The organism is Streptomyces sp. NPDC043870 (assembly GCF_056435785.1).
In genome coordinates, this window is record NZ_JBWKDT010000005.1 from 1 (window position 1) to 113,501 (window position 113,501).

101 protein-coding genes, 3 tRNA genes and 2 pseudogenes (1 of these 106 running past the window's edge) are annotated in these 113,501 nt (G+C 70.2%); 43 read left to right on the forward strand and 63 right to left on the reverse strand.

What is annotated here, in order from left to right; all coding sequences use genetic code 11:
- The first annotated feature begins 649 nt into the window (after positions 1-649).
- The 3 genes and pseudogenes from AC0699_RS08290 to AC0699_RS08300 all read left to right on the forward strand — a co-directional run bounded on the left by AC0699_RS08290 (position 650) and on the right by AC0699_RS08300 (position 2,412).
- Positions 650-808 (forward strand): hypothetical protein, encoded by a 159-nt coding sequence (locus AC0699_RS08290; protein ID WP_478657234.1) that lies wholly within the window; start codon positions 650-652, stop codon positions 806-808.
- Positions 805-1,602 (forward strand): annotated as a pseudogene (locus tag AC0699_RS08295) (tyrosine-type recombinase/integrase); the annotation flags it as partial. The gene AC0699_RS08290 and the pseudogene AC0699_RS08295, both read left to right, overlap by 4 nt.
- Positions 1,603-1,725: 123 nt before the next feature.
- Entirely contained in the window at positions 1,726-2,412 is a 687-nt protein-coding gene (locus AC0699_RS08300; RefSeq protein WP_478657236.1) for a hypothetical protein, read from the forward strand.
- Between the two features lie 61 nt (positions 2,413-2,473).
- Here the strand turns inward: AC0699_RS08300 and AC0699_RS08305 are convergent, their stop codons facing one another.
- Positions 2,474-9,280: a polymorphic toxin-type HINT domain-containing protein gene (locus AC0699_RS08305; protein WP_478657238.1), complete on the reverse strand. Its 6,807-nt coding sequence runs from the start codon at positions 9,278-9,280 to the stop codon at positions 2,474-2,476.
- Between the two features lie 408 nt (positions 9,281-9,688).
- Here AC0699_RS08305 and AC0699_RS08310 point away from each other — a divergent pair, with 408 nt between their 5' ends.
- Positions 9,689-14,101 (forward strand): FG-GAP-like repeat-containing protein, encoded by a 4,413-nt coding sequence (locus AC0699_RS08310; RefSeq protein ID WP_478657240.1) that lies wholly within the window; start codon positions 9,689-9,691, stop codon positions 14,099-14,101.
- A gap of 248 nt (positions 14,102-14,349) precedes the next feature.
- On the opposite strand, the gene AC0699_RS08315 is transcribed toward AC0699_RS08310, so the two are convergent.
- The 5 genes from AC0699_RS08315 to AC0699_RS08335 form a co-directional block, all read right to left on the reverse strand.
- Positions 14,350-14,709, reverse strand: a complete 360-nt coding sequence (locus AC0699_RS08315; protein WP_478657242.1) for a hypothetical protein — start codon at positions 14,707-14,709, stop codon at positions 14,350-14,352.
- Positions 14,710-14,861: 152 nt separating this feature from the next.
- Positions 14,862-15,158 carry a hypothetical protein gene (locus AC0699_RS08320; RefSeq protein ID WP_478657244.1) on the reverse strand — a complete coding sequence of 99 codons (297 nt, stop codon included), beginning with the start codon at positions 15,156-15,158 and terminating at the stop codon, positions 14,862-14,864.
- A 126-nt stretch (positions 15,159-15,284) separates the two neighbouring features.
- A tRNA-Ile gene (locus AC0699_RS08325) sits at positions 15,285-15,358 on the reverse strand.
- 177 nt (positions 15,359-15,535) lie between these two features.
- A tRNA-Asn gene (locus AC0699_RS08330) sits at positions 15,536-15,608 on the reverse strand.
- 5 nt (positions 15,609-15,613) lie between these two features.
- Positions 15,614-15,686, reverse strand: a tRNA-Asn gene (locus AC0699_RS08335).
- Between the two features lie 240 nt (positions 15,687-15,926).
- Between AC0699_RS08335 and AC0699_RS08340 the strand changes: the two genes are divergently transcribed.
- The 5 genes from AC0699_RS08340 to AC0699_RS08360 all read left to right on the forward strand — a co-directional run bounded on the left by AC0699_RS08340 (position 15,927) and on the right by AC0699_RS08360 (position 21,939).
- Entirely contained in the window at positions 15,927-16,226 is a 300-nt protein-coding gene (locus AC0699_RS08340; RefSeq protein WP_478657247.1) for a YtxH domain-containing protein, read from the forward strand.
- Between the two features lie 212 nt (positions 16,227-16,438).
- Positions 16,439-17,878 (forward strand): FGGY family carbohydrate kinase, encoded by a 1,440-nt coding sequence (locus tag AC0699_RS08345; protein WP_478657249.1) that lies wholly within the window; start codon positions 16,439-16,441, stop codon positions 17,876-17,878.
- 120 nt (positions 17,879-17,998) lie between these two features.
- Positions 17,999-19,732, forward strand: a complete 1,734-nt coding sequence (locus tag AC0699_RS08350) for an ABC transporter ATP-binding protein (protein ID WP_478657251.1) — start codon at positions 17,999-18,001, stop codon at positions 19,730-19,732.
- Positions 19,732-21,657 (forward strand): ABC transporter ATP-binding protein, encoded by a 1,926-nt coding sequence (locus AC0699_RS08355; RefSeq protein WP_478657253.1) that lies wholly within the window; start codon positions 19,732-19,734, stop codon positions 21,655-21,657. Before AC0699_RS08350 ends, AC0699_RS08355 begins: the two co-directional genes overlap by 1 nt.
- Positions 21,658-21,726: 69 nt before the next feature.
- Positions 21,727-21,939: a glycine zipper domain-containing protein gene (locus tag AC0699_RS08360; RefSeq protein WP_478657254.1), complete on the forward strand. Its 213-nt coding sequence runs from the start codon at positions 21,727-21,729 to the stop codon at positions 21,937-21,939.
- Here AC0699_RS08360 and AC0699_RS08365 read toward each other — a convergent pair.
- The 6 genes from AC0699_RS08365 to AC0699_RS08390 all read right to left on the reverse strand — a co-directional run bounded on the left by AC0699_RS08365 (position 21,927) and on the right by AC0699_RS08390 (position 30,292).
- On the reverse strand, positions 21,927-23,159 hold the full coding sequence (locus AC0699_RS08365) for an RNA polymerase sigma factor (RefSeq protein WP_478657256.1): 1,233 nt from the start codon (positions 23,157-23,159) through the stop codon (positions 21,927-21,929). The two genes, AC0699_RS08360 and AC0699_RS08365, sit on opposite strands and share 13 nt — an antisense overlap.
- Before the next feature lie 459 nt (positions 23,160-23,618).
- On the reverse strand, positions 23,619-25,517 hold the full coding sequence (dnaG, locus tag AC0699_RS08370; RefSeq protein ID WP_478657258.1) for a DNA primase: 1,899 nt from the start codon (positions 25,515-25,517) through the stop codon (positions 23,619-23,621).
- 9 nt (positions 25,518-25,526) lie between these two features.
- Complete coding sequence (locus AC0699_RS08375; RefSeq protein WP_478657260.1) at positions 25,527-26,795, reverse strand: NAD(P)/FAD-dependent oxidoreductase; 1,269 nt, start codon at positions 26,793-26,795, stop codon at positions 25,527-25,529.
- A gap of 206 nt (positions 26,796-27,001) precedes the next feature.
- Complete coding sequence (locus tag AC0699_RS08380; protein ID WP_478657263.1) at positions 27,002-28,309, reverse strand: deoxyguanosinetriphosphate triphosphohydrolase; 1,308 nt, start codon at positions 28,307-28,309, stop codon at positions 27,002-27,004.
- 36 nt (positions 28,310-28,345) lie between these two features.
- The gene (locus AC0699_RS08385; protein WP_478657265.1) at positions 28,346-29,332 is read right to left on the reverse strand and encodes a sirohydrochlorin chelatase; all 987 of its coding nucleotides are present in this window, start codon (positions 29,330-29,332) and stop codon (positions 28,346-28,348) included.
- Between the two features lie 243 nt (positions 29,333-29,575).
- Complete coding sequence (locus tag AC0699_RS08390; RefSeq protein ID WP_478657268.1) at positions 29,576-30,292, reverse strand: hypothetical protein; 717 nt, start codon at positions 30,290-30,292, stop codon at positions 29,576-29,578.
- Between the two features lie 271 nt (positions 30,293-30,563).
- On the opposite strand from AC0699_RS08390, the gene AC0699_RS08395 reads away from it, so the two are divergent.
- Positions 30,564-31,322, forward strand: a complete 759-nt coding sequence (locus tag AC0699_RS08395) for a SanA/YdcF family protein (RefSeq protein WP_478657270.1) — start codon at positions 30,564-30,566, stop codon at positions 31,320-31,322.
- 99 nt (positions 31,323-31,421) lie between these two features.
- Positions 31,422-33,536, forward strand: a complete 2,115-nt coding sequence (locus AC0699_RS08400) for a molybdopterin oxidoreductase family protein (protein WP_478657272.1) — start codon at positions 31,422-31,424, stop codon at positions 33,534-33,536.
- 49 nt (positions 33,537-33,585) lie between these two features.
- On the opposite strand, the gene AC0699_RS08405 is transcribed toward AC0699_RS08400, so the two are convergent.
- From AC0699_RS08405 to AC0699_RS08415, 3 genes are all read right to left on the reverse strand, one after another.
- On the reverse strand, positions 33,586-34,002 hold the full coding sequence (locus AC0699_RS08405; protein ID WP_478657274.1) for a gamma-glutamylcyclotransferase family protein: 417 nt from the start codon (positions 34,000-34,002) through the stop codon (positions 33,586-33,588).
- A complete protein-coding gene (gene cutA, locus AC0699_RS08410) occupies positions 33,999-34,316 on the reverse strand; it encodes a divalent-cation tolerance protein CutA (protein ID WP_478657930.1) in 318 nt (105 codons plus the stop codon). Before cutA ends, AC0699_RS08405 begins: the two co-directional genes overlap by 4 nt.
- Before the next feature lie 134 nt (positions 34,317-34,450).
- A complete protein-coding gene (locus AC0699_RS08415; RefSeq protein WP_478657932.1) occupies positions 34,451-34,987 on the reverse strand; it encodes an NADPH-dependent FMN reductase in 537 nt (178 codons plus the stop codon).
- On the opposite strand from AC0699_RS08415, the gene soxR reads away from it, so the two are divergent.
- The 4 genes from soxR (at position 34,929) to AC0699_RS08435 (ending at position 37,821) form a co-directional block, all read left to right on the forward strand.
- A complete protein-coding gene (soxR, locus tag AC0699_RS08420; protein ID WP_478657276.1) occupies positions 34,929-35,384 on the forward strand; it encodes a redox-sensitive transcriptional activator SoxR in 456 nt (151 codons plus the stop codon). The two genes, AC0699_RS08415 and soxR, sit on opposite strands and share 59 nt — an antisense overlap.
- Positions 35,385-35,404: 20 nt before the next feature.
- A complete protein-coding gene (locus AC0699_RS08425; protein WP_478657278.1) occupies positions 35,405-36,208 on the forward strand; it encodes an aminotransferase class IV in 804 nt (267 codons plus the stop codon).
- A gap of 250 nt (positions 36,209-36,458) precedes the next feature.
- Entirely contained in the window at positions 36,459-36,971 is a 513-nt protein-coding gene (locus AC0699_RS08430; protein WP_478657280.1) for a hypothetical protein, read from the forward strand.
- Between the two features lie 196 nt (positions 36,972-37,167).
- Positions 37,168-37,821, forward strand: coding sequence for a class F sortase (locus AC0699_RS08435; RefSeq protein WP_478657283.1), 654 nt, complete (start codon positions 37,168-37,170; stop codon positions 37,819-37,821).
- Here the strand turns inward: AC0699_RS08435 and AC0699_RS08440 are convergent.
- The gene (locus AC0699_RS08440; RefSeq protein ID WP_478657285.1) at positions 37,818-38,597 is read right to left on the reverse strand and encodes a sulfite exporter TauE/SafE family protein; all 780 of its coding nucleotides are present in this window, start codon (positions 38,595-38,597) and stop codon (positions 37,818-37,820) included. The genes AC0699_RS08435 and AC0699_RS08440 overlap by 4 nt on opposite strands.
- Before the next feature lie 438 nt (positions 38,598-39,035).
- On the opposite strand from AC0699_RS08440, the gene AC0699_RS08445 reads away from it, so the two are divergent.
- From AC0699_RS08445 to AC0699_RS08460, 4 genes are read left to right on the forward strand one after another with little or no spacing between them, the layout of a single operon-like run.
- Complete coding sequence (locus AC0699_RS08445; protein ID WP_478657287.1) at positions 39,036-40,490, forward strand: NAD(P)/FAD-dependent oxidoreductase; 1,455 nt, start codon at positions 39,036-39,038, stop codon at positions 40,488-40,490.
- A gap of 1 nt (position 40,491) precedes the next feature.
- On the forward strand, positions 40,492-43,020 hold the full coding sequence (gene nirB, locus AC0699_RS08450) for a nitrite reductase large subunit NirB (RefSeq protein WP_478657290.1): 2,529 nt from the start codon (positions 40,492-40,494) through the stop codon (positions 43,018-43,020).
- On the forward strand, positions 43,017-43,397 hold the full coding sequence (gene nirD, locus AC0699_RS08455; protein WP_478657292.1) for a nitrite reductase small subunit NirD: 381 nt from the start codon (positions 43,017-43,019) through the stop codon (positions 43,395-43,397). The genes nirB and nirD overlap by 4 nt, the downstream gene beginning before the upstream one ends.
- A gap of 43 nt (positions 43,398-43,440) precedes the next feature.
- Entirely contained in the window at positions 43,441-43,953 is a 513-nt protein-coding gene (locus AC0699_RS08460; RefSeq protein WP_478657295.1) for a DinB family protein, read from the forward strand.
- Here AC0699_RS08460 and AC0699_RS08465 read toward each other — a convergent pair.
- Both AC0699_RS08465 and AC0699_RS08470 read right to left on the reverse strand, forming a co-directional pair.
- Positions 43,947-44,681, reverse strand: a complete 735-nt coding sequence (locus AC0699_RS08465; protein ID WP_478657297.1) for an alpha/beta fold hydrolase — start codon at positions 44,679-44,681, stop codon at positions 43,947-43,949. The genes AC0699_RS08460 and AC0699_RS08465 overlap by 7 nt on opposite strands.
- A 2-nt stretch (positions 44,682-44,683) precedes the next feature.
- Positions 44,684-45,172, reverse strand: a complete 489-nt coding sequence (locus tag AC0699_RS08470; RefSeq protein WP_478657300.1) for a pyridoxamine 5'-phosphate oxidase family protein — start codon at positions 45,170-45,172, stop codon at positions 44,684-44,686.
- 155 nt (positions 45,173-45,327) lie between these two features.
- Between AC0699_RS08470 and AC0699_RS08475 the strand changes: the two genes are divergently transcribed.
- Complete coding sequence (locus tag AC0699_RS08475) at positions 45,328-46,104, forward strand: AraC family transcriptional regulator (protein WP_478657934.1); 777 nt, start codon at positions 45,328-45,330, stop codon at positions 46,102-46,104.
- Between the two features lie 187 nt (positions 46,105-46,291).
- Positions 46,292-47,227, forward strand: a complete 936-nt coding sequence (locus AC0699_RS08480) for an oxidoreductase (RefSeq protein WP_478657302.1) — start codon at positions 46,292-46,294, stop codon at positions 47,225-47,227.
- A 79-nt stretch (positions 47,228-47,306) separates the two neighbouring features.
- Here the strand turns inward: AC0699_RS08480 and AC0699_RS08485 are convergent, their stop codons facing one another.
- The gene (locus tag AC0699_RS08485) at positions 47,307-47,717 is read right to left on the reverse strand and encodes a VOC family protein (protein ID WP_478657304.1); all 411 of its coding nucleotides are present in this window, start codon (positions 47,715-47,717) and stop codon (positions 47,307-47,309) included.
- Positions 47,718-47,963: 246 nt separating this feature from the next.
- Positions 47,964-48,482 (reverse strand): hypothetical protein, encoded by a 519-nt coding sequence (locus AC0699_RS08490; protein WP_478657307.1) that lies wholly within the window; start codon positions 48,480-48,482, stop codon positions 47,964-47,966.
- 90 nt (positions 48,483-48,572) lie between these two features.
- On the opposite strand from AC0699_RS08490, the gene AC0699_RS08495 reads away from it, so the two are divergent.
- Entirely contained in the window at positions 48,573-49,136 is a 564-nt protein-coding gene (locus AC0699_RS08495) for a hypothetical protein (protein WP_478657309.1), read from the forward strand.
- Here AC0699_RS08495 and AC0699_RS08500 read toward each other — a convergent pair.
- Complete coding sequence (locus tag AC0699_RS08500; RefSeq protein ID WP_478657311.1) at positions 49,114-49,698, reverse strand: hypothetical protein; 585 nt, start codon at positions 49,696-49,698, stop codon at positions 49,114-49,116. The genes AC0699_RS08495 and AC0699_RS08500 overlap by 23 nt on opposite strands.
- Positions 49,626-50,282, reverse strand: a complete 657-nt coding sequence (locus AC0699_RS08505; protein ID WP_478657313.1) for a hypothetical protein — start codon at positions 50,280-50,282, stop codon at positions 49,626-49,628. Before AC0699_RS08505 ends, AC0699_RS08500 begins: the two co-directional genes overlap by 73 nt.
- Before the next feature lie 186 nt (positions 50,283-50,468).
- On the opposite strand from AC0699_RS08505, the gene AC0699_RS08510 reads away from it, so the two are divergent.
- Complete coding sequence (locus tag AC0699_RS08510; protein ID WP_478657315.1) at positions 50,469-51,626, forward strand: alkaline phosphatase PhoX; 1,158 nt, start codon at positions 50,469-50,471, stop codon at positions 51,624-51,626.
- Here AC0699_RS08510 and AC0699_RS08515 read toward each other — a convergent pair.
- The 3 genes from AC0699_RS08515 to dusB form a co-directional block, all read right to left on the reverse strand.
- Positions 51,592-52,641, reverse strand: a complete 1,050-nt coding sequence (locus AC0699_RS08515) for an ArsR/SmtB family transcription factor (RefSeq protein WP_478657318.1) — start codon at positions 52,639-52,641, stop codon at positions 51,592-51,594. The genes AC0699_RS08510 and AC0699_RS08515 overlap by 35 nt on opposite strands.
- 540 nt (positions 52,642-53,181) lie before the next feature.
- A complete protein-coding gene (ppdK, locus tag AC0699_RS08520) occupies positions 53,182-55,890 on the reverse strand; it encodes a pyruvate, phosphate dikinase (protein WP_478657320.1) in 2,709 nt (902 codons plus the stop codon).
- Positions 55,891-56,315: 425 nt separating this feature from the next.
- Positions 56,316-57,545, reverse strand: a complete 1,230-nt coding sequence (dusB, locus tag AC0699_RS08525; RefSeq protein ID WP_478657322.1) for a tRNA dihydrouridine synthase DusB — start codon at positions 57,543-57,545, stop codon at positions 56,316-56,318.
- A gap of 52 nt (positions 57,546-57,597) precedes the next feature.
- Here dusB and AC0699_RS08530 point away from each other — a divergent pair, with 52 nt between their 5' ends.
- Both AC0699_RS08530 and AC0699_RS08535 read left to right on the forward strand, forming a co-directional pair.
- A complete protein-coding gene (locus AC0699_RS08530) occupies positions 57,598-59,064 on the forward strand; it encodes an MFS transporter (RefSeq protein WP_478657324.1) in 1,467 nt (488 codons plus the stop codon).
- Positions 59,065-59,163: 99 nt separating this feature from the next.
- Entirely contained in the window at positions 59,164-59,778 is a 615-nt protein-coding gene (locus AC0699_RS08535) for a Uma2 family endonuclease (protein WP_478657326.1), read from the forward strand.
- An 8-nt stretch (positions 59,779-59,786) separates the two neighbouring features.
- Here AC0699_RS08535 and AC0699_RS08540 read toward each other — a convergent pair whose 3' ends face one another.
- The 7 genes and pseudogenes from AC0699_RS08540 to AC0699_RS08570 all read right to left on the reverse strand — a co-directional run bounded on the left by AC0699_RS08540 (position 59,787) and on the right by AC0699_RS08570 (position 66,089).
- Complete coding sequence (locus AC0699_RS08540; RefSeq protein WP_478657328.1) at positions 59,787-60,950, reverse strand: FAD-dependent oxidoreductase; 1,164 nt, start codon at positions 60,948-60,950, stop codon at positions 59,787-59,789.
- Between the two features lie 26 nt (positions 60,951-60,976).
- Positions 60,977-61,687, reverse strand: a complete 711-nt coding sequence (locus AC0699_RS08545; RefSeq protein WP_478657330.1) for a TetR/AcrR family transcriptional regulator — start codon at positions 61,685-61,687, stop codon at positions 60,977-60,979.
- Positions 61,688-61,860: 173 nt separating this feature from the next.
- A complete protein-coding gene (locus tag AC0699_RS08550; RefSeq protein ID WP_478657332.1) occupies positions 61,861-62,097 on the reverse strand; it encodes a DUF6243 family protein in 237 nt (78 codons plus the stop codon).
- Between the two features lie 212 nt (positions 62,098-62,309).
- Positions 62,310-62,525, reverse strand: coding sequence for a hypothetical protein (locus AC0699_RS08555; protein WP_478657334.1), 216 nt, complete (start codon positions 62,523-62,525; stop codon positions 62,310-62,312).
- Positions 62,526-62,623: 98 nt separating this feature from the next.
- A pseudogene (locus tag AC0699_RS08560) lies at positions 62,624-62,978 on the reverse strand (DNA-binding response regulator); the annotation flags it as partial.
- 207 nt (positions 62,979-63,185) lie between these two features.
- Positions 63,186-64,568, reverse strand: a complete 1,383-nt coding sequence (locus AC0699_RS08565) for a glycine--tRNA ligase (protein ID WP_469768724.1) — start codon at positions 64,566-64,568, stop codon at positions 63,186-63,188.
- A 66-nt stretch (positions 64,569-64,634) separates the two neighbouring features.
- Positions 64,635-66,089 (reverse strand): peptidase M16 family protein, encoded by a 1,455-nt coding sequence (locus tag AC0699_RS08570; RefSeq protein ID WP_478657336.1) that lies wholly within the window; start codon positions 66,087-66,089, stop codon positions 64,635-64,637.
- 130 nt (positions 66,090-66,219) lie between these two features.
- Here AC0699_RS08570 and AC0699_RS08575 point away from each other — a divergent pair, with 130 nt between their 5' ends.
- The 4 genes from AC0699_RS08575 to AC0699_RS08590 all read left to right on the forward strand — a co-directional run bounded on the left by AC0699_RS08575 (position 66,220) and on the right by AC0699_RS08590 (position 69,400).
- The gene (locus AC0699_RS08575) at positions 66,220-67,245 is read left to right on the forward strand and encodes a metal ABC transporter substrate-binding protein (RefSeq protein WP_478657337.1); all 1,026 of its coding nucleotides are present in this window, start codon (positions 66,220-66,222) and stop codon (positions 67,243-67,245) included.
- A 23-nt stretch (positions 67,246-67,268) separates the two neighbouring features.
- A complete protein-coding gene (locus tag AC0699_RS08580) occupies positions 67,269-68,027 on the forward strand; it encodes a metal ABC transporter ATP-binding protein (protein WP_478657339.1) in 759 nt (252 codons plus the stop codon).
- A gap of 2 nt (positions 68,028-68,029) precedes the next feature.
- Complete coding sequence (locus AC0699_RS08585) at positions 68,030-68,923, forward strand: metal ABC transporter permease (RefSeq protein ID WP_478657341.1); 894 nt, start codon at positions 68,030-68,032, stop codon at positions 68,921-68,923.
- A gap of 66 nt (positions 68,924-68,989) precedes the next feature.
- Positions 68,990-69,400, forward strand: coding sequence for a Fur family transcriptional regulator (locus tag AC0699_RS08590; protein WP_453668320.1), 411 nt, complete (start codon positions 68,990-68,992; stop codon positions 69,398-69,400).
- Between the two features lie 73 nt (positions 69,401-69,473).
- Here AC0699_RS08590 and AC0699_RS08595 read toward each other — a convergent pair whose 3' ends face one another.
- Genes AC0699_RS08595 through recO form a run of 3 tightly spaced genes read right to left on the reverse strand, consistent with a single transcriptional unit; the run spans position 69,474 to position 71,694 of the window.
- Positions 69,474-70,031 (reverse strand): YcxB family protein, encoded by a 558-nt coding sequence (locus tag AC0699_RS08595; protein WP_478657345.1) that lies wholly within the window; start codon positions 70,029-70,031, stop codon positions 69,474-69,476.
- Positions 70,032-70,074: 43 nt separating this feature from the next.
- Positions 70,075-70,914 (reverse strand): isoprenyl transferase, encoded by an 840-nt coding sequence (locus AC0699_RS08600; protein WP_478657348.1) that lies wholly within the window; start codon positions 70,912-70,914, stop codon positions 70,075-70,077.
- 30 nt (positions 70,915-70,944) lie between these two features.
- On the reverse strand, positions 70,945-71,694 hold the full coding sequence (recO, locus tag AC0699_RS08605; protein WP_478657350.1) for a DNA repair protein RecO: 750 nt from the start codon (positions 71,692-71,694) through the stop codon (positions 70,945-70,947).
- 413 nt (positions 71,695-72,107) lie between these two features.
- On the opposite strand from recO, the gene AC0699_RS08610 reads away from it, so the two are divergent.
- The 4 genes from AC0699_RS08610 to AC0699_RS08625 all read left to right on the forward strand — a co-directional run bounded on the left by AC0699_RS08610 (position 72,108) and on the right by AC0699_RS08625 (position 75,901).
- On the forward strand, positions 72,108-73,262 hold the full coding sequence (locus tag AC0699_RS08610) for an RCC1 domain-containing protein (RefSeq protein ID WP_478657353.1): 1,155 nt from the start codon (positions 72,108-72,110) through the stop codon (positions 73,260-73,262).
- A gap of 111 nt (positions 73,263-73,373) precedes the next feature.
- Positions 73,374-74,567: an RCC1 domain-containing protein gene (locus tag AC0699_RS08615; protein ID WP_478657356.1), complete on the forward strand. Its 1,194-nt coding sequence runs from the start codon at positions 73,374-73,376 to the stop codon at positions 74,565-74,567.
- A gap of 199 nt (positions 74,568-74,766) precedes the next feature.
- Positions 74,767-75,351: a hypothetical protein gene (locus AC0699_RS08620; protein ID WP_478657358.1), complete on the forward strand. Its 585-nt coding sequence runs from the start codon at positions 74,767-74,769 to the stop codon at positions 75,349-75,351.
- 7 nt (positions 75,352-75,358) lie between these two features.
- On the forward strand, positions 75,359-75,901 hold the full coding sequence (locus AC0699_RS08625; protein ID WP_478657359.1) for a signal peptidase I: 543 nt from the start codon (positions 75,359-75,361) through the stop codon (positions 75,899-75,901).
- 28 nt (positions 75,902-75,929) lie between these two features.
- On the opposite strand, the gene AC0699_RS08630 is transcribed toward AC0699_RS08625, so the two are convergent.
- Entirely contained in the window at positions 75,930-76,148 is a 219-nt protein-coding gene (locus AC0699_RS08630; protein WP_478657362.1) for a hypothetical protein, read from the reverse strand.
- A complete protein-coding gene (locus tag AC0699_RS08635; protein WP_478657365.1) occupies positions 76,145-76,402 on the reverse strand; it encodes a hypothetical protein in 258 nt (85 codons plus the stop codon). Before AC0699_RS08635 ends, AC0699_RS08630 begins: the two co-directional genes overlap by 4 nt.
- Positions 76,403-76,481: 79 nt before the next feature.
- Between AC0699_RS08635 and AC0699_RS08640 the strand changes: the two genes are divergently transcribed.
- Together AC0699_RS08640 and AC0699_RS08645 are read left to right on the forward strand one after the other, a co-directional pair.
- Positions 76,482-77,336: a helix-turn-helix domain-containing protein gene (locus AC0699_RS08640; protein ID WP_478657367.1), complete on the forward strand. Its 855-nt coding sequence runs from the start codon at positions 76,482-76,484 to the stop codon at positions 77,334-77,336.
- Entirely contained in the window at positions 77,318-77,596 is a 279-nt protein-coding gene (locus AC0699_RS08645; protein ID WP_478657370.1) for a DUF397 domain-containing protein, read from the forward strand. The genes AC0699_RS08640 and AC0699_RS08645 overlap by 19 nt, the downstream gene beginning before the upstream one ends.
- 42 nt (positions 77,597-77,638) lie before the next feature.
- Here AC0699_RS08645 and AC0699_RS08650 read toward each other — a convergent pair whose 3' ends face one another.
- Entirely contained in the window at positions 77,639-79,075 is a 1,437-nt protein-coding gene (locus AC0699_RS08650) for a hypothetical protein (RefSeq protein WP_478657373.1), read from the reverse strand.
- 157 nt (positions 79,076-79,232) lie between these two features.
- Positions 79,233-81,482, reverse strand: a complete 2,250-nt coding sequence (locus AC0699_RS08655; protein ID WP_478657376.1) for an ATP-binding protein — start codon at positions 81,480-81,482, stop codon at positions 79,233-79,235.
- Between the two features lie 188 nt (positions 81,483-81,670).
- Between AC0699_RS08655 and AC0699_RS08660 the strand changes: the two genes are divergently transcribed.
- Positions 81,671-82,177: a DinB family protein gene (locus AC0699_RS08660; RefSeq protein ID WP_478657378.1), complete on the forward strand. Its 507-nt coding sequence runs from the start codon at positions 81,671-81,673 to the stop codon at positions 82,175-82,177.
- A 43-nt stretch (positions 82,178-82,220) separates the two neighbouring features.
- On the opposite strand, the gene AC0699_RS08665 is transcribed toward AC0699_RS08660, so the two are convergent.
- Both AC0699_RS08665 and leuA read right to left on the reverse strand, forming a co-directional pair.
- Positions 82,221-82,940: a TerB family tellurite resistance protein gene (locus AC0699_RS08665; protein ID WP_478657380.1), complete on the reverse strand. Its 720-nt coding sequence runs from the start codon at positions 82,938-82,940 to the stop codon at positions 82,221-82,223.
- Positions 82,941-83,130: 190 nt separating this feature from the next.
- The gene (leuA, locus tag AC0699_RS08670) at positions 83,131-84,909 is read right to left on the reverse strand and encodes a 2-isopropylmalate synthase (protein WP_478657383.1); all 1,779 of its coding nucleotides are present in this window, start codon (positions 84,907-84,909) and stop codon (positions 83,131-83,133) included.
- 308 nt (positions 84,910-85,217) lie between these two features.
- On the opposite strand from leuA, the gene AC0699_RS08675 reads away from it, so the two are divergent.
- Both AC0699_RS08675 and AC0699_RS08680 read left to right on the forward strand, forming a co-directional pair.
- Entirely contained in the window at positions 85,218-86,273 is a 1,056-nt protein-coding gene (locus AC0699_RS08675) for a M4 family metallopeptidase (RefSeq protein WP_478657386.1), read from the forward strand.
- A gap of 146 nt (positions 86,274-86,419) precedes the next feature.
- Positions 86,420-86,686, forward strand: coding sequence for a protealysin inhibitor emfourin (locus AC0699_RS08680; protein ID WP_478657388.1), 267 nt, complete (start codon positions 86,420-86,422; stop codon positions 86,684-86,686).
- On the opposite strand, the gene AC0699_RS08685 is transcribed toward AC0699_RS08680, so the two are convergent.
- From AC0699_RS08685 to AC0699_RS08715, 7 genes are all read right to left on the reverse strand, one after another.
- A complete protein-coding gene (locus AC0699_RS08685) occupies positions 86,683-87,405 on the reverse strand; it encodes a TetR/AcrR family transcriptional regulator (protein ID WP_478657390.1) in 723 nt (240 codons plus the stop codon). The genes AC0699_RS08680 and AC0699_RS08685 overlap by 4 nt on opposite strands.
- A 97-nt stretch (positions 87,406-87,502) precedes the next feature.
- On the reverse strand, positions 87,503-88,450 hold the full coding sequence (gene era / locus AC0699_RS08690) for a GTPase Era (protein WP_385416260.1): 948 nt from the start codon (positions 88,448-88,450) through the stop codon (positions 87,503-87,505).
- A gap of 127 nt (positions 88,451-88,577) precedes the next feature.
- Complete coding sequence (locus tag AC0699_RS08695) at positions 88,578-89,522, reverse strand: DUF916 domain-containing protein (protein WP_478657393.1); 945 nt, start codon at positions 89,520-89,522, stop codon at positions 88,578-88,580.
- A gap of 62 nt (positions 89,523-89,584) precedes the next feature.
- Positions 89,585-90,922: a WxL domain-containing protein gene (locus AC0699_RS08700; protein WP_478657395.1), complete on the reverse strand. Its 1,338-nt coding sequence runs from the start codon at positions 90,920-90,922 to the stop codon at positions 89,585-89,587.
- A gap of 434 nt (positions 90,923-91,356) precedes the next feature.
- Entirely contained in the window at positions 91,357-91,728 is a 372-nt protein-coding gene (locus tag AC0699_RS08705; protein WP_478657397.1) for a hypothetical protein, read from the reverse strand.
- A gap of 2 nt (positions 91,729-91,730) precedes the next feature.
- Positions 91,731-92,084 (reverse strand): cytidine deaminase, encoded by a 354-nt coding sequence (locus tag AC0699_RS08710; protein ID WP_478657399.1) that lies wholly within the window; start codon positions 92,082-92,084, stop codon positions 91,731-91,733.
- A gap of 74 nt (positions 92,085-92,158) precedes the next feature.
- On the reverse strand, positions 92,159-92,983 hold the full coding sequence (locus AC0699_RS08715; RefSeq protein WP_478657936.1) for a helix-turn-helix transcriptional regulator: 825 nt from the start codon (positions 92,981-92,983) through the stop codon (positions 92,159-92,161).
- A 138-nt stretch (positions 92,984-93,121) separates the two neighbouring features.
- Here AC0699_RS08715 and AC0699_RS08720 point away from each other — a divergent pair, with 138 nt between their 5' ends.
- Complete coding sequence (locus AC0699_RS08720) at positions 93,122-94,660, forward strand: MFS transporter (RefSeq protein WP_478657401.1); 1,539 nt, start codon at positions 93,122-93,124, stop codon at positions 94,658-94,660.
- On the opposite strand, the gene AC0699_RS08725 is transcribed toward AC0699_RS08720, so the two are convergent.
- The 5 genes from AC0699_RS08725 to AC0699_RS08745 form a co-directional block, all read right to left on the reverse strand.
- A complete protein-coding gene (locus AC0699_RS08725; protein ID WP_478657403.1) occupies positions 94,587-94,952 on the reverse strand; it encodes an MmcQ/YjbR family DNA-binding protein in 366 nt (121 codons plus the stop codon). The two genes, AC0699_RS08720 and AC0699_RS08725, sit on opposite strands and share 74 nt — an antisense overlap.
- Complete coding sequence (locus AC0699_RS08730) at positions 94,949-96,217, reverse strand: hemolysin family protein (RefSeq protein WP_478657406.1); 1,269 nt, start codon at positions 96,215-96,217, stop codon at positions 94,949-94,951. Before AC0699_RS08730 ends, AC0699_RS08725 begins: the two co-directional genes overlap by 4 nt.
- A 67-nt stretch (positions 96,218-96,284) precedes the next feature.
- Positions 96,285-96,782: an rRNA maturation RNase YbeY gene (ybeY, locus tag AC0699_RS08735; RefSeq protein WP_478657408.1), complete on the reverse strand. Its 498-nt coding sequence runs from the start codon at positions 96,780-96,782 to the stop codon at positions 96,285-96,287.
- Positions 96,783-96,795: 13 nt separating this feature from the next.
- Complete coding sequence (locus AC0699_RS08740; protein ID WP_453659271.1) at positions 96,796-97,821, reverse strand: PhoH family protein; 1,026 nt, start codon at positions 97,819-97,821, stop codon at positions 96,796-96,798.
- A gap of 142 nt (positions 97,822-97,963) precedes the next feature.
- Positions 97,964-99,085, reverse strand: a complete 1,122-nt coding sequence (locus AC0699_RS08745) for a PfkB family carbohydrate kinase (RefSeq protein WP_478657410.1) — start codon at positions 99,083-99,085, stop codon at positions 97,964-97,966.
- Positions 99,086-99,352: 267 nt separating this feature from the next.
- Between AC0699_RS08745 and AC0699_RS08750 the strand changes: the two genes are divergently transcribed.
- On the forward strand, positions 99,353-100,693 hold the full coding sequence (locus tag AC0699_RS08750) for an MFS transporter (RefSeq protein WP_478657412.1): 1,341 nt from the start codon (positions 99,353-99,355) through the stop codon (positions 100,691-100,693).
- 10 nt (positions 100,694-100,703) lie between these two features.
- Here AC0699_RS08750 and AC0699_RS08755 read toward each other — a convergent pair whose 3' ends face one another.
- The 4 genes from AC0699_RS08755 to AC0699_RS08770 form a co-directional block, all read right to left on the reverse strand.
- Entirely contained in the window at positions 100,704-101,702 is a 999-nt protein-coding gene (locus tag AC0699_RS08755; protein ID WP_478657415.1) for an adenosine deaminase, read from the reverse strand.
- Positions 101,703-101,712: 10 nt separating this feature from the next.
- Positions 101,713-102,621, reverse strand: coding sequence for a ribonuclease Z (locus tag AC0699_RS08760; RefSeq protein ID WP_478657417.1), 909 nt, complete (start codon positions 102,619-102,621; stop codon positions 101,713-101,715).
- 7 nt (positions 102,622-102,628) lie between these two features.
- Positions 102,629-102,988, reverse strand: coding sequence for a histidine triad nucleotide-binding protein (locus tag AC0699_RS08765; protein WP_453659266.1), 360 nt, complete (start codon positions 102,986-102,988; stop codon positions 102,629-102,631).
- A gap of 65 nt (positions 102,989-103,053) precedes the next feature.
- A complete protein-coding gene (locus AC0699_RS08770) occupies positions 103,054-103,554 on the reverse strand; it encodes a hypothetical protein (protein WP_478657419.1) in 501 nt (166 codons plus the stop codon).
- A gap of 75 nt (positions 103,555-103,629) precedes the next feature.
- On the opposite strand from AC0699_RS08770, the gene AC0699_RS08775 reads away from it, so the two are divergent.
- Positions 103,630-104,019: a hypothetical protein gene (locus AC0699_RS08775; RefSeq protein ID WP_478657421.1), complete on the forward strand. Its 390-nt coding sequence runs from the start codon at positions 103,630-103,632 to the stop codon at positions 104,017-104,019.
- On the opposite strand, the gene AC0699_RS08780 is transcribed toward AC0699_RS08775, so the two are convergent.
- The 4 genes from AC0699_RS08780 to hrcA form a co-directional block, all read right to left on the reverse strand.
- A complete protein-coding gene (locus tag AC0699_RS08780; protein ID WP_478657423.1) occupies positions 103,990-104,721 on the reverse strand; it encodes a 16S rRNA (uracil(1498)-N(3))-methyltransferase in 732 nt (243 codons plus the stop codon). The genes AC0699_RS08775 and AC0699_RS08780 overlap by 30 nt on opposite strands.
- Positions 104,718-105,791: a nitronate monooxygenase gene (locus AC0699_RS08785; protein ID WP_478657426.1), complete on the reverse strand. Its 1,074-nt coding sequence runs from the start codon at positions 105,789-105,791 to the stop codon at positions 104,718-104,720. Before AC0699_RS08785 ends, AC0699_RS08780 begins: the two co-directional genes overlap by 4 nt.
- Positions 105,792-106,264: 473 nt before the next feature.
- Complete coding sequence (gene dnaJ, locus AC0699_RS08790) at positions 106,265-107,404, reverse strand: molecular chaperone DnaJ (RefSeq protein ID WP_478657430.1); 1,140 nt, start codon at positions 107,402-107,404, stop codon at positions 106,265-106,267.
- Positions 107,405-108,421, reverse strand: coding sequence for a heat-inducible transcriptional repressor HrcA (gene hrcA, locus AC0699_RS08795; RefSeq protein ID WP_453659260.1), 1,017 nt, complete (start codon positions 108,419-108,421; stop codon positions 107,405-107,407).
- 176 nt (positions 108,422-108,597) lie between these two features.
- Here hrcA and AC0699_RS08800 point away from each other — a divergent pair, with 176 nt between their 5' ends.
- Positions 108,598-109,329 carry an MBL fold metallo-hydrolase gene (locus AC0699_RS08800; protein ID WP_478657433.1) on the forward strand — a complete coding sequence of 244 codons (732 nt, stop codon included), beginning with the start codon at positions 108,598-108,600 and terminating at the stop codon, positions 109,327-109,329.
- A gap of 10 nt (positions 109,330-109,339) precedes the next feature.
- Complete coding sequence (locus tag AC0699_RS08805) at positions 109,340-110,149, forward strand: DUF3097 domain-containing protein (RefSeq protein ID WP_478657435.1); 810 nt, start codon at positions 109,340-109,342, stop codon at positions 110,147-110,149.
- Positions 110,150-110,444: 295 nt separating this feature from the next.
- Here AC0699_RS08805 and hemW read toward each other — a convergent pair whose 3' ends face one another.
- Together hemW and AC0699_RS08815 are read right to left on the reverse strand one after the other, a co-directional pair.
- On the reverse strand, positions 110,445-111,677 hold the full coding sequence (hemW, locus tag AC0699_RS08810) for a radical SAM family heme chaperone HemW (RefSeq protein WP_478657437.1): 1,233 nt from the start codon (positions 111,675-111,677) through the stop codon (positions 110,445-110,447).
- A 149-nt stretch (positions 111,678-111,826) separates the two neighbouring features.
- A protein-coding gene (locus AC0699_RS08815; RefSeq protein ID WP_478657938.1) for a SpoIIE family protein phosphatase crosses the window boundary here: on the reverse strand, positions 111,827-113,501 show its 3' portion. Its footprint extends 254 nt past the window's final position; 1,675 of the gene's 1,929 nt are visible here — the last part of the coding sequence; the start codon falls outside the window, past its right edge; its stop codon occupies positions 111,827-111,829.

Genomic DNA, 113,501 nt, shown 5'->3' on the forward strand with positions numbered 1-113,501 from the left:
TGACCGGCCCGGACCCGGACAACCGACGGCTCAACGACCGCCGGGCACTCAATCCTGCCCACACCCAGCCTGACCTGCTGCTATTTACGCGTCAGAAGCCTGGCAGGGGTGTCCGCACCTGTCGCGACACCTCGACCAGTACTCGTGAGCAGCGGATTCTCCCCTGTTGGACCCGAGGCGTTACTCAGAGGCACCGAAGAGACGTTTCCGCAGGTCAGGGCAGGTTACTGGTGGGGCGGGTGGGACTCGAACCCACGGCCGACGGATTATGAGTCCTTTTCTGATCTTCCGATCCGTCCCCGCTCTTGCCTCGATCTTCCTATAACCGCAGGTCAGAGGCACTTCGCCGTTCTGGCTCTGCGCCAGCCTTCCTGATCCTTCCGGGTCCTTCCGTCCACCGCGTGTCCACTGGCGGTCTCCCGAGGGCCTTCCCGAAGGAGGCGCTCGGGGATGTCTGCTGGACCGATGCAGGTTAAGCGTGGGGAAAGTCGACGTCTCGAACTCTCACGCAGCGGAGTCCCTTACAGACGGAAAGGGCCCCGCACCCTTCGCCCGAGGGTGGAGCCATACGGCGTTTCTACTGGTCAGCCCTCTGCGGGCAAGGTATCGAAGTCGACCCCGAGCGGGGCGAGCTTGTTCGCCCGGCTGCGTGCTGACAACCCTGGTCGAGGGCATCACGACGGCCGATCTGCGCGAACTAAAGTCCAAGGAGCTGCCCGCCGGGCATCCGCTGGTCCGCTACGGCAACCGCCGCACCAGCCGCTGCCCTTCGCGAAGCCGGTGGACGGCGACGCTGCCGAGCCAATGACGTACGTGCACTCAGTGCTCAAGTCGGCGTTGGAACACGCGGTCCGCGTGGACGAGCTGCCCCGCAACGTCGCCCGGAACGTCAAGACCACCGCACCCCGGCCCAGGCACTTCTGGCCCCTCACCGCGACAGAAGCCCGCCAGTTCCTCGACGCAGCCGGCGCCGACCGCCTCCACGCGCTGTACGAACTCGCACTACGTACTGGACTCCGGAAAGGTGAACTCTTCGGCCTCCGGTGGGAGGACCTCGGCCTCAACGCCGGAGCGGCCAGCATCCGCCGCTCCCTCCAGCGCACCCGCACCGGCGGCCTCACCCACCTGCCCACCAAGTCCCGGGCGTCTGAACGCCGCATCGCCCTCCCCACTGAGTGCCTTCACTCCCTCAAGGCGCACAGGGAGCGGCAGGACACCGAGCGCGAGACCGCAGGGTCAGCCTGGCAGGACAGCGGCCTCGTCTTCACCACGCCGACCGGCAGGCCTCTCGACCGGGCCAACCTCACCCGCCGCTTCCGCACCTTCCTCGACCTGGCCGGACTCCGACGCATCCGCTTCCACGACCTCCGACACTCGACGGCGACGCAACTCCTGGAACAGGGAGTCGACCTCGTCGCGATCAAGGAACTCCTCGGCCACGCCCACATCGGCGTCACCGCCACCGTCTACGCCCACGTAAGGCTCCGCCTCCAGCGAGACGCCATCGACACCCTCAGCACGGCACTCAACGGCCCGGCGATCACCGAGGCGGCCGAGGACCCCGGAGACGAACCGCCGCCCTGCGCCGCCTACGTCCGCTGACGTTGCCGTCAACTACTGCCGTCATGGCCCACGGGAGCCCCACCTACAGGGCTCCCGTTTTGCTTTAGCGATTTACAGATCAACCCACGTCGGCGCCCGGGCATGTAGCGCATAATGTCTCACATGAACTCTCTCGCCCCCACGGACTACCCGGGCCTGCTGCGATTTCTGCGGAGGTGGTACGGCGCCCCGAAATCACCCAATGTGAGACTGGGAGAATCGCTTGAAGCGCCCAGGGAGCTTGTCGAGTGGCATGAAATCTCTGCCCAGTGGGGCGGGGAGATCGCCTCGCACAACTACGCCATCCGCCTCTCGGAACTCACAATGGAGGACGGAAAGATTCCGTTCTGGGTTGAGAACCAAGGAAATTGGGTCTGGGCATTCGACCCGACTAGTGAAGATTTCTCTGTGTACGAGCGAGAACCGTCCGACGAACCGACCCCATGGCGACGGACTGGCGAGCGGCTCTCAGACTTCTTGATTCATGCCACGATCCTGGAGGCAATCCTGGGGGCCCCTGCGACGAAAGTCGCGCAAGGAGTATCGGCAGATTGGCTCTGGTCTCAGGAAGGAAGCCGTGAACTCCCCTTCCCTGCATGGAACTGGCCGGCCCGCGATTCGCGCATCCTCTTCTGTGAGAGCTGGCTGGCTCTCGTCCACCCGAGCGACGATCCCGACGCAGGTCATGACATCACCCTCGCAGCGAGAGCGCCAGGGGATCTCTCCTGGGCGGAGAACATGCCAGGAATCAAGTGGCGCTCATACTCTGGCGTTCAGGACTACACAACCGATGAGCCGCTGCCCTGGTAGATAGCGAAAACACGAATCGACGGCCGATCCATCTGGATCGGCCGTCGATTACTTTCCTGGCTCAGTCAGGAAGTCCCGTGAATTTTTCAGTCCTTCGTGGCGAGATCACCCACAGCTGAACCCCCTCGGGCAGCATGTCAGGCAAGGTACTTCTACATGTTCCGCACGTCCCCGTGGGGTAGTCGATGTAGAGCACGGCCTTTCTGATACCTGGATTCATGCGCAAGAACGCTGCCGCGTGAGTCTCCACGTGCTCCCCATTGGCCTTCGTCCGGCCCGGAAGGTTCTTGAGAAGTCCCGACTGACCACCTGGGCCGCTAATCATCGGAAGCTGATCGGTTCCGACATCAAGGATTCCCACGGTGCGCCGGTCGTAGTCCTTCGGCAGGCCCTTCAGATTAGGGCCACAATTTGCATTGTGAACCAGGACCGGAGTCTTGCCCGCCAGCACATAGTACGTGTGGAGGCCGTCCACAGTCAGGTTGTACGTGCGGGCGTGCTTCGTGTAAGGGCGGTTGCCTTCGATGGTGACGGTAGCACCGCGGTCGGTGCGCAGTGTCATGCCGGGCTGGAGCTTGCTGGCTTCTATCCACTGCTTCTGGGATGGCGACCAGAAGGGGTGTTCGTGTGTTGCGGTGAGCTTCTTCGGGCCGTGTGCGGTCTCGATGGTCAGCTCGTTGAAGTGCTTGTCGTCCTCGGTAATGATGAGCCGGGTGACCTTGTGTTTGCCGGTCTCACCTGTCAGGGGGTTGGTGGCGAGGACTTCGTTGCCGACCTCAATCTTTTCGATGTCCTTTGTGGTGCCGTTGGCCATGAGGACGTCGGTGCCGGCGACAAAGCACTTGGTGCAGTTGCCCTGTTTGCCCCAGCGCCAGCCGACAGGGCCTCCTGCGGGTCCTTCACTCGCCACCGTACCGGCCATAAATGCGCCGGACGCCTGGACCATCGCTGACCAACCCAGATTAGCGAGGTCGCCGCCGCAATCCTTTCCGACTGCTGCTAGACAGCCGGCCCCCTTTGCGCTGTTGGTGACGTGGGAGAAGAGCGGGTATTCAGGATCGCCGCACACTTCAGGCCCGTAGTGGCACAGCAGGTCGATCTTGTCGTAGAAGGCTTGGATGTAGACGTGAGCCTTATCCCAGTTCGCGGGGACATCGACGCCGGGCCAGAAGGAGATGTATCCGTCCTCGTTGAAGTCGTAGCCGATCTCCTCCCCGAGGCCGCCGGAGCCATTCGAACCGGGTGCTGGTCCGTCGCTGCCCGGCGTGTCGCCGTGGTTGAGGCCGTTGCCGTCGTCATTCGGTCCCTCGGGCATCGGGTCGCCGTCGTCGGGGCATTCGTCTCCGCCTCGTCCGCAGGCAAGTGCGAGGCCGCTGGGGTCGGAGAAGATGACGGGGTTGTTGGCTGAGTAGGTGTAGGGGTGGATCTGCTGCGATTCGGTGAGGACCATGATCGGGTCGACGCTGATGAAGCGGCCGATCATTGGGTCGTATTCGCGGGCGCCGAGGTGCGTGAGGCCGGTGTCTTTGTCCTTGGTGCCGCCGACGAAGGTCTTGTCGCCGGTCCATGCGGTGGGCTGAGTGCCGCGAGGGGCGCCGAAGATGGTGGTCTTGCGGCGGGTGACGGCCTGGGTGGCGTCTGCTGTGATCTGGGTGGTTGTGGTGTTGTGGTGGTCGGTGAGGGTGAAGGTGAGCTTGCCGCCGGTGCGCATGGCGATGGAGCCGTAGTAGCGCGTTCCGGTGACCAGACCGACCTTGTCCATGTGGAGTTCGTTGCCACCCGGCAGATACAGGGTTGTGCCCGTGGAATCCTTACGGATTAGCCGCTGGCCTTCGACGTCGTACATGTAGCTGGAGACATTGGTGCCCTGTGCTACGGACTTGAGGTGTCCCTCGTCGTCCCAGTCCAGGCTCTGTACGGCTTCGGTGCCGATCTTGCGCGTGAGGGTGTTGCCAGCGCCGTCGTAGGTGAATATCTCGTCGTGGGGGTTGGTGCCGGTGTGGGTGACCTTGGGCAGGTTGTGCTTGCCCGCCTCGGGATCCGCGTACGTGCGGGTGGTGTCGGCGGTGGGCCCGGATGCGGTCTTGTGTTGTGTTTCTGTCTTGCGGTTGCCGACGGCGTCGTAGGCGTAGGTGGTCCAGTAGGCATCCTGACCACCCACTACCGCGGCAGAGGGAGTTTCAGCGCACTCTTCGCCGGTGTTCGTCCAGGCTTCGGTGATGCGGCGGAGAGCGTCGAGGGTGAAGCACTGGGTGTCGGTGGTGCGGGTGGCGTCCTGACCGTAGGCGGTAGCGATCTGGGTGATGTTGCCTGCCGGGTCGTAGGTGTAGCGGGTGTCCTCGACGCGCTGCGGGGCGACCTCGCGGTCCGTATAGGTGCGGGTCAGGTTGCTGGTGTGGTCGTCGAATTCATTCGTGACGAACAGGTGCCGGGCGAACTCACCGTACTCCTCACGGATGTTGCGACCGTAGTGGTCATAGGTGCTGGCGGAGATGATGGGGTCGCTGCCGGCGTAGACCGAATCGAGTAGTCCTGCTGTGTTGTATGCGCTGGTGACCGATTCGGCGGGAAGGCCGCCCATTTCGGGGTGCTCGGTCTCCATCAGCTGACCGGTGTTGTCGGTGTAGAAGTTGAACCACTCGTACGTGCCTGCCAGTGTGCCCTCACTGGCCGGGACGATGAACTTGCTGGCAGCGGGTTGGTAGAGGTCGCCGTATTCGGTTACCTCATTGACGTATGCGTTGCCGTCGATGTAGCGCGTGGCTGCGGTCAACTGCCCCTTGGCGACGGTGTCATAGGTCCAGGCCGAAAGCGTGGTCGTGCCCTTCTTCAGGGCGGTAGGGCGGCCGAGGGTGTCGTAGTCGGTGTGCAGAGTGATGCCACGGGCAACGCTCTCCGCGTCCGTGACTCTGTCGCCGTGGTCGTACGTCGTGACCGTGGTGCCCTTGTCAGGGTCATCCGTTCGGGTCTGGCGGCCACGGACATCGTACGTGTAGGTCCACTTCGCGCCCGATGCGTCCGTGACGGTTTCCAGGCGGCCGTGCTTGTTGTAGGTGTAGCTGATGGATTGCGTGGGTGGTTCGGAGCCCGTGGGCTGCTGGACCTGTGTAGTACGGCCCAGCGCATCCACGACGGTGGTCGTCGTGGTCCCACCCTTGGGCGGTGTGACGGTGGTGACGTCACCTGCGTAGCTGGAGGTGGTGCGCTTGGTCTCGTCGCCGAACCGCTTGGCGATCACGGCTGTGGGCCGCCCGACGCCGTCGAAGATCGCCTCGGTCGAGGCCGGGTACTGAGTCTCCTGACCCGTGACGAGCACTGCTTCCGGAGCGCCGGTGGCAAAGTACGTCCCAGAGTCGAGCCATGCCTCGCCACGGGTGTTGTAGAAGACCTCCGTCAGCAGCCGGCCAGCGTTGTCCGGGGCTTTCGCCTGGGTCTGGCGGGGACGTAGGAGTCCGTCGTAGAAGGCATAGCTGGTCTGGTACTCGGAGTTGTGATCGAGCACCTTGGTGGTGACGACGACCGGGCCGTCTTTACGTACCAAGTAGTCGAAGCTGTAGTTCGGTGCGCTGGGGTAAGTGACGGCCGAGCGGGTCGGGGTCCAGACCTTGGTGACACGGCCCAGTGCATCGTAGGCGGTCGAGGTGACCTTGCTGTTGGCGTCGGTGACCTTGACCGGCTGTCCTCGCAAGGGGTCCACGACTGTCGTGGTTTTGTGGCCCAGTGGGTTGATCACGACTGCCGTGGTGGCTACCTCGCCCGAGGCGGGGGTGAAGACGGTCGAGGTGACCTTGCCGTATGCGTCAGCCGTGGCCAGGGAGCGGCCGTACTGGTCAAAGCAGTACTGGTCCTGGGTCAGACCACACGTGCGGGGGATGGAAGTGGTGACGTCATAGCCGTTGCCACTGCCGTTGATGCGGTCGGTCTTGGTGACGAGGGCCTTGGTCGGCGCTGCCCCGAGTGCTCCGCCGTCGTAGTAGGCGCGGATGTCATCGATGATGTCGCCCGGACGACTGACCGTGGCACCACATGCGGCCGCAACTGTCTCGGTGCGAGAAACAGTATTGAGGATCCAGACGGCAGCATTCGTGTTGCGGGCGTACTGAGTGGTGGTGCACTTCTCGTCGCCGGACTTGGTGATGTCGCCATGCTCGGAGACCTCGCTGACCATGCCGTAGCTGTCGAAGCCACGGGTGACTTTAGTCGTGCGGGTGCCGCCGCCGGTGACGGTGGTACGGGTCTCCTCCGCCGCGGTACCGGTGTAGTAGGCCTCCAGGTCCGGCAGCTCGGCGGCGGTGCGGCTGCGGGCTGCGGTGTTGGCCGAACGCCATGGGGTGTATGAGGTGGCGCTGACGAGTGCGCCGCCGTTCCCGTTGTAGGTGGCGCTCTCGCGGAGCCAGCCGGCGAACTGCTCCCGGTCGGTGACCGCGACGTTGGCGGAGTTCTCCACAGCCGCGCCGTCGATGCCGCGGAAGTAGCGAGCTTCGGAGAACGTCTTGGGTTCTGTGCCGGCTCCCTTGCGGGTCTGGACCTGGTAGTAGCCGCGGGCGACGGAGTAGGTGCGGTCTTCGGGCTTGGTGAACTCGTCCGTGCTCTTGCTCCACTCGGCGCCGCCGACGTACGCGTACTCGGTCACCGTGTCTGGCGTCGCCACAAGGTTGTCGCCTTCAATGACCCGTTGCACGACATAGGAGTTGAACCAGTCCTGCTTGGCTGTCTCACCCTCGTAGGCCCATTTCACGGGATAGCAGCGGGTGCTGTTTGAGGCGTCGGTGGGCGGCAAGCTAGTGGCTGTGCATTCGGGATCGAGATAGTCGATTCCGATGGTGCCGCCGGTCTCCGTGGTGATCTGGGACATGCGCAGGCGGATGAAGGGAGCCAGGCCGTCGCCGAGTGAATCGACCCGGTTGGGCTTCTGCACACCTGCGAAGGTCACTGCGGGCAGCCCGGCCGTACCACCGGCCTTGCCGGTGCGGGTGATGGACTCCAGCCACATCGGTGTGGAGACACCGTCACCAGAGGGCGGGAAGCCCTGCTGGAGGGCCCATGCGTCGACGTCCTTGTGGACCCCGCCGGTGAGGACCTTGGTGGTGATGCCGGTCAGGCGCTTGCGCGACCAGAAGGTGGGCGAGTATTGGTCCTTGCACTCGGTGGAGCCGTCCTTGCAGTACTGGTCGAACGGCACGTCGGGCCAGTTCTTGGCGTTGGTGGCGTCGAAGGTGCCGCATGTGGTGAGGCATCGCTCGCTCACACCGAACCAGACCTGGGCCATGGCCTTGGCCGAGTAGACGCTGTTGGAGCGCAGGCCGTAGTCGATGTGGTCCAGGTAGCCGCCGCGGATGTACGGGGTGACAGTGGAGGCACCTGTGGTCTCGGAGACGTTGCGGCCGTAGTTGTTGGCATCGGTCTTCCAGTAGTACGCCTCAGCGTTACCGCGCAGATCGACGACGTAGTCGAGCTGCCAACGCCACGCCTGCTGGCACCAGGCCGCAGCGAACGAGGCGTTGTAGCAGGGCTCGCCCGACTGATTGCCGAACACCGGCGCCGTCCACGTCGAGTTGGTCACTGGGTCGTCTGCGTCGATGCCGTTGTCGCTCCAACCGGGCAGCTTGTTCAGCCCGAAGAAGTACTGGGTGCCGTCGGTCGTCGTGACCTTCCAGTGCTCGCCGACACCGTCAACGCCTGCAGTGCCCTTGTCCGGGTTGGAGGCACCGGTGAGCTTCTCGACCTTCTCACCGGAGTCGGAGGCCGGGTGCCACCCCTTGGTGCTGTCGTAGACGAGCTCGGTGTTCTTCCCTCCGAGCGACAGGGTGGCGTTGTTGTTGTACCAGCACAGATCACCGACCTTGGTGGTGTTGGTCCCACCGGTCTTGTCGTCATTGCACGGCTTGTAGCGGCGCTCGATGTAGCCGGGCTCCCAGTCCCACCCATCGCCGATCCAGCTGGACTGGTTGTTGGATGCGGCCGTGCGGCCGTCAACGGACTGTGAGTTGTAGCCCAGCGAGATCTTCGGCTGCAGACCACCGGGTACCGACGGGACGCCGATCGGGTACGACCAGGTGAATGCGCCGGTCGAGCCACCATGGCTCCACGAGCCGGATGGCTGCAGCGAGGTCGCCTTGTAGTTGCCCGTCGGACCGGAGTCGTCCGCGGTGGCCGCCAGAACTGCTGCGCCCATAGGCGCTGGCGTCGTCCGGGCAGCCTTGCTCCCAGAGCCTGGCAGAGTAGCGGCCGCCGAAAGGGTGCCCGCTTTCGTATCGTTCCTCGTCGCCAGCGGCCGTCCGGCCCGGCATTCAGGCTTGGCCGGCGTGGTCAGTACACAGGCAGGCATCTGGACCAGACGCAGACGAGCAGCCCAGTCACCGCCGTAGGCTCCGCGGAAGGACTTGTAGTCCACCTGGACCTGAGCCTTGCCCGTGGCGGAGGCCGCATCGGTTGGGCTGAGGGAGAGCAGGATGCCGTCCACACCGGCCTCACGCGCCGCGTCCCTGCTGGCGACGGTGACCCTGACATTGCCCGGGCTGTGGGCGGTGCCGCGTGTCTTGGACGCGGTGGCGCGGAGAGCGACTGGTAGTACACCGGCGCGCTTCGGAGCCGAGGCGGCGCCGCTCGCTCTCAAGTCGACGGTGGCGGTGCCAGGGGCAGGCCAGGTGACCTTTGGGGCTTTCCACTTGGCTCGGTCGCCGCGCCGCTTCGTACCGCCGGGGGCCATCTGCTTCACAGCTACGGTTGGCGGCTGCTTGAGCCTGGGGAGTTTCACCCCTTGGCCATCCGCTGCTGTTGCCGTTCCTGCTGCACCAGCAGGCAGCAACCCGGCAACCACCGCGAGAGCCAAAGCCCCCACCCATCCACGCGTGCCGAAACGGCTCACGCCCCCACCCCTCGCGCAGCTCAGAAACTTTGCCGCACGATAACAACACACAGCCGATCTTGGGAATGAGGCGATTCCCGAATGCCCAATGAATGCGCCAGAGAGGCGGATCGCCCGTTTGGCACCTATGAAGCACTTGTGAGGCTTCCGTGATCAGCGAATGGCCAGCTCAGAAGCCTCGCACGTCACCGCGCGGCACCCTGTCGGCCTGTCCGCAATTACCCCGTATTCACACTTCCATCACGGCCGGTTCGCCTACTTCGTCAGCACCCTCGGAAGGTTTGAGCCGGGGATCCCTATAGAGTCTGCGCCAATCCGGGCAGTGAAAAGGGGAGTTCAATCGTGTCCATAACTCAGAGGGGTGTGACCTCTCCAGGTAGATGGAGAAGCCGCCTGCTGTGCAGCGCCGTGGCCGCCTCTGTCCTCGCGCCGGTAGTGCCCGCCCAGCCCTCGTACGCCGCACATCCCGCCCTCGGCGCCCTCGCCGCCGCTTCATCGGACCTCGTCGCCGACGGATCGATGAGCGAAGAGGACAAGGCGCTTCAGGACGCTCAAGCGTCTGGCCAGCCCGTGGAGTTGGTCTCGGCCCGAACCGAGGCCAGTGACACGTGGGCGCTTCCCGACGGATCGTTCTCGGTCAAGCGACACGGCACCGTCGTCCGGGTATGGCGGGACGGAGCCTGGGTTCCTGCCGATCCGACCCTCGCCTTCGCGACCGACGGCTCGGTCGTACCGAAGGCGACCTCGGTTTCGGTGAAGTTCTCCGGTGGCGGCATCGGCCCCATGCTCTCCGGGGTCAAGGACGGGCGCACGCTCTCGCTGACCTGGCCAAAGTCTCTGCCCAAGCCCACCCTCAACGGCAACGTGGCGACCTATCCCGAGGTCCTTGCAGGGGTCGACCTGCAACTGAAGGCCGAGGTCGAGGGCTTCTCACAGTTGCTCGTCGTCAAGACCGCGGCAGCTGCGCAGAACCCCGAGCTTGCAGAGCTGCAGTTCGCTATGAATACCGTGGGCCTCAACGTGTCCAAGGACATCGACACCGGCACCCTCGTGGCCACCGACCCGGCCGGGCAGACCGTATTCACCAGCCCCGCCCCCCTAATGTGGGACTCCAGAACCATCGCCGCCCCTGACGCTCCTGCAGCACGCACCCTTGCAGCGGAAACCTCAGAGCCAGGGGACGTGTTCGAACCCGGCGCGGGCGCCGAGGATGCGCAGATGGCCACGTCGGTCGATGGGGATACACTGACGATCACCCCGGACCAGGAGATGCTCACCGGGGCGGAAACCACCTATCCGGTGTACATCGACCCGAGTTGGGCCTGGGGCGAGTGGCAGCATTGGACCCGCGTTTACAAGGCCTACCCCAACACCTCCTACTGGGACGCCAAAGAAGACGTGCGCGTCGGCTACGAAGCCGAGACCGGCGGCTCGGACCGGGTCTCCCGCTCCTTCTTCCAGCTCGACACCAGCGACGTCACCGGCGCTCAGATCAAGAGCGCCACGTTCCGGGTCCGCAACACCTGGTCCTGGTCGTGCCAAGACCGCCCTGTGGAACTGTGGCAGGTTGGCGACATCTCCAAGAAGACGACCTGGAACAACCAGCCCGGCAAGATCGAGCCGCGGCTGGACGTAGTGGACGATTCCAAGGGCTGGAGCAGTGATTGCGCGGCGGGCAATCTGGAGTTTGACGCTACCCCAGCAGTGCGTACTGCGGCCGCTGCGGGCGACGAGAGCGTCACCTTGGGCCTTTACGCCCAGAACGAAGGAGACACCTTCGGCTGGAAGAGATTCGACCCGAAGACCGCCACGCTGGAGATTAAGTACAACCACCCACCCAGGACGCCGAGTGGGCTGGGCACCAATCCTCGCACCAGCTGCACCGCCGGCGGCAGCATCGGCAACGTCGCCGTCAGTCTCTACGCGAAGATCGACGACCCGGACGGCGGCAATCTGACGGCCCAGTTCCAGGCGTTCGAGGTCGGCACGACTACCCCAGTAGTGGATACCAGCGTGCCCGCCCTCAAGGGCCGGGTAGCCACTGTCGTTCTGCCATCGGCAAGCACGCCCAGCGGGGACTACACGTGGAGGGTCCGGGCCAAGGACCCCGACGGGCAATACTCCGGATGGAGCACTACGTGTAAATTCAGCCTGGACCGTACTCGTCCGAGTAAGCCGCCAACTATCACGTCCGAGGGCAACAAATTCCCCAAGGGTGATCAGGGCTGGCCAGACCCAACCGGTCCGGCACGTTCCGAGGGGACATTCCTCTTCTCCGCCAACGGCGTCCAGGACGTCGACTCGTACTACTGGTGGACCGACACCGACCCAGAGGTGCGCCAGGTCCACGCCGACAAGAACGTCCCTGGAAACAACGCTGCCAAGGTCACACCGCCTTCCTACGGACCCCACCTGATCTACGCGTACAGCGTGGACGCGGCCGGCAACCGCTCGGACACGGCCACGTACCTGTACTACGCCACCCGCTCCCAAGAGAGGGACAAGCCCGGAGACCTCAACGGCGACGGCTTCAAGGACATCTGGAACACCGACACCAACGGCACTCTGCTCACCTATGCAGGCCGTGGAGGCCGTGAGTTCTCCGCAGCCACGAACGGCGGCGGCACCTTCCCCGGCCAACAGGTCACCTTCAGCGGAGACTGGGGCCAGGAAGGCTACAACGACCTCATCTCGCTCGAGTACAACGAGAGCGACGGCAAGAACAAGCTGCGCGTCTATCCCAACAACGGCCTGGGGATGGTCGACCGTGACAACTACCTGCAGCTGAAGGTCAGCTGTCCAGTGCCCAGGCCCAGCGGCCGCTGCAAGGGGATCACCGACGATCACTGGCACGACGCCCAGCAGATCACCACAGGCGGCGACATCAACGGAGACACGTACGCTGACATCCTCGTCAGACAGGACAAGAACCTCTGGGTCTACTACGGCGACCGGGGAACTCAACTCGACAACGTACGGCCTCATCCGGTTCTAGTCGGCGAGGCCGACTGGGACAAGTTCACAGTGATCGTTCCTGGCGACCTCAACGGCGACCAACTACCCGACATGATCCTGAGGGACAACGCCTCCGGTGACCTCTACCGCTCCTACGGCAAGGCCGACCCCACCGGGGTACTCGACGCCGCGACCTGGGGCAACGCCTCGAGCAGGGTAAAGATCGCCACCGGCACCATGCCCCGGAGCCTGTACCCCACCATTGGCTCTTCCGGCGACCTCGATGGCGACGGCAACGGAGACGGCGTCAGCGACGGCGATGGCATCGTCGACCTCTGGGCACGTAAAAAGGACAACACCCTCATCGGCTGGCCCGGTCGCAAGACCGGCAGCGACTACACCGGCATCGGCGGCTATTTCCCCATCGACGGAGCCAACGGCGGCCGACAGATCCCCGCAGGCACCACCCTCAGCAGCGGTCAGTCCCTGGCGTCCAACTCGGCCAAGCTCACTATGCAGGCCGATGGCAACCTCGTGATCACTTCCAACGCCAGCAAGACTCTCTGGTCCAGCGGCACAGCCGGCAACAGCGGCGCCACTGCACGCGTACTCACAAACGGCAACCTCGCGGTCTATTCCGCCGACGGCAGCACCGTGCTATGGAGCCCAAGCATCACGGCAGACCCCGACCACCCCGACGTCGAGCCCGGACTCACAGGTGAGGGATACGCACTTCTCCAGGACCGCGGCAACCTCGTCGTCTACAACGGCAAAGCTCAGGCCGTCTGGTCCAGCGGCACCGTCACACGGCACGACCACAACGGCGACGGCCGAAGCGACATGGGCCTCTGGTACGACTTCACCGCCGGCACCGACGCCACATACACAGTGATGGCGAACACCGACGGCTCGTTCCAAACCCCATACAAGTCCTACAATGCGCCGATCGGAACATGGGATGCCAAGTCCCTCAAGTTCGTCACAGGCGACTTCAACGGTGACGGACGCGGTGACATGGCAGCCCTACAAGGCCACAGCGACACCGCCGTTTCGCTTTGGACCGCACTCGGAAATCCCACCGGAGGATTCGGCACTCCCATCGAGTCCTGGTCCGTCCCGAAGGGCGTGATGCACACCAGCTACATGACCCCGCAGGCCGGCGACTTCAACGGCGACGGACGCGACGACATCGCCGTCTGGTACGCCTACCCCGACGGCACCAGCAAACTGTTCACCTACACCGCCAGCGTCACCGGAGGATTCAACAAGCCCTTCGAGTCCTGGTCCGCCCCCGGCGGCACCTGGCTCAGGAATCGCTGCAAGTTCGTCACCGGCGACTTCAACGGCGACGGACGCGACGACATCGGCGTCTTCTACGGCCAAGGCGACAACACGGTCCGCAACCACACCTTCCTCGCCACCGTCACCGGCGGCTTCGCCCAGCCGACATCGTGGTGGTACAGCGCCTCCCTCGACTGGAACCGCTCCACCCCCCACGCCGGAGACTTCAACGGTGACGGACGCGACGATGCCATGATCTGGTACGACTACGCCGACGGCAGCGACAAGGTCTCGACCTTCATTGCCGAGTCCGAGCCCGAAGACCGCTTCGGCTCCGCCTTCGTCTCCCTCTCCAGCAACGCCGGAAACTGGGACATCAAGCGCAGCCAGCTCGTCATTGGCGACTACAACGGTGATGGACGGGACGACATCGGCGCCATGTACCACCAGCCCGACGACGCCGTGAAGATGTGGACCTGGACGGCCCGAGAAGACGCCAAGTTCAACGGCGCCCTCGCCAGCTGGACCTACACCGCAGAGCAGTGGGTTTACGCATCCACACGCTTCTTCAAGCCCTACAACTAACCACCCAACCACCTGACCGTTCCCGGCAGCACCGCTGCCGGGAACGGTTGCATCTCGCGTCTGTTGACACGTGTCCTCCCCGCCGATGCGGGGGTGTTCCGCCCGATGACTGGGCTGACCCCGGCTTCGTGGAGGCCGAGGAGGCCACGTCAACCGCTAGCATCGCCTTCACCTTCGACCTCGTTCACACGGGCCCCTCCGCGGTCGCACGTACCCTTCCTGGGGCGGGCACGGCGAGAGCGATGGGTTTATGAGAGTTTCTTGCACACCCCTGTGACCGAGGTTCCGATGCCGCCCTTGTTGTCACCCGCCTGGGCGGCGATTTCGGTCGGTACCGGTCCGGCGCCGAGCATGATGTCCCACTTGCCCGACGAAAGCGCGGTGAGTTCCACCTCCAGGGTGCTGTCGATCTTCCACCCCCGTGTCTGCAGGCGGTTGGTGATGAGGGTGAGTTCAGCGCGGCCGGGGATCTTGGGTGTCAGGATCGCGCCGGATGCCATGCAGGGGGGAACCTTCGCGGCGGCGGCGCGTTTGTCCTCCACGACGCGGAAGTGGTTTTCTCCGACGTTCTTTGCGGCGTAGCGGAGGTCGCTCAGTACCTGCTCCATGGTCTTCTCAGCGACTGGCGACGCCTCCCCAGCAGGCGGCGATGCCGTCGCGGAGGCTCCCGGCGTTGTTGTCCCGCCCGCGCCTGCGCAGGCGGTGAGCAGCAGCGTGGCCGCGATCGTGGCGGCGATTGCCGTGGAGTATCTGAGCCCTGTCAAAGTCCCACCCCTGGATGATGCGGACCCGGTATGGAGCACCAGGTCAGAAGAGGTGAGTGTGCCAGGCCGCCTCCGCGTCCGTCCACGAGTTGTTTGACCAGCGTGGCGGCGTTCAGTTCCGCCTTGCGTGCGGAGTGGTTAAGCGCAAGGACCAGGGTGCCGCCCGCGGTGGCCACGGCCACGACACCCCGGGGCTCGTAGGACCCCTGAGGTTTACCGCACGCGACGGCATCCACCTTGATCACTTTACAGGGCAGACGAGACTCATCGACCATCAGGCTCATTTCGGACACGCAGCGTCCACTGCGTGTCCACTGGATCTTGTTCCAGGGAAAGCGATGGTCCCCTCGCGCGATTGGCGAGGGGCCTCACTACTGCGTTTGCGCAGGTCAGAACGTTTCTGCGCACATGATTCTGAGTGGGGCGGGTGGGACTCGAACCCACGGCCGACGGATTATGAGTCCGCTGCTCTAACCGGCTGAGCTACCGCCCCTCACGGCGCGTCGCGCACATTTGTGCGCGCCGTCTGCCGCAGCATAGCCGCTCATACGATCTCCTGCTTCGGATGGTCGGCGACGCTACGACCTTGAGGACCTTGCTGCCGCCTGCCCGGTTCCATGAAGAGGGGATTACATGGAAAAAGGACCCCGAGGGGTCCTCTTCACCACTGCTCCCCCGGCTGGACTCGAACCAGCAACCCTCCGGTTAACAGCCGAATGCTCTGCCAATTGAGCTACAGGGGATCGCGCTCCCCCGACTGGACTCGAACCAGTAACCTGCCGGTTAACAGCCGGCTGCTCTGCCAATTGAGCTACAGGGGATTGCTGCGTGTGCACCGAACGTACCTACCCCGGGCGTCCCGGGCGGCGCTCGCTCGCTGCGACACATACATTAGCGCAAGCAGGGGGGTGCTCCGCCAATCGGTTCCCCCCGGTGACCTCGCGGTGAGCTCCGGATGACCCTTCGGGTGATCAGGGGGTCCTGCGGGTAGGCGAGCAGCACAGCCTCATGGTCCGTATCGACACCGGCGTCCGTGACGACGCCGGCGAAGGGTGGCAGCCATGCGCTACCGGCTTACGTTCACTGCCGGACTTGCCCTGGGCTACGTGCTCGGCACCCGCGCCGGGCGCGAGCGTTACGAGCAGCTGAAGAAGTCCGCACGGGAGTTCGCCCAGAATCCGGCCGTGCGCAATGCGGCCGAGTCCGCCGCGCAGACGAGTCGCGAGGCGGCCGGGAAGGCGTACCACGTCGTGAGCGACAAGGTCGGGGACCGGATGCCCGACTCGGTGGCCGAACGGGTGCGGTCGCTGCGCGAGCGGAGCCAGGGCGCCGAGGACGACTGGGGCACGAGCAACACCTAGTCCCCCTGCTTCCTGCGTCCGTGGCCCCTGGTTCTTGTGTCCTTCCGGTGGTTCTTGCGTCCTTTCCGGCCGGAAAGGACGCAAGAACCGGCCCCGTATCCGGCTCCACGGCCCCCGGCCGGGTCCGTCGTGGCCCCGGGCCCGCCGCCCACGCCGATGCGTGAGCCGGTCAGGGCGTGACCTCGGCCCCGCGTGCGGCAGAATCTGATGACATGGGGATAGTCGCCGGGCTGGACAGTTCGTCCGCATTCACTCGCATCGTCGTCTGCGACGCGGACACGGGCGCCGTGCTGCGCCAGGGATACGCACCGCATCCCGTCGAGGCGAAAGCCACCGACGTCGATCCGCAGGCGTGGCTGCTGTCGCTGGGTGAGGCGGCGGCCGGGGGGCTGCTGGAAGGCGTGCAGGCCATCGGTGTGTCCGCGCAGCAGCACGGGCTGGTGCCGCTGGACGCGGCGGGCGCGCCGGTGCGGACCGCGCTGGTCGGGAACGACAAGCGGGCGCAGGTCGCGGCGGCGGATCTGATCGAGGCGTTCGGCGGGCGGCAGGCATGGGCCGAGGCCGTCGGCTGCGTACCGCAGTCCGGACTGCCCGTGGCGAAGCTGCGCTGGCTGGCGCGCACCGAGCCGGAGGCGGCCAGGCGCACCGCGCTGGTGATGCAGCCCCACGACTGGCTGGTGTGGCAGCTGCTGGGCAGGCCCGCGCGCAGGACGACGGACCGGGGTGCGGCGTCCGCGACCGGGTACTGGTCGGCGCGTACGGGCTCGTACCGGCCGGATCTGGTGGAGCTGGCGCTCGGTCACCAGGCCGCGCTGCCCGAGGTGCTGGGTCCTTCCGACGCCGCCGGGACGACGCCGGAGGGACTGCTGATCTCCGCGGGCACCGGCGAGACGATGGCCGCCGCGTTCGGCCTGGGTCTCGGGACCGGGGACGCGGTGGTGTCGCTGGGGGCTTCCGGGTCCGTGATGGCCGTGCACCACGAGGCGCTGGCCGATCCGTCGGGGATGATCACGTCCTTCGCCGACGCGACCGGTATGCATCTGCCGGTCGTGCACACACTCAATGCCGTACGGGTCCTGCGCGGCACCGCCGAGATGCTCGGCACCGAGGATCTGGCCGAACTGTCCGCGCTGGCCCTGAAGTCCACCCCCGGCGCCTCCGGTCTGGTGCTGCTCCCCTATCTGGAGGGCGAGCGCACCCCGCATCTGCCGCACACCGCGGGCACCCTCAGCGGGCTGCGGCGCGAGTCGATGAAGCCCGAGCATCTCGCGCGGGCGGCGTTCGAGGGCATGCTGTGCTCGCTCGCCGACGCGCTGGACGTGCTGCGCAGGCGGGGCGTGGACGTACGGCGGGTGTTCCTGCTGGGGCAGGCCGCCGAACTTCCCGCCGTACAGGCCGCGGCGCCCGGGATCTTCGGCGCGCAGGTCGTCGTACCGCAGCCCGCCGACTACGCGGCGCTGGGAGCGGCCCGGCAGGCTGCCTGGGCGCTCGGTGTGGCGCAGGGCACGCTCGCCCCGCACAGCCCGCCGGCCTGGCAGGGCGCGGCTGCGCAGGTGTTCGAGCCGGGTGAGGAGCTGGCGGTGGGGCAGGCGGTGCGGCAGCAGTACACCGCGACGCGTGAGCAGCTCCACCCGGGGGCGTTCAACGTCTGACCGCCGTCGCACGCGCGTTCTTGACCGGGCCTTGGCGAAATCCCTTGGGCAGAGGGTGGTCGAGTGTCGGAGTATGGGGCCGACCCCACGACTCGACGCCGACCCGAGAGACAGCCGCGCGTGCTCATACGACTCCTCCGGACGTTCCTCCATCCGTACCGACAACCGATCGCCCTGCTGGTGGCGTTGCAACTGCTGCAGACCGGCGCCACCCTCTATCTGCCCACGCTGAACGCCGACATCATTGACAACGGTGTCGTAAATGGAGATACCGGCTACATCCTGACATTCGGCGCTCTCATGATCGGCGTCAGCGTGGTCCAGGTCCTGGGCAACATCGGGGCCGTGTACTACGGCGCCCGTACCGCCGCCGCGCTCGGCCGGGACGTACGGGCCGCCGTCTTCGAGCGGGTGCAGTCGTTCTCGGCCCGTGAGGTCGGGCATTTCGGTGCGCCGTCCCTCATCACCCGGACGACCAACGACGTCCAGCAGGTCCAGATGCTGGTGCTGATGGCGTTCACCTTGATGGTCTCCGCGCCGATCATGTGCGTGGGCGGCATCGCCATGGCGCTCAGCCTCGATGTGCCGCTGTCCGCGGTACTGCTCGCGGTCGTCCCGGTGCTGGGCATCGCCGTGTCGCTGATCGTGAAGAAGATGCGGCCGCTGTTCCGGACCATGCAGGAGCGGCTCGACACGGTGAACCGCGTGCTGCGCGAGCAGATCACCGGCAACCGGGTGATCAGGGCCTTCGTGAAGGACACATACGAGCAGGACCGGTTCCGTGGCGCGAACACCGAGCTGACGGACGTGGGCCTGTCGACCGGCCGGCTGATGGCGCTGATGTTCCCGGTCGTCATGACGGTCGTGAACGTGTCGAGCATCGCGGTCGTCTGGTTCGGCGCCCACCGTATCGACAGCGGCGGCATGCAGATCGGCGCGCTCACCGCGTTCCTCGCCTATCTGATGCAGATCGTCATGGCGGTCATGATGGCCACCTTCATGTTCATGATGGTGCCGCGCGCCGAGGTCTGCGCCGAGCGCATCGAGGAGGTCCTGGCGACGGAGTCCAGCGTCGTGCCGCCGGTCTCCCCCGTACGCGAACTCGCCCGCCGCGGGCATCTCGAGGTGCGGGGTGCGGACTTCCGCTACCCCGGCGCCGAGGAGTCCGTACTCCGCGACGTGGACCTGGTCGCCATGCCCGGCGAGACGACCGCGATCATCGGATCGACGGGCAGCGGCAAGTCGACCCTGCTCGGGCTCGTCCCGCGGCTGTTCGACGTCACCGGAGGCGAGGTTCTCGTCGACGGCGTGGACGTACGGGAGCTGGAGCCGGCACTGATGGCGCGGACCGTCGGGCTCGTTCCGCAGAAGCCGTACCTCTTCTCCGGGACGGTCGCGACGAATCTGCGGTACGGAAACCCCGGCGCGACCGACGAGGAGCTGTGGCACGCGCTGGAAGTGGCGCAGGCCGCCGACTTCGTACGCGAGCTGGAAGGCGGGCTGAACGCGCCCGTCGCGCAGGGCGGCACCAATGTGTCCGGCGGACAGCGGCAGCGGCTCGCGATCGCGCGGACGCTGGTGCAGCGGCCGGAGATCTATCTCTTCGACGACTCGTTCTCGGCGCTGGACTACGCGACGGACGCCGCGCTGCGCGGGGCGCTGTCGCTGGAGACGGCCGAATCGACCGTCGTGATCGTCGCCCAGCGCGTGTCGACGATCCGGGATGCCGACCGGATCGTGGTCCTCGACGAGGGGCGTGTGGTGGGAACCGGCCGCCATCACGAGCTGATGGCGGGCAATGAGACGTACCGGGAGATCGTGCTCTCCCAGCTGACCGAGGCGGAGGCTGCCTGATGGCCGGTCCTGGCGGACGCATGATGATGGGCCAGTCCGGTGAACGGTCCATGGACTTCAAGGGCTCGGGCAAACGACTGCTGCGGCAGCTCGCCCCGGAGCGGGTGACGCTGTGGGTGATGATCGCGGCCGGTGTGCTGAGCGTGGCGCTGTCGGTGGTCGGGCCCTGGATCCTGGGGAAGGCGACCGACCTGGTCTTCGCCGGGGTCGTCGGCCGCGAGATACCGGACGGCAGGACGAAGGAGCAGGCCATCGAGGGCCTGCGGAAGCAGGGCGACGGGGGACTCGCCGACATGCTCTCCGGGGTGGACTTCACCCCCGGGCACGGCATCGACTTCACCGCGGTCGGGAACGTGCTGCTGGTGGCGCTCGCCGTGTACGTGGCGGCCGGGCTGCTGATGCTGGTGTCGACACGCATGTCGATCCGGGTGATCAACAGCACCATGTTCCGGATGCGTGAGGACGTACAGGCGAAGCTGTCGCGGCTGCCGCTGTCGTACTTCGACAAGGCCAAGCGCGGCGAGGTGCTGAGCCGCGCGACGAACGACATCGACAACATCTCGCAGACCATGCAGCAGTCGATGGGTCAGCTGATCAACTCGGCTCTGACGATCGTCGGTGTGCTGGCGATGATGTTCTGGATCTCGCCGCTGCTGGCGCTGGTCGCGCTCGTGACCGTGCCGCTGTCGGTCGTCGTGGCGACGAAGGTCGGCAAGCGCTCGCAGCCGCAGTTCGTCCAGCAGTGGAAGTCCACGGGCCGGCTCAACGCCCATGTCGAGGAGATGTACACCGGCCATGCGCTGGTGAAGGTCTTCGGGCGGCAGGACGAGTCCGCGAAGGAATTCGCCGAGCAGAACGAGGCGCTGTACGAGGCCGGTTTCCGGGCGCAGTTCAACAGCGGGGTCATGCAGCCGCTGATGTTCTTCATATCGAACCTGAACTACGTCCTGGTGGCCGTGGTCGGCGGACTGCGGGTCGCGTCCGGCACCCTGTCCATCGGCGATGTCCAGGCCTTCATCCAGTACTCGCGGCAGTTCTCGATGCCGCTGACACAGGTCGCGTCGATGGCGAACCTGGTGCAGTCCGGCGTCGCCTCCGCCGAGCGCATCTTCGAGCTGCTCGACGCTGACGAGCAGGCGCCCGATCCGGTGGTCGGAGCCCGTCCGGGGGAGCTGAGCGGAGCGGTCGCGCTGGAGAAGGTGTCGTTCCGCTACGACCCGGAGAAGCCCCTCATCGAGGATCTGTCGCTGAAGGTCGAGCCGGGGCAGACGGTCGCGATCGTCGGGCCGACGGGCGCGGGCAAGACCACGCTCGTGAATCTGCTGATGCGGTTCTACGAGGTCACGGGCGGCCGGATCACCCTCGACGGCGTCGATGTCGCGACGATGTCGCGGGACGAACTGCGGTCCGGGATCGGGATGGTGCTGCAGGACACGTGGCTGTTCGGCGGGACGATCGCCGAGAACATCGCGTACGGGACCTCGCGTGAGGTCACGCGCGAGGAGGTCGAGGAGGCGGCGCGGGCGGCCCATGCCGACCGCTTCGTCCGGACCCTTCCGGACGGGTACGACACCGTCATCGACGACGAGGGCTCGGGCGTCAGCGCGGGCGAGAAGCAGCTGATCACCATCGCGCGGGCGTTCCTGTCCGACCCGGTGATCCTGGTGCTCGACGAGGCGACGAGCTCGGTCGACACCCGTACCGAGGTGCTGATCCAGAAGGCGATGGCGCGGCTCGCCCATGGCCGTACGTCGTTCGTGATCGCGCACCGGCTCTCCACGATCCGGGACGCGGACGTGATCTTGGTGATGGAGAATGGCTCCATCGTCGAACAGGGCACGCATGACGAGCTGTTGCTGGCGGAGGGTGCGTACGCGCGCCTGTACTCCGCGCAGTTCGCCCAGGCCGTGGCCGAGGTCGACTGAGGCACGACGACCAACAACGCCCTACGGGGGCGGGGAACGCCGGGAACGGCGGGGAAACGGGGAGACCGGATGGAGAAGAAGGCAGGCACGGGGGTGGCGCTCGGGATCTCGCTGGGCATGGCCTTCGGGGTCCCGATCGGGTTCGCTTTCGACAACCTGGCGCTGGGCATCGGCATGGGCATGTGCCTGGGCGTCGCTTTCGGAGCGAGCTACGACGCGCGGAACAGGCGCGACGCACAGTCCGGCGAGGCCCCGTCCGACGGCGACGCTCAGTCCAGGTAGCCACGCAGCTGGTCCGCGAAGGCGTGGTCCCGCAGCTTGCTGAGGGTCTTGGACTCGATCTGGCGGATGCGTTCGCGCGTCACGCCGAAGATCCGTCCGATCTCCTCCAGGGTGCGGGGCCGGCCGTCGGCCAGTCCGTAGCGGAGCTGGACGACCTTGCGTTCCCGCTCGCCGAGGGTGGAGAGCACCGCCTCCAGGTGCTCGCGCAGCAGCAGGAAGGCCGCGGACTCGACGGGGGACGCGGCGTCGCCGTCCTCGATGAGGTCGCCGAGTGCGACGTCGTCCTCCTCGCCGACGGGTGCGTGCAGGGACACCGGTTCCTGCGCGAGGCGCAGGACTTCGCCGACCCGCTCGGGCGCGAGGTCGAGCTGGGCGGCGACCTCCTCGGCGGTCGGTTCGTAGCCGCGCTCCTGGAGCATGCGGCGCTGGACCCGTACGACCCGGTTGATGAGCTCGACGACGTGGACGGGGACGCGGATGGTCCGGGCCTGGTCGGCGAGGGCCCGGGACATGGCCTGGCGGATCCACCAGGTCGCGTACGTCGAGAACTTGTAGCCGCGCGCGTAGTCGAACTTCTCGACCGCACGTATCAGGCCGAGGTTGCCCTCCTGGACGAGGTCGAGCATGGTCAGCCCGCGGCCGACGTACCGCTTGGCGACGGAGACGACGAGGCGGAGGTTGGCCTCGATGAGGCGGCGCTTGGCCATCCGGCCCATGACGACGAGCTTGTCGAGGTCGAGGGCGAGCTGGGAGTCCAGATCCGGGGCGTTGCTCAGCTTCGCCTCGGCGAACAGGCCCGCTTCGACGCGTCGGGCGAGATCCACTTCCTCGACGGCGGTGAGGAGAGGGATCCTGCCGATCTCCCTCAGGTACTGACGGAAGAGGTCGGAGGAGGGGCTGGAGCTCTGCTCGACCCGGGCCACCGGCTCGGGTGGCTCGGGGATGTCCGGAACCTCTGCTTCGGGGACGGGGGACTCGCCGGCCTCGGGATGGTGCGCTGCCCGGCTCTGCGGCGGAACGGCCGAGACCGGATCGGCTTCTGTCAGGGTCTGGGTCTGCACGGGGGCGACCTCCACGTTGGGCGCTGCCGGTTCGGGGGCAGGCGGCAGCGGGACGGGGACGGCGGCCGGGCCGCTGTCCGTCCCGTACACGATGAGCGGATCCGCGGGGGTGAGTGGCCCACCTGTCGTGGGCCGGCCGCGCTCCGAGGACTCAGGCACCGCACCCCAGTGTGGGGTACGACACATCACTGCCACGAGGGGCGTGCGGTGACTTTTTGAGTCCGGTCCGTGACCGGGTGGTTACGGGGCCGGGGCTCACGGGACGGCCGGGGGTCCGGGGGTCGCCCCCGGGACAGCACAGCGAGGCCGGTCCGTGACCGGGTGGTTACGGGGCCGGGGCTCACGGGACGGCCGGGGGTCCGGGGGTCGCCCCCCGGGACAGCACAGCGAGGCCGGTCCGCGACCGGGTGGTTACGGGGCCGGGGCTCACGGGACGGCCGGGGGTCCGGGGGTCGCCTCCGGCACTCGTCTCAAACGCCGACGGGGCCGATCTTTCAGCCCGTCCGGCGTTTGAGGACGGACATCCCGGCTGCGCCGACGGGAACCGGCACGTTTCCACGCCCCGGCGGAGGCCGAAGCGGGGCGGAGGCGGGACCGGGGGGCTCGGGCGCCCGGTGATCAGAGCGCCTCCGCGCCCCGGTTCCGGAGCGACTGGCCGTACTGCTGGAGCACCCACAGCTCGTTCTGGACGGCTGCGAGGTGCTCCGGGTCGGCATGCGCGCCGAGCCGCGCCAGGGTGCCCTGGACATCGCGGATGCGGCGGTCGACCGCGCGGAGGCGGACCTGTACGAGCTGGAAGCCCGCGTAGGTCTCGTCGACGGTGCGCGAGTGCACCGCCTCCACCGCGAGCTCGGTGATCATCGCGCGGACGGTGTCGTCGGGCGCGGCGTCGCGGACCCTGGCCAGATAGCCGGGGGCGTCGGGGACGCCCTGCTCGGCGCCGCCCGCTTCGGCGACGGCCTGGCGTACGGCGGCGTACGGCGGGGCGGTGAACTCGTCCGCCCCGTACGCGTCGAACGCCGGCGAGACCAGCTCGGGGTGCTGGAGGGCGAGCTTCAGCAGCTCGCGCTCGGTGCGGTGGGCAGGGCTGCGGAGGTTGAGCGCGGGGCCGCTGGGATGCGCGGCGGGGCGCCCGGTGTCGTACGAAGGTGCCTGGCGCGCGGGCGCCGGGCCCTGGCCGCCGCGATCCCGCGCCCACCGCGCGAGCTGGGCGACGCGCTTGACCACGAACTGGGTGTCGAGGATGCCGAGGAGCCCGGCGAGCTGGACGGCGACCTCGTGCTGCGACGCGCTGTTCTTGATCCGGGCGACGATCGGCGCGGCCTCGTCGAGCGCGGCGGCCCGGCCGACCGGGGTCTCCAGGTCGTAGTTCTTCACGATCTGGCGGATCGCGAACTCGAAGAGCTGGTTGCGCGGCTCCGCCAGCTCACGTACGGCCTCGTCGCCCTTGGCGAGGCGCAGCTCGCACGGGTCCATACCGTCCGGTGCGACCGCGATGAACGTCTCGGCGGCGAACTTCTGGTCGTCCTCGAAGGCCCTGAGCGCGGCCTTCTGTCCGGCCGCGTCACCGTCGAAGGTGAAGATCACCTTTGCGCTGCCGTTGTCCATCAGCAGCCGGCGGAGGATCTTGATGTGGTCGCCGCCGAAGGCGGTGCCACAGGTCGCGATCGCGGTCGTCACGCCGGCGAGATGGCAGGCCATCACGTCCGTGTATCCCTCGACGACGACGGCACGACTGGACTTGGCGATCTCCTTCTTCGCCAGGTCGATGCCGTACAGCACCTGGGACTTCTTGTAGATGGCCGTGTCCGGGGTGTTCAGGTACTTCGGGCCGTTGTCGTCGTCGCGGAGTTTGCGCGCGCCGAAGCCGACGACGTCGCCCGAGATGTCGCGGATCGGCCACATCAGCCGGCCGCGGAAACGGTCGATGGGGCCGCGGCGGCCCTCCTGGGACAGCCCCGAGAGGACGAGCTCCTTGTCGGAGAAGCCCTTTCCGCGGAGAAAGCGGGTCAGGTGGTCCCAGCCGGCCGGGCTGTATCCCACGCCGAAGTGCTGGGCCGCGGCCTGGTCGAAGCCGCGCTCGGCGAGGAACTTCCGGCCGATCTCGGCCTCCGCGCTGTCGAGCTGCTCCACATAGAACTGGGCCGCGACCTGGTGCGCCTCGACGAGGCGGATGCGCTCGCCGCGCTGGTGGCTCGGGTTGTACCCGCCCTCCTCGTACCGCAGCGTGATCCCGGCCTTGGCGGCGAGCCGCTCGACGGCCTCGGAGAACGACAGATGGTCGACCTTCATCACGAAGGTGAGGGTGTCCCCGCCCTCCTGGCAGCCGAAGCAGTGAAAGAGGCCCTTGCTCGGACTGACCTGGAAGGAGGGGGACTTCTCGTCGTGGAAGGGGCACAGCCCCTTGAGGTTGCCGCCGCCCGCGTTGCGCAGCTGGAGGTATTCGGACACGACGGAGTCGATCGGGACCGCGTCCCGGACCGCCTTCACGTCGTCATCGTTGATCCTGCCTGCCACGCGCCGATTCTACGGGGCAGGAGTGACAGCACTGAGCGGAGTGGCCGGGTTGGCCAGGGCGTCGGTGTCCACGGGCGCGCCGGAGCGGATGAGGCCCTGGATGTCCTCCGTCACATCCCACACGTTCACATTCATCCCGGCCAGTACCTTGCGGTCCTTGAGCCAGAAGGCGATGAACTCGCGCTTGCCCACATCGCCGCGGAGCACGACCTGGTCGTACGAGCCGGGCGGCGCCCAGCCCGAGTACTCCATGCCGAGGTCGTACTGGTCGGAGAAGAAGTACGGGATCCGGTCGTAGGAGACCTCCTGGCCGAGCATGGCGCGGGCTGCGGCCGGGCCGCCGTTCAGCGCGTTGGCCCAGTGTTCGACGCGGAGGCGGGTGCCGAGGAGCGGGTGGTGGGCGGCGGCGACGTCGCCCGCCGCGTAGATGTCGTAGTCGGAGGTGCGCAGCGACGCGTCGACGGCGACGCCGCCCCCGTGGGCGCGGTCGACGAGGGCGAGCCCCGCGGCTTCGGCGAGTCCGGTGCGCGGCGCCGCGCCGATCGCGGCGAGGACGCTGTGGGCGGGGTGCTCGTCACCGTCGTCCGTGCGGGCGGCGAGGACCATTCCGTCCTGGCCGGTGATCTCGGTGAGGCGGACGCCGAAGCGGAAGCGGACGCCGTGCTCGCGGTGCAGGTCGGCGAAGATCTGGCCCAGCTCGGGGCCGATGACCTGGTGCAGCGGGGTGGGCTCCGGCTCGACGATCGTGACCTCGGCGCCGTAGCCACGGGCCGCGGCCGCGACCTCCAGGCCGATCCAGCCGGCTCCGGCGATCAGCAGATGACCGTTGTCACGGCCGAGTGTGGCGAGAACTTGCCGTAGCCGGTCCGCGTGGGCGAGGCGGCGCAGATGGTGGACGCCCGCCAGGCCCGTACCGGGGATGTCGAGGCGGCGCGGCTCGGCGCCGGTGGCGAGCAGCAGCTTGTCGTAGTTGACCGTGGTGCCGTCGCCGAGGCGTACGGACCGGCCCTCGCGATCGATGGCGGTGACGGGCTGGCCGAGGTGCAGCTCGACGTCGTTCTGGGCGTACCAGGCCGGCTCGTGGACGAAGACGCTGTCGCGCTCCTCCTTGCCGGACAGATAGCCCTTGGAGAGGGGCGGGCGTTCGTAAGGGTGGTCGCGTTCGTCACCGATCAGGATCACCCGGCCGGTGAACCCCTCGGCGCGGAGGGTCTCCGCCGCCTTGGCCCCGGCGAGTCCCCCGCCCACGATGACGAAAGTCCGATGCGCGTCGACCACTTGATGCCTCCTTGTTTACTGCCGGGGGTCCAAGGGCTGTCACCCCGGATAACACAGCACGCTACGCCGACTGGCTGCGAGCCTCCCGCACGGAGCGTGATGGGGGAAGAGGGGGACCTGGGTGGGCGTGTCGGTTCCGGCCGTTCCGCCTAGGACCTGTCGTTCGGATCAGGCCGGCAAGATCCGAACGACAGGCCCTAGGGGGATCACGGCCGGCGCGGTGCCAGCCGGGCGTGCAGGGTGCGGGCCGAGTCGTCCGTGAGGGACGCGATCTGGTCGACGATGACCCGCTTACGGGCGCGGTCGTCGGCCGCGGCCTCGAACATGGCGCGGAACTGCGGGTCCAGGCCCTCCGGGGCGCGGGCGACGAGCGCGTCGGCGAGCTCGGCGACGACGATGCGCTGGTCCGCGCGGAGCGCCTCCTGCTCGGCGCGCTGCATCACATAGCGGTCCGCGACCGCCTTGAGGACGGCGCACTCCAGATGGGCCTCGTGCGGGACGACCAGCTCGGCGGCGTACCGGGTGAGCCGGCCGGTGCCGTACGTCTGCCGGGTGGCGCCCTCGGCGGCCAGGCAGAACCGGCCGATCAGCTGACTGGTCGCGTCCTTGAGGCGGGCCTGGGCGACGGCGGAGCCGTCGTAGCCGTGCGGCCACCACTCCTGGTCGACGAGGCGGTCCAGGGCGTCGGCCAGCTCCTGCGGATCCGTGTCCTCGGCAACGTAGCGTCCGATGGCCACCGTCCAGATCTCGCTCCGCTCGGCCTCGGAGAAGAGCATGTTCGGATCGATGTGGCCGGCGTGCAGGCCGTCCTCGAAGTCGTGGACCGAGTAGGCCACGTCGTCGGACCAGTCCATGACCTGCGCCTCGAAGCACTTGCGGTGGGCCGGGGCGCCTTCCCTGACCCATTCGAAGACCGGCAGGTCGTCCTCGTACACCCCGAATTTCGGCGAACCGGGGTCGGTGGGATGTCCGCCGCGCGCCCAGGGGTACTTGGTCGCGGCGTCGAGGGCCGCGCGGGTGAGGTTGAGGCCGACGCTGATCAGCTCGCCGGACGCCTCGGAGTGGACGAAGCGCTTGGGCTCGATGCGGGTGAGCAGCCGGAGCGACTGGGCGTTGCCCTCGAAGCCGCCGCAGTCCTTGGCGACGTCGTTGAGGGCCTGCTCGCCGTTGTGCCCGAACGGCGGGTGGCCCATGTCGTGGGCGAGGCAGGCGGTCTCGACCAGATCGGGGTCGCAGCCGAGCGCCGCTCCCAGTTCCCTGCCGACCTGGGCGCATTCCAGGGAGTGCGTCAGCCGCGTACGCGGACTGGGGTCCCAGGCCGCGCTGCGCGAGCCGGGCGTCACCACCTGGGTCTTGCCGGCGAGCCGGCGCAGTGCCGCGGAATGCAGCACACGCGCGCGGTCGCGCTGGAAGGCCGTGCGGCCGGGGCGTTTGTCCGGCTCGGCGGCCCAGCGCGCGGTGGCGGCGTCGTCGTAGTCGCTGGCGTCGGTGGTGGTGCCCGTGGTGCCTTCCATGCTCCTGACGGTAACCGCAGTCGCCGACAGCGTCGCTCAGGCGGTGACCAGTTGGCGCCGGCCGCCCACGGACGGCACGGCCAGCGCCTCGTCGTAGCGATGCAGGACGAGCCGGGCGAGCGCGGGGTGGGCGCCGATGGGCGCGGCGGCGGTCCACGGGGCGGCGGCCGCGGCGGCCGTGGCGAACCGCCCGGGGGCGGTGAAGTAGGAGGCGACCGCCGTCCGGTGCCGGCCACGTGCGGCCAGCGCGCGCAGTGCCTCGGGAACGCTGGGCGAGACGGCGGAGGAGGCGTAGGCCGGGACGACGGGCACCCCGCCGAGGCGCTCGCCCAGCATCGCGGCGGTGAGGCGGGCGTCCGCGGCCGACTCGGGGTCGCGCGAACCGGCCGCGGCGAGCACCACGCCGGCGCTGCGGCCGGCGCCGTCCGCGGTGTGCCACCCCGCTTCGACGAGGCGGGCGTACAGCGCCTCGACGAGCAGCGGATGCGGGCCGAGCGGCGGGGCGATCCGGGCACGCAGCCGCGGGGCGTCGGCGACGGCGGCGGGAATGTCCTGCTTCACGTGGTAGCCGCGGCCGAGCAGCAGCGGTACGAGTACGGCCTCGCGGTCGCCGAGGGCGGCGAGGGTTTCGGGCAGCAGCGGTTCGTCGAGCTCGATGTGCCCGAGCCGTACGTCGAGACCGGGGCGCAGCTCCCGGACCCGGTCGAGCAGCCTGCTGACGGTGTGCAGGGCGCGCGGGTCCCGGCTGCCGTGGGCGACGGCGACGAGGGTGGGGGCGGGCTTCGCGGCCGGGGGCCGGTGGGTGGCGGGCGGCGGGGGACTCGGGGTCTGTCCGGAGCCGGCTATGAACGGCTCTGCGGTGCTTTCACGGGAAGAAGTCATAGGTCTGCGCACTCCGTTGAGCTGGACATGACTGAGCTGTGCCCCGAGCTGCGCGGTGATGCGGGTGAGCAGTTGCGCGGTGGTGTCGAGGGGCAGCGTGTTCGGGGCCAGGGACTCTCGAGGGTGTGCCGACTCCGTCATGAACCGATCCTGGCGGGCGCAGGTTGCGGCCTCGTTGCGCAGGAGTGACGGGTGTTTTCCACGCCCTCACCGGCTCGAGGGCGGCGTTGTCAGCCCCGTCGGCCGCCGGGCCGCGGACATTCGATAGGGCCCCGAGCCGGGCACCACTTTGGGCGCCGGGCAGGGCACCACTTCAGGCGCAGGGCAGGGCAGCACCTCGGGCCGGGCGCGCCGGTCGGTCGCCGGTCCGGGTCGGGCGGCTCCTCAGCTCGCGAGCCAGACCCGCAGCGTCGTGCCCGGGACAAAGCCCTGCTGCATGGCCGCCGTCAGGGAGTCGCCGTGTTCGTAGCCGGCGACGGGCATGCCGGGCCAGAGGCGGGCGACGGCGGTGAGGCAGCCCGCCCAGGCGCGATCGAGGTCTCCGTCCGTACCGAAGAGGTTGGAGACTCCCACGACGGATTCGCTACGGCTCACGACCGCTCCGGCGACCGTGCGGCTGCCGCGGTCGGTGGTCCCCGCGAGCAGCGTCGTGGAGCGGTCGGCGAGGAGTTCGGCACGGAAGAGTCCGGCCAGGTCCTGGTCGCCCTGTGCCCATGCCGACTCCCACTCGATCAGGTTCCGCACCGTCCTGACCGGCCGCCAGGTGACGTCGTCCGGCGCGACGGGGGCGGCGAGGACGGCCGGGCGGTGGATCCATCGTGCCTCGAAGAGCACGTCGAATCCGTCCGCCGAGAGATCGAGCCGCCCGAAGCTGTCCTTGACCGAACAGCCCTGCGTCTCGCGGTCGACCTGCTCCAGTACCTCGCGCCCCGTGGCGTCCGGCGTGAGGGTCACGGCGTCCGGGTACAGCGGCGGGGTGCGCTGCTCGCTGGTCCAGGCCCGTTCGCCGAAGACCCCTGAGACCCCGTGCGCGCGGCACATGGTGTCGCACCACTCGGCGTTGTTACGGGCGGCGTGCGCATCGTGCCACACAGTGGTCATGGACTGCATCATGCCGGACCCGACGGCCGGGTTCGGACCACACCGGCGCCCCCGGGGCAGCCGGGCACGGCCGATTCGGGGTCCATGCTGCGGACGTACCCCGAAGAGGTGACGTGGCCAGGGCCTTCCCGCCGGATCCGCGAGCGGGGCACGGTGCGTACGCCGTGACGAGGTACGGACGAGTTCCGCCGATCACATCGATGTGGTGCGGTGAACCGATGCGCCCCCGACGGCGTCGGACGAGGTGAACCGAGGGACCAGGGGGTCATCCATGCGCAAGCGCTCACTGAGCACGCTCTCACTCCGCGGGCTCACGCCGCGCACGCTCTCCCCGCGTACGCTCGCGCGGCGCGCGCTCGCGCTCCTGCCGAGGAGCAGGCGCGGGCAGCGGCGTGCCGTGCAGGCGGTGATGCTCGGGTGTGTGTTCGCGCTGGCGCCCGCGACCTGGATGCACGCGGTCGCCGACAGCCGTATCCGTACCACCGCCGATGTGCCCGCGCGCGATGTCGCGGTCGTCTTCGGCGCGGGTCTGTGGAAGGGCCGGCCGACCCCGTATCTCGCGCACCGGCTCGACGCGGCCGCCGAGCTGTACCGGACCGGGAAGGTCAAGGTCGTGCTCGTGACCGGGGACAACAGCCGGGTCGAGTACGACGAGCCGGACGCGATGCGCACGTATCTCACCGCACGTGGTGTGCCGGACGGGCGGATCGTCAGCGACTACGCGGGCTTCGACACCTGGGACTCGTGCGTGCGCGCCAAGAAGATCTTCGGGGTCGACCGGGCGGTGCTGGTGACGCAGGGCTTCCACATCAAGCGGGCGATCGCGCTGTGCGATGCGGCGGGGATCGAGTCGTACGGCGTCGGGGTCGCCGAGCCGCACGACTCGGTCTGGTACTACGGCGGGGCGCGGGAGCTGTTCGCGGCGGGCAAGGCGGCGCTGGACGTCGCGTTCGAACCGGACCCGCGGTTCCTCGGCCCGCAGGAGCCGGGAGTCACGGAAGCCCTGGCATCGGCCGCCGCCACGCCCTGAGCGGCTCACCGCGCCGGGCGGCGCGGGCGGAGGTGCGCGTACCGAAGCCGTAATGCGCCGAGCCCGCCGCCGTAACACGGACGACGCACGCTGAGTGTCATGTCCCATGTACCGGCCCCCGCCTCCGCGCTCGTTCCCACCCACTGCCCCTACTGCTCACTGCAGTGCGGCATGAACCTGCGCGCCGAGGAGACGGGGACCGTCGAGGTCGTGGAACGCACGGACTTCCCCGTGAACCGGGGCGCCCTGTGCGGCAAGGGACGTACCGCACCCGCGGTGCTCTCCTCCCAGGTACGGCTGACCGGGCCCCTGGTCCGACGCCCCGCCACAGGCAGGCTCGAACCGGCCACCTGGGAGGAGGCTCTGCGGGCCACGGCCGACGGACTGCGGCGGACCCGCGCGGTGCACGGCGCCGACGCCGTAGGGGTGTTCGGCGGCGGGGGCCTGACGAACGAGAAGGCGTACGCGCTCGGGAAGTTCGCCCGCGTCGTGCTCGGCACCTCGCAGATCGACTACAACGGCCGCTTCTGCATGTCGTCCGCGGCGGCCGCGCACCAGCGGGCGTTCGGTCTCGACCGGGGGCTGCCGTTCCCGCTGGAGGACATTCCGCGCACCGGGTGCGTCATCCTCGTCGGCTCGAACCTCGCCGAGACGATGCCACCCGCACTGCGCTATCTGACGGAGCTGAAGGAGAACGGCGGCACGCTGATCGTCGTCGATCCGCGCCGTACGAGGACGGCCGAGCAGGCCGATCTGCATCTCGCGCCGCGGCCCGGGACCGATCTGGCGCTCGCGCTCGGGCTGCTGCACCTGGTGGTGGCGCAGGGCCGTACGGACGAGGAGTTCATCCGGGAGCGTACGACCGGGTGGGAGGAGGCCAGGGCGGCCGCGATGGCGCACTGGCCCGAGCTGGTCGAGCGGCTCACCGGGGTCGGCGTGCCGCAGCTGCGCGAGGCGGTACGGATGTTCTGTGACGCGCCCACCGCGATGGTGCTCACGGCGCGCGGCCCCGAGCAGCAGTCGAAGGGCACGGACACGGTCGGCGCATGGATCAATCTCGCCCTCGCGACCGGGAAGGCGGGCCGGCCGCTCTCCGGCTACGGCTGCCTGACCGGGCAGGGCAACGGGCAGGGCGGCCGCGAGCACGGCCAGAAGGCCGACCAGCTGCCCGGGTACCGCAAACTCGACGACCCGGCGGCGCGGGCGCACGTGGGGCGGGTGTGGGGCGTCGATCCCGACTCGCTGCCCGGCCCGGGGCGCAGTGCGTACGAACTGCTCGACGCGCTGGGCCAGGACGTGAAGGCGCTGCTGCTGATGGGTTCCAACCCGGTGGTCTCGGCGCCGCGCGCCGCGCACATCGAGGAACGGATGCGAGGGCTCGACTTCCTCGCCGTCGCGGACGTGGTGCTGTCGGAGACGGCGGAGCTGGCGGACGTCGTGTTCCCGGTGACCCAGTGGGCGGAGGAGACGGGGACGACGACGAACCTGGAGGGCCGGGTGCTGCTGCGGCGCCGGGCGATCACACCTCCGGTGGGGGTACGGAGCGACCTGGAGCTGCTGCACGGACTGGCCGGGCTGCTGGGCCATGAGAAGGGGTTCCCGACGGACGCGGAGGAGGTCTTCGCGGAACTGCGCCGGGCGTCGGCGGGTGGGCCGGCCGACTATTCGGGCATCAGCTACCGGCGGCTGGAGGAGGAGAACGGCGTCTTCTGGCCGTGCCCGGAGGCGGCGGACCCCGTCCGGGACACCCACCCCGGGACCCCGCGGCTGTTCCTGGACCGGTTCGCGACGCCGGACGGCCGGGCGCGGTTCGTGCCCGTGGTGCACCGGGCGGCCGCGGAGGAGACCGACGCCGAGTATCCCGTCGTGCTGACGACCGGACGGGTCGTCGCGCAGTACCAGTCCGGGGCGCAGACCCGGCGGGTCGCCGAGCTGAACGCCGCGGCGCCGAGGCCGTTCGTCGAGCTGCACCCGCATCTGGCCGCGCGGGTGGGGGTGGCCGACGGGGAGCCGGTGGCCGTCGTGTCCCGCCGGGGGCGGGCGGTCGCACCGGCCCGGGTCACCGACGCGATCCGGCCGGACACGGTCTTCATGCCGTTCCACTGGCCGGGCGAGGGCCGCGCCAACACGCTGACGAATCCGGCGCTGGACCCGACGTCGCGCATGCCGGAGTTCAAGGTGTGCGCGGTGCGGCTGGAACGAGCCGGGGGCTGAGCCCCCTGCCCCCCGTGCGACCGGGGCGGGGAGAACTCGAGGGGAGAGCTCAGCCCGCCGCCGACCAGTCGCCCCCGGGGATCACCGTCCCGTGCGCCCGCAGCTCGCCCGCCACCGCCTCCGCCGCCACGTACACCCACGCCGGGACGGCGCCCGCGGCCGTGTGGACGTCCCGGGCGACCCGTACGTACAGGTTGCGAGGGTCGCCGGGGCCGAAGTACTCCTCCAGATGGTCGAGTACCGCTATCAGCTCGCCGTAGTGCCCCGGCGCCGCCGTGACGAGTTCACCGGTGACGGTGCCGTCGCCCTCGACGGCGTACGGATAGCCCGGCCCCTCGTAGAGCACCGCGCCGCTCAGCCGCGCGGGCTCCTCGGTGGCGGTGCGGCCGCGCAGGAAGCGGTCGTGGTTGTGTTCGCCCGCGCGGAGCGTGCCGTAGACGAAGAACGGCAGTGGCCCGCTCGTCACGGCGCCGTCGCCGTCGTCTCCGCCGCGACCCACGCCAGATACGCGGCGCTGCCCCGCACCACCGGCGTCGCGATGATCTCCGGGGTGTCGTAGTCGTGGTGGGCCCGCACATGCGCCTCGAGCGCTTCGTAGCGGGCCTCCGTGGTCTTGAAGAGGATCTGCCACTCCTCGCTGGTCTCGATGGCGTTCTGCCAGCGGTAGACGGAAGTGACGGGCGCGGAGATCTGCGCGCACGCGGCCAGTCGCGCCTCCACCGCGCCGCGCGCCAGCTCCTCGGCCTTCTCGGCGCTGTCGGTGGTCGTCAGGACAGTCATGGCGACGGTCACGAACACTCCTCTCGAATCGTGCGGAACCAAGGGCCGGAACCAAGGACCGGAACCAAGGACGGGACCGAAGTCGGCTGCCCGCCGGTCGCCCCCGGGCTCCGCACGACTGTTTTACAACGGCGTCAGCCCGTGTAGGGACGCCGGCTCCTGGCGTCCGACAGTGCGGTGGCCCACCAGGCGATCTGGTCGGGCATCGTCTTGACGGCGGCGTCGGGCGCGGCCGGGTCCTTGTGCTGTCCGTCGGCGTCGAAGTGGGTGCCGGCGTTGTGGAAGGAGACGGTGTCCCGGACGGTGACGGCATGCATCTCGGCGAAGACCTGACGCAGCTGCTCCACGGCGCGCAGCCCGCCGGACATCCCGCCGTAGGAGACGAAACCGACGGGCTTGGCCTGCCACTGGGTGTAGTGCCAGTCGATGAGGTTCTTGAGGGCGGCGGGGAAGGAGTGGTTGTACTCGGGGGTCAGGACGACGAAGGCGTCGGCGGCGGAGAGCCGGGGCGAGACCTGCACGGAGTCGATGGTCTGCACAGACGTGTTGAGGTCCATGCCGCCGAGCCTGTTACTTAAACCATGGTTGAGGTCAAGCGGGTACTCTGGGCACATGACCCATCTCGCCTGGGACGCCAAGGAAGCCACCGTCGGTGAGCTGGCAGAACGCAGCGGTGTCGCCCCGTCCGCACTGCGGTTCTACGAACGCGAGGGGCTGATCAAGAGCCGCCGTACGTCCGGCAATCAGCGGCGCTACAGCCGGGACACGCTGCGGCGCGTCGCCTTCATCCGCACCTCCCAGCGGCTCGGCATCCCGCTCGCCACGATCCGCGAGGTGCTCAGCCTGCTGCCGGAGGACCGCACGCCGACCAGGGAGGACTGGGCACGGATCTCGGAGTGCTGGCGCGACGACCTGGACAAGCGGATCCGTACGCTCCAGCGGCTGCGCGACAATCTCTCGGACTGCATCGGCTGCGGCTGTCTCTCGCTGGACCGGTGCGTGCTGTCCAACCCGTGCGACGAGCTGGCGTCGCACGGACCGGGGCCACGGCGCCTGATCGAGGACTGACCCACGCATACGGTATGCCCATGACGACTGCCCCCACGGTGTACATCGAGATCGACGGCAGACCGGTGGCCGAGGCGGATCCGGATCTGCTCCCCGTACTACAGGGTGGCTACGGCCACTTCACGGCGATGCAGGTGCGCGGCGGCCGGGTACGCGGTCTCGCGCTGCACCTGGAGCGGCTCGACGGCTCGACGCGCGAGCTGTTCGGCACGGCGCTGGACGGGGAGCGGGTGCGTGCGCGCATACGGCAGGCCCTCACCGCGACCGGCACGCGGGACGCCTCCGTGCGGGTCCATGTGTACGCGACGTACGGGGCGGGCGGGGCGGCGGGCGGGGACGCCGAGCCGATCCTGGTGGTGACCGTACGGGGGCCGCAGGAGATGGGCGAGGCGCCGCGGAGCCTGATGTCGGTGCCGTACCAGCGGCCGCTCGCCCACATCAAGCACGCGGGCGGTGTCGGCCAGACCTACTACGGCATGGCCGCGGTCCGCGCCGGCTTCGACGCCGCGCTGCTGACCGGGCCCGGCGGGGTGATCTCGGAGGGCCACATCACCAATGTCGCCTTCTGGGACGGGACATCGGTCGTCTGGCCGGACGCACCCGCGCTGCGCGGCGTCACGATGGCACTGCTGGAGCCGCTGCTGCCGTCGGTGCGGCGCGAGGTGACGCTGGCGGATCTCGCCTCCTACTCGGCGGCGTTCCTCATGAACTCACAGGGCCTCGCGCCCGTTCGCAGGATCGACTCCACGGAGTTCGCGGTGGACGAGAGCCTGATGAAGCGGGTGCGGGAAGCGTACGAGGGCGTCCCCTGGGACGAGATCTGACACCCCTGGCCGGGGAGGAATCCCTCACCCTTTCGGCGTGGCGGCCGAAGCTGTGCGGCCAATGGCGGAGCACACCCCGCGTGACCTGCGGTGATGCACCACGAGCAAGGCGACACACCGTGTGGTTCGAGCGAATCTGATCGCCCATCAGCAGGCGTGGGCAGCCGACTGCCTCTTACCTCTGAAGTGAAACGAACCGCGGTCACGCCTTCGGCGCGGCCCCTGGCGGTCCATCGCTCCGGAGGACGACATGCGCACCACCGCCCGCCTGCTGACCGGCCACGTTCTCGCGGCCGTCTGCCTCGGCGTGCTCGCCGCACCGACCTCGTACGCCGGAGACTTCGAACCGCTGGAGATCACGCCCGCGGTCGTGTCCCCCGGGGCGACCGTCACGGTGCGGACCACCGGCTGTGGCAAGGGCGGCCACGGCACCGGTGACGCCCAGTCGCTCGGCGCGGGTGACTTCAAGCTGTCGCCCTCCGCACGGAAGGAGACCGTGGCCGGAAAGTTCACCGTGCCGAAGAACGCCAAGCCGGGGAACTACGGCATTGCCGTGCTGTGCGACGACGGCAAGGAGGCCACCGGGGATCTCGTGGTGCAGTCCCACGGGCAGCAACCGAGCGGCCATGTGAAGACGGGCGTCGGCGGCAGCGTCGGCCCCGACACCACCCAGATCGCGGCGGGAGCGGCCGTCCTGGCCGCAGCCGCCGTCGGCGGGACCTGGCTCCTGCGTCGCCGGGCGAGCGGCGCGCAGGGCAGTTGACGGGGAGCGGCATTCGCTCAGCCTCCACCGTCGCTCGTACCGCCGTCTCCGCCCCCGTCATGCTTCGTCCGGCTGACGGGGGCGGAGAGCCATATCCCGGACCGACTCCCGGAACCCGGACCATCTCCCCTGTCCCGGAACCCGGACCCGGATCCCGGAGGGCGCCCGGAGCACCGGAGCACACCCGGAGGACCTCATGAAGACCAAGGGCTGGCTGATAGTCGTCGCCGTCTGTATCGGCGTATGGCTGGTCCAGAACGGCTCGAAGCACATCACCCCGCCCGTCCCCTCCGTCGCCGAGGCATTCGCGGCCGGACAGCACACGGACGCCGCCGCCGATCCGCTGCCGCCCTCCGAACCGGTCCGGTTCCGTATCCCGAGGATCGGTGTGGACGCCCCGGTGATGCGGCTCGGGCTCTCCCGGGACAACAGCCTCGACGCCCCGCCCGCGGGGAACAGCAACCTGACGGGCTGGTACGGGAACGGCACGCCCCCGGGCGGCAGAGGCACCGCCATCGTCGTCGGCCATGTCGACAACGCGCGGGGCCCCGCCGTCTTCTACAGCCTGGGCACGCTGAGGAAGGGCCACCGCATCGAGGTCCTCCGCAAGGACGGCCGCACCGCTGTGTTCACGGTCGACGCCGTCGAGGTGTACGAGAACGAGGACTTCCCGGACCGCAAGGTCTACGGGGCCGCGGACCGGGCCGAGCTGCGCGTGATCACCTGTGGCGGCAGCTTCGACGACAAGACCGGCTACCAGGGCAATGTGGTGACGTACGCGCATCTCATCGGCGTACGCGAGCAGGCGCCGCTCCGAGGTGTATCAGGGGCAGGAGCACAGGCACTCTAGGCGGACCACTGGTCGAAAGCGAGCTTCGCGACCAGCGAGAAGACGACCACGAGCAGCACCCCTCGGACGAACTCCGCCCCCTTCTTCAGCGCCATCCGCGCCCCGAACATGCCGCCTGCCAGATTGAACACCGCCATCAGCGCGGCCAGCTGCCACAGCACGGTGCCCTGGTAGGCGAACATCGCGAGCGCCCCGGCGTTGGTGCAGACGTTGACGATCTTGGCGGTGGCGGAGGCGGTCACCAGGTCCAGATGGAGCACCGCGGTCAGCGCGAGCACCAGGAACGTGCCGGTGCCGGGTCCGAACAGCCCGTCGTAGAAGCCGATCCCGCCGCCGACGAGGACGATCGCGGTGACGACCCGGGCCCGGGTGGCCGGGCCCCGGTCCTGGCCGGTACCGAAGGACGGGCGCAGCATCACGAACGCCGCGACACCCAGCAGCACCACCATGATCACCGGACGGAGCACATCGCTGCTGATGCCCGCCGCGAAGAACGCCCCGCCCATGGACCCGGCGAGAGCAGCGAGCCCGATCCGTACCGCCGTCCTCACCTGGACCGGGGCCTTGCGGACGTAGGTCACCGCCGCGCCCGAGGTGCCGACGATGGCCACCGCCTTGTTGGTGCCCAGGATGTGCGCGGCCGGGACCTGCGGCATACCGAGCAGCAGCGCGGGCAGGAGCAGCAGCCCGCCGCCGCCCACCACCGCGTCGATCCAGCCGGCCGCGGCAGCGGCGAGACACAGGAACACGAGGGTGGTCAGCGATATGTCAGGCATGACCGCGACCCTAGGAAGCGGATACGTGTGCCGTCCATCATTCCCGGGAGAGTTGAGCTACGTCTGAGGTTCCGCCGACGGGCACCCGGTCGGGGGCGGGCGGGGCGGCCGGCTGGGGCCGCGGTGAGCAGGGTCGCGGTGACCGCGCTCGCGCCGACGAGCGTGGCGGCGAGCCGGCGCCTGGCTCCCTACGGTACGGCTGTCGGGAAAGAGTCTGGTCAGCGACGTACGGGAGATCCTTAAGGCGGCCTTGAGGCAAGTCCTGACCACGGGTTGAGCCATGGGCTGGGCGACGCGGTGGGCGCGGGTACGTGTGCGTCCCTCATACACCGGCCGATGCATCCCTCACACACCGGCCGACCGGGCGCTGAGGGCAGTGTTCCGCGCGGGAAACAACCGGGATGCCATCGGGTAACACCCGCGCCGCAGGCTACGGACATGGATTCGAGGATCGTGGTGATCGGCGCCGGGATGGCGGGCGCGCGGCTGGCGCGACAGCTGGCCCCGGCGTGCGACGTCACGCTGCTCGGCGAAGAGCCGCACGCCCCCTACAACAGGGTGCTGCTCGCCGAGGTGCTCGCCGGCCGGTACGGCCCCGAGGTGATCGCCCTGCCGCCGGTGCCGGACGCCGCGGACACGGTGCGGCGCGGGGTCCGGGCGGTGCGGATCGACCGCGGGGCACGGACGGTGCACTGCGCGGACGGTTCGGCGGTGGCATACGACCGGCTGGTGCTGGCGACCGGATCGAACCCGGTGCTGCCGCCGCTGCGCGGCATCGGCGGGCGGCTGCCGGACGGCGTCCACCCCTTCCGCACGCTCGACGACTGTCTGGCCCTCGCGGCCGTGGCCCGCCCCGGCATCCGTGCCGTGGTCGTCGGCGGCGGGCTGCTCGGCGTCTCGGCGGCCCGGGCGCTGGCGGAACGCGGCGCGGACGTCGTCCTGGCCCACCAGGGGCCCTCCCTGATGGACCGCCACCTCGACCCGGCGGCGGGCGCGCTGGTCCGGCGCCACCTGGAGGACCTGGGCGTGGAGGTCCACACCGAGTGCCGCGCCCGGGGTCTGCGCCATGACGAGGTGGTCACCGGCGTCGAACTCGCCGACGGGTTCGTCCTCGACGCGGAGTGCGTGGTCCTCGCGTGCGGGGTCCGTCCGCGCACCGGACTCGCCGCGGACGCGGGCCTGGACGTCCGTCAGGGAATCGTGGTCGACGACCAGCTGCGTACGTCCGACCCGTACATCCACGCCATCGGTGACTGCGCCGAACACGCGGGCACGGTCTACGGCCTCGCAACGGCCGCCGTGGAACAGGCGGACGTCCTGGCGGCGATCCTGACCTCGGACCTGCTGTCCGGCCCGGGCTCTGCCCCGGACCCCGCAGCCTCCGTCGCCGACGGCGCTCCTTCGCAGCCCGTCGGGGTTACCTCCCTGGGGGTGCCCCCAGGCGAAGCTCCGGGGGAGAAGCTCCGGGGGAGTCCGACGACGGACACACCGGCCCACCCGGCGGGACCGGGCCCCTTCGAAACCCCGACGGCCCCCACGCCCGAGCGGCTGCCGGGGCTCGGGGCCGAGCCCGGACCGGGGCCCGGGGAGCCGCAGGGCCCCCGCTACACCGGCACACGCGCCCTCACCCGGCTCACCCTCGGCAGCGCCGGCAGCTTCGACATCGCCGCGTTCGGGGAGCCGTCGCCGCAGCCCGGCGACGACGTCGTGCAGCTCGCGGACGCCACCCGCGGCGCCTACCGGAAGGTCGTCGTCCGCGGTGACCGGCTCGTCGGGGGCGTACTCCTCGGGGATCTCGCCACCGTCGGCGCGCTCGCCCGGGCCTGGGAGGGCGACGAAGCCCTGCCGCCCGCCCCACTGCTCCACCTGCTCACCAACGATGGAGGCTCCTGAGATGGCCACAGCGGACACCTCGTCCACCCCCACGATCGTGCTCGTCGGCCACGGGATGGTCGGCCAGCGCTTCCTGGAGGCCCTCGCGGAGCGGGGCGTCACCGGGCGGGCGCGGGTCGTCGTCCTCTGCGAGGAGCCGCGGCCGGCGTACGACCGGGTCCAGCTGACCTCGTACTTCTCCGGCCGTACCCCGGACGAGCTCTCCCTCGTCGAGGAGGGGTTCATGGCGCGGCACGGCATCGAGCTGTTTCTCGACGACCCGGCCGAGCTGATCGACCGCGAGGCGCGCACGGTCACCTCGCGTGCCGGACGGACGTTCACGTACGACACCCTCGTCCTGGCGACCGGCTCGTACCCGTTCGTGCCGCCCGTGCCCGGCAAGGACGCCGAGGGCTGTTTCGTCTACCGCACCATCGAGGATCTCCTCGCCATCGAGGAGTACGCGATGACCTCCCGCACCGGCGTGGTCGTCGGCGGCGGGCTCCTCGGCCTGGAGGCGGCGGGTGCGCTCAAGGGCCTCGGCCTGGACACCCACATCGTGGAGTTCGCGCCGCGCCTGATGCCGGTTCAGGTCGATGACGGCGGCGGCGCGGCGCTGCTGCGCACCATCGAGGGCATGGGGCTGACCGTCCACACGGGCGTCGGCACCCAGGAGATCGTCACCTCCGAGGGAACAGCCACGGGGATGAAGCTCTCCGACGGCTCGGAGCTCAGCACCGATCTCGTCGTCTTCTCGGCCGGTGTACGGCCGCGCGACCAGCTCGCCCGCGACATGGGCCTGGACGTCGGCGAGCGCGGCGGCATCGTCGTCGACGAGCGGTGCCGCACCTCGGACCCCTCCGTGTACGCGATCGGCGAGTGCGCCCTCGCCTCGGACGGCCGCGTGTACGGACTGGTCGCGCCCGGCTACGAGATGGCGACGACCGTCGCCGACGTCCTCGCCGACGAGACTGCCGAAAGCTCCTTCACCGGTGCCGACATGTCGACGAAGCTGAAGCTGCTCGGTGTGGACGTGGCGTCGTTCGGCGACGCGCACGGCACGGCCGAGGGCTGCCTGGACGTCGTGTACTCCGACTCGCGTGCGGGCGTGTACAAGAAGCTCGTGGTCAGCCCGGAGGGCGCGCTGCTCGGCGGCGTCCTGGTCGGTGACGCCGACTCGTACGGCATGCTGCGGCCACTCACGGGCTCGGTCCCGCCCGTCTCGCCCGAGCAGCTGGTGCTGCCCGCCGGCGCCGGCGCGCCCGTCGCCCTCGGCCCTTCCGCCCTCCCCGACGACGCCGTCATCTGCTCCTGCCACAACGTCACCAAGGGCGCGATCTGCGAGCACACCTCGCTCCCCGAGGTCAAGAAGTGCACCAAGGCCGGTACCGGCTGCGGCAGTTGCGTCAAGGTCATCGGCCAACTGCTTCCGCAGTCCACGGACAAGGGGCTGTGCGGCTGCTTCTCCTACACCCGCAGCGAGCTGTACGAGATCGTCCGCACCCTGCGGCTGACGTCGTACGCGGCCGTGCTCGACTCCCACGGCCGTGAGGAGGCACGTGGCGGCGACGGCTGCGAGATCTGCAAGCCCGCGGTGGGGTCGATCCTCGCGAGCCTGGGCAACGGTTACATCCTCGACGGCGAACAAGCCGCGCTCCAGGACACCAACGACCACTTCCTGGCGAACCTGCAGCGCAACGGCTCGTACTCGATCGTGCCGCGCATCCCGGGCGGCGAGATCACCCCCGACAAGCTGATCGTGATCGGCGAGGTGGCCCGGGACTTCGGCCTCTACACGAAGATCACGGGCGGCCAGCGGATCGACCTGTTCGGCGCGCGGGTGGACCAGCTTCCGGCGATCTGGACGCGCCTCGTCGACGCCGGCTTCGAGTCGGGGCACGCGTACGGAAAGGCGCTGCGGACGGTCAAGTCCTGTGTGGGGCAGACCTGGTGCCGCTACGGCGTCCAGGACAGCGTCCGCATGGCCATCGACCTTGAGCTGCGCTACCGGGGGCTGCGGGCCCCGCACAAGCTGAAGTCGGCGGTCTCGGGCTGCGCCCGCGAATGCGCGGAGGCCCAGTCCAAGGACTTCGGCGTGATCGCCACGGCCTCGGGGTGGAATCTGTACGTCGGCGGGAACGGCGGCGCCACACCCCGCCACGCGGACCTGCTCGCCCAGGACCTGTCCGACGCCGAACTGGTGCGGCTGATCGACCGGTTCCTGATGTTCTACATCCGTACCGCGGACCGGCTGGAGCGCACCTCCACCTGGCTGGAGCGCCTGGAAGGCGGCCTGGACCACCTGCGGGACGTCGTCGTGCACGACTCGCTCGGGCTGTGCGACGAGCTGGAGGCGCTGATGACGGAGCATGTCGCGGGCTACCGCGACGAGTGGGCCGAGACGCTGGACGACCCGGACCGGCTGCGCCGCTTCGTGTCGTTCGTGAACGCGCCGGACGCGCCGGACCCGTCGGTGCGGTTCATCCCCGAGCGCGACCAGATCAAGCCGGACCTCACCATCCTGACTCTGGAAGGGACTTCGACCCGATGACACTCCAACTCCAGCTGGAGGGAACCTGGTTCCCCGTCTGCGAGATCTCCGGGCTCACTCCCGGCCGGGGCATGGCGGCACTGCTCCCCGACGGCCGCCAGGCCGCCGTCTTCCTGGACCGCGCGGGCCGGGCGTACGCGATCGACAACCGCGACCCGTTCACGGGCGCCCAGGTTCTCTCCCGCGGCCTGCTGGGGTCCGCGGAGGGCCGGGTGTTCGTCGCCTCGCCGCTGCTGAAGCAGCGGTTCGACCTGGAGACGGGTCAATGCCTGGACGACGACGCGGTGTCGGTGCGTGCCTACCCTGTCCGGATGTCCGCGCGGGCGTCGGCCCTGACGCCGGCCACGGCCCCGGCCAGGGAACGGGCCGACGCGTAAATGCCGTGCGGCGTCTCACGGGCCTCCGGTACCGTCCGGGCCCATGACGCCTCCCCGCATACGTCCTCCGTTCGTGGCCGACGAGCGGACCCAGCTCGTCGGCTGGCTCGACATGCAGCGCGCGATCGTCCACTACAAGTGCGAGGGCCTGTCCGGGGCGGACGCGCACCGGTCCGTGCTTCCGACGTCGCCGCTCATGACCGTGGCGGGCATCGTCTCCCACATGCGCTGGACCGAGCAGGTCTGGTTCGAGGTCCTCTTCCTCGGCCGGCCGGCCGACGGGCCGCAGTTCGACGACAAGGTCGAGGACGCCGACATGATCGTCGACGGCGTCCCGCTCGAGCAGCTGCTGGAGGAGTACGAGCGGCAGTGCGCGGTGTCGAACGAGATCATCGCCGCCCACTCGCTGGATGAGGTGGGCCGCCACCCGGACTTCAAGTCCGCAGCCGCGTCGCTGCGCTGGATGCTGATCCACATGGTCGAGGAGACGGCCCGGCACGCGGGTCATCTGGACACGATCCGGGAGCTGCTCGACGGCGAGAAGGGCTACTACTGACCCACGAGGCGGTCGGCGAGTCCGGCCGGCCTGCTGAGGGCGACGAGATGGCCGCCGGGGATCTCCTCGATGTCGAGGCCGAGGCGCTCGCGGACGACACGGCGCTGGAAGCCGACCGGGAAGAACCGGTCGTCGCGGCCCTGGAGGAAGCGGGTGGGGACGTCCGGCCACTGCTTCAGCGGCCATGGCTGGGCGAACAGCGCGGCCGGCGGGCCGGCGGCGTCCGCCGCCAGGGCCTCCTCGGTGATCTCCGGGGGGACGTCGTGGAAGAAGTCCGTCCGCAGGTCGAAGGCGTCGTCCGCGCCTCGGCCGGCGCGGGCCAGGTACTCGGCCCGGGCCTCGGTGTGGCCGGTGGCGTCCCACCACTCCCCCGCCGATTCGCCCGGCGCCGGCACCATGGCGTTGACCAGCACCATCCGCTCCACCGGCACCCGCTCGCAGACCAGCGGTGCGGTGAACCCGGCCAGCGACTGGGCCACCAGGACGATCCCGGGCACAGACCCTGTCGCGGACCCGGCCACGGACCCTTTCGCGGACCCGGTCACGATCCCGCTCCGCCCGCCGATCGCGTCGACGACGGCGTCGGCGTGCTCGGCCAGCCCCGCCGAGTCCTCGGCCGGGAGGTCGACGGCGACGGCGTCATGCCCCAGGGCCCGCAGCTCGGGAATGACGCGGTGCCAGTACCAGGCCCGGCCGTCGGCACCGGGGATCAGCACGAAGGTCGTCATGGTCACCGCCCGGGGGCCGCGCCGGGGAGGCGCCGGACGAAGTCGAGGACTCCCACCCAGGTGGGCCGCAGCGCGATGCGCGCCATGCGCACGCCCGGGACCTCGACCTCGGCGACATTGCGCGCGCCCTGCTCGGGGCCGTAGTAGCGGCGGTGCGCCAACGCGTACTCCGGCACGATCCCGTCCACTTCGGTGACCTCCACCGGCCCGCGCAGGAGCAGGACCTCGGGCGGCGGCCCGGGCGTGTCGATGGTGACGGCGACGGCGGGGCGATCCCGAAGGGAGGCGATCTTGTGGGCGCCGACGAAGGTTGCGAACACGAGCTCCTCGCCCGTCCAGTGGAACATCATCGGCATCACGCGAGGCGTCCCGTCCCGCGCCACGTAGGCGAAGCGGGCCAGCTCGGTGGACGCGAGCAGGCGCCGGGCCATGTCGCTGTGGAGCAGTCGTACGTCACCCTGCGGCAGTTCCATCGGGCCGGTGCTCGCCATGGCAGCCTCCTCGCCCCCGCTCCCACAGATCCTAGGCCCGGGCCCTCGCCCTCGCCGGGTCCAGGGACGACGGAGGAGACACTGGACCGGTGACGACCGGACCGCATGACGGCTGGGCCCGCTACTGGAGGGACCCGGAGCGCCCGCTGGAAGCCATGCACGCGCACTTCTCCACTCATGTGTACGCGCGGCACAGCCATGACACCTACTCCTTCGGCTTCACCGAGGCCGGCGCCCAGCGGTTCAGCTGCCGCGGCGGGGCGCACACCAGCGCCGCCGGACTGCTGATGGCGTTCAATCCCGACGATCCGCACGACGGGCGGGCCGCGACCGAGCTCGGTTACCAGTACCGGATGGTGCACATCGGCCCGGAGCTGGTGCGGGACGTGCTCGCGGACGCGACCGGCGGGCGCGGCACCATGCCGCTGTTCACGACGCCCGTGCTGCACGATCCGGTGCTGCGCGGCACGCTGCTGCGGCTGCACACGGCGCTGGCCGGCGCGGCGGATCCGCTGGTGCGGGACGAGCGGCTGACGGCCGCGGTGACGGCGATGGTGCGCCGGGGCGCGTCCGGGACGGTCCGGGTGCCCGACGCGCCGGGCGGCTCCCGCACGCGGGCGGCCCGCCGGGCGCGCGACCTGCTGCGGGAGAGATACGCCGAGCAGATCCCCGCGCAGTGGCTGGCGGACGCGGCGGGGCTGAGCCGGTTCGCGCTGTACCGGGCGTTCCGTGCCGAGTACGGGATGACGCCGAGCGACTACCAGCGGCTGCTGCGGCTGCGCCGGGGGCGGGAGCTGCTGGCGGGCGGGGTGACGGCGGCGGAAGCGGCAGCCGTGACGGGGTTCGCGGACCAGTCCCACTTCCACCGGTGGTTCGTGCGGTACTACGGGCTGACGCCCGGCACGTATCAGCGCGCGGGCATTGCGGCGTGAGCTGGAGGTCCCGGACGGGAGGAACAGGGCGACAAGGGGCAGGGACGGTCAACGGCAGAACGGTGCAGGGCGGGGCGGTGAAAGGCGGGGCGGAAAGGCGGGCACCCTCGACCATACGCACCCGTACGGTCGGGGGTACGCTGGCAGCACAGGTCTTTCCTGCCGACACGTACCGGAGGAGCCCGCCATGCCGACGAAAACCGGCTGGACCACACGCGACATCCCCGACCAGAGCGGGCGGACCGCCGTGGTCACCGGAGCCAACAGCGGAATCGGACTCGTCACGGCCCGTGAGCTCGCCCGCCGCGGCGCGCGGGTGCTTCTCGCGTGCCGCAGCGAGTCCCGCGGCAAGGAGGCCGAGGAGCTCATCAAGCGGCAGGTTCAGGGCGCGGACGTGGAGTTCCGGCCACTGGACCTGGCCGACCTCGCCTCCGTACGGCAGTTCGCGAAGTCGTACGAGCCGGAGACGCTGGATCTGCTCATCAACAACGCGGGCGTGATGGCGCTCCCCTACGGCACGACCGCCGACGGTTTCGAGACCCAGTTCGGGGTCAATCACCTGGGGCACTTCGCCCTCACCGGACTGCTGCTCCCGAAACTGCTCAACACGCCGGGCGCCCGCGTGGTGAGCGTGTCCAGCGGGATGCACGCAATCGCCAATGTCGACATGGGCGACCTCAACAGCGAGCGCCGCTACCGCCGTTGGGTGTCCTACGGCCGCTCCAAGACGGCGAACCTGCTGTTCGTCCACGAGCTGGCACGCAGACTGCGGGCCGCAGGCTCGGACGTCGTCGCGGCGGCCGCACACCCCGGCTACGCGGCGACCAACCTCCAGACCGCGGGCGCGAAGATGGAGGGCCGCCGGACGGCCGAGCGGCTCGCCGAGCTCGCCAACCGGATCATCGCCCAGCCCGCCGAGATGGGCGCGCTGCCGACGCTGTACGCCGCGACGGCGCCCGGTGTGCAGCCCGACTCGTTCACCGGACCGGTGATCCAGGGACTGCGGGGCACGCCCACGAAGTCCTGGCGGGCCAAGTGGACGCTGGACGACGTCACCGGTGAGCGGCTCTGGGTGGCGTCCGAGCAGCTCACCGGCGTGTCGTACGAGAGCCTGAGGTCCTGATCAGGAGTGGCCCACAAACAGTCCTGGTCGGGAGTGGTCCACAACAGTCCTGGTCAGGAGTGGTCCACAACAGTCCTGGTCAGGAGTGGTCCACAACGGCCTTCGGGTCCATCCACACGACCTCCCAGATGTGATGGTCCGGGTCCTGGAAGGAACGGCCGTACATGAAGCCGTGGTCCTGGGGCTCGTTCGCCGGCGACCCGCCGGCCCCGAGGGCCGCGTCGGCCAGCTCGTCGACCTTCTCCCGGCTCTCGGCGCTGAGCGCGATGATCGCCTCGGTGGTGGCGGCCGCGTCGGCGATGTCCTTCTTCGTGAAGTCCTTGAAGCGGGGCTCGGTGAGGAGCATCGCGAAGATGGTGTCGCTGAAGACGAGACAGGCGGCGTTCTCGTCGCTGAACTGGGGGTTGAAGGAGTAGCCGAGCTTGCTCCAGAAGGCCTTCGACTTCTCGAGGTCCTTCACCGGCAGGTTCACGAAGATCATCTGGGACATCGCTGTTCTCGCTCTCGTCGTCGCGTTGCTGTGGTGTCGGCTTTCGGGGGGTAGACCCACGGGCCGCGCGGAACTCATCGCCGCCGGGAGAGAAATTTTCAGCCCTGCTCGGCCCTGCTCGGCCTGCTCGGCCCCGATGCCCAGCCGCCTGCCGCCCGGCTCCGGTTCCGGGCTCGGGGCTCCGGCTCCGGGCTCCGGGTCCGGGCTCCGGGTCCGGGCTCCGGGTCCGGGCTCCGGCGCGGCCGCCTAATCCAGCCCCGACGCCCTGAAGACCGCCCCCGCCTCGTCCCGCTCGATCCGGGCCGCCAGCGCGTTCAGCACGTCCGTTCCGTTGCGAAGCAGCCCGCTCGCCGACGCCGACCGGGCCCCCTGGTCCAGGACGTGCCACAGGACCGGGTTCGCCACGAGGATCCTCGGGTCGAGCTCGACCCGGTTGCCGAGGGCGTCGCGGAGGACCAGCCGCTGAGCGACGGCGCCGTCACGATGGAGCACCTGGACGAGAAGGTCCGTGCTGACCCGGCGCTCGTGCACGAGCCCCCGGACCGCGAGCCAGTCACGGCCCGCCGTCACCCGCGGCGGAAAGAGAACCGCGAACAGCACCACCGCGAGCGTGCACCACATCGCCGAGCGCAGCGGGCGGAGCGTGCCGCTGCCGAGGTCCACGAGGTGGAGCAGGGTGAGCAGGCTGCCGGCGCACAGGAACGCGACCCTCAGGTCGGACGCCCGGCAACGGTCCTCCGCGCCGGGTGTCCTGTCGCCTCCCATGGCCGCAGACGCTAGGCCGGGCGCCGCGCGGCCCACCAGGGTGCGAACGCGCCAGAGGCGTGGGAAGGCGGGCGAGGTACCGTCGCTCTCATGGGCAGCGCGGGCAAGAAGATCACCGAGAAACTGTCGGGCGAGGCGCTGAGCACCGCCACCGGCAAGGACTGGGACGACTGGTTCGCCCTCCTCGAGGCGTGGGGTGCCACCGCTCAGGGGCACACCGCGATCGCCCGGTATCTGGTCGACGCCCACGGCGTGCCCGGCTGGTACGCCCAGTCGATCACCGTGGGGTACGAGCAGGAGCGCGGGCTGCGCGCCGTCGGCCAGGCCTGCGACGGCGACTGGCAGGCCTCGGGCAGCAAAACGGTCAACGCACCGGCGAAGCTCGTCACCGCATGGTTCGTCGACGACGCGCTGCGCGCCCGCTGGCTCCCCGACGGCGAATTCACCGTCCGCACCCACCGGCCCGGCAAGTCCCTGACCGCGGACTGGGACGGCGGCTCCAGCCGGATCTCGGTCCATCTCACGGTGAAGGGCGAGGAGAAGACGCAGATCGGCCTCGGCCACACCAAGCTGCCGGACGCGGACGCGGTCGCCGCCTACAAGGCGTTCTGGAAGGAACGCCTGGCCGACCTCAAGGAGCAGCTGGAGAGCTGACGGCCTCGTCCGAGGCCGCTCCTGTGCGTATGCACCAGCGGGACAGCACTCCGCGCTTGTCGTCGTACGTCAGCCACGTCCCGTCCCCGAGGGGGCGTACGAGGCTGTCGACGGGCTCCGGGTACGTGATGAGCCCACGTATCCCCAGGCTGTGCGCGTCGAGCAGCCGGTGGCGGGCGAGGTCGGGGGCCTCGTCGTACTCGGTGGTCGTCACGATGACGGTGTCCGCATCGACGAATCCGCCGCCGTAGTCCCAGCACGGGGGATTCCCCTCCGCGTCCGGCTTCGCGTCCGGCTTCGCGTCCGGCTCCTCGTCCTCCTCCGGGCCGGCGGCCGGCAGGACTTCCGCGTCCCCGGTCGCCAGGACGTCGCCGTCCAACGCGTGCAGCTGGACATCCGCACCGTAGTGCTCCATGGACAGGAAGCCGCCGTGCGCGGGGTGGACGTCGGCGAGGATGCGGTCCTCGGTCTCGTTGAGGTCCCAGGTGGTCAGGGCGGATCCGTCCCACCGGCCCCAGTGCAGCAGGATGCCGTCCTGGCCCATGCCGATGCAGAGGCCCATGTGCACCCGTCGGGATGGGAGAGGTGGTTCGAACCGGAGGTCACGCTGTCCAGCTCCAGGCAGGCCAGCTCCGTGCCGTCCCGGGCGTCCAGGACGACCCACCGCTCCTCGTAGTCGTCGTCATCGGCGCCCGGCACGTGCGCCCACACCAGGCGGCCGTCGTCCGAGATCCGGCAGGACCCGGACTCGCTGCCCCGGCAGACCTCCGTCTCGTCCCCGGTGTGCGGATGGCCGATCTGCTGGTCCCAGCAGCCGTGCCGGTACGTCCACAGGGTCTCGCCGTCCGCCCCGACCGCCCGCACCGAGCGCTGCCCCGAGAACACCGCGAACGAAGCGTCCGGGCTCACCGAGTGCTCCCCGTGCCGCCATCCCGGCCACGGGACCGGGAAGGTGACCTGCGGCTGCGTCACCCCCGCCCACAGCCGCTCCAGGTCGTGGACCACGAGCGCGTCCCCGGTGCGGAGCAGCGCCCGGCGCGCGCCGCCCGCCCGGCTCTCCAGGGCGAATCCGTCGACCAGCGCACCCGCGTACGACAGGTGCACCGAAGCGAACAACTGCACTGGAATCGAAGTGGTGATCGACATGCCGCAAAGGTAACGGCCCCCACTGACAACGCCCTGGCCAGCCCTGACAGCCCCCGGCCGGAACCGACGTTTCCGCTTCACCAACCGTTGATGCCACGTCAACTCCGGACCTCTATGTTCCGTTGGCGCGCCACCCCGCCCGCTGCCCGGCGGCGCGGGGCAAGTCACGACTCCCCTGGAGTGACAGTGGAACGACGCAGCTTCCTGCGCGGTGCGGTCATCGGCGGCACGGCCGCCGCGTTCGGCGGAACGCTGATGCACGGGGCGGCCTACGCGGCGCCGGCCCAGCCGGGCCCGAGCCCCTACGGGCCGCTCGGCTCGGCGGACGCGAACGGCATCATGCTGCCCAGCGGTTTCACCAGCCGGGTGATCGCCCGGTCCGGCCAGACGGTGTCCGGCACCTCCTACACCTGGCACAACGCCCCTGACGGCGGCGCGTGCTTCGCCGACGGCTCCGGATGGATCTACGTGTCCAACTCGGAGATCAACCCCAGCGGCGGCGCCAGTGCCGTGAAGTTCAACTCGTCCGGCACCGTCACCGGCGCCTACCGCATCCTGTCCAACACCCGGCAGAACTGTGCCGGTGGCGCCACCCCGTGGAACACCTGGCTGTCCTGCGAGGAGGTCAGCCTCGGCTACGTCTACGAGACCAACCCGTGGGGCGGCACCGCCACGCGCCGGGACGCCATGGGCAAGTTCAAGCACGAGGCGGCCGCCGCCGACCCGGTCCGCCGGGTCATCTACCTGACCGAGGACGAGTCCAACGGCTGCTTCTACCGGTTCATCCCCACCACCTGGGGCAACCTCTCCTCCGGCACGCTCCAGGTGCTCAAGGCCGGCACCGGCACCTCCGGCAGCTTCACCTGGGGGACCGTGCCCGACCCGGACGGCTCCCCGACGGTCACCCGCGACCAGGTCTCGGGCGCCAAGCGGTTCAACGGCGGCGAGGGCTGCCACTACGCCAACGACACCGTCTGGTTCACCACCAAGGGCGACAACCGCGTCTGGCAGCTGAACCTCGCCAGCAGCACGTACGAGCTGGCCTACGACGACTCCCTGGTTCCCGGCGGCGGCGCACCGCTGACCGGCGTGGACAACATCACCGGCGCCTCCTCCGGTGACCTGTACGTCGCCGAGGACGGCGGCAACATGGAGATCTGCATCATCACCCCGGACGACGTCGTCGCGCCGTTCCTGCGGATCACCGGCCAGTCCAGTTCCGAGATCACCGGACCGGCCTTCTCGCCGAACGGCTCACGGCTGTACTTCTCCAGCCAGCGCGGTACGAGCGGCAGTTCGTCCGGCGGCATCACCTACGAGGTGACGGGACCGTTCCGCTCGTAAGCGCCCCCGGGGTCGCCGACGCGGCCGGCACCATCGGCTCCCGCTGGGCGCAGCCCTTCAGCAGGGCGGCGCCCAGCGGTGTCACCGTGTGGAGCACCGCGTTGCCGTTCCGCAGGGTGACCACGAGGCCGGCATCCCGCAGCACACCGGCGTGCTGACTGGCGGAGGCCAGCGACACGCCGGCCCTGCGGGCGAGTTCGCTCGTCGTGCAGCCGTTGCCGATGGACTGCATGACCGCCGAGCGGGTGTGGCCGACGAGCCGGCCGAGCGACAGCCCGTCCCGCTCGGAGGGACCCGGGCAGCCGGTGTGCGTGACGGGGTAGACGAGGGTGGGCGGCAGCGCCGGATCCCGCCGGACCACCGGAGCGCCGCGGCAGAAGTACGACGGCTGCAGCAGCAGCCCACGTCCTTCCAGATGCACATCGCGGTCGAGCGGATAGTCGGCTTCCAGGACGGGCGCGGACCAGCGCAGCATCGGCGGCAGCGAGGCGAGCAGTTCGTCCGCGCCGCCGTCGAGGAGGGCCCGGCCGCGGACGGCCCGGTCGGCCTCCACGGCGGCCTGGATCTGTGGCCAGTACGGCTCGACCGCGGCCCGGTGGTAACTGCGCAGCGCCCCGATGAGCCGGGCCATCGGCTCCGGGGAGCCCTCGGCGAGCCCGGCGAGCCGGCCGGGCAGCCCGGCCTGCGGGCGGTCGGCGACGAGCATCCCGAGCTCGGCGCTCAGCCGTCGCGGCGGCGTCGCACGCACGGCCTCCAGGCCCTCCTCGAGGCCGTGCAGCCCTTCGGGCGGAGTCAGGAAATCAGGGAAATAGCCGCGCGGCGGCACAAGCGCGGCCAGTAGCCGCGTTTCACCGTTCAACCGGGAGCGGGTTTCCGCACGCCATTCCCCGAAGACGCCGGCGCCGCGCCGGTCTCGTAAACGGTGAAAACTCAGAATCGTCTCCCACAAAACGTCCGGCCTGACCGCCATACGCACCTTGGCGAGGTCATCTCCGGTGAAGTGGATTCGCAGCACGGAACCCCCACTGTTGCATCCGCAATCGCCCCCGTCACTGAGTATGCATGCAATCACAGGACGTTACCACGGTGTTTCAGCCACAGTTGAAACGCATCGCGGATGACCATGCCGAACCGAAAAGCTGTACGACGTCGGGCACGAAACCTTCGGGTACCGAGGGGCGAGGCAAAGACCGTGGGGGGCTTTCCACGCCTGGCGGCGGTCGGCGGAGGTTGCGGCTCCGTGTCCGGCATTGGTAATGGGGCGCGGCCGGTGGGTGGGGATCCGCCGACCGCGCCCCGCCTGTTCTTTGCTCAACGAATGGCGAAAATCCAGCTTCCGTTAATCCCGCTACTGGTCCGCCATTCAACAGGATTCACCAAACTCGCATAGGACTCAGCAAAAGGAAACGAGCGGGACAGACACCTCCGCACAAGGTGTCCGTCCCGCTCGTCTCTTGGTGCACCGGGGCCGCCGGCCGGTCGGTGAGGGTCGGGGACCACCGACGGCCCCGGAGTCGGGGTGCAGGGCGGCCCAGGGGGCCGGCCCCGCGACGGATCAGCGGCTGTCGCTCCCGGAGGCCTGCGCCGCCGCGCGGCCCGCCTCCAGGCGTGCCACCGGGATCCGGAAGGGCGAGCAGGACACGTAGTCCAGGCCCACCTCGTGGAAGAAGTGCACCGACTCGGGGTCGCCGCCGTGCTCGCCGCAGACGCCGAGCTTCAGGTCCGGGCGGGTGGCCCGGCCGGCTGCGACCGCGTTGCGTACGAGCGAGCCGACGCCGTCCTTGTCGATGGTCTCGAACGGGCTGACGCCGAAGATGCCCTTCTCCAGGTACGCCGTGAAGAAGCTGGCCTCCACGTCGTCCCGGCTGAAGCCCCACACGGTCTGGGTGAGGTCGTTCGTTCCGAACGAGAAGAACTCGGCGGCCTCCGCGATCTGACCGGCGGTCAGCGCGGCGCGCGGCAGCTCGATCATCGTGCCGAGCGCGAGCTTCAGCTCGACGCCGGTCCTGGCCTCGACCTCCGCGATGACCTGCTCGGCCTCCTCGCGGACGATCTCCAGCTCCTGGACGGTGCCGACGAGCGGGATCATGATCTCGGCGCGCGGGTCGCCCTTGGCGTTCTTGCGCTCGGCCGCGGCCTCGGCGATGGCCCGTACCTGCATGGTGAACAGGCCGGGGATGACCAGGCCGAGGCGGACGCCGCGCAGGCCCAGCATCGGGTTCTGCTCGTGGAGCCGGTGCACGGCCTGGAGCAGCCGCAGGTCGTTCTCGTTGGAGTCCTTGCGGGCCTCGGCGAGGGCGACACGCACCGACAGCTCGGTGATGTCCGGCAGGAACTCGTGCAGCGGCGGGTCGAGCAGCCGCACGGTCACCGGCAGCCCGTCCATCGCCTCGAAGAGCTCGACGAAGTCCTTCTTCTGCAGCGGCAGCAGGTTCTTCAGCGCGTCCTCGCGCTCGTCGTCGGTGTCGGCGAGGATCAGCTTCTCGACCATCTCGCGGCGCTCACCGAGGAACATGTGCTCGGTACGGCACAGGCCGATGCCCTGGGCACCGAAGCGACGGGCGCGCAGCGCGTCCTCGGCGTTGTCGGCGTTGGCCCGTACGCGCAGCCGGCGCACCCGGTCCGCGTACGCCATGATCCGGTGCACGGCGGCGACCAGCTCGTCGGCGTCGTCGGCACCCGCGTGCATACGGCCCTCGAAGTACTCGACGACCGGGGACGGCACGACCGGAACCTCACCGAGGTACACCTTGCCGGTGGAGCCGTCGATGGAGACGACGTCGCCCTCCTCGATCACCGTGCCGTTCACGGTCATCCGGCGGCGCTTGGTGTCGACCTCCAGCTCCTCGGCACCGCAGACACAGGTCTTGCCCATGCCGCGGGCGACGACGGCCGCGTGCGAGGTCTTGCCGCCGCGCGAGGTGAGGATGCCCTCGGCCGCGATCATGCCGTCGAGGTCGTCCGGGTTGGTCTCGCGGCGGATCAGGATGACCTTCTCGCCGGAGCGCGACCACTTGACGGCCGTGTACGAGTCGAAGACGGCCTTGCCGACCGCCGCGCCCGGAGAGGCGGCGATACCGCGACCGATCTTCTCCACCTTGGCCGACTCGTCGAAGCGCGGGAACATCAGCTGTGCGAGCTGGGCGCCGTTGACGCGCTGGAGCGCCTCGGCCTCGTCGATGAGGCCCTGGTCGACGAGCTGGGTGGCGATCCGGAAGGCGGCACCGGCGGTGCGCTTGCCGACGCGGGTCTGGAGCATCCACAGCTGGCCGCGCTCGATGGTGAACTCGATGTCGCACAGGTCCTTGTAGTGCGTCTCGAGCGTTTCCATGATCTGCATCAGCTGGTCGTACGACTTCTTGTCGATCGACTCCAGCTCGGCGAGCGGCACGGTGTTGCGGATACCCGCGACGACGTCCTCGCCCTGCGCGTTCTGCAGGTAGTCGCCGTAGACGCCCTGGTGGCCGCTGGCCGGGTCACGGGTGAAGGCGACGCCGGTGCCGGAGTCGGGACCGAGGTTGCCGAAGACCATCGAGCAGACGTTGACCGCGGTGCCGAGGTCGCCGGGGATGCGCTCCTGGCGGCGGTACAGCTTCGCGCGGTCGGTGTTCCAGGAGTCGAAGACCGCCTTGATGGCGAGGTCCATCTGCTCGCGCGGGTCCTGCGGGAAGTCGCGGCCCGCCTCGGCCTTGACGATCTTCTTGAAGTTCCTGACCAGCTTCTTGAGGTCGGCCGCCTCGAGGTCGGTGTCGACGGTGACCTTCTTGGCGGCCTTGGCCGCCTCGAGGGCGTCCTCGAAGAGTTCGCCGTCGACGCCGAGGACGGTCTTGCCGAACATCTGGATGAGCCGGCGGTACGAGTCCCAGGCGAAGCGCTCGTCGCCCGCCTGCTTGGCCAGGCCCTCCACGGACTTGTCGGAGAGCCCGATGTTCAGGACGGTGTCCATCATTCCGGGCATGGAGAACTTGGCGCCGGAGCGTACGGACACGAGCAGCGGGTCGTCGGCCTGGCCGAGCTTCTTCCCCATGCGCTGCTCCAGCGCGTCGAGGTGCGCACTCACCTCGTCACGCAGTGCCGCGGGCTCCGCGCCGCTCTCGAGGTAGACCTTGCAGGCCTCGGTGGTGATGGTGAAGCCCGGGGGGACGGGCAGACCGAGGTTGGTCATCTCGGCGAGGTTCGCGCCCTTGCCACCGAGGAGGTCCTTGAGGTCCTTGTTGCCCTCGGTGAAGTCGTAGACGAACTTCTGATCTTTGTTTTCCGACACGGGTCTCGACTCCTCGAGGACTCGGTGGCTGCCCTGACGGCGAGGAACATACCCAGATCGAAGGCGCCTGGGTACGTCCACTTGTCTGTCATTCGGCCGTAACCACCCGTCCGCCAGCAGATCGCAGGTTACCGATGCGTAAAGCCGTTCGCTCCAGCACCTTCATCCCTCGAAGAGCGCTTGACTCAAAGCAGGCAATCCCCGCTCAGACGAGCGCCCTCCAAGGCACTTGAGTTCAACTAATGAACACAGAAAGGGTGGCACTCAGTGCCACCCCTTCTAAAGTCGCAGCCACCTTATATGCGCTCATCTGAGCGCACCCCTTATCAAGGGTGGCGAGAATCACGCCGCTCAGAAGCGTCCGATTCCACGATCCGGACCCTCCCGTGCCCGGTTCCGGACCGGTCGCTCCAGGCGCCCGACGGTCAGCCGCCGGACGTGTCCAGCTCCGCATCCTCGCTCACACCTGCACAGTCGTACGGATCCTTCAGCCAGCCGTCGGGCAGCACGACCCGGTTGTTCCCGGACGTACGCCCCCGGGGGCCGTCCGCGCCCACCGGCCACGGCTGGTCCAGTTCCAGCTCGCTCAACTGAGCGCTCAGCTCGTCCAGCGACGAGGTCACCGCGAGCTTCTTGCGCATCTCGGAGCCGACCGAGAAGCCCTTGAGGTACCACGCCACATGCTTACGGAAGTCGATCACGCCACGGGACTCGTCGCCGATCCACTCCCCCAGCAGCCGGGCGTGGCGCACCATGACGTCCGCGACCTCCCGCAGCGACGGCCGCGCGCCGCATCCCTCAGCGGCTCCGCCGCGGGCATCCGCCCCCTCGAAGGCGGCGACCAGATCACCGAACAGCCACGGCCGGCCCAGGCAGCCGCGCCCCACGACCACGCCGTCGCAGCCCGTCTCGCGCATCATCCGCAGCGCGTCGTCCGCCGACCAGATGTCGCCGTTGCCGAGCACCGGGATCTCGGGCACATGCTCCTTGAGGCGGGCGATGGCCTCCCAGTCCGCCGTGCCGCCGTAGTGCTGCGCCGCCGTGCGCCCATGGAGAGCGATCGCGGTGACACCCTCGTCGACCGCGATCCGCCCCGCGTCGAGGTAGGTGATGTGGTCGTCGTCGATGCCCTTGCGCATCTTCATCGTGACGGGCAGATCCCCGGCGTTGCCGACGGCCTCGTTGAGGATCGCCCGCAGCAGGTTCCGCTTGTAGGGGAGGGCCGAGCCGCCGCCCTTGCGGGTCACCTTCGGGACCGGGCAGCCGAAGTTGAGGTCGATGTGGTCGGCGAGGTTCTCGTCCACGATCATGCGGACGGCCTTGCCGACGGTCACCGGGTCCACTCCGTACAGCTGGATCGAGCGCGGCGTCTCGGTCTCGTCGAAGTGGATGAGCTGCATGGTCTTCTCGTTGCGCTCGACCAGCGCCCGCGTTGTGATCATCTCGCTGACGAACAGCCCCTTGCCGCCACTGGCTGTGCCCATCGGGGGGCGACCCCCGATGCCCCGCACGCCTTCGGCGAACTCGCGGCAGAGGGTGCGGAACGGCGCGTTCGTGATGCCGGCCATGGGCGCGAGCACCACCGGGGGCTGTACGGCGTGTGGGCCGATCTTGAGCATGGACGTCACGGACGTCGACGGGGCGAGCGTGGTCATTCGCCTATTGTCGCGCATTCCCTGGTTCATTAGTTAGGCGTACTATGTATGCATGCCTGTGTCCGAGCGCGAGCCCGAGCCGAGCCGCCGGCGACGACTCCTGATCCTGGCGATCTGCTGCATGAGCCTGCTGATCGTCAGTCTGGACAACACCGTCCTCAACGTCGCCCTGCCCTCCATACGCCAGGAGCTGGACGCCACGGTCGCCGGTATGCAGTGGACCATCGACGCCTACACCCTCGTCCTCGCCTCACTGCTGATACTCGCCGGATCCACCGCCGACCGGATCGGCCGCCGCAGAGTCTTCAAGACCGGGCTCGTCCTCTTCACGCTCGGCTCCGTCCTCTGCTCGCTCGCACCCAGCCTCGAATTGCTCGTCGCGTTCCGCATGGTCCAGGCGGTCGGCGGGTCGATGCTCAACCCGGTCGCCATGTCGATCATCACCAACACCTTCACCGACCCGCGCGAGCGCGCCCGCGCCATCGGCGCGTGGGGCGGCGTCGTCGGCATATCGATGGCCGCGGGACCGGTCGTGGGCGGTCTCCTCGTCGAGACGGTCGGCTGGCGCTCCATCTTCTGGATCAACGTCCCGGTCGGCCTCGCCGCCCTCCTCCTCACCTGGCGCTACGTCCCCGAGTCCCGCGCCCCGAAGCCGCGCCGCCCCGACCCGGTCGGCCAGCTCCTCGTCATCGCGCTCCTCGGCTCGGTCACGTACGCGATCATCGAGGCTCCCGCCGAAGGGCTCGGTGCCGTGCTCCCCTTCGCCGGGATCGCCGTGATCGCCCTCGCCGGACTGCTGCTGTACGAGCGCGGGCGCGACGAGCCCCTCATCGACATCCGGTTCTTCCGCTCGGCGCCGTTCAGCGGGGCGACCGTCATAGCGATCACCTCGTTCGCCGCGCTCAGCGGCTTCCTCTTCCTCAACACCCTCTATCTGCAGGACGTACGCGGACTGTCCGCGCTGCAGGCCGGCCTGTACATGCTGCCCATGGCCGCGCTCACCTTCGTCTGCGCGCCGCTGTCGGGCCGTCTCGTCGGCAGTCGCGGCCCACGGCTGCCGCTGATCGTCGCCGGGGTCTCCATGGCCGCGTGCGGACTGCTCTTCGCCGCGTTCGAGGCCGAGACGACCACGGCGCTCCTCTTCACCGGCTACGTCCTCTTCGGCCTCGGCTTCGGCATGGTCAACGCCCCCATCACCAACACCGCGGTCTCCGGAATGCCCCGCTCCCAGGCCGGTGTGGCCGCCGCGGTCGCCTCCACCAGCCGGCAGACCGGCGCCACCCTCGGTGTCGCGGTCATCGGCTCGGTCCTGGCGGCGGGCACGAGCGCCTCCGCCCATGCGACGGGCTTCGTCGAGGCGAGCCGCCCCGCGTGGTGGATCATCATGGGCTGCGGGCTGTCGGTGCTGCTGGTCGGACTTGCGACGAGCGGGAGTTGGGCGCGCGCCACCGCGGAGCGCACCGCACGGCAACTGGAGTCGGCGGCGGTGCGGATGCCGGCGGACAGCCGTATGTCCTGATTTCCGCGAACCGCGGATCACTGTCACACCGGGTCGCTACGCTGAGTGTTCATAACATCACGCGTGGCTGTCTGGCCCGTGCACGAGGGAGGGCGCATCATGACACTGATGCTTGAGCGACCGATGACCATAGAGATTCCCCACGGTTCACCGCTCTTCGAGGCGCTGTGCCAGACCTTGCTGACCATGGAGGTGCCCGACGGCTACCGGGCAGAGATCGTCGGGGGAAACATCGTCATGTCGCCGTGGTCCAGGGGCTTCTACCTGCCCATCATGGAATCCATTCAGGACCAGCTGAAGCCGCACCGGCGAAAGGGCCACACCATGTCCATGGCCCCCTTCCTGTTCACCTTTCCCGGGGAAGAGCGGGCCTACGGTCCCGACATCTACGCCGCCGCTTCGTCCGCCTTCCAGACCGACGCCCGGTGCATCGACGGCGAGGCCCTCTCCTTCGTCTGTGAGCTGACCTCCTCCTCGACCCGGCTCGTGGACTGGCAGGACAAGGCCCCGGTCTACGGCAAGTCGGGCGTGCCCGTGTATCTCCTGATCGACATGCAGGAGGAGACCGCCTCGGTGTTCTGGGGTCCGTCCTCGAAGGGTTACCTGTCACGCACCACGGTCGCGTTCGGAGGCAAGCTCGAGATTCCCGACCCGTTCGGCTGTGAGCTCGACACGTCGGCGTTCGCGGTGCCCGCCGAAGCCACCGACGTCTGACACCCCGGTCAGGCCGCCTCCGAGCGGTACTGGGCCATCAGGTCGAGCAGCCCCTTCGGCGCGTCCGGACGGAGGCAGATGGCGAGGTTCTCCGCGGACTCGGACGCGGCGGCCTCACCGCGCGGGAAGAGCGCCTGCTCGTATGCGGCCAGCGCCGTCTCGATGTCGCCCTGATGTACCGCGATGGCGGCCCCGAGCTCGGCGCCGTCGAGCATGGCGAGGTTCGCGCCCTCGCCGGCGAACGGGGACATCAGGTGGGCGGCGTCGCCGAGCAGCGTCACGCCGGGTGTGCGGGCCCAGCGGTGCCCGACCGGCAGGGCGTGGATCGGCCGCGGTACGAACGCGCCGTCGGCGTCGGCGATGAGCGCCCGCAACTGCTCGTCCCAGTCGGCGAAGTGCGCCAGCAGGCTCGTCTTCGCCGCGTCGGTGTCGGCGAAGTCGATGCCGCCGGACGTGCCTGTGGCGGAACCGGCCCACTCCACGGGCGTCTTCAGCGCGATGTAGACATGCAGCCCGCCGTCGGCGTCGCGGTGGGCGAGGAAGCCCTTCTCGTCGGCGAGCGCGAACATCGAGCCGGATCCGACGAGGGCGGCGCTGTCAGGGTGGCGGGTGTCGGCATCGACCAGGTGCACTTCGACGAAGGAGACGCCGGAGTACGCCGGGGTGGCGTCCGATACCAGCGGACGCACCTTCGACCAGGCACCGTCGGCGCCTATCAGCAGGTCGGTGGTGAACGTGCCGCCGTCGGCGAGCGTCACCTCGTGGCGCCCGTCGCCGAGCGGACGGGCGCCCGTGACCTTGGCGCCCCACTGGACCGTGTCGTCGGGCAGGGAGGCGAGCAGGATGTCGCGCAGTGCGCTCCGGTTCACCTCGGGCCGGTCGCCGTCGTCGCCGTCGTCGTCCCACCGGACGGTGGCGTCCTTGTCGAGGATGCGCAGGGCTTCGCCCCCGGGTTGGACGATCCCCCGGAACTGGTCGAAGAGGCCGGCGGCCCGCAGCGCGGCCTGGCCGGAATCCTCGTGGATGTCCAGCATGCCGCCCTGGGCGCGGGCGGTCGGCGAGGCGTCGAGGTCGTGGACGGCCGCGTCGATCCCGTTGACGTGCAGGACGCGGGCGAGCGTGAGGCCGCCGAGACCGGCGCCGATCACGGCAATCGGCTTGTGTGATGCCATGTCAATTACCCCCGGTTGCGATGTGCTCAGGACGGTCGGGATTCGGTGGTCTTGGGCCTGGGCGTGTGCAGCGTTCCGTTGATCAGCAGGTGGAAGCCCCAGGCCAGGCGGGCCTCACCGGTGCCGGAGAGCAGCTCGGTGCTCAGCGCGGCAACATGCGGGTGCGTCACGCCGGAAGCGCCCTCCAGTGCGGCGGCGAGCGCGTCGTGCTCGGCCTGGGCCCCGGCGTTCTGGTCGCGGGTGGCCTGCTCGGCCGCGGTCGCGGTGGCGAAGTGCAGCAGCAGGTCGACCGCCCATGCCGCCCGCTCGCCCGGGACACCGCCTTCGTCGAGCAGCGACAGCAGGGCCTCCAGCAGGTCCAGGAAGTGCTGCCCGGACGGACGGGCCACGAGGGCCGACCGGGCGAGGCCGGGGTGCTCGAACAGCACCTTCGTGTACGACGTGAGGACCTGGACGAGCCGGTCACGCCAGTCACCCGCGGCTCCGACCGGGCCGAGGTCGACCGCGGCGAGCATGTCGTCGAGGATCGCCGCGTGCAGCTCGGCGGTGTTGCGGACGTAGACGTACAGCGAGGCCGGCCCGGTGTCGAGCTCCTGCGCCAGGCGACGCATCGTGACCCGCTCCAGCCCTTCGGCGCGCATGAGCCCGACCGCGGTCGCGATGATGCCGGCCCTGGTCAGGGCAGGCTTCGCCGGCCGTTCCCGACGGCTCCGTGGTGCGTCGTCGTGTGCTGTCATGCCTCCACAGTAACGAACGCGTTCGTCACGAACAAGCTCGGCACGAACATGTTCGCCAGCTCTGGATTGCGCGCTCCGGGTCGCGCGTACGGGGAAAGCCGAAGGGCTCGGACCAAAGCCGAAGGGCCCGGACCACATGAAGTGATCCGGGCCCATCGTTCGACGAGTGAGCGTCAGCTCTGCGCGTCGGCACCGCCTTCGGTGGCCGGCTGCGGCTGCTCGGCCTCATCAGCCTGATCGGCCTGCTTGCCCTGCGCGCGCTCGCGCATCTTGCGCAGCAGCTCCTGCTTCTGGTCGGCGGTCGCCTTGCGGTCGGCGTTGCGCGCCGGACCGTTGCCCTGCTGGTCGGCGCGGGACAGCTTCTTCCGCTGTCCGCCCACGCCGAGGAGGTTGTTACGGCTCTTGGCCACGGGGTTCTCCCATCGTGGTGAGAAGTGGTCCTGATGTCAGCTGGTGGGGGCGGGACGGAGCCGCCGCACTCTCACTCGTAGATCTGGAAGAAGGAGAACATGGGCCGACGGTACCCGGCCCCGAGCCCGGCGGGCATCCGGATTTCCGTCGTGTCGAGGGCGCACCCGTGCATGCGCCGAAGCGGCGGCGGTGGGCCGGCCCGTCAGCCCGTTCAGTCCGTCCGGTCCCGCGCCGGGTCGACCGTCGCCTGGTGCGCCTCCGCGAGATGCTCCTCGGCCTTGAGCCACGGCAGGAACTGCGTGCCCTTGCGCCAGCCGCAGGTGTCGCAGGTCAACGCGCGCTGTATGCCGGACTTCTTGACGTGCACGACATGTTCGCGGCCGTGCTGATCCCATCTGCTGACCTTGCTGGTGGTCATGGACGGCATCGTTCCTCCTGGTGACGAATGCGCCCAGTGTGCAGCAGGAGCAACATCAACAGCACTACCTTGTCGCGCTGTTCTCCCGTGCGTCGCCCGCCGGGCACTCAGCCGCCGCGTTCCAGGAAGCGCAGCACCGCGAGCACCCTGCGGTGTTCGGCCTCGGCGCGCGGCAGATCGAGTTTGCTGAGGATGCTGTTGATGTGTTTGGCGACGGCGCTCTCGCTGACGACGAGGCGGCCGGCACTTCCCCCTCGCGTTCCGTTAGCCGTTCGAGCGGATCGCTCTGCGCCGCCGCACCAGAAGCTGCGCGACGACCTGCGGGTCCAGGGCGGTTCCGCCGTCGGCGACCCGTCGCGGCACGTCGATGAACTCCTCCACATCGGCGACGCGTTGTTTGAGGAGATAGCCGATGCCGCTGGTGCCGGCGGCGATCAGCTCGGCGGCGTAGCGCTCCTCCACATTCGGAGCTGGCGCAGGCGGTGGCGTGGGCGGTGTGTGCGGAGTTGCCGCTCGCGGCTGTGTGCGCGGCTCTGGCGATACGGGGGTGCGGGCGTGGGCACGCGGGCGTGGACACGCGGGCGTGGGCACGCGGGTGTGGGCACGCGGGTGTGGGCACGAAAAGGCCGGCCGGGCTGCGGGCCCGGCCGGCCTCTGACGGGGCTCGCGTCAGCAGCCGATGAGGCGGGTCGCGAGGTAGCCCTGGATCTGGTCCAGGGAGACGCGCTCCTGCTTCATGGTGTCGCGCTCGCGCACGGTGACCGCGTTGTCGTCGAGGGTGTCGAAGTCGACGGTGACGCAGTACGGGGTGCCGATCTCGTCCTGACGGCGGTAGCGGCGGCCGATGGCACCGGCGTCGTCGAACTCGATGTTCCAGTTCTGCCGGAGGTCGGCGGCGAGGCCCTTGGCCTTCGGGGAGAGCTGCGGGTTGCGGGACAGCGGCAGCACGGCGACCTTGACCGGCGCGATGCGCGGGTCGAGGCGCATCACGGTGCGCTTCTCCATGACGCCCTTGGCGTTCGGCGCCTCGTCCTCGTTGTAGGCGTCGAGCATGAACGCCAGCATCGTGCGGCCGACACCGGCGGCGGGCTCGATGACGTACGGGGTCCAGCGCTCGCCGGCTTCCTGGTCGAAGTACGACAGGTCCTGGCCGGAGGCCTTGGAGTGGGCGTTCAGGTCGTAGTCGGTGCGGTTGGCGACGCCCTCGAGCTCGCCCCACTCGCTGCCGCCGAACTGGAAGCGGTACTCGATGTCGGCGGTGCGCTTCGAGTAGTGGGAGAGCTTCTCGGCCGGGTGCTCGTACCAGCGCATGTTCTCCTCACGGAGACCCAGGCCGGTGTACCAGTTCCAGCGCTGCTCCATCCAGTACTCGTGCCACTTCTCGTCCTCGCCGGGCTTGACGAAGAACTCCATCTCCATCTGCTCGAACTCGCGGGTGCGGAAGATGAAGTTGCCCGGCGTGATCTCGTTGCGGAAGGACTTGCCGACCTGGGCGATACCGAAGGGCGGCTTACGGCGCGAGGTCTGCTGGACCTGGGCGAAGTTGGTGAAGATGCCCTGGGCGGTCTCGGGCCGCAGGTAGGCGACGGAGCCGGAGTCCTGCGTGGGGCCGAGGTGGGTCGAGAGCAGACCCGAGAACTGCTTGGGCTCGGTGAACTGGCCCTTGTTGCCGCAGTTGGGGCAGTTGATGTCGGCGAGGCCGTTCGCCGGGGTGCGGCCGTGCTTCTCCTCGTACGCCTCCTCCAGGTGGTCGGCGCGGAAGCGCTTGTGACAGGAGGTGCACTCGGTGAGCGGGTCGGTGAAGGTCGCGACGTGACCGGAGGCCTCCCAGACCTCGCTGGCAAGGATCACCGACGAGTCGAGACCGACGACGTCCTCACGCGAGGTGACCATGTAGCGCCACCACTGGCGCTTGATGTTCTCCTTGAGCTCGACACCCAGCGGCCCGTAGTCCCAGGCGGCACGCTGGCCACCGTAGATCTCGCTGCACGGGTAGACGAACCCACGGCGCTTGCTCAGGTTGACGATCGTGTCGATCTTGTCGGCGGCCACGGTGCTCTCTTCATTACGACGACGAAGTGCGAATGCTTCAGATTACCGGCGCCCACACCCCCGGTATCAAATCGGTCCGCCCCTGTGCTCGCGGAAGCGCAGATGGGGGGCCACCTGCCGGGATATCCGCTCGTGGATCTCGGCCCCGGACCGGTACCAGTCGGGGTGATAGGTGATCGAGGCACCGCTCTCGCCGTAGAGCGTGCAGGTCCCGGAGTCGTCCGCGGAGAGGCCCGCGACAGCGTGCCAGGGGATCGTGATCGCCCCGGTAGGCCACCACCGGGTCACGCCTTCATCGCCGATGAACAGGCGGGATCGCCACGGCGCCGGTCCGCGCAGCCTGGGCCGGTACTCGTCGGCGGTGGTGAGCAGCCCGGCGGGGCGCGGAGGCAGGGGGGTGAAGGGCGCCGCCGGGTCGGGCTCGCAGTGGTGGGGCATGCCGAGCACTACGGAGCCGGGGTAGTCGGCGAAGGCGGCGCGGACGGTGTCCGTGGTCAGGATGTGGAGGGCGTCGCGCAGGGCGGCCCGGTCACGGGCGTCGAATCCGGCGAGGTGGTCGCTTGCGGCAGCATCGACGAGGTCCTCGGTCATGGTGGGGTCGCCGAGGGCGGTGAGGGCCTTCGCGCGGACGGTATCGACTTCCCGGGCGGTGGGGCCCTGCTCGGCGAGGTCGCGCAGGATGGTGTCGAGCGCGGCGGCGGCCCGGGGTGCGCCGGGTGCGTCCGTTTCGGCGGTGACGAGGGCGATGCTGCGCCCGTCGCCGGTGGGGTGTGCGTCCCAGGCGAGGTCGCCCACGCTGCCGTCGGCGGTTCCTTCGTGCTGTTCGACGCGGCTCAGGGCGATGAGCAGGCCGTACACGGGTTCCGTGGTGGCCATGTGGAAGGAGAGCCCGACGGTGTTCCCGGCCCCGCACGGCCGCTCGTACCAGGTGCCGCCGACGTAGAGGGCGGGCACCTGGCGTGAACGGGTGTTGCGAGGGCCGTCGGGGAGGGACAGGCGCAGCCCCTGGGGCGGCCGGCCGGTGAGGGAGAGTGCCGCGTTGCCTCGGACGAAGTAGCGGGCCGTCCAATCGCGTACGTCGTCGGCCGTGAGGTTTCCGAGGCAGGGGTCGAAGGCCTCTCTGCCGTAACCGCGGAACCCGTATCGGGCGTGGTGGTGCTCGACGAGCATTTCGGGCCAGGTGCTGTCGAGCTGGGACTGGAGGCGACGGGCCGTGCGGGGCAGGACGTCGACGGGCGGGTCGGTGAGGGCGTGGCACACGGCGGTGAGGGTCTCCGCGACGTCCTCGGGTACGCCCTCGGCCCAGAAGTCGGTCTGGCGGAGGCTGGTTCCGCAGTCCCATGCGGCACGTAGGTCGAGGGAGGAGAGCGCGGAGGCGACAAGCTCCTGGAGGAGTTGGGTGACGCCCCGCCGGGCGAGCGTCTCGTCGGCGGCGCCCACATGGAAGGCGAGCCGGGCGGTGAGGGGGCCCGGGGCTTCGTCCCAGAATGCGGGTATGCCGTCGATCTCGGTGCGCTGCATGGCGGCACTGTACGGGGCTGATCACCAAAGATCGCGCAGGGGGATTGCGAGGTCACGGTTTACCGGCCCTCGGGTCCCAGGGCGCAGATTTTATTGACAATCGTTTCCAGTTTTGTTGAAAATGACTGTCATGAACGTACGACGCCTCATACCCGCCACCGCCGTCGCCGGAGCTGCCGCGCTGTCCGTCGTGACCCTCTCCGCATGCTCGGGGTCCTCCGGTGCCGCGGCTCGCGACACGAGCGACGGCAAGCTGGATGTGGTGGCGTCCTTCTACCCCATGCAGTATCTCGCCGAGCAGATCGGCGGCGACCATGTCGAGGTCACCACGCTCACCAAGCCGGGCGTCGAGCCGCATGACCTGGAGCTGAAGCCCAGGCAGGCGTCGGAGCTCCGCCGGGCCGACTACATCCTCTACCTCAAGGGCGTCCAGCCCGCCGTCGATGACGCGATCGCAGAGGCAGGCGTCGAGAACACGGTGGACGCCGCCACCCTCACGAAGCTCGAGAACCACGGCGCCGAGGTCGGCCACGACCACGGCCACGAGGGCGAGACCCCCGAGGAGCACGCCGAGCACGAGGGCGAGACCCCCGACGAGCATGCCGAGCACGAGGGCGAGGGCGAGGAGAGCGGCGCCGGAGACCCGCACATCTGGCTGGACCCGGTGAAGTACGCCGAGGTCGCCAAGGGCGTCGGCGCCTCGCTGGAGAAGGCCGACCCGGCCCACGCCGCGGACTACAAGAAGAACACCGACGCGCTGGTCACCAAGCTGGGCGGTCTCAACACAAAGTTCGCGCAGGGCCTGAAGAACACCGACACCAAGACCTTCATCACCACCCACTCCGCGTTCGGCTACCTCGCCGAGCGCTACGGCCTGGAGCAGGAGGGCATCGCCGGACTCGACCCGGAGAACGAGCCGAGCCCGGCCCGCGTCAAGGAACTCCAGACCGTAGCGAAGCAGGACAAGGTCACCACCGTCTTCTTCGAGACGCTCGCCAGCGACAAGACCGCGAAGACCCTCGCCAAGGACACGGGCCTGAAGACGGACGTCCTGGACCCGCTGGAGGGAATCACGGACCAGTCCAAGGGCGATGACTACATCGAGGTCATGGAGTCCAACCTCGCCGCGCTGCAGAAGGCTCTCGGCGCGAAGTGACCGCAGCATCGGAGGCGCAGTCCATGGAACCCGTCATATCCGTCCGTGGGGCCAGGGCCACGCTCGGCTCACGCCAGGTACTGCGTGGCGTCGACCTCACCGTGCACCACGGTGAGGTCGTCGCGCTGCTCGGCGCCAACGGCTCGGGCAAGTCGACGGCCGTACGGTCGTTGATCGGCCAGGTGCCGCTCACCGACGGCACCGTCCGCCTCTTCGGCACCGAACTCCGCCGCTTCCGCGAGTGGTCGCGCGTCGGGTACGTACCGCAGCGCACGACCGCGACGAGCGGCGTTCCCGCGACGGTCCGCGAGGTCGTCTCGTCCGGGCGGCTGTCCCGTACGAAGCTGCGGTGGCCGTCCCGGCAGGACCGCGCGGCCGTGGAGCGCGCGATCGAGCTGGTGGGGCTCGCGGACCGGGCGAAGGACTCGGTGAGCGCGCTGTCCGGCGGACAGCACCAGCGTGTGCTGATCGCCCGGGCGCTGGCCGCCGACCCCGAACTGCTGATCATGGACGAGCCGATGGCGGGAGTGGACCTCGCCAGCCAGGAGATTCTCGCCGGGACGCTGCGCGAGCAGGTCGCGGCCGGGACGACCGTGCTGCTGGTGCTGCACGAGCTGGGTCCGCTGGAGCCGCTGATCAACCGCGCTGTGGTGCTGCGCGACGGCTGCGTCGTCCACGACGGTCCGCCGCCGGAGGCCGTCGGCCAGCACGCACTGCCCGGACACGACCACGTACATCCGCATGCGGCCGACGAGCCGCTCCGCACGGGACTGCTCACCTGATCATGGAACTCCTCCAGGACCCCTTCATGCAGCGGGCGCTGCTGGCCGCCGTGCTGGTCGGCATCACCGCGCCTGCCGTCGGCATTCATCTGGTGCAGCGCCGGCAGGCGCTGCTGGGCGACGGCATCGGCCATGTCGCGATGACCGGCGTCGGCCTCGGTTTCCTGCTCTCCAGCAACCCCATCTGGATGGCGACGCTCGTCGCGGTCGTCGGCTCGGTCGCGATGGAGCTGATCCGGGCATACGGGCGTACGCGCGGCGACATCGCGCTGGCGATGCTCTTCTACGGCGGTATGGCGGGCGGCGTCATGCTGATGAACCTCAGCGGCACCGGGTCGAACGCCAAGCTCACCTCTTATCTCTTCGGCTCGCTGTCCACGGTCTCCGACGAGGACGTCACGGCGATCTGCCTGCTCGCGGGCTTCGTGCTGCTGGTGACGGTCGGGCTGCGGCGGCAGCTGTTCGCGATCAGCCAGGACGAGGAGTTCGCCCGGGTCACGGGTCTTCCGGTACGGGCGCTGAATCTGCTCGTCGCCGTGACCGCCGCGGTGACGGTGACGGTCGCGATGCGCGTGGTCGGCCTGCTGCTGGTCAGCGCGCTGATGGTGGTGCCGGTGGCCGCGGCGCAGCAGATCACCCGGTCGTTCGCGCTGACGTTCGTCGTGGCCGTCGCGATCGGCGTCGCGGTCACGCTTTCGGGCACGGTCGCCACGTACTACCAGGACGTGCCGCCGGGCGCGACGATCGTGCTGCTGGCGATCGCGATATTCGTGCTGCTGACGGTGCTGGCGGCGCCGCTGGCCAGACGGCGTGCGAAGGCCCTGGACGCGGTGGCGGCGGAGTGCGATCTTGATGTTCCGGCCACCCGCCGCCCGGCCGACGACGTCAACGTCTGACCGGGCCCCGAGTCCCGCCTGGCAGAATGGCCCGACGAGGAGCGGGCGGAACGTAAGGAGGCACCTGTGGCGACTGCTGGACCCCCCGTACGCGGCCGGTCGACGCGGCAGCGGGCCGCGGTGGCGGCCGCGCTGGACGAGGTGGACGAGTTCCGCAGTGCGCAGGAGCTGCACGACATGCTCAAGCACCGCGGTGATTCCGTCGGCCTGACCACCGTGTACCGGACGTTGCAGTCCCTCGCCGACGCCGGCGAGGTGGATGTGCTGCGCACCAGCGAGGGTGAGGCGGTGTACCGGCGCTGTGCGTCCGGTGAGCACCACCACCATCTGGTGTGCCGGATGTGCGGCAAAGCGGTCGAGGTCGAGGGCCCGGCCGTGGAGCAGTGGGCGGAGACGATCGCGGCGCAGCACGGCTATGTGAACGTGGCGCACACCGTGGAGATCTTCGGTACGTGCGCGGAGTGCGCGCAGAAGTGACCCGAGGTACGTGAAGGGGCCCGCACCGGACGCCGGTGCGGGCCCCTTTCGCGTACGTCAGATTTCGCGTACGTCAGACGCGGGTGGTGTGCCGGTCCAGGATGTCCCGCAGGCGGTCGGCGTCACCCGGCGTGCTCAGCCCCTGCTTGGGCAGGACCTCCAGACACATGATGCTGGGGTCCCGGCTGAGGAGGACGAAATGGCCGGGCGTCTCCCGGTAGCCCTGGAGGACGGACCACTTCTGGATCAGCGTGCTGTGGTCGGTGCTGCAGGTGATCCCGGCCGCGGACACGGTGGCGCGGTACTCGCCCTGCCATCCGACGATCTTCTGTACATGGGCGGCTTGTATCCGCGGATAGCCCCACACGAACAGGACGAAGAACAGGAACACAGCGGTGGTGAACGGTTGGATGCTCCCCCGGCCCACGGTGGACAGCAGCCAGAACACTGCCCACAGCGCGAGGAACGCGCCCCGCAGCCACAGCCCGGTCCGCTTGATCCGCTCGCGGACCCGCAGCCCGGCCAGTGTGTCGGCGGGCTGGGGCCGGTAGACCAGCTCCACCTGCTCATCGCTCGCGCCGTGGGCCCCGTGCCCGCCACGCTCGTCGCTCAAGCCCTGTGCTTCGGTCACGGCCCTCCCCTGTCCTGGACGAGCCGTGATCGTAGCGGGCGGGTCAGACAGCCGGGTCCTTGCCCTGCATCGCGAGGATCTCCTCGTTCGGGATCGCGCCGCCGAACCGCCGGTCGCGCTGCGCGTACTCCAGGCAGGCCCGCCACAGGTCGCGGCGGTCGAAGTCGGGCCACAGCACGTCCTGGAAGACCATCTCGGCGTAAGCGCTCTGCCAGATCAGGTAGTTGGAGGTGCGCTGCTCGCCGCTCGGGCGGAGGAAGAGATCGACGTCCGGCATGTCCGGGTAGTACAGGTACTTCTGGAGGGTCTTCTCGTTGACCTTCGACGGGTCGAGCCTGCCCGCCTTCACGTCCGCCGCCAGCGCCTGTGCCGCGTCCGCGATCTCCGCGCGCCCGCCGTAGTTCATGCAGAAGTACAGCGTGAGCCTGTCGTTGTCCTTGGTCTGCTCCTGCGCGATCTGGAGTTCCTTGGCCACCGACTTCCACAGCTTGGGCATCCGGCCCACCCAGCGCACCCGGATGCCGAGTTCGTCGAGCTGGTCGCGGGTCTTGCGGATGAAGTCGCGGTTGAAGTTCATGAGGAAGCGCACTTCGTCCGGGGAGCGCTTCCAGTTCTCGGTGGAGAAGGCGTACAGGGAGATGTTCCCGACGCCCATCTCGATCGCACCCTGCAGTACGTCCAGTACGCGCTCGGCGCCGACCTTGTGTCCCTCCGTGCGCGGCAGGCCGCGTTCCTTGGCCCAGCGACCGTTGCCGTCCATCACGATCGCCACATGCTCCGGCACGAGCTCACCGGGGATCTTCGGCGGGCGGCCCCCCGACGGGTGCGGCTCGGGGACCTTGTACTCGCGGCGGGAACGTCCCAGGATTCCGCGTCGTGCCATGGGGGTCACACTCTCCTAGCTTTCGCTTCCCTAGCTTTTCTCTACGTACCGCAGTGAGCGCAGTCCGCGCTCCAGGTGCCAGTGCAGATAGGCGGACACGAGTCCGCTGCCCTCCCTCACGTGGCGCGCCTCGCACGCTTCCGCCGTGTCCCAGTCGCCCGTCAGCAACGCGCTGAGCAGTCCGACGGCCTCAGCAGAGGGTACGACGCTGCCGGGCACCCGGCAGTCGGCGCATATGACTCCGCCTGCCGCGACCGAGAAGAACCGGTTCGGGCCGTGGATACCGCATTTCGCACAGTCCTCGAAGCTGGGCGCGTAGCCATTGACGGCGAGGGAGCGCAGCAGGAACGCGTCGAGGATGAGGTGCGGCGGGTGCTCGCCGTGCGAGAGGGAACGCAGCCCGCCGACGAGCAGCAGATACTGCTGCACGGCAGGCTCGCCCTCATGGTCGGTGAACCGTTCCGCCGTCTCCAGCATGGCGGTGCCCGCGGTGTACCGGGCGTAGTCGGTGACGATCCCGCTGCCGTACGGAGCGATCGTCTCGCTCTGCGTGCAGAGCGGCAGTCCGCGCCCGACCAGTTCACTGCCCCGCGCGAAGAACTGCACGTCCACGTGCGAGAACGGTTCGAGGCGCGCCCCGAACTTCGACTTGGTGCGGCGCACTCCGCGGGCGACGGCACGGATGCGCCCGTGACCGCGGGTGAGGATCGTGATGATCCGGTCCGCCTCACCCAGCTTCTGGGTGCGCAGCACGATGCCGTCGTCGCGGAACAGGCTCATGGAGCCATTCTCCCGTACGGGCAGGGGGGTGCTGAGCGAGGGTCGTCAATCCTGCGGAGCTGGGCTCGCGCGGCTGCGGCGGAGCAGGCGTGGATCGACTTCCGCCGGGAGAAGGTCGGCCGGCCTCGCGGCCGACGCCACCTCCGACCACGTGGCGAGATTCCCCGGCCGACTGGTTTCAGGGAGCAATCGAGTGAAGCTCTGCACGGCCGGATTGTGCGGGAGAGGCGACGGGACTACTCATCGTGCCCTAGGCATTACACCAGGTGATCGGAGGGGCAATGATGCATATCGCCATGCCGGCCGTGCTTACCGCGACCGGCCTTCGGACCCGCCACCGCAGGCGGAGCGGCATCCCGGGCCAGTCGGTCGGGAGCGACATGAGTCGTCCTATGCGGCGCGGTAGGCGGTGGATGACGAGCATCGCGCTGTGCGCCGCGTTCGCGGGCCTGTCCGTGCCTTCCGGTGCGGGCGCGGCCGAGGCGAGCGGTGCGGATCCGGCGGTGCTGGTCGCGGATGCCTCGCTGTACGCCTGGGGTGAGAACAGCGACAGTCAGCTGGGTCTCGGCGACACCACCGACCGCGAGAGCCCGGTGCAGGTGGGTACGGTCACGACCTGGACGTCCGCCGCCGCCGGGGCCGAGCACTCCTGCGGGACGCGCGCGGACGGCACGCTGTGGTGCTGGGGTGAGAACAACGCCGGCCAGCTGGGCATGGGCGACACCACCGACCGCACCAGCCCGGTGCAGGTGGGGTCCGCGACCACCTGGGCGTCCGTGACGGCGGGCGAGGCCCATACATGCGCCACCCGCACCAACGGCACGGTGTGGTGCTGGGGGGACAACTTCAGCGGTCAACTCGGCCTCGGCGACCGGACGGACCGCACCAGCCCGGTCCAGGTGGGCTCGGTCAGCACGTGGACTGTGCTGACCTCGGGCAGCAACCACACCTGCGCGACCCGCAGCAACGACACCCTGTGGTGCTGGGGCAACAACCAGGCCGGGGAGCTGGGCCTGGGCGACAACGACATTCGCGAGGAGCCCACACAGGTGGGCACCGACACCAACTGGGACGTCCCGAGCGGCGGCGACCGGCACACCTGCGTCACCCGGACGTCGGGGGCGCTGTGGTGCTGGGGCGGCAACAGCTTCGGCCAGCTCGGCGTCGGGGACACCGAGACCCGCAACAGCCCGATCCAGGTCGGCACCGACACCGACTGGGCGGTGGTCTCGGCGGGCTTCTGGCACACCTGCGCGACCCGCACCGACGACACCCTGTGGTGCTGGGGCGACGGCTTCTTCGGCGAGCTGGGGCAGGGCAACAACGACGACAGCAGCGACCCCCTGCAGGTGGGGTCCGAAACGGACTGGTCTTCCCCCACCACCGGTTACGGGCACACCTGCGCGATGCGCACCGGCGGTGCGGTGTACTGCTGGGGCAACAACAGTGGCGGCCAACTGGGCCTGGGTGACGACGACGACCGGAACAGCCCGGCGCTGATCGACAACCTGACGGCCGGGGCGGTGGGCTCCGGCCCGGCCTCCGAGCACACCTTCGCCCTGGTGTAGCGGCCGTCGGTGCGTGGCGAGTCGCAACACCGCGGTCCCTGCGGCCCGGCACCGGCCCGCGGCCCTTCGCCTTCGGGCGGCAGGGCCGCGGGCGCCGGTGCGCGGGCGCCGATGAGGGCTGTCCGGCGCTGGTCGGTCGCCGTCCTGGCGTGCCTGGCGCTCCTCGATCCGGCGGCGATGCCGCGTGCCCTGGCCGCCTTCTCCCGTATCACCACCACGACCGCACACTGGTCCGCCGCCGCGAACTTCTCGGCCAGTCCGCTGTACGCCTGGGGCGACAACGCCAGCAGTCAGCTCGGCCTCGGCGACACCACCAACCGCACCAGCCCGGTCCAGGTGGGCACCGCCACCACCTGGTCCAAGGCGGCCACGGGTGCCGGCCACAGCTGCGCGACCCGCACCAACGGCACCCTGTGGTGCTGGGGTCTCAACGACGTCGGTCAGCTCGGACTCGGCGACACGACGACCCGCACCACTCCGGTGCAGGTGGGGACGGTCACGACCTGGGCGTCCGTCACCGCGGGCAGTAGATACACCTGTGCCATCCGCACCAACGGCACCATCTGGTGCTGGGGGCTCAACTTCAGCGGTCAACTCGGCCTCGGCGACCGGACGAACCGGACCAGTCCCGTCCAGGTGGGCACGGTCACCACATGGTCCAAGGTCGTGGCGGGCGGCGACCACACCTGCGCCACCCGCACCGACGGCACCCTGTGGTGCTGGGGGGACAGCACCTTCGGTCAACTGGGCCAGGGGAACACCATGCGTCGCACCAGCCCTACCCAGGTGGGCACCCTCACCACGTGGTCGGTCCCCACCACGGGCAATGCGCACACCTGCGCCACCCGCACCGACGGCACCCTGTGGTGCTGGGGCAACAACACCTTCGGCCGGCTCGGCCTCGGCGACACCACGCAGCGCACCAGCCCGGTCCAGGTGGGCACCGCCACCACCTGGTCGGCGCCCGCCGCGGGCGGCTCGCACACCTGCGCGACCCGCACCACGGGGACGCTGTGGTGCTGGGGCGACAACGTCTCCGGCCAGCTCGGCCTCGGCGACACCACCCAGCGCACCAGCCCCGTCCAGGTGGGCACCGCGACCGACTGGGCGTCCCTCACCGCGGGCCTCGAGCACACCTGCGCGGGCCGGACCGGCCGCTCGGTGTGGTGCTGGGGCGGCAACTCCTCGGGGCAGCTGGGCCTCGGTAACACCACCAACCAGACCTCCCCCACCCAGGTTTCCGGTTTCGCCGCCCGTCCGGTGGTCACCGGGCCGAACGCCAGGCAGACGTTCGCCCTCGGCTGATGCCCTCGCGCCACGCGGCGCGCTCGCCGCCGGCCCTGTCCTCCATCTCCCGGTGGGCGGGCGGCACATCACGCCGCCACATGGGTGAACCCGCGCGAATCAAGAGGGCAAGGAAACCCATTCGTACCTACAGATATCGCAAAAATCAACACATATAGGGCACTCTCCCCATAAGGCCGTCTACACGGGAGCTGTGAGAATGAAGCTGTCCTGGAAAGCCGTGGTGGCACACGTCCTGCCCGTGCCGCTCGGCCTGGTCCTCAGCGGCGTCGTCATCTGGCGAGCCAGCGACGCGGCCTTCTCCGCGACGACGAGCAACAGCGGCAACACGTGGACCGCGGGCACGCTGGGCCTGACCAACGACAGTGGCGGCACCGCCATGTTCACCATCTCGGACATGAAGCCCGGCGACAGCGGCAGCAGGTGCATCGCCATCACGGCTGCCTCCGGCCTGCCCACCAACGTCAAGCTCTACGGCGCGACCTCCAACCCGCCCGGCAACGACATCAGCGCCTACATCAACCTCACCATCGAACGGGGAACCGGCGGCTCCTTCTCCAGCTGCACCGGCTTCACCTCCGCCGAAACCCCCTTCAACAACACCCTCGCCAACTTCACCACCACGCACACCAACTACGCCAACGGTCTGGGTCCCTGGTCCTACACCCCGCCGGAGACCAGGACCTTCCGCTTCACCTGGACGTTCAGCTCCAGCGCCCCGGACTCCACCCAGGGCGGCTCCACCCCCAATGTGACCTTCACCTGGGAAGCCCAGAACTCCTGAGCCTCTGGTGCACGCCCGGACGACGACACCGACGACACCCGGCCTGATCCAGCAGGCGCACCCAAGGCGCTCCTGGATCAGGCTGGCCACGCTCACGGCCGCACGCACCGCGCTGTGGGGACTGATCGGGCTGCTCCTGTGGTCCCAGCTTCCCGCTCTCCTGCCCGGCTGGCAGGCCACCGTCGTCCTCGGCGGCTCCATGCGGCCGAGCATCATGCCCGGGGACGCGGTCCTCCATCAGCGTCTGCCCGTCCAGAAGCTGAAACGTGGCCAGGTCGTCCTCGTTCGCGATCCGGCACGCCCGTCCCAGCTGCTCACCCACCGCGTGCACAAGAAGCTGCCCAACGGCAACCTGATCACCCGGGGAGACGCCAACGCCTCACCCGACTCCACACCCGTGCGACCCGTCCACTACCTCGGTCTCGGGCGCCTGCTCGTCCCCTGGATCGGCCTGCCCTATCTGTGGTGGCGGGAACAGCGGTACTCGGTGCTCGCCGCCGCAGCCGTGTCCTTCGCCGTCCTCGCACGCGCCGGAACCATAAGGATCTGACCCTGACGGGTCCGTGCGGGCCGACGGCTTACGGCACTTCGCCGCGGCTGCGGGCGTTCGCGTGCGCCGTCGCCGCGCGGAGGCGCTCCGTCGCGGTGGCGATGCGCAGCGCCTCGGGGACGCAGTCCCATTCGCGGCCACCGCCGATCGGCCTGAGCTGTGCGTACGGCCCCACGTACGCCATGACTCTCCCCACCCGGCCGGTGCTCGTGTCCATCACGTACGACCCCACGGCCGGTGCGCTCATCGGTCCGTCGCCTCTCCCGGCAGCGCGGCGGCCATGCGCCGCGCGGTCTCGACGGTGCACCGGCCCAGCTCGACCAGGACCCTCGGGTCCCCGCCGGCGCAGGAAACCGGGTCCAGTCGCAGCGACGGCAGGATCACTCCGGCGCGGGCGAGCGCATCCCGCAATTCGGCCACTGCCGCCTCGGCGTCTTCGAGTCGGTCCAATTTCTCCACGGCTCTCCTTCCTCGTCCCCCGGTACTTTTCTCTCTTCCCATCTCGAGTGTGAAGACACAGACCTAGAATCGACAGACATACGCGCGCTACAACTGCACGGCAGCACAAAGGAGTTAATCCATGGCCAACGCAGGTAAGGGGCGGGGGGCCGGGTCACGGCAGGCGGCCTGGGAGTTCTTCGGGCAGGAGCTCAAGGCCAGACGCGAGGTGGCGGGGCTGACGCAGGGGGAACTGGGGCACCGGGTATTCGTATCCGGGGGCTACATCGGCCAATTCGAACAGGCCATTCGGAAGCCGCAGCTGGATGTGGCGGTGCGGCTTGATGAGGTATTACAAACCGATGGCTTTTTCGAGCGGATGTGGCGGAAGCTGATCGACAGCTCGCCGTACACGGAGTACTTCGCGTACGTGGCGGAGCTCGAACGGCTGGCGACGAAGATCTGCGAATACGCACCAGCGGTGGTGCCGGGCCTGCTCCAGACCGCCGAGTACGCCCGCGCGGTGTACGTGGCGAGCAACCCCGTCGCCACCGAGGAGTACATCGAGGAGATGGTCCGGGTACGCATGGACCGTGCCCCGATTCTCAAGGACGCTACACGGCCGGTGTATTGGTCGATCCTCCACGAGGCCGTGTTACGCATCCCGGTGGGAGGCCCGGCCGTGATGGCTCGGCAGTTGGACCACATCGCGGCGATGGCGCATGAGCGCAAGATGCTGGTGCAGGTGGTGCCGTTCTCGGCCGGGGCACACCCGCAGATGGGCAAGATGATGACGCTCATGGAGTTCGAGGATGCCCCGCCAACTGTCTATACAGAGGGGGTGCTTTCGGGGAATCTGCTGGACGATCCGGCCGTAGTGAAGCGAGCCGAGGCGGATTACGATCTGCTCAGGGGCGTCGCGCTGTCGCCGGAGGCGTCCCTAGCCCTGATCGAATCGGTGGCGGAGGACTACAGACGATGCGCAAGTACGACCTGAGCACCGCCCGTTGGCGCAAGAGCACGTACAGCGGCGGCTCCGGCGGTGAGTCGTGCGTCGAGGTGGCGTACGACTTCCCGGGCGCCGCCCCTTGGCGCAAGAGCACATACAGCAACGGCGAGGGCGGAGAGTGCGTCGAAGTCCTCGACGACATCCCCGGCGTCGTCCCCGTCCGGGACAGCAAGGTCCCCGCCGGTCCCGTCCTCCTCGTACCCGCCGCCGCCTGGGCCGCCTTCGTGGACGGCGTGGTCAAGGGCTGACAGAAGTCCGGCCCCGGGCCGGGTGGCCCGGGACCGGGAGCGTCAGGCGGCGAGCTTGCCCTTCCCGCTCGCCAACGGCCATTCGCGGTGGAGGCTGCCCAGCGGGATGCGCTTCTGGAAGATCGGCGTTCCGAAGATGGAGAGCTGGAGCTGGAGGTTTCCGCTCAGGTCGAAGCCGCCGTGGACGGCCCAGGAGCCGGTCACGCTCGCGCTACCGTCCGTCGACGCGGTGGCAGTGACCTCGCCCTCGCCGCGGACGTAGGGGGCGAAGTCGGCGGCGAGGCCGACCATGCCGTACAGACCGACGGACGCCTCGGCGCCCAAGGCGGCCTTCGCGCGGCCCGCGGCGGTGACGGTCGCCGTCACCGGGGTGCCCTTCACCTCCGAGGTGGAGACCGGGGTCCAGCCCTTGCCGAGCGCGTAGCTGCCGCCGACGCGGAAGTCTCCCTTGACGCTCTGCTGGACGTCGAGGGTGATGCGGCCGTCGGCCTCGATCTGGAGGTAGCAGGTCAGGTCGAGGTTGACGACGACGGGCACCGGGCCGACCTGGATCACCGGGTCGGCGTGGAGCTTGGCGAAGGGGATGCGCTGGGTGGCCTTCGCGGATGCGCGGCCCTTGAGGGCCCACTGCGCGCTCCAGTCGCCGCTCATGCCGAGGAACGCGCCGCCGGGACCGGGCTTGCCCGCCTGGCCGTCGGCGCTGCCGTCGTAGGAGAACTCCACCTGCGGTGCCAGCTGGACGTAGCCGGAAACGGATGCGGCGGCGGACACGGGTGCGTCCTCGGGTGTGGCCAGGGCCGCGCCGACGTCGAGGCGCAGGCTGCCGAGGGGGAGCTTCGCCCCGCTGGGGCCGAAGGTGGCGCCGCCGGTCTTGGCCCAGGAGAGCTTGACGCCCTTGACGAGGGGCTCGACGTCGAAGGTCGAGGGGTCGACGGGGACTTCGCCGTCGGCCTTGTCGTCGGCGAGGAGCCTGCTGAGGGTGGCGGGCTTGGTGGTGACCTCGGTGCCCTTGTCCGTGGTGCCGACGACCTCGGTGACCTCGGCCAGCAGTCCGTCGGGGGCGCCGGGCGCAGGCGCGCTGGCGATGACGTCGCCGGTCTTGACGGGAGCGGCGTCCGCCGACGGGTCGGCGGTGGGCTTCGCGGTGGTGGGCGCGGCCGACGGGCTCTCGCTCTTGCGCGGGGCGGATATGACGGCACGTCGGGTGCGCTTGTCGTAGGCGGCGACCTTCAGCGCGCTCTTCTTCGCGCTCGTGCCCTTGCCCGACGGCCGGGCCACGGCCGTCGGGGCGGCCGCGCCCTGCGGTGCCGCTTCGACGTCGAGCTGTTCGCTGCCGTCGGTCTGTGCGGCCGTGGCAGCGGCGGGGGTGGGCCCGGCCGCGGGGTCGGCGGCGTGGTCGGGGGTGGCCGAGCATCCGCTCGCGGCGAGCGCGAGCGAGGTCAGCGCGGGAACCAGGAGTCTCCTGGTGAGCTTACGCACGGGGGTGTCCTCCGGCGATGAACGATGAGGGGGGTGGCAGCTGATGACTCGTCATTACTCGCGAGTAAGCAGCGTCGGAATCATGTCACGCGAACACCCGTCCGTCACATTGACGTGCAGTCAACACCCAGGTGAGCGGGGATGGTTGAGCCCTTGATCAACAGCTGAGCTTGCGCCGTACCTCGGCTTCGCGGACGTGGTCGCCCAGTTCGCCGTAGACGGTCGCCGCGCGGCGGTACTCCGCGTCGGCGCCCGGCTCGTCGCCCTGCGCGAGCAGGTTGTCGCCGATCGCCTCCGTGGCGCCCGCGATGCCCATGCCGTAGCCGATGCGGGCGAACACGGCCAGCGCGGCGCGGTGATGCTCGACGCCGGGCCCGTACGCACCGCGACACTCCTCCAGGTGACCCAGCTCGCACAGCGTCCAGCCCTCCCCCACCGGCCGGTCGTTCCGGCGGTACATGGCGAGCGCCGAGCCCAGATAACGCTCGGCGGGAACGAAGTTGCCGGCCTGGACATAGGCAGCGCCGAGATGTCGTTCGGCGTCCGCGAGGTACGCGGGGCTGCCGCTGCGACGGGCGAGGGCGGTGACCGCCGTCTCCAGGCAGTCGATCGCCTCGTCGGGCCGACGGCGGCGCAGATGGAGGGCACCGAGGCTGCTCAGGACCTCCGCCTCGCCCATCTCATGGCCCATTTCCCGGTAGCCGTCCACGGCTGTCCGGAACTCCCGCAGCGCCTCGTCATAGCGCCCGGCGCGGCCGAGGGCGTCACCGAGCAGCCGACGGGTCTTGATCTGTTCGGCGCGGGTGGCGGAGCGCTGCTGCACGGCGACCGACATCCGCAGATGGTCCACGGCCTGGCCCAGCCGTCCCTCGTGCAGATACGCGGCGCCCAGGCCGCGCAGCGCGTGCGCCGCCCAGGCCTGCTCGCCCGCCCGGCGGGCCACGTCGAGGATCGTGGCCCACATGGCGAGGCGCGGGAGCTGGCTCGGCTGGTCCCACAGCCATCGGTCGGCGGCCATCGCGAGCTGGTAGCCGGAGCGGTGGAGGCCTTCGCGCACTGCCGCGCGTACGAGAAGGGAGATCGTGGCCTGCTCGGCGCCGCCCCAGGCATGGCCGCCGTGCTGCTCGGCGTCCTCGGTGTACGCGGTGAGGATCCGTTCGAGGGCGGCGCGGCGGTCGGCCGGGGCGGTGTCGCGTTCGAGCCGCTCGGCGGCGAACAGGCGGATGAGGTCGTGGAGTCGGTAACGGTCCGGGCCGACGGGCTGGACGAGCTGGGCGTCGGCGAGGCGTTCAAGTCCCGCCAGGGCGGCGGGCGGCGACCGGTCCGCGGACGCCGCGGCGACACGGGCGGTGAGGCGGGAGCCCGGGTATGCGCCCAGGCTGCGGAACAGTTGGCGGTCCTCGTCGCTGAGCGCGTCGTAGCCGGCTTCGAAACTCGCGCGGACGGCGAGGTCGCCGACCCGCAGCTCGTCGAGGCGGCCCCGCTCGTCGGCGAGGCGGCCGGCCAGTTCGGACACCGGCCAGGCGGGGCGCGAGCGCAGACGCGCGGCGGCGATGCGGACGGCGAGAGGCAGCAGTCCGCACGCGTGGACGACCATGCGCGCGGACTCGGGCTCCGCGGCGGTGCGGTCGGCTCCGGCGACGGCCGCGAGGAGGGCGAGCGCCTCGCGTTCGGTGAGGGCGCCGAGGGGGACCGTGGCTGCTTCGGGGAGATCGAGGAGCGCGTTGCGGCTGGTGATGAGGGCGAGACAGTACTCACCGCTCGGGAGCAGCGGACGCACCTGGGCCGCGCCGGCGGCATCGTCGAGGACCAGCAGGACGCGGCGGTCCGCGGTGCGGCTGCGCAGCCGCGCGGCGAGGGCGTCGGGCTCGCCCGACTGCTCCTCCTCGGGTGCGCCGAGGGCGGCGAGCAGGCGGGCCAGTACGGCGGCGGGCGCGGCGGGCTCGCCGCGGCCCGCGCCGAGGGCCGCGTACAGCTGGCCGTCGGGGTAGAGGGGGCGGAGCTCGTGGGCGAGGCGGACCGTGAGGGTGGACTTGCCGAGGCCGGGGGCGCCGGTGACGGCGATGGCCCGGTGGCCTTCGTGGACGAGACGGAGGAGGGTGCCGATGTCGTGGGTGCGGCCCGCGAAGTCGGTTATGGGGGCCGGGAGTTCGGCAGGGCCCGGGGCGCCGGGGGCCGGAGCGGCCGGTTCCCGCCCTGAGGGCGGTCCGTGGGCCCGTGACTGGTGCACGGCGAAGAGGGCCGTACCGGCGGCCAGGACGGCCACGAGCGGCCAGGCGAGCGGCACGAGCGGCTCCATGGCCGCGGGAAGGATGCCGCCGGTCGCCACGTTCACGGCAACCGCGAGCAGCACCGAGAGGAGAGCCGATCCCGTGGCCACAACGGCCGTCGCGCGAGTGCGCCGCACAGTGCCCCCGTCCCCCCGCCGACGTACGCGTGTGTCCATTGTGGCGCACCGGCACCTCAACCGCTTTCTGGCGAAGCCCGGTTGGAACCACGAGGACCCACGAGGACCCACGAGGACCCACGAGGACCCAGGGGAAGTCGGACACCTCGCATCGTGCATCTCGCAGTGCACCTCGTATCGTCCCTGTCATGACCACTGAACGCATCGCCCCTCCCGTGATCGCGAACGAACGCGAGATGCTCCGGGCCTATCTCGACTTCCACCGCGCCACGCTCGCCATGAAGTGCGACGGGCTGTCCGACGAGGAGCTGCGCAGGCAGTCGATGCCGCCGTCGACGCTGTCGCTGCTCGGTCTGGTGCGGCACATGGCGGAGGTGGAACGTACGTGGTTCCGCCGTGTGATCAACGGGGAGGACATCCCGCTGGTGTGGTCGGAGGAGGGCGACTACCAGGTCGCGTACGACGCGCGTACGGCGACGCGGTCGGAGGCGTTCGAGACCTGGCGGACCGAGATCGATCACGCCCGCCGGATCGAGGCAGAGGCGGAGTCACTGGACGTCACCGGGTACCAGCCGAGGTGGGGCGAGGACGTGTCGCTGCGGCTGGTGATGCTGCACCTGATCCACGAGTACGCCCGGCACAACGGGCACGCCGACTTCCTGCGCGAGGGGATCGACGGGACCGTCGGCGCCTGACCGCCGGGGAGTGCCGGGCCGCAGGCGACCGCAGGCCGCAGGCCTACGGCGACGGCGTACGCGCCGCCGCCAGCAGCCGCGCCGTGTCGTCGGCACACAGCTGCAGCGCGTTACCGACCGTCGTCAGAACGTCCCGCTCGGCCGGGATGTACGGGCCGTCGGCGAGCGCGATGCCCGCGCCCTGCAGAAGGATCGATTCGCGGCCGGCCGGGGCCAGATGCGGGGTGAGCGGCTCCAGTGCCTCGTGGAGTTCGATGGCGAGGGCGGCGCCACAAGGGCCGGTGTCGGTGATGAAGCGGCCGGTGTCGGCGGCCAGGGCCTCGACCATCGTGGTCAGCTGGTCCTCGGTGCAGTCGCTGAATCCGGCGGCGCGGACGGTGGCGACGGCGGTCTGCCGGACCGTGCGGGAGGAGGTGCCGCCGGCGGCGAGAACGGCGAGGGCGACGGTGTGCACGGCGTCGCGGAGCATCGCGGAGAAGCGGGCGGTGGTGGGGTGGTCGAGGGCTTCCGTGCCGAAGTGGGCGTGGCAGGCCGCGCATTCGACGACCGGGCCCGCGTAGCCGCGTGGCAGGACGGGGACGCCGAGCACGGTGAAGCGGCGGCGGCCGCTGCGGCGGCGGTAGTTGCGGTCGCCTCCGCAGTCGGGGCAGAAGAACTCGCCGTCACCGATCGTGCTCCAGGACGTACGCACACCGAAGACGCGAAGGCCACGATTACCGTGGATGCGCGGTTTTCGGCCGCTTCGTCCTCGGGCTGGCAGCACGTCGCACCTCCGTGAATCCCCCGTGGCCCGTCGGGCACGGGTGGTGCCCCCACGGCAACGTCGCCGCGTTGACGTGATGTTAGCCACATCGATGATGTGGCGTCAGTACCCATGCGTCACTTCGCTCGGACATGGCCGAACCCCGCCCCTGCGACAGGGACGGGGTTCGGGTACGGAGGCGGCGTCTGCGTCAGCGGGCCGCGCGGTTGACGGCCGAGATGACCGCCTTCAGCGAGGCGCGCGTGGTGTTGGCGTCGATGCCGATGCCCCACAGGACCTTTCCGTCGATGGCGCATTCGATGTACGAGGCGGCCTGCGCGGAGGCGCCCTCGCTCATCGTGTGCTCCTGGTAGTCCAGCAGCCGGGCGTCCACGTCGATCGCGGCCAGTGCGTCGAAGAACGCGGAGATCGGACCGTTGCCGGAGCCGGTCAGGACGGTGTCCACGCCGTCCACGACCGCCTCGACCGTCAGGGTGTCGGTGCCGTCCGTGTCCGACGTGGTCTGGCCGGAACGCAGCTGGATCCGGCCCCAGCGGGCCTCGGCGTCGACCGGGTTGGGCAGGTACTCGTCCTGGAAGACCGACCAGATCTCCTTCGGCGTGACCTCTCCGCCCTCGGCGTCGGTCTTGGCCTGAATGATGCGGGAGAACTCGATCTGCATCCGGCGCGGCAGGTCCAGCTTGTGGTCGTTCTTCAGGACATAGGCGATGCCGCCCTTGCCGGACTGCGAGTTGACGCGGATGACCGCCTCGTAGGAGCGGCCGACGTCCTTCGGGTCGATCGGCAGGTACGGGACGGCCCACTCGATGTCGTCGGTCGTCACCCCCGGGCCCTGGGCGGCCGCGTCGGCCTCCATGGCGTCGAAGCCCTTCTTGATGGCGTCCTGGTGGGAGCCGGAGAAGGCGGTGTAGACCAGGTCGCCCGCGTAGGGGTGGCGCGGGTGGATCTCCATCTGGTTGCAGTACTCGCTGGTGCGACGGATCTCGTCGATCTGCGAGAAGTCGATCTGCGGGTCGACGCCCTGGGAGAACAGGTTCATGCCCAGGGTGACCAGGTCGACGTTGCCGGTCCGCTCGCCCTGGCCGAACAGGCAGCCCTCGATACGGTCCGCGCCCGCCATGATCGCCAGCTCGGCGGCGGCCACGGCCGTACCGCGGTCGTTGTGCGGGTGGACGGACAGGCAGACGTACTCGCGGCGGGTCAGGTTCCGGGACATCCACTCGAAGCGGTCCGCGTGCGTGGACGGCGTGGAACGCTCCACGGTGGCCGGCAGGTTCAGGATGATCTCACGGCCGGGACCGGGCTGCCAGACGTCACAGACGGCCTCGCAGACCTCCAGGGCGAAGTCCAGCTCGGTGTCGGTGAAGATCTCCGGGCTGTACTGGTAGCCGAAGGTCGTCTCGGGGCCCAGCAGCTTGTCGGCGTACTCCATCACCAGACGGGTGCCGTCGACGGCGATCTGCTTGATGTCGTCCTTGGAGCCGCGGAAGACGACCCGGCGGAACGTCGGCGCCGTCGCGTTGTACAGGTGCACGGTGGCGCGCTTCGCGCCGACGATCGACTCGACAGTGCGCTCGATCAGGTCCTCGCGGGCCTGGGTCAGGACGGAGATGGTCACGTCCTCGGGGATCGCGCCCTCCTCGATGATCGAGCGGACGAACGCGAAGTCCGTCTCACCCGACGAGGGGAAGCCGACCTCGATCTCCTTGTAACCCATTCGGACGAGCAGGTCGAACATCTCGCGCTTGCGCGCCGGGCTCATCGGGTCGATCAGCGCCTGGTTGCCGTCGCGCAGGTCGGTGGACAGCCAGCGGGGCGCCTTGGTGATCCGCTTCTCCGGCCACGTACGGTCCGGGATGTCCACGGCCTCGTACTGCCCGTACTTGTGGATCGGCATGCCGGAGGGCTTCTGGGTGTGCGTCGTGTTGGTGATCGGGGTGGGGCGGCCGATCCACTGCGACTGTGACATTGCGTAGGGCTCCTCGGGGGTCCTGCTGGGGCGGGACGGCCGACTTGGTCGCACTCTCTCGAAGCAGCACCAGACTCCGCGGGGAGGGGGTCGGCCTACGACTACAGGCCCTCGCCGCGGCAGCTAAGGAGAAGCAGCCCGAAACGCATGATGCGGACGAGCCTAGCTGAGCCTTGGCGGAAGTGCCGGTCCCGTTTCAGTATGCGGGACGACCGATCAGTAACGGGCAAATGTGAACTATCACCCTATTTTACTAATCATCGTCGCAGGTAGTGACAGCGTCATGACCCACTGCCACATTGCCAGACATGGATTCCTTCACGCCTGTCTTCTGCGGCATCGTGCCGCCGCACCTGCTCGACAAGCTCGCCCAGGCCGACGATCCCGCGATCGCCGCGGCCGCCCGCCGCACCCTGATCGCGGACGCCGGGCACCGCACCGGCCGCCGGCTGACCACCGTCGTCGGCGCGGCCGCCCCGGTCGGCCGGGAGACCGGGGCGAAGCCCCGGCGCACCCTCTACGACGCGGAGCACAAGACCGCGCTGCCGGGTACGAAGGTGCGCTCCGAGGGCGACGAGCCCGGCCAGGACGCGACCGTCAACCGCGCGTACGCGGGCCTCGGCGCGACCTTCGAGCTGCTGCTCTCCGCGTACGGGCACAACTCCGTCGACGGCAACGGCCTGCCGCTCGACGCGACCGTCCACTACGACGAGAACTACGGGAACGCCTTCTGGAACGGCGAGCAGATGGTGTTCGGCGACGGGGACGGCGAGATCTTCCTCGACTTCACCGTGCCGGTCGACGTCATCGCCCATGAGCTGGCACACGGCTTCACCCAGTACTCGGCGAACCTCACGTACTTCGGCCAGCCGGGCGCGCTGAACGAGTCGGTCTCGGACGTCTTCGGCTCGCTGGTGAAGCAGTACACCCTCGACCAGACCGCCGACCAGGCCGACTGGCTGATCGGCGCCGGGTTGCTCGCACCGGGCGTGACCGGGGTGGCGCTGCGGTCGATGAAGGCGCCGGGTACGGCGTACGACGACGACGTCCTCGGCAAGGACCCGCAGCCCGCGACGATGGACGACTACGTCCGGACGGGCCGGGACAACGGCGGTGTCCACATCAACTCCGGCATCCCCAACCACGCGTTCTACCTGCTCGCCACGCAGCTCGGCGGCAAGGCGTGGGAGCGGGCGGGGCAGATCTGGTACGACACGATGACCTCGGGGAGCCTTGAGGTCGACGCCTCCTTCACGGACTTCGCCAAGGCCACGGTCGCGGCGTCGGCCGCGCGGTACGGCGAGGGCGAGGAGCACGAGGCGGTGCTGAAGGCCTGGTCGCAGGTCGGGGTGGCCACGGCCTGAGGCCTGTCCTGTCCGGGCTGCCTGTCCTGCCCTGTCCTGGCCGTCCTGCCTGCCCTAAGGCTTGATCCACCGGGCAGGCCCCAGGACAGAAGCCAGGTGGGCCGCCGACGGAGGCGGATCCGCCCGGGACAGGCTAGACAGGACCCATGCGTATTCAAGTGCGACGCACGGGTGGTTTCGCCGGCATCGAGCGGGTCTCCGAGGTGGACACCTCGGGGCGGCCCGACGCCCAGGAGTGGCATGCCCTGGCCGACCAGGCCGTGAGTGACGGCCGGGGCACGCCGCCGGTGGGGGTGCCGGACGGATTCCAGTACCAGATCACGGTGGACGACAAGACGGTGTACTGCGCGGATCCACGGCTTACGGAGGCGCAGCGGTCGCTCATCTCGCGGGTGCTGAAGGAAGGCTCCTAGTCCTTGCAGGGATCGGGATCCGGATCCGGCTGCGGCTGCGGCTCCGGGGCAGGGCTCGGAGGCCGGGCTCCGGGGCGGCGCGTCTCTCCGGGCGTGCCGAGACCCGTCGCGACCGAGGCCGCAGCGAGGCCCGGGGCGTCGCCCGCCGCGACGGCGAAGTCGCGGAGCGCGCCCGCCAGCACCTGGTCAGGTGTGTAGTCGCCCATGATGTAGCCGGTCCGGGCGAGTTGGGCGAGGCCGTGCATCTGGGCGAAGAGCTGGCGGACCAGGAGGTCCGGGTCCGCCTCACAGCGGAAGCGGCCCATGGCGACGCAGCGCCGGATCGCGTCCCGGGGCAGGCGCAGGACGGACACCCCCATGCGGCGATCGTCCTCGGTGAGCACGAAGCCGGCGAGGCCGGCGCCGCCGAACAGCACGGCGTAGACGTCGGGTTCGGCGCGCGCGAAGTCCTGGTAGCAGCGGCAGAGCGCGGCGAGTTCGACGACCGGATCGGAGTCACCCGTCACCGACTCGGCGCGGGCGCGGAAGCGTGCGAAGCCCTCGCGCATCAGCTCCCGTACGAGCTCGGACATCGAGCCGAAGTGGGTGTAGACAGCCATCGTGGAGGCGCCGACCTCCTTGACCAGGCGACGGGCGCTGAGGGCGGCCGGACCCTGTTCGGCGAGGATGCGGGCCGCTTCGTCGAGCAGCCGACGGCGTACGGAGTTCGCGGATGACACGGCAGCAGGGTAACGCTGTTATGGGCAGCAGCAGCGTGATGGACATCCGGCCCGGGGCCGAGGGAGGGCCCCTTGCGCGCGGGCCCCGGCGCGGAGGTCAGAAACCCAGCTTGCGCAGCTGCTTCGGGTCCCGCTGCCAGTCCTTGGCGACCTTCACATGGAGGTCGAGGAAGACCGGCGTGCCCAGCAGCGCCTCGATGTGCTTGCGGGACTTGATGCCGACCTCCTTGAGGCGGCTGCCCTTCGGGCCGATGATGATGCCCTTCTGGCTGGGGCGCTCGATGTAGACGTTCGCGTGGATGTCGAGGAGCGGCTTGTCGGCCGGGCGGTCCTCGCGGGGCAGCATCTCCTCGACGACGACCGCGATGGAGTGCGGCAGTTCGTCCCGTACGCCTTCGAGCGCGGCCTCGCGGATCAGCTCGGCGACCATGACCTGCTCGGGCTCGTCGGTGAGGTCGCCCTCCGGGTAGAGCGGGGGGCTCTCCGGCATGAGCGGGACGAGGAGGTCACCGAGGAGCGCGACCTGCTTGTCGCCGACCGCGGACACCGGGACGATCTCCGCCCACTCGATGCCGAGCTCCTGGCCGAGCCGGTCGATGGCGATCAGCTGCTCCGCCAGCGTCTTGGAGTCGACCAGGTCGGTCTTGGTGACGATCGCGACCTTCGGGGTCTTCTTGATCCCGGCGAGCTCCTTGGCGATGAAACGATCCCCCGGGCCGACCTTCTCGTTGGCCGGCAGACAGAAGCCGATCACGTCGACCTCGGCCCAGGTCGTCCGTACGACGTCGTTGAGCCGCTCGCCGAGCAGCGTGCGCGGCTTGTGCAGGCCGGGGGTGTCGACGAGCACGAGCTGCGCGTTCAGGTCGGGGCGGTGCACGATGCCGCGGACGGTGTGCCGGGTGGTCTGCGGCTTCTTGGAGGTGATCGCCACCTTCTGGCCGACCAGAGCGTTCGTGAGGGTGGACTTGCCCGCGTTGGGGCGGCCGACGAAGCAGGCGAAGCCGGCGCGGTGCGGGGCCTCGGATCCAGGGGTGTGAACGCTCATGCGGGCCATTCTCCCCGATCCCGGGACACTCACGTACCGCGCACCCTGGGCACACCCGCGCTCACGCACCGCGGCATCCCCGGCACGCCACGCCTTCACGTACCGCGGCACCCGGCACTCCACGCCCTCACGTACCGCGCACCCTCCGGTGCCGCAGGCGGAGCCACGTCACCGTGCCGGTCCCGGCCGCCAGCAGGGCGGCCACGACCAGCCACGGCAGGGCGACGAAGGACACCGCCGCGGACTCACGCACGTCCCGTGCGCTCGCGGTCAGTGTGACCTCGCCCCAGTCGAGCTGAGGCGCTCCCGCCCAGCTCTCCGTGAGCCGGATCTTCTGGCGCGGCAGCAGCTCGCTGGGGATCTTCGTCAGCTCGCGGGCCAGGAGCGTACGGCCGAAGACTCCCTCGGCGCGCAGGGCGACCTTGGGGTTGAGAGTGACGTTGCCCCGGTTGTGGAGCGTGTACGAGATGACCGCGCTGCTGTCGCCGGCACCGGGCAGCAGGGGCTTGTCGGGGGCGTACGTCACGTCCTCGACGGACAGGGCGGGCACGGTCGGGCCGTTCACCCGGAGGTAGACCCGGGCGCCGACGGCCCGCTGGATGCCCACGGCGACGGCTCCGCCGCTCCCCGCGGCGATGCGCTCGTCGAGGGCGACCAGTGCTCCCGGGTGGTCGCCGGGGTCGGCGGTCCCGGGGACGGTGAGCGTGTACGGGACGGTGACCGAGGAGCGTGCCGGGACCGTGACCCGGTCGCGCGCCGGCTTCGCCCAGGCGCCGACGCCGCGCTGCCGCTCCTTGCGGGTACGTACGGCGAAGCCGCCGTCCCGCGCGGTGTTGTACGCGTCGGCGGCGTACAGCACGAAGGTCAGGGAGGCGGCGGTCCTGTTGCTGACGGTGACCTGGTCGGTGAGCGTGGTGCCGGGGTCGGCGGAGAGATAGAAGTACGGGCGGCGGCCCAGCTCGGAGGCCGCGGGCTCGACGGACCACTCGCCGTTGTCGGCGGCGTGGGCGGCGCCCGGGGTGCCGTACAGGAACGCGGACAGGGCGAGAAGGAGTGCGGACAGCTTTCGCACGGTGCGGAAACCCCCGGGGTCGGGGCGGGCCGACCGGGTGCGCGCCCGGCCCGCCGTGGGTGTCAGGTGAGGGTGAGGGTCAGCACGCCCGCGTAGGCGCCGGGGGCGGTGAACGCCGGGACGTCCAGCGACACCTTCGCGGCCGCGGTGAACTCACCGCCGGTCAACGCCGCGTTGGGGGTGGACGCCAGGGTCGCGCCGGCGCTGCCGACCACGCCCGCGGTGCCCGCCGCGCAGGTGCTGGGGCTGCCCGCCTTGGTGGTGCAGGACGGGGTCCAGGAGAGCTTGCCGGCGTCGATCTTTCCGCCGGGTCCGGTGAAGTCGGTGACCTTGCCGGTCAGGGACCAGCCCGCGGGGCCGCCGCGGAAGTCCTTGACCGTCACCGCGTTCAGGTCACCGGTGGAGGCGCCGCCCTTGCCGAAGTCGACCGACGTCAGCTGGACGGTGTCCCCGGCCTGGGTCATCGAGAGGGTTCCGGCCGCGACGGAGGAGTTCAGCTTCTGGCTGTTGGCGGGGAGCGGGGTGTCGTCGATGACGGTGTAGGCCGCCGGGCCCGCGCCCTTGTCGGCATTCCAGGCGGCACCCTCGTACGCGACGATGCCGGAGGTGGCCTTGTCGTTCACCGTGAGCTGCGCGGTGAACGAGCCGCTGGAGCTCGCCTTGACCGTCGTCTTGTCGGCGGTCTCCGCCGCTCCGGAGCGGCCGGCCACGGTGACATCGGCGCCCGGGGCGAACTTGGTCCCGGTGACCGTGACCTTGTCGCCCGGTTTACCGGACGCCGTAGCGAGCTGGATGGCGCGCTCGTTGGGGACGGACTGCGGGGTGGCGACGATCGTCTGGGAGACGGGTGCGGGCGGGTTCGTCACCGTGCAGGGGGTGTCCAGCTCCATGATGTAGCTGGTGTGGATGTTGTAGTCGCCGGGCGAGAGTGTGGTCGTGCCGGGCGCGGTGACCGTGAACGTACCGGTCATGGAGAACGACGGGAACGGCGCCTTGCCCGGCACCGGCGGGTTCTTCTTCGGGCCGGTCATCGTGACGCTGCCGGTCTGGGCACCGCCGAGGGTGACCTTGCCGGTGGGCGTCATGATGTCGGCCGGGAGGGCGATGTCGACGGGGTTGCCGGCGGCGGGTTTGGTCACGGTGTACGTGACGGTGACCGTGTCACCGACCTTGGGTGCGGCGTTGTCGACGGTGATCTCGGCGGTGGTCGTGCCGTCGATGGGCGGGATGCCGGCGATCGGCGGCGGTACGCAGTGCGTCGGGAAGTCGACCGCCTGTGCGGCCGCCACCTGGGCGTGGGCGGGGGCGATGAGGAACCCGCCGCCGGTGACCGCGAGCGCGGTCACCCCCAGAACGGCTGCCCAGCGGTGTCTTCGCTGAGCGGATCGTTGGGATGCCATGTGCTTCCCCCTTCAGTCGGTGGGCGCCATTGACGTGGCGGGGGGAAGAGAAGTCAATGGAATCGAAATGCACCGACTGATGACCCATCAGATACTGTCAAGATCGGTGTTTCCGCAGGTCAGTTGAGAGACCGGCGCCACGGAAGGTGACGTCGGCCGGTGAGAGCGGGGTGCGGCTTTCCCGTAACTGGGGGCAAGCCCCCAGACCCCGTACGCACTCCGCTCAAAGTGAGCCCCGCCGGCGTTTGAGGCGCGGCGTCTGGGGCGGAGCCCCCGCGCGACGGAGCCGAACATCGACACAGCGGGAAGGGGCGGGGCGGGGAAAGGAGCCCACGTCCGCGCGGGACGCCCGAAGGGCACGGTCGGCCGGGCAGACGACCGGCAGACGGCCGGGCCCGCAGCGCGGGACGCCCGAGGTACACGGCCGGCCGGGGTCAGGCCGGGGACGAGCCCTGTTCGCGGCGGCGTGTCACCAGCGCTGCCGTGATCACCACCGCGTAGAGCACCACGAGCACGCCGAGCGTCAGACCCAGCCAGTCGACGGGCCCGCCGCGGATCAGGCCGGTGGCGGCGGTGATGCCGGCGGCGAGGCCGGCTGCCAGGAGGACCACGCCCGCCGCGGCGCGCAGGGCGCGGCGGCGGGGGCCGGTGGTCAGTTCGGCGCCCGCGGCCGCCGCGAGGAAGAGCGGGAACGCGTCGGACGCGGCCACCCTGCCGGAGACGGCCCAGTCGGTCAGATTGATCACGACGCCGACGAGGCCGACCACCAGGGCCACGCGCGCCCAGGTGCGCGAGGCACGGGGCATCGTCAGCCCGCCGTCACCGTCGTACGCAGCACCCCGTCGGGGCCCGCCAGCAGGACCGGGGTCGCCGGGCCGCCGAGATCGCGGACCGCCGCGCGGTCGGCGTCCGCGACCGTGTCGGTCTCGGCGACGACCGCCGCGGCCTCCAGCGACTTCGCGCCGCTCGCCACCGCCATGGCCACCGCGGTCTGCAGCGCGCTCAGCCGCAGCGACTCCAGCGCGACCGTGCCCGCCACGTACGTACGCCCGGTCTCGTCCCGTACCGCCGCGCCCTCCGGCACACCGTTGCGGGCGCGGGCGCTGCGCGCCAGCGTGATGATCTTGCGGTCCTCGGGGTCGAGTTCGGTGCTCTCAGTCATGTGCCGAGCATAAGTCGGCAACCCCGGTCAGCTCCGGGCACCCTCGCCCCAGGGCCTGGCGGCGGCGCGCCCGCTCAGCCCGTGAGCGGATACATCGACCCCCGCCGCCCCTCCGGCGACGCCAGCCACTCCAGCTTCGCCGCCGTGTCCGCCTCCGGCAGCGGGGTGTGGAGCACGATCGTCAGATCCGGCCTGGCCGGCACCCGCAGCTGCGTCGACTCCACGTACAGCGTGCCCACCACCGGGTGCTCCATCTCCTTGCGCACCTGCCCGCCGGGCGCGATGTCACGCCGGTCCCACAGCTCGGCGAACTCCTCGCTCGCTTCCCTCGCCTCCTCGACCAGCACCCGGAACCCCTCGTCGTCCGGGCACTCGGAGCACGCCCCGCGGAACTGCGCCACGACCGTCGCCGCGTTCCGCTCCCAGCTCGTCGCCCGCGCGCGGTAGAGGGGATCGGTGAAGAACGTGATCAGACAGTTCTGGGAGATCTCGGGACGCATGCCCATGACCATCGCGGCCGCGTCGTTGTACATGATCGTGTTCCAGTACGCGTCCATGATGTGCGCCGGGAACGGCATCCAGGCGTCGATCAGCCGCCGCAACCCCTCACAGTTGCGGTGCTGCTCGCCCGGATCGACCTCCGGCTGCGGCGGGTTGAGCCCGGCCAGCACGTACAGGTGGCGCCGCTCCGCGCCGCTCAGCCGCAGCACCCGCGCCACCGAGTCCAGCACCTGCGGCGAGACCGTGATGTCCCGCCCCTGCTCCAGCCACTGGTACCAGGAGACGCCGACCCCCGCGAGGACCGCGACCTCTTCGCGGCGCAGGCCCGGTGTACGCCGTCTCGGGCCGCCGTCCGGCAGTCCGGCCTCCGCCGGGCTGACCCGGGCCCGGCGGCTCATCAGGAACTCCCGCAGTTCGGCGAGGCGATGCGCCTTCAGCCGGTCCCCCGTCACGTCCGTCTCCCCCTGAGTGGTGGTGCGACCAACAGGATAAGTACCGGCTCCCCACCGGTATTCCGGCCGACGGAGGGTCGGAGCATGGCAATCGACACCTCCGTCCCCCAGCGGGAGAACGCGCCGGTCCGGCTGACCGGCCGGGCCCGCCTGATCCTGTTCGTCCTGTGCGCCGCGCAGTTCATGGTCGCCCTCGACTTCTCCGTGCTCAACGTGGCGCTGCCCGTGCTCGGTGCCGATCTCGGCATGAGCACCTCCGCCCTGCAGTGGGCGGTCACCGCTTTCGCGCTGCCGTCCGGCGGCTTTCTGCTGCTCTTCGGCCGGATCGCCGATCTGTACGGCCGCCGCAGGCTGTTCCTCGGCGGACTCGCCCTTTTCGGCGCCGCGTCCCTGCTCGCGACCTTCGCCTGGGACCCGGCGTCGTTCCTCGCCGGACGGGCGCTGCAGGGGCTCGGCGCCGCGGCCATCGTGCCGACGGGTATGTCCCTGCTGACCACCACCTTCCCCGAAGGGCCGGAGCGCGACCGGGCCCTGGGCATCAGCGGCACGCTGCTGTCGCTGGGCTTCACCGTCGGCATGCTGCTGGGCGGGGTGATGACCGACGCGCTCGGCTGGCGCTCCACGATGGGTCTGCTCGCCGTGTTCACCCTGATCGTGCTGCCGCTCGCACCGGGCCTGCTGCCGGAGTCCCGTACTCCCGACCGGCCGCGCCTCGACTTCCCCGGTGCGGTCGCCGTCACCAGCGGGCTGCTCGCCCTGATCTACGCGCTGACCACGGCGGCCGAGCGGGGCTTCGGCGGCGTGGACGTCCTCGGCGCACTCGCCACGGGCCTCGTCCTGCTCGTCGCGTTCGTGGTCGTCGAGTCGCGCAGTGCCGCCCCGCTGGTGTCGCTGCCGATGCTGCGCCGCCGCACGGTGGCCGTCGGCAACCTGGGCGGGCTGATCACCTTCTCGATGATGTCGACCGTCGTCTTCGTCCTGACCCTGTATCTGCAGGAGGTCCTCGGCCTCTCCGCGTCCGGCACCGGGCTGGTCTTCGGTGTGCAGGGCGTGGCGTCGGTGGTCGCCGGTATGTACGCCCCGAAGGTCATCGGCCGGCTGGGCGCGCGCCGCACGCTGGCGCTGTCGCTGCTGGGCCAGGGCCTGTTCGTGGCGGTCCTGCTGGGCCTCGGCAAGGAGTCGGGAGCCGTCCTCGCGACCGTCGCGGTCTCGCTGGCGAGCATGTGCCATCTGGGCGCGATCATCTCGTACGGGCTGACCGTCACCTCGGGCGTGCCGGACGAGGAGCAGGGCCTGGCGACCGGTCTGGTCACCACGACCCAGCAGGTGGGGCTCACCGTCGGCATTCCGCTGCTCGGTGTGCTGGCGACGACCGGCGGCGCGCTGTACGACGGTGTGCGCACCGTGCTGGCGATCGACGCGGCGATCGTGGTGGGGGCGGCGCTGCTGGTGGCGGTGGGCCTGCGCAGGCGCGCGCCTAGGTCGTGTCTGGGGCCTGTCCGTGGATCAGGCTGCCCAGCAAGATCCGCCGGACAGGCCCTGAGGCGGGTCAGGGCCGGTCGAGGCGGAGCCGCTCCGCCTTCGGCAGGCCCGCCACGACCAGGTCGTACGAGTCCTCGATGAGCTCCCGGACCATACGGGCCGGGAGTTCGCCCACCGTCACCGTGTTCCAGTGGCGTTTGTTGAGGTGGTAGCCCGGGACGATCGCCGGGTACTCGGCGCGCAGCCGGACCGCCTCGTCCGGGTCGCATTTGAGCGCGATCTTCAGCGGGGTGGCGTCCAGGTCGCTGATGGCGAACATCTTCCCGGCGACCTTGAAGACCGAGTGTTCCGGGCCGAAGGGGAAGTCCTCCGACGCGGCGTTCTGCTCCAGGCACAGGGCTTTGAGCTGCGCAGCGGTCAACCGGTCGGTCATGAGGGCTCCACGAGGACGGTGACGATCTTGTTGCGGCGGCCGGCCGTGGCCTCGGCGGTCAGCCGGAGCGAGCGCCCGTCCGGCAGGTCCACCACCGCGCTGGCGCCGGCGATCGGCACCCGCCCAAGGGACTTGGCGAGCAGCCCGCCCACGGTCTCCACGTCCTCGTCGTCGAACTCGTCGAGCCCGAACAGCTCGCCGAGGTCGCCGATGTCGAGCCGGGCGGTGACCCGGTAGCGCGAGTCGCCCAGCTCCTGCACGGGCGGCAGCTCCCGGTCGTACTCGTCGGTGATCTCGCCGACGATCTCCTCCAGGATGTCCTCGATGGTGACGATCCCGGCCGTGCCGCCGTACTCGTCGATGACGACGGCGACATGGTTGCGCTCCTGCTGCATCTCGCGCAGCAGATCGCCCGCGTTCTTCGTGTCGGGCACGAAGGCCGCCGGGCGCATCGCCGTGGAGACCAGCTCGGCCTCCGCGTCCCGCTTGATGTGCGTCTTGCGGACCAGGTCCTTCAGATACACGATCCCGACGATGTCGTCCTCGTTCTCCCCGGTCACCGGGATACGGGAGAAGCCGGAGCGCAGAGCGAGGGTGAGCGCCTGGCGGATGGTCTTGTAGCGCTCGATCGCGACCAGGTCGGTACGCGGAACCATGACTTCCCGTACGAGGGTGTCGCCGAGCTCGAAGACCGAGTGCACCATACGGCGCTCCTCGTCCTCGATGAGCGACTCCTGCTCGGCGAGGTCGACCATCGCACGCAGCTCCGCCTCGCTCGCGAACGGACCCTTGCGGAAGCCCTTGCCCGGCGTCAGCGCGTTGCCGATGAGGATCAGCAGTTGCGGGACCGGGCCCATGACGCGGGCCAGCGGCAGCAGCACGTACGCGGCGGCCGTCGCCGTGTTCACCGGGTGCTGGCGGCCGATGGTGCGCGGGGAGACCCCGACGGCGACGAAGGAGACGAGGACCATCACGCCGATGGCGACGGTCAGCGCCTGCCAGGTCTCGGAGAACTCCTGGAGACAGGCGTAGGTGACGAACACCCCGGCGGCCATCTCGCAGGCGACCCGCACCAGCAGGGCGACGTTGAGATAGCGCGTCGGGTCGGAGGCGACCTGCGCCAGCCGGTCGGCGCCGCGCCGTCCCGAGCGCACCGCCTCGTCGGCACGGAAGCTGGAGACACGGGCGATACCGGCTTCGGCACACGCCGCCAGCCAGGCGACGACGACCAGCAGGACCGCGGCGATGATCAGTTGGCCGGTCATGATCCGGCCACGCTCACGAGCGGGACGGCCGTGCTCATGGGCGGGACGGGCGTGCTCATGCGCGGGCTCATGAGACGGTCGGCGCCGGGGACGGGCCGGTCAGGCCCTTCTCCGCCCGCCAGCCGTCGACGATCGCCGCCTGCAGACCGAACATCTCGGCGCGCTCGTCCGTCTCCTCGTGGTCGTACCCCAGAAGGTGCAGCACCCCATGGACGGTGAGCAACTGGAGCTCCTCGTCCATGGAGTGCTGGGTCGGCGCTTCCTCGCCCTGCTTCTGGGCGACCTCGGGGCAGAGCACGATGTCGCCGAGGAGCCCCTGCGGGGGCTCCTCGGCGTCCTTGACCGGCGGGCGCAGCTCGTCCATCGGGAAGGACATGACGTCGGTGGGCCCCGGCAGGTCCATCCACTGGATGTGGAGCTGCTCCATGGCGTCGGCGTCCACAACGATCACCGAGAGCTCGGACAGCGGGTGGATACGCATCCGCGCGAGCGCGTAGCGGGCGATGTCGAGGATCGCCTGCTCGTCGACCTCTGTGCCGGACTCGTTGTTGACGTCGATCGACATGGTGTTCTTCGGTCTACTTCCCGTTGGTGCCGTTTCGGCTGTCGTACTGCTCGTACGCGTCGACGATACGGCCGACGAGCTTGTGCCGGACGACATCCTGAGACGTCAGCATGGAGAAGTGCACATCCGGGACACCGTCCAGGATCTCCCGGACCTGGCGCAGGCCGCTCTTGGTACTGCCCGGCAGGTCGACCTGGGTGATGTCACCGGTGACGACGATCTTCGAATCGAAGCCGAGACGCGTCAGGAACATCTTCATCTGTTCCGGATTCGTGTTCTGCGCCTCGTCGAGGATGATGAACGCGTCGTTGAGCGTACGGCCTCGCATGTACGCCAGCGGCGCGACCTCGATCGTGCCCGCGGCCATGAGGCGCGGGATCGAGTCCGGGTCGATCATGTCGTGCAGCGCGTCGTAGAGCGGACGCAGATACGGGTCGATCTTCTCGTACAGCGTGCCGGGCAGGAAGCCGAGGCGCTCGCCCGCCTCGACGGCGGGGCGGGTCAGGATGATGCGGTTGACCTGCTTGGACTGGAGCGCCTGGACCGCCTTGGCCATCGCCAGATAGGTCTTGCCCGTACCGGCGGGGCCGATGCCGAAGACGACCGTGTGCTTGTCGATCGCGTCGACGTAGCGCTTCTGGTTGAGGGTCTTGGGGCGGATGGTGCGGCCGCGGCTGGAGAGGATGTTCTGCGTGAGCACTTCGGCCGGGGTCTCGTCGGGCCCCGTCCCGTTCTCGCTCGCCCTGAGCATGGCGATCGAGCGTTCCACCGCGTCCTCCGTCATGGGCTGTCCGGTGCGGAGCACCAGCATCATCTCGTCGAAGAGGCGCTGGATCAGAGCGACTTCCCGCGCGTCGCCGATCGCACTGACCTCGTTGCCCCGGACATGGATGTCGGCCGCCGGGAAGGCCTTCTCGATCACGCGCAGCAGGGCGTCACCCGAACCGAGAACGGTCACCATCGGATGCTTGGCCGGGACGGTGAACTGGGCTCGTGCCTGTCCCGGCGCTGGGGTCTGGGCTGTGGGTGTCTGAGTCATGGGCCGGCTCTGTGGCCTGCACATACCTCCCGTTGCAGGGTTCTCGCTGCTCGACAACCTCTGGAGTACCAGCGTACGACCCCGCACCGACAGTCCCGAAGCCCTTTTCCTGGGGTGGGGGAGTTCCCCCGGGTACCCTTGCTCAGGCCGAGCGGCGGAAGCCGATCGTCGGCAACGCGCGCCGCAGCGGCCACGGCCGGGCCGCCGCCGGCAGCAACCGGGCGAGGAAGGCGTACCTGGCCAGCGCCTCCGGGTCCTGGTCGGAGCAGCCCCGCACGTACTGCCACCAGGCCGCCACCTCCGACCAGCCGGGCGCGGACAGCGAGCCGCCGAACTCCTGCACGGACAGTGCGGCGATCAGCCCGGCGAAGGCGAGCCGGTCCGCGAGCGGCCAGCCCGCGAGCGTGCCCGTGACGAAACCGGCCATGAAGACATCGCCCGCTCCCGTCGGATCCAGCGCCTCCACCGCGATCGCCGGGACCTCCGCGGTCTCCCCCGTCGCACCGTCCACGGCGTACGCGCCCTCCGCGCCGAGCGTGACGACGGCGACCGGCACCCTGTCGGCCAGTGCCCGGGCCGCGGCCCGGGGGCAGTCGGTGCAGGTGTAGCGCATCGCCTCCTGCGCGTTGGGCAGGAACGCCTCGCACAACTCCAGATCGAGCAGTGACGCAAGATCCCAGCGGCCGGTGTCGTCCCAGCCGGTATCGGCGAAGATCCGCGCGCCCCGGCCGGCCGCTTCGGCGATCCAGCCCTCGCGGCGGTCGGGCGCGAGGGAGGCGACGGCGGCCCGTGCGCGCGGCGGCACCGGGTGGAACGGGGCGCCGTTGTCCTCCGGCGGCGGGGCCTCGTGACCGTGCGAGATCATCGTCCGCTCGCCCTCGTACGCCATGGAGACGGTCACCGGGGAGTGCCAGCCGGGCACGGTCCGCGACCGGGACAGATCGATGCCCTCGCCCTGCTCCAGGGCGTCCCAGCAGTAGTCGCCGTAGAAGTCGTCGCCGAAGGCCGCGGCGAGCGAGGTGCGCAGACCGAGCCGGGCGAGCGCGGTGGCCATGTTGGCGACCCCGCCCGGGCTCTGCCCCATCCCCCGTGCCCAGGACTCGGTGCCCCGCACCGGGGCGCTGTCCAGACCGGTGAAGATGATGTCGAGGAAGACCGTGCCGGTGAGGAACACATCGCATTCCGGGTCCCCGCCGGTGCGCAGCGCGCCCAACGGGTCGACGTCTGTGGTGCGTTGCTGCTGCTCTCCATCGGTCGTGATCACGGTGGCTCCCGAATCGCGGTGCGAGGTGCGCTGCAAGAGCGGTGCGAATCAGGCCAGTGTGCCCGATCCTCGCCCCACCGCAGAGGTGGCAGCCCACAGAGAGTGCGTGCCACTACCCCTACTGATCCAGCACAAACCAAATGTGCCCCGCATCACACCATTCCATCTTCTCCGGCCCCGGGGACGCTTGATACAAATTGGCGCGCGTTCCCGTGCAAAACCGGGCGCTCCACCCCACCTTCGCCCCCCTTGTTCCCGGGAACGCCCATGCCCTCGCGCCCGCGCGCCGCGTGGCCCTTGGTCGCCGTCTTCGCCGCCGGCTACCTCGCCGCGTATCTCCTGCCGACCGTCGTCGGCCGGCTCTCCGCCGGACTCGGACTCTCCCCCGCCCAGGCCGGGCTCGTCGGCTCGACGCTGCTGCTGCACTCTGCTGTTGCGGGCTTCGTGCTGGCCTCGCGGGTCGAGCGGCACGGGCCGCGGCGGCTCTCCCGGCTGGGCCTGCTGCTCGCCCTGACCGGGTACGGGACCGCTGCGCTGGCCTCGTCCGTACCGCTGGTGGTCGCCGGGACCGCGGTGGGCGGCCTCGGCTCGGGTACGGCGACGGCAGTCGCCGCGGCCGGAATCGCCACGCAGCGCGACCCGCACCGCGCCTCGTCGCTCGGGCTGCTCGCGGTGTCGGCGTCCGCGGGGGTCCTGTATCTCACGCTCCCGCGGCTCGGGGGCGGACACGCGGTGCCGTTCGCGGCGCTCGCGCTCGCCGCGGTGCTGGTGTGGCCCGCGACGGGACGGCTCGACACGGCCGGCGCACGGGTGAGCGGCCAGAGCCCACGGACCGGGCCGCCCCGGCTGCCCCGGGTGCGCTCGGGGGCGGTTCTCGCGGGCGCCATGCTCTGCTGGTCGATGGCGCAGAACGCCCTGTGGGGCGTGAGCGGGCGGATCGGGGTCACCCAGGCGGGGCTGAGCGAGGTCACGGTCGGCGCGGTCTTCGCGGTCGCGCTGGGTGCGGGGCTCGCGGGCGTCCTCGGCGCGGGCGCGCTGGGGGCACGGCTCGGCCGGGCGATCCCGATCGGCGCGGGCACGGCCCTCATCGCCTGCTGCATCGTGGTCAGTTCGTCGGCGCGGGGTCTGATGACCTTCGCCACGGGCGAGATCCTGTGGAACGTCTTCTACCCCGCGGTCCTGTCGTATCTGATCGGACTCGCCGCGTCGCTCGACCCGCGCGGCCGGTGGGCGGTGCTCGTGGGCTCCGCGTCGTCGCTGGGCGTCGCGTGCGGACCGCTCACCGGCAGCCTGCTCTCCGAGCACGCGGGATACCCGGGGATGGGGCTGGTGCTGTGCGCCCTGCTGCTCCTGGTGGCGGTGCCGATGACCGCGGTGGCCCTCCACACCTCGGGCCGCCCGCTGGTCCCCGGCGCCATCCGCCGCCGCGGCGGCGCCCCGGCCGCGGTGGTCGCCCTCACGACGGGCGCCCCGTCGGGGGCCCGGGTCCCCCAGATCGGCGCCCCGGAACAGCCGGTCGCGGAGATCCCGGTACCGGTGACGACACGGGTGCGGGCCCGTCGGCGCCGGCTCCTGCGGGACCGGTCCTCGAAGGTCCTGGCGTCCTGACCGGCCCGCGTCAGTCGGTGTCGAAGTCGTACGACTCGACGTCCGCCAGGTACCGCTCCCGGCGGGCCTCGTCATGGTCGAGGAACGCGGCCCGGAAGGAGTTGCGGGCCAGCTCGCGCAGCTGGTCCTGGCTCAGGCCCAGCGCCTCCCGTACCGCGTGGAACGTGTCGCCGACATAGCCGCCGAAGTACGCGGGGTCGTCGGAGTTGACGGTCACCAGCAGCCCGGCGTCCATCATCGAGCGCAGCGGGTGGTCCTCCAGGGTGTCGACGGCGCGCAGGCGGACGTTCGACAGCGGGCACACGGTGAGGGGTACCCGGTCACGGACGAGGCGTTCGACCAGTTCCGGATCCTCCATCGCGCGGAGGCCGTGGTCGATGCGTTCGACACCGAGAACGTCCAGGGCCTCCCGGATGTACGCGGGCGGGCCCTCCTCGCCGGCGTGGGCGACCTTGCGCAGTCCGAGGGACTCGGCGGCCGCGTACACCTCGCGGAACTTGGCGGGCGGATGCCCGACCTCGGCCGAGTCCAGGCCGACCGCGCTGATGTGGTGGAGGTACGGCTTCGCCGCGTCGAGCGTCTCCATGGCCGACTCGGCGGACTCGTCGCGCAGGAAGCACATGATCAGCTGCGTGGAGACGCCGTGCCGCTCCTCGCTCCGGTCCAGCGCGTGCGCGAGCCCTTCGATCACCGTGCCGATCGGGATGCCGCGGCCGGTGTGCGCCTGTGGGTCGAAGAAGATCTCGGCGTGCCGTACGCCCTGGGCCGCCGCGCGCGCGAGGTACGCGTCGGCGAGGTCGGTGAAGTCGCTCGCGGTGTGCAGGACCGCCATCAGCCCGTAGTACAGGTCGAGGAAGGACTGCAGATCGCTGAAGAGGTACGCCTTGCGGAGGTCTTCGGTGCCGGCGTACGGCAGCCGGACGCCGTTGCGCTCGGCCAGTTCGAAGGCGAGTTCGGGTTCGAGGGTGCCCTCGATGTGCAGGTGCAGTTCGGCCTTGGGGAGTGACATCGGTGCTCGCTCAGAGTTCGCGTTTGGGTACGGGGACCCGGACGAGGTCCTGGGCCACGGAGAGTTCGCCGTCGAAGCCGGCTGCCCGGGCCTGCCGCTCGAACTCCTCGGGCTCGCTGTAGCGCTGCGAGAAGTGTGTCAGGACGAGGTGCCGTACGCCCGCATCGCGCGCCACGCGAGCCGCCTGACCGGCGGTGAGGTGGCCGTGGTCGGTGGCCAGCAGATGGTCCTCGTCGAGGAACGTCGACTCGATGACGAGCATGTCGCAGCCCTCGGCCAGCTCGTACGCGCCCTCGCACAGCCTGGTGTCCATGACGAACGCGAAACGCTGGCCGCGCCGTACCTCGCTCACCTCCTCCAGGGTGACGCCGCCGAGTACGCCCTCGCGCTGGATGCGGCCCACGTCGGGGCCCTTGATGCCGTGCGCGGCGAGCCGCTCGGGCAGCATGCGGCGGCCGTCGGGTTCGGTCAGCCGGTAGCCGAACGACTCCACGGAATGCGAGAGCCGGCGCGCCTCCAGGGTGTACGAGGAGGTGTCGGCGAGCACGCCGTCGGTGGCGACCGGCGCCTCCGTGAGCTGTACGCACTCCCGGTAGGCGGTCGCGTAGCGGAGCCGGTCGAAGAAGCGCTGCCCGCTCGCCGGGTAGTGCGCGGTCACCGGGTGCGGCACCTGGTCGAGGTTGATGCGCTGGATCACCCCGGCGAGACCGAGGGAGTGGTCGCCGTGGAAGTGCGTGACACAGATGCGGTTGATGTCGTGCGCGGCGACGCCGGCCCGCAGCATCTGCCGCTGGGTGCCCTCGCCCGGGTCGAAGAGGATGCCTTCGCCGTCCCAGCGCAGCAGATAGCCGTTGTGGTTGCGGTGCCGGGTCGGGACCTGGCTGGCGGTGCCGAGCACGACCAGTTCTCGTACGGACATGCGGTGACTATCCGGGCGGCCAGTTGAAGCCGCGCCCGCCGAGGACGTGGAGGTGCGCGTGGAAGACGGTCTGCCCCGCGCCGCTGCCGGTGTTGAAGACGACACGGAAGCCGGTGGCGTCCACCTTGTCCTCGGCCGCGACCTCGGCCGCCTCGCGCAGTATGTCGGCGACGACGGTGGGCTCGGCCGCGGCGAGCGTGGCGGCGTCCGGGTAGTGCGACTTGGGGATGACAAGCACATGCGTCGGCGCCTGCGGATTGATGTCGCGGAAGGCGACGGTCGTCTCGGTCTCGCGTACGACGGTGGCCGGGACCTCCCCCGCGACGATCTTGCAGAACAGGCAGTCGGCTTGCGGTTCTCCCGCCATGGTCCGGCCCCTTCATGACTCCGACGATCAATGGATCTGCATGCTATCGGTGCCGGGGCGCCGGGCTACTTGCCCGGGGTACGGGTTTCGGTGACGGTCACCGTCACGGTGACCGTGGGGCGGGGCGGGCCGTCGCCGCCGGGGACCCGCGTGGGTGTCGGAGCGCTGCAGTCGCCGAGGACACCGACGTGGAACACCGTACGGCCGCCCGCCTTGGCCTTCAGGTCGCCGCGTACGCAGCGCCCGTCGATCTCCTGGGTGACCTTGCCGTTGATCATGATCTTCCGGCCGGTCCCTTCCCCATCGGTTTCGCCCTCGCATGCGACGGTGGCGACGGCCGGTGCCGAAGGGGAGGCCGTGTGACCGGTACTGAGCGTGGTCGTACAGCTGAGCCAGCGCACCTGGACACCGGCGCGCTCCAGCGCGCGGGTACCTGCGGCGTCCGTCGTGAAGGACACCGCCATCGCGCTCAGCCCGCCGCCCGTGCCGGGTTCGCACGCCACGGCGCCGAGGGCCGCGGCGCCGGCCAGACCGATCGCTGCCAGTACCCGTGTGTACGCGCCCATGCCCGGCAGCGTCCCACCGGCGCTGCGGTGGCGGTAGACCAGTTGCGGTCACAACGCGCCGCGTACGGTGGGGGGATGAGACGCGACCGCACACCCCGACGGCTGACGGTGGGCCCGGAGGTCTGGCTCTGGTCGGTCGGGCATCTCCACCCGGAGTGCCGCGAGATCCTGACCGTGCGCCGCGCCGAAGCCCCGCACGCCCAGCTGCGGTTCGTGTTCCGTGACGGCCGGGGACGCATCGTGGCCGGCGCGTACTGGTCGTCCGGCCTGCTCGGCACCACCGGCCACGACACCTGTCTGAACCTTCACGAGCCCGGTGTCGTACGCCGGTTCCTCGAGGAGGCCGCAGCGCGCGGGCTGCTGCCGGTCGCGCACGGCATCGCGGAGATCGACGGCTGGCCGCTGTTCGACGCGCTGGTGGGACGTACGGCCGGGTCAGGACCAGCGGCCGGTACGGCCCAGTAGCAGCGCGGCGGCCGCCGTCCCGGCCGTGGAGGTGCGCAGAACACTCCGCCCGAGCCGGTACGGCTTCGCGCCCGCCTCCGCGAAGGCGGCCAACTCCTCGGGGGAGACGCCTCCTTCGGGACCGACGACCAGCACGATCTCGCCGGTCGACGGCAGCTGTGCGGTGGCCAGCGGCTCGGCGCCCTCCTCGTGCAGGACGGCGGCGAAGTCCGCCTCGGCGAGAAGTCGCACAACCTGCTTGGTCGTCGCGGCGTCCGCGACCTCCGGGAAGCGCAGCCGGCGCGACTGCTTGCCCGCCTCGCGCGCCGTGGCGCGCCACTTGGCGAGGGACTTGGCGCCGCGGTCGCCCTTCCACTGCGTGATGCAGCGGGCGGCGGCCCACGGCACGATCGCGTCGACCCCGGTCTCCGTCATGGTCTCGACGGCGAGTTCGCCGCGGTCGCCCTTGGGAAGCGCCTGGACGACGGTGATCCGGGGCGAGGGCTCGATCTCCGTGCGCACCTCGGCGACGGTGACATCGAGACGGTCCTTGCCCTCGACGGCGGCGACGGTGCCGTAGGCGCCGTTGCCCGCGCCGTCCGTCAGCACGATCTCCTCGCCGACGCGGAGCCTGCGTACGGAGACGGCGTGCCGTCCCTCGGGACCGTCGAGGGTGACGGTGCCGGGGGTGACGCGGTCGACGACGAACACCGGGGCGGTCATGAGGGACTCCGCAGGGCGAGAGCGGCGCTCGCGGCGCCCAGTTCGGCGGCGAGCACCTCGACGAGCCGCCCGGCGGGAAGGTCGCGGGCCATCCGGTGGCCCTGACCTGCCCAGAGGGCCATGCCCTGTGGGTCGCCCGCCTTGGCCGCGGCCTTGCGCAGACCGGAGGTGAGGTGGTGCACCTCGGGGTATGCGGCGGGCGCGTACCGTCCGTGCTCGCTCATGAACCGGTTGACCAGGCCGCGGGCCGGGCGTCCGGAGAAGGCTCGGGTGAGTTCGGTGCGGGCGAACAGCGGATTGGTCATGGCCTGCTTGTGCACCGCGTTCGCACCGGACTCGGGGCAGACGAGAAACGCGGTGCCGAGCTGGGCCGCGTCGGCGCCCGCGGCCAGCGCGGCGGCGATCTGGCTGCCGCGCATCAGTCCACCGGCCGCGACGATCGGGAGCGGTACGGTCTCCCTGATCAGCGCGATCAGTGCCAGCAGCCCGATGCCGCCGCCGTCGGTGGCGGGGTCGTCGCGGTGCGTGCCCTGGTGGCCGCCCGCCTCGATGCCCTGGACACAGATGGCGTCGGCGCCCACGCTCTGCGCGGCCTGTGCCTCCTCGGGCGTGGTGACGGTCACGACGGTGAGCGTCCCGGCGCGCTTGAGGGCGTCCAGGGTCTGCCGGGTGGGGCAGCCGAAGGTGAAGGACACGAGGGGTACGGGGTCGTCGCGCAGGATCGCCAGCTTGGCCTCGTACCCGTCGTCCCGTCCGGCGTCGGGGTCGCCGAGCGGCGTGTCGTACCAGCTCACCTCCCCGGCGAGCTGGTGCCGGTACACCTCGACGGCGGCCGGGTCGGCGTAATGCGGCTGGGGCATGAAGAGATTGACGCCGAAGGGGCGGCCGGTGAGCCCACGCACCTGTTTGATCTCCTGGTACATGCCGTCCGCCGTCTTGTACCCGGCGGCCAGGAACCCGAACCCGCCGGCCTCGGACACGGCAGCGGCGAGCTCAGGACAGGAAGCGCCACCCGCCATGGGGGCCTGCACGATCGGGTAACGGCAGAGATCGGTCAGCGCGGAGGACATGCCCGCATGGTGCCACGTCCCGACGGCACGGCCGAATCCGGCGCGGGACGGCCCGCATCTGCCCCCAAGAGGGTCGGGGGTGCGGCGCGACGCGGCCTCGCCTCGGTCGGCGCGGGCTCGCGGCGCGAAGCGCCGGCGCCCGGCGGGGGACGGGGGCCGTCAGGCCCCCGTAACTCCCGCGCCCCGGGGACGAGGGGCCGTGGCGGGAAGCTGCCCGCGCCCTGCCGGGGGAACCCGGGGGAACGGGGCCTCAGCCACAGCTTCCGCCGCCAGGGCGGCGAGGGGCCGTGGCGGGAAGCGCATGCGTCTGCCCGGCCGGAACAAGCGGCGCGGCACGAAGCTGCCCCACCGCCAACCCGAGCGGAACGAAGACACGCGCGACGCGAAACACCCACACCTCCCCCGGGGGAACCAGGGCCATCAGGCCCCCGTAAGTCCCACCCCGGGGGAGCCAGGTGAGCGGGATTCCCCCCTCACCTACCGTTGAACGCGTCCTTGAGGCGGGAGAACAGCCCCTGCTGCCCCGGCTGGAACTGCCCCATCGGCCGCTCCTCGCCCCGCAGCTTCGCCAGCTCCCGCAGCAGCCGCTCCTGCTCCGGATCCAGCTTCGTCGGCGTCATCACCTCGACGTGGACGATGAGGTCACCACGGCCGCCGCCCCGCAGGTGCGTCACACCGCGCCCGTGCAGCGGGATCGACTGCCCCGACTGCGTGCCCGGACGGATGTCGACCTCCTCCATGCCGTCGAGCGTCTCCAGCGGCACCTTCGTGCCGAGTGCGCCCGCCGTCATCGGGATCGTCACCGTGCAGTGCAGATCGTCGCCGCGCCGCTGGAAGACGGGATGCGGCAGCTCGTGGATCTCGACGTACAGGTCGCCGGCCGGGCCGCCGCCGGGGCCGACCTCGCCCTCGCCCGCCAGCTGGATCCGGGTGCCGTTGTCGACACCGGCCGGGATCTTGACCGTGAGCGTGCGACGTGAACGCACCCGGCCGTCGCCCGCGCACTCGGGGCACGGCGTGGGGACCACGGTCCCGAAGCCCTGACACTGCGGGCAGGGGCGGGAGGTCATGACCTGCCCGAGGAAGGACCGGGTGACCTGGGAGACCTCACCGCGGCCGCGGCACATGTCACAGGTCTGGGCGGAGGTACCGGGAGCCGCTCCCTCGCCCGAGCAGGTCGTACACACGACAGCCGTGTCGACCTGGATGTCCTTGGTCGTCCCGAAAGCCGCCTCGCTGAGCTCGACCTCCAGCCGGATCATCGCGTCCTGACCGCGCCGCGTCCGCGACCTCGGCCCACGCTGGGACGCCGTTCCGAAGAAGGCGTCCATGATGTCCGAGAAGTTGCCGAAGCCGCCCGCGCCGAAGCCACCGGCCCCGCCCCCGCCGCCCGCGGCGGAGAGCGGGTCGCCACCGAGGTCGTAGACCTGCTTCTTCTGCGGGTCCGAGAGCACCTCGTACGCGGCGTTGATCTCCTTGAAACGCTCTTGCGTCTTCGGGTCCGGATTCACGTCCGGGTGGAGCTCACGCGCCAGCCGCCGGAAGGCCTTCTTGATCTCGTCCTGCGATGCGTCGCGGCGTACGCCCAGCACGGCGTAGTAGTCGGTGGCCACTTACGACTCCGCCAAGATCTGTCCGACGTAACGTGCCACTGCGCGTACCGCTCCCATCGTTCCGGGGTAGTCCATGCGGGTCGGTCCGACCACGCCGAGTTTGGCGACTGCCTCGTCGCCCGAACCGTAGCCGACCGCGACCACGGACGTGGAGTTGAGGCCCTCATGGGCGTTCTCGTGCCCGATCCGCACGGTCATGCCCGAGTCCTTGGCCTCGCCGAGCAGCTTCAGCAGGACGACCTGCTCCTCCAGCGCCTCCAGGACGGGCCGGATGGTCAGCGGGAAGTCATGGCCGAAGCGCGTCAGATTGGCGGTGCCGCCGATCATCAGCCGTTCCTCGGTCTCCTCCACGAGCGTTTCGAGGAGGGTCGAGAGCACCGTCGAGACCGTGCCCCGGTCGTCCAGCTCGAACGACTCGGGAAGATCCTGCACCAGCTGCGGCACGTCGGTGAAGCGACGGCCCACCACCCGGCTGTTCAGCCGGGCCCGCAGATCCGCCAGCGAGGTCTCGCCGAACGGCGCCGGGCAGTCCACATGCCGCTGCTCGACCCGTCCGGTGTCGGTGATCAGCACCAGCATCAGCCGCGCCGGAGCCAGCGCCAGCAGCTCCACATGCCGCACGGTCGAGCGGGTGAGGGACGGGTACTGGACGACCGCGACCTGCCTGGTCAGCTGCGCGAGCAGCCGTACCGTGCGCGCCACGACGTCGTCGAGGTCGACGGCCCCGTCCAGGAAGTTCTGGATCGCGCGCCGCTCGGGGGACGACAGCGGCTTGACGCCCGCCAGCTTGTCCACGAACAGGCGGTAGCCCTTGTCCGTCGGAATCCGTCCGGCGCTGGTGTGGGGCTGGGCGATGAACCCTTCCTCCTCCAGCACCGCCATGTCGTTGCGCACGGTGGCCGGCGAGACACCCAGCCGGTGCCGCTCGGTGAGGGCCTTGGAGCCGACGGGCTCCTCCGTCCCGACATAGTCCTGGACGATGGCGCGCAGCACTTCGAGTCTGCGTTCGCTGAGCATCGCGCACACCTCCAGCTGTGTTCCTCGGCGGTCGGTCGGTCCTGCCTGGCACTCGCTGCGGCTGAGTGCCAGGCCAGTGTACGGCGGGGAGGTACGCCCCTAGCAAGGGCGATCGGACACGCTACCGCCCCGCGGACCGGCAAGACGTCGCTGGTCGCCCGGGATAGCGTCGCCGTATGGACGTCAGTTGGGAAGACTTCGGATGGGAACGTCTCGGCGACGGAGTGGGCCGGCGCCGCATGCCTGTCTGGGACGCGACCACCGGTCTTGTCGTCGGAGAGACCGCGGCCCTGCTGTACGACACGGGCTCCACGCTCCGTGAGGGCGCCGAGCTGCGCACCCAGGCCGAGGCCCTTCTCGGCGGCCGCCGTGTGACGCATATCGCGCTCAGCCACCCCCATTTCGACCACGTCTTCGGCACGGCGGCGTTCTCGGCGGTCCAGGTGTACGGCGCGGTCGGCATCGACGAGCTACTCGTCCGCGAGCGGGACGTGCTGCGCGACGACGCGATCCGCCACGGTGTGACGCCTGCCGACGCGGCGCAGGCCACGGACGTGCTGGTGCGGCCGCAGCACACCGTCTCCGACCAGTGGAGCCTGGACCTCGGCGGCCGCCAGGTCCTGCTGGTGAACGCCGGACCGGGCCACTCCGGCCACGACCTCGCCGTACTGGTGCCCGGCACGGCTGCTGACCCGTCGATCGTCTTCTGCGGCGACTTGGTCGAGGAGTCGGGCGACCCCCAGGCGGGCCCGGACGCGACCCCCTCCGGCTGGCCGGCGGCGCTGGACCGGCTGCTCGCGCTGGGCGGAGAGGACGCGGTGTACGTACCGGGGCACGGGGCGGCGGTGGACGCCGCCTTCGTACGCGCTCAACGGGATGAGCTGGCCCGGCGGTTCGGGGTGTCGTAGCGTCTGCGGAATGCGCAGTTACAGCCCCGACCTGACCCCACCGTGGAAGCGGTCCACCCCCGTGCCGGAGGTGCCGGCCGAGCCCGATCTCGTCGTCGAGGAGGTCACGACGGGCTTCTGCGGCGCGGTGATCCGCTGCGAGGCGGGGACGGTGACGCTGGAGGACCGCTTCGGCAAGCACCGGGTCTTCCCGCTGGAGCCGCGCGGATTCCTGCTAGAGGGGAAGGTCGTCACGCTGGTCCGGCCGTCGTCCGGCGGCCCGGTACGGCCCACCCGTACGGCCTCCGGTTCGGTCGCCGTCCCCGGCGCCCGGGCCCGGGTCGCCCGCGCGGGCCGCATCTACGTGGAGGGCCGCCACGACGCCGAGCTGGTCGAGAAGGTGTGGGGCGACGACCTGCGCATCGAGGGCGTGGTCGTCGAGTACCTGGAGGGCGTCGACGACCTCCCGTCCATCGTCGCGGACTTCTCCCCGACGGCGGACGCCCGTCTGGGCGTCCTCGTCGACCATCTGGTCCCCGGCTCCAAGGAGTCCCGCATCGCGGCATCCGTCACGGACCCGCATGTGCTGGTGGTGGGCCATCCGTACGTCGACGTGTGGGAAGCCGTGAAGCCCTCGTCGGTGGGGATCGCGGGCTGGCCCTCCGTACCGCGCGGCCAGGACTGGAAGACGGGCGTCTGCCGCGCCCTGGGCTGGCCGCCGAACACGGGTGCGGCGTGGCAGCACATCCTGTCGCGGGTGACGAGCTACCGGGACCTCGAGCCAGCGCTCCTGGGAAGGGTGGAAGAGCTGATCGACTTCGTGACGGCCCCGCCGGAGTAGGCCCGGGGCTCCACCACCCGAAGTCCAGCCGGGGCGGAACCGGGAACACCCACCCCGGTGGGCGCTTGAGACGCGGGGCTTGGAGCAGCCCCCGAGAACCCGGCCCCGCCGCACCTTGAGACGCGGGGGCCGGGGCAGCACCCCGAGAACCCAGCCCCGTCGGCGCTTGAGACACGGGGTCGGCGCTTGAGACACAGGGCCTGGGGCAGCGGCCCCGAAACCCAGCCCCGCCGCACCTTGAGACACGAGGCCTGGGCTGCGCCCCGGTCGGGAAGGGGCGGGGTGGGGGGAAGTCTCAGTCCACCAGGTCGCGGACCACCGCGTCGGCCAGCAGTCGGCCCCGCAGGGTCAACGCAGCCCGCCCGGCCTCGTACGCCGCCGCGTCCAGCAGCCCGTCCGCCAAGGCGCGGCGCGACGCCGCGAGCCCCTCCGGCTTCAGGAGGGACAGCGGGCAGCCCTCGACGAGCCGCAGCTCCAGCAGCACCCGCTCGACCCGACGGTCCTCGTCCGGCAGAACCTCCCGCCCCGCACCAGGCGACCGCCCCTCGGCGAGCGCCGCCGCATACGCGCCGGGATGCTTCACGTTCCACCACCGCACACCCCCCACGTGGCTGTGCGCACCCGGCCCCGCCCCCCACCAGTCCGCGCCGCGCCAGTACAGCTCGTTGTGCAGGCAGCGCCCCGCCTCGGACGTGGCCCAGTTCGACACCTCGTACCAGTCGAACCCCGCCGCCGACAGCACTTCCTCCGCGATCAGATACCGGTCGGCGTGCACGTCGTCGTCGGTCATCGGCACCTCACCGCGACGGATCCGCCGAGCCAGCTGCGTGCCCTCCTCGACGATCAGCGCGTAAGCGCTGACGTGGTCCGGCCCGGCCCCGATCGCCGCGTCGAGCGACGCCCGCCAGTCGTCGTCGCTCTCCCCCGGCGTGCCGTAGATCAGATCCAGGTTCACATGCTCGAAGCCCGCCGCCCGCGCCTCGGCGACACACGCCTCGGGCCGCCCCGGAGTGTGCGTGCGATCCAGCACCTTCAGCACGTGCTGCCGCGCGCTCTGCATCCCGAACGACAACCGGTTGAAGCCGCCCTCCCGCAGCTCTGTCAGATACTCGGGGTCCACGGACTCCGGATTCGCCTCGGTCGTGATCTCGGCATCGTCCGCGAGACCGAACTCCTCCCGAACCGCCCCCAGCATCCGTACGAGATCGCCGGCGGCCAGCAGCGTCGGCGTACCGCCGCCCACGAACACCGTCGTGACCTGGCGCGGATCGTCGCCGAGGACCTTCCGGGCGAGCCGGATCTCCTCGATCAGCGTGTCCGCGTAGTTGTCGCGGGAGGCCAGCACACCTCCGCTGCCGCGCAGCTCGGTCGCCGTGTAGGTGTTGAAGTCGCAGTAGCCGCAGCGCGTGGCGCAGTACGGAACGTGCAGATAGAACCCGAGGGGCCGGTCGCCCGCGCCGGTGAGGGCGTGCGGGGGCAGCGCCCCGTCCAGGGGCATGGGCTCACCATCAGGCAGTACGGAAGGCATACGCCCCATTGTCCGCTACGTGCGCGGATCCCCGTCCGCCACGTGCGCGGATCCCCGTCCGCCGCGTGCGCGGGTCCCGGACAGCCACGTGCGCGGGTCCCGGACAGCCACGTGCGCGGGTCCCGGACAGCCACGGTTCCCGGAACAGCTCAGCGTGCCTGGAGCACCAGCAGCGCCAGGTCGTCGTCCGGCGGGGCCTCCGCGAACGTGTGCACCGCCTGCCGTATGCGGTCCGCGACACCCTGCGCGGTCAGGCCCGTGCAGTCGGCGAGCGCCCGCGCCAGCCCGTCGGCGTCGTCGAACATCCGCTGCCCGGAGCGCCGCTCCGTGACCCCGTCGGTGACACAGAGCAGCGTGTCACCCGGCTCCAGCTCGAAGGTCTGGCTCTCGTACGCGACGTCCTCGACGACTCCGAGGAGCAGCTGGGAGGCGGCGGCCGGGCGTACGGTGCCGTCGGGGCGCAGCAGCAGGGGCAGCGGGTGGCCGGCACAGGACAGGGTGCAGCGGACTCCGCCACCGTCGGGGAGCGGTGTCAGCTCCCCGTACAGCAGCGACAGAAACCGCGACTGGGGTCCGTCGTGGTGACCGGACCGGGGGCCGGAGCCGTGACCGGACCCGGGGCCGGTGGTCTGGTGACCGGGACCCGTGCCGGAGCCCGCTCCCGCCACCATGAGCGCCGCCGCCTCCGCCGCCTCCATCGCGTCGTCGAGGAGCAGTCCGTTGAGCCGGTCGAGAACCTCGCCGACCTGGTACCCCTCGCGGGCGAGCAGCCGCAGCCAGGGCCGGGCGAGGCCGGTGACGACGGCGGCCTCGGGCCCGCTGCCCTGGACGTCGCCGAGCATGAAGCACCAGCGGCCACCGTTGCCGGCCGGGAAGATGTCGTAGAAGTCGCCGCCCGCCAGGCCCTCGTCGCTCGGCTCGTACACGAGCGAGCTGTCGACGCCCGGGATCTGGGCGACCTGGGCGGGCAGCAGCCCGCGCTGCAGCACCCGGCTGATGGTGGCCTGCCGGGTGTACTGGCGGGCGGCCCCGATCGCGAGGCCCACGCGGCGCGCGAAGTCCTCGAGCAGGGCGGTCGCTTCGTCGGGGACGCCCGGCAGCCCCTCGCGGCCGAGGAGCAGCATGCCGAGCGGCCGTGCGCCGGTGGTCAGCCGGAACGCCACCGCGCTCCCGTCCGCGCCTTCCGGCCATGCGACGGGGACGGTCACGGCGCCGCCGCGCGCCTCGTCCGGTAACCGCGGCGGCTCCTTGACCAGAACGGCTCGCAGGTCCTCGATGGCCGACTCGTCGGCATGCCACACCCGGGCCAGCCGGGGCGCGGGCCCCGCCTCACCGTCCAGCCAGACCGCGCACCAGTCGGCGAGGCGCGGCACCAGGAGCTGGCCCGCGAGCGCCGCGACCATGTCCTCGTCGAGCTGTCCGGCAAGCAGGTCGGACGCCTCGGCGAGGAAGGAAAGGGAGCCGCGGCTGATCCACTCCCGGTCGTCGCGTACGGCCCGGCGCGGCGTGGGAGCGAGGATCTCGGCCGCCCGCAGTCCGCGCTGCAACGCTGCCTCGCCTCCGGGCAGCGCCCCCACGGTCTGGCACCCGTCGAGGGAGAGGCGGGCCCAGACCGTCTTGAGACCCGGCCGGTAGGTGATCCCCCAGACGGCGGCGAGGGTGGCGACGAGGTGCAGTCCGCGCCCGTACTCCGGCTCGCCGGGGAGCGCCGCCGACTCGGAGCCGTCGCTGCGTACCGCCCGGGTCGGGTGGTGGTCGGACACCTCGATGACCAGGGCCGCCGGGTCGTCGTCGGTGGCCGGGTCCAGCCGCGTGAGCAGCTCG

Excerpts from the sequence above, each read along its gene's own strand:
- AC0699_RS08640 (WP_478657367.1), top strand. The coding sequence starts at position 76,482 with ATGGCCAACGCAGGTAAGGGGCGGGGGGCCGGGTCACGGCAGGCGGCC.
- dusB (WP_478657322.1), bottom strand. The coding sequence starts at position 57,545 with ATGACCACGCTCGCCCCGTCGACGTCCGTGACGTCCATGCTCAAGATC.
- AC0699_RS08600 (WP_478657348.1), bottom strand. The coding sequence starts at position 70,914 with ATGGCACGACGCGGAATCCTGGGACGTTCCCGCCGCGAGTACAAGGTC.
- AC0699_RS08475 (WP_478657934.1), top strand. The coding sequence starts at position 45,328 with ATGCACGCGCACTTCTCCACTCATGTGTACGCGCGGCACAGCCATGAC.
- AC0699_RS08470 (WP_478657300.1), bottom strand. The coding sequence starts at position 45,172 with ATGGCGAGCACCGGCCCGATGGAACTGCCGCAGGGTGACGTACGACTG.
- nirD (WP_478657292.1), top strand. The coding sequence starts at position 43,017 with ATGACACTCCAACTCCAGCTGGAGGGAACCTGGTTCCCCGTCTGCGAG.
- cutA (WP_478657930.1), bottom strand. The coding sequence starts at position 34,316 with ATGACTGTCCTGACGACCACCGACAGCGCCGAGAAGGCCGAGGAGCTG.
- AC0699_RS08740 (WP_453659271.1), bottom strand. The coding sequence starts at position 97,821 with ATGACTCAGACACCCACAGCCCAGACCCCAGCGCCGGGACAGGCACGA.
- era (WP_385416260.1), bottom strand. The coding sequence starts at position 88,450 with ATGAGCGTTCACACCCCTGGATCCGAGGCCCCGCACCGCGCCGGCTTC.
- AC0699_RS08360 (WP_478657254.1), top strand. The coding sequence starts at position 21,727 with ATGGAGAAGAAGGCAGGCACGGGGGTGGCGCTCGGGATCTCGCTGGGC.
- AC0699_RS08395 (WP_478657270.1), top strand. The coding sequence starts at position 30,564 with ATGCGCAAGCGCTCACTGAGCACGCTCTCACTCCGCGGGCTCACGCCG.
- AC0699_RS08620 (WP_478657358.1), top strand. The coding sequence starts at position 74,767 with ATGAAGCTGTCCTGGAAAGCCGTGGTGGCACACGTCCTGCCCGTGCCG.
- AC0699_RS08570 (WP_478657336.1), bottom strand. The coding sequence starts at position 66,089 with ATGCAGCGCACCGAGATCGACGGCATACCCGCATTCTGGGACGAAGCC.
- AC0699_RS08440 (WP_478657285.1), bottom strand. The coding sequence starts at position 38,597 with ATGCCTGACATATCGCTGACCACCCTCGTGTTCCTGTGTCTCGCCGCT.
- leuA (WP_478657383.1), bottom strand. The coding sequence starts at position 84,909 with ATGTCACAGTCGCAGTGGATCGGCCGCCCCACCCCGATCACCAACACG.
- AC0699_RS08535 (WP_478657326.1), top strand. The coding sequence starts at position 59,164 with ATGACACTGATGCTTGAGCGACCGATGACCATAGAGATTCCCCACGGT.
- AC0699_RS08720 (WP_478657401.1), top strand. The coding sequence starts at position 93,122 with ATGGCAATCGACACCTCCGTCCCCCAGCGGGAGAACGCGCCGGTCCGG.
- ybeY (WP_478657408.1), bottom strand. The coding sequence starts at position 96,782 with ATGTCGATCGACGTCAACAACGAGTCCGGCACAGAGGTCGACGAGCAG.
- AC0699_RS08355 (WP_478657253.1), top strand. The coding sequence starts at position 19,732 with ATGGCCGGTCCTGGCGGACGCATGATGATGGGCCAGTCCGGTGAACGG.
- AC0699_RS08700 (WP_478657395.1), bottom strand. The coding sequence starts at position 90,922 with ATGGCATCCCAACGATCCGCTCAGCGAAGACACCGCTGGGCAGCCGTT.
- AC0699_RS08775 (WP_478657421.1), top strand. The coding sequence starts at position 103,630 with ATGAGACGCGACCGCACACCCCGACGGCTGACGGTGGGCCCGGAGGTC.
- AC0699_RS08645 (WP_478657370.1), top strand. The coding sequence starts at position 77,318 with ATGCGCAAGTACGACCTGAGCACCGCCCGTTGGCGCAAGAGCACGTAC.
- AC0699_RS08770 (WP_478657419.1), bottom strand. The coding sequence starts at position 103,554 with ATGGGCGCGTACACACGGGTACTGGCAGCGATCGGTCTGGCCGGCGCC.
- AC0699_RS08400 (WP_478657272.1), top strand. The coding sequence starts at position 31,422 with ATGTCCCATGTACCGGCCCCCGCCTCCGCGCTCGTTCCCACCCACTGC.
- AC0699_RS08385 (WP_478657265.1), bottom strand. The coding sequence starts at position 29,332 with ATGACGGAGTCGGCACACCCTCGAGAGTCCCTGGCCCCGAACACGCTG.
- AC0699_RS08480 (WP_478657302.1), top strand. The coding sequence starts at position 46,292 with ATGCCGACGAAAACCGGCTGGACCACACGCGACATCCCCGACCAGAGC.
- hrcA (WP_453659260.1), bottom strand. The coding sequence starts at position 108,421 with ATGCTCAGCGAACGCAGACTCGAAGTGCTGCGCGCCATCGTCCAGGAC.
- AC0699_RS08340 (WP_478657247.1), top strand. The coding sequence starts at position 15,927 with ATGCGCTACCGGCTTACGTTCACTGCCGGACTTGCCCTGGGCTACGTG.
- AC0699_RS08380 (WP_478657263.1), bottom strand. The coding sequence starts at position 28,309 with ATGGAAGGCACCACGGGCACCACCACCGACGCCAGCGACTACGACGAC.
- AC0699_RS08780 (WP_478657423.1), bottom strand. The coding sequence starts at position 104,721 with ATGACCGCCCCGGTGTTCGTCGTCGACCGCGTCACCCCCGGCACCGTC.
- AC0699_RS08445 (WP_478657287.1), top strand. The coding sequence starts at position 39,036 with ATGGATTCGAGGATCGTGGTGATCGGCGCCGGGATGGCGGGCGCGCGG.
- AC0699_RS08345 (WP_478657249.1), top strand. The coding sequence starts at position 16,439 with ATGGGGATAGTCGCCGGGCTGGACAGTTCGTCCGCATTCACTCGCATC.
- AC0699_RS08315 (WP_478657242.1), bottom strand. The coding sequence starts at position 14,709 with ATGGAGCAGGTACTGAGCGACCTCCGCTACGCCGCAAAGAACGTCGGA.
- AC0699_RS08505 (WP_478657313.1), bottom strand. The coding sequence starts at position 50,282 with ATGTCGATCACCACTTCGATTCCAGTGCAGTTGTTCGCTTCGGTGCAC.
- AC0699_RS08730 (WP_478657406.1), bottom strand. The coding sequence starts at position 96,217 with ATGACCGGCCAACTGATCATCGCCGCGGTCCTGCTGGTCGTCGTCGCC.
- AC0699_RS08705 (WP_478657397.1), bottom strand. The coding sequence starts at position 91,728 with ATGCCCCGTGCCTCGCGCACCTGGGCGCGCGTGGCCCTGGTGGTCGGC.
- AC0699_RS08615 (WP_478657356.1), top strand. The coding sequence starts at position 73,374 with ATGAGGGCTGTCCGGCGCTGGTCGGTCGCCGTCCTGGCGTGCCTGGCG.
- AC0699_RS08760 (WP_478657417.1), bottom strand. The coding sequence starts at position 102,621 with ATGTCCGTACGAGAACTGGTCGTGCTCGGCACCGCCAGCCAGGTCCCG.
- AC0699_RS08435 (WP_478657283.1), top strand. The coding sequence starts at position 37,168 with ATGAAGACCAAGGGCTGGCTGATAGTCGTCGCCGTCTGTATCGGCGTA.
- AC0699_RS08545 (WP_478657330.1), bottom strand. The coding sequence starts at position 61,687 with ATGACAGCACACGACGACGCACCACGGAGCCGTCGGGAACGGCCGGCG.
- AC0699_RS08750 (WP_478657412.1), top strand. The coding sequence starts at position 99,353 with ATGCCCTCGCGCCCGCGCGCCGCGTGGCCCTTGGTCGCCGTCTTCGCC.
- AC0699_RS08805 (WP_478657435.1), top strand. The coding sequence starts at position 109,340 with ATGCGCAGTTACAGCCCCGACCTGACCCCACCGTGGAAGCGGTCCACC.
- soxR (WP_478657276.1), top strand. The coding sequence starts at position 34,929 with ATGACCCATCTCGCCTGGGACGCCAAGGAAGCCACCGTCGGTGAGCTG.
- AC0699_RS08800 (WP_478657433.1), top strand. The coding sequence starts at position 108,598 with ATGGACGTCAGTTGGGAAGACTTCGGATGGGAACGTCTCGGCGACGGA.
- AC0699_RS08785 (WP_478657426.1), bottom strand. The coding sequence starts at position 105,791 with ATGTCCTCCGCGCTGACCGATCTCTGCCGTTACCCGATCGTGCAGGCC.
- AC0699_RS08715 (WP_478657936.1), bottom strand. The coding sequence starts at position 92,983 with ATGAGCCGCCGGGCCCGGGTCAGCCCGGCGGAGGCCGGACTGCCGGAC.
- AC0699_RS08530 (WP_478657324.1), top strand. The coding sequence starts at position 57,598 with ATGCCTGTGTCCGAGCGCGAGCCCGAGCCGAGCCGCCGGCGACGACTC.
- AC0699_RS08660 (WP_478657378.1), top strand. The coding sequence starts at position 81,671 with ATGACCACTGAACGCATCGCCCCTCCCGTGATCGCGAACGAACGCGAG.
- AC0699_RS08635 (WP_478657365.1), bottom strand. The coding sequence starts at position 76,402 with ATGGGAAGAGAGAAAAGTACCGGGGGACGAGGAAGGAGAGCCGTGGAG.
- AC0699_RS08610 (WP_478657353.1), top strand. The coding sequence starts at position 72,108 with ATGACGAGCATCGCGCTGTGCGCCGCGTTCGCGGGCCTGTCCGTGCCT.
- AC0699_RS08710 (WP_478657399.1), bottom strand. The coding sequence starts at position 92,084 with ATGACTGAGAGCACCGAACTCGACCCCGAGGACCGCAAGATCATCACG.
- AC0699_RS08500 (WP_478657311.1), bottom strand. The coding sequence starts at position 49,698 with ATGGGCCTCTGCATCGGCATGGGCCAGGACGGCATCCTGCTGCACTGG.
- AC0699_RS08680 (WP_478657388.1), top strand. The coding sequence starts at position 86,420 with ATGCGTATTCAAGTGCGACGCACGGGTGGTTTCGCCGGCATCGAGCGG.
- AC0699_RS08580 (WP_478657339.1), top strand. The coding sequence starts at position 67,269 with ATGGAACCCGTCATATCCGTCCGTGGGGCCAGGGCCACGCTCGGCTCA.
- AC0699_RS08555 (WP_478657334.1), bottom strand. The coding sequence starts at position 62,525 with ATGCCGTCCATGACCACCAGCAAGGTCAGCAGATGGGATCAGCACGGC.
- AC0699_RS08765 (WP_453659266.1), bottom strand. The coding sequence starts at position 102,988 with ATGGCGGGAGAACCGCAAGCCGACTGCCTGTTCTGCAAGATCGTCGCG.
- AC0699_RS08725 (WP_478657403.1), bottom strand. The coding sequence starts at position 94,952 with ATGACCGACCGGTTGACCGCTGCGCAGCTCAAAGCCCTGTGCCTGGAG.
- AC0699_RS08755 (WP_478657415.1), bottom strand. The coding sequence starts at position 101,702 with ATGTCACTCCCCAAGGCCGAACTGCACCTGCACATCGAGGGCACCCTC.
- AC0699_RS08425 (WP_478657278.1), top strand. The coding sequence starts at position 35,405 with ATGACGACTGCCCCCACGGTGTACATCGAGATCGACGGCAGACCGGTG.
- hemW (WP_478657437.1), bottom strand. The coding sequence starts at position 111,677 with ATGCCTTCCGTACTGCCTGATGGTGAGCCCATGCCCCTGGACGGGGCG.
- AC0699_RS08300 (WP_478657236.1), top strand. The coding sequence starts at position 1,726 with ATGAACTCTCTCGCCCCCACGGACTACCCGGGCCTGCTGCGATTTCTG.
- AC0699_RS08675 (WP_478657386.1), top strand. The coding sequence starts at position 85,218 with ATGGATTCCTTCACGCCTGTCTTCTGCGGCATCGTGCCGCCGCACCTG.
- AC0699_RS08630 (WP_478657362.1), bottom strand. The coding sequence starts at position 76,148 with ATGAGCGCACCGGCCGTGGGGTCGTACGTGATGGACACGAGCACCGGC.
- AC0699_RS08485 (WP_478657304.1), bottom strand. The coding sequence starts at position 47,717 with ATGTCCCAGATGATCTTCGTGAACCTGCCGGTGAAGGACCTCGAGAAG.
- recO (WP_478657350.1), bottom strand. The coding sequence starts at position 71,694 with ATGAGCCTGTTCCGCGACGACGGCATCGTGCTGCGCACCCAGAAGCTG.
- AC0699_RS08585 (WP_478657341.1), top strand. The coding sequence starts at position 68,030 with ATGGAACTCCTCCAGGACCCCTTCATGCAGCGGGCGCTGCTGGCCGCC.
- AC0699_RS08460 (WP_478657295.1), top strand. The coding sequence starts at position 43,441 with ATGACGCCTCCCCGCATACGTCCTCCGTTCGTGGCCGACGAGCGGACC.
- nirB (WP_478657290.1), top strand. The coding sequence starts at position 40,492 with ATGGCCACAGCGGACACCTCGTCCACCCCCACGATCGTGCTCGTCGGC.
- AC0699_RS08465 (WP_478657297.1), bottom strand. The coding sequence starts at position 44,681 with ATGACGACCTTCGTGCTGATCCCCGGTGCCGACGGCCGGGCCTGGTAC.
- AC0699_RS08390 (WP_478657268.1), bottom strand. The coding sequence starts at position 30,292 with ATGACCACTGTGTGGCACGATGCGCACGCCGCCCGTAACAACGCCGAG.
- AC0699_RS08430 (WP_478657280.1), top strand. The coding sequence starts at position 36,459 with ATGCGCACCACCGCCCGCCTGCTGACCGGCCACGTTCTCGCGGCCGTC.
- AC0699_RS08495 (WP_478657309.1), top strand. The coding sequence starts at position 48,573 with ATGGGCAGCGCGGGCAAGAAGATCACCGAGAAACTGTCGGGCGAGGCG.
- AC0699_RS08540 (WP_478657328.1), bottom strand. The coding sequence starts at position 60,950 with ATGGCATCACACAAGCCGATTGCCGTGATCGGCGCCGGTCTCGGCGGC.
- AC0699_RS08575 (WP_478657337.1), top strand. The coding sequence starts at position 66,220 with ATGAACGTACGACGCCTCATACCCGCCACCGCCGTCGCCGGAGCTGCC.
- AC0699_RS08490 (WP_478657307.1), bottom strand. The coding sequence starts at position 48,482 with ATGGGAGGCGACAGGACACCCGGCGCGGAGGACCGTTGCCGGGCGTCC.